A 115,343-nucleotide genomic window follows, 5' to 3' on the forward strand; every position below is an offset into this window, starting at 1 on the left:
ATGGTATTGGAAGCGCGTGGGCTGGATGTCACGCCGGGAATGATTACAAAACTCAAATCTGTAGGCGATCACGAGAGCGCTAAAGTCTTACAAATTATCTATGATGACGAGATTGGCCATGTAGCCGCAGGGCGAAAATGGTTCGAATATATCTGCATGCGGCAAGGGCTTGAGGTTGTGCCAACGTTTCACAAAAAAGTGCGTAAATATTTTGCAGGATTGTTGAAACCTCCCTTCAACGAACAGGCCAGAGACCTTGCCGGCATGAAAAAGGAATTGTACATGCCTTTAGCCGCTGATTAAGTTTATAATGTTTTTAATTAATTACGGCACGGTTACATGGATTTCATATTCTGCAACCCATTGAATTTTAAATGTTCTTTTTACTTGTATCTCAAGCCGAATTTTTGTGTATTATGTGCATTAGGGGATATACAATTTTCGGGGACGCATGATTAACGAAGCTCTTGGCGCGTTTGGAGATAACTTGAAAAAGTGGTTTCCTGAGCGTCAAATTATTCACCGTAGCGGTGGTCAAATACAGTCATTTGTCATTGGGCAAAAGGTGCAGATTTGTGCTGTGTCTGCAACACTGCTTACTCTGACATGGTGCATATTCACCTTTGCCAATTTGGCCATCGGTAACAATCCGCTGCGCTCCTCGGTAAAACAGGTCAAAATTCTCGAAGCCGATTTCGAACGCCGCTTGGCAAATAGCCACGCCAATGAAGCCAATGCGCTCGCTCTATTAGAAAGCCAGCGCCGTGAATTTCAGCAAGCCCGGGCGGATTTTGAACAACGGCACAGTGTCCTTCGGGAAATTATGTTCTCCCGCGGCGACCGCAAACCCGGCGACGGCGAATCTAAAGGCGCTTTCCAATATGCCCATAGCGCCGTTATGATGGCCCCTGTTGTTCGCGATAGATTGCCTCGCACATCCCGCAGTGACATCATCACAGCGGATGACGGCGACGCCTCGACACTCGCCGCTGCATCCCTGTCCGGACTTGCCAAAGACCAGAACGACATTTTGCTCACGACCGAATTAAAAGCGCAAAGCGCGATCGAATACAGTCGTGCCGTAATGCGCGAGACCGGTCTGAATGTCAGTGAATTACTAGAACTCGGACCCTATGGATCCGGCGGACCTGAAATCGCTTATCAAAGTAATAGCGCATTGGATACTGACGCCTTTCTTCCGCGAACAGAATCAATACGTGCCCGCGTGCAGCAGGCCAGTGTCATGAACCGCGCGCTCAGCTCTATTCCTTTGGGCCATCCGATTGATGATGAGTTTTATCGGACCAGCGCATTTGGCGCCCGTAAAGATCCATTCACGAAACGTACAGCCTTTCACGGCGGTGTTGATTTTGCCGGTCGCCGTAACGCATCTATTGTCGCGACAGCGGACGGCATAGTCAGCTTTGTCGGGATACGCGCCGGTTATGGCCGCGTCGTTGAGATCAATCATGACCATGGTATAGTCTCCCGCTATGCCCATCTGGCCAAAACTTCAGTTAAAAAGGGCGACAATATCACCAAGGGCGATAAAGTCGGCGGTATGGGATCTTCAGGCCGGTCAACCAGTACGCATCTGCATTACGAAGTAATTTTTCAGGGTCAGACGAAAGATCCGGAAAAATTTATCAGAGCGGGCCTATATGTTCAGCAAGACTAAGGCGTCCGGTTCGTCTTCCACATCCACAGAGATGAGCAAAAAACACAATGTGAGCCGCCCTCAGAATAGCGGTGTCCCCTCAATACTTGCTGCGGATCTTGTCGTGACCGGAGAAATTAAGACAGATGGCGATGTGCAGATTGAAGGACGGCTCGACGGCAACATCGCTGCTAAGACGCTAACAATCGGCGAAAATGGTGCAGTCAACGGCAACATCAAAGCCGAAAAAGTTATGGTTCACGGCAAAGTGACCGGCAATATTACGGCGTCGACAATCGAATTTCACGAGACGGCAAATGTACAGGCTGATCTTATTCAAGATCACCTGACCATTGCCAATGGTGCATTTTTCGACGGTAAATGTTCGCGCAAAACAAAACCCGGCGCGAATATACAATCCGTTGCGGCTGTAAAAGCCTCGTAAACGGCCTGTTCATCAGAGTGATTTCGTTAAATTTTGGTCATAAGCTGGCCTTTGCTGGTTTTGTTCATGGCGTGATCAGAAAGCCTGAATTATAACCTAAATACATATTTTTTATACAAGGCCTGAACCGTGAAACTTCTGCGCGTCCTCATCACTGCGAGTTTTGCCCTGCTTCTGGCGGGTCAAGCTTTGGCGCAGTCTCTGATCAGGGACACAGAAATAGAAGAAACACTGCGCGAATTTGGTGATCCGATCATCCGCGCAGCAGGCCTTAATCCCAAAAGCGTGGACATATATATCGTTAATGATCCGTCACTCAACGCCTTCGTAACGCGGGGTCAAAAGGTCTTCTTTCACACAGGTATCCTCGTTGAATTTGAGACGCCCAACCAGCTTAAAGGCGTTATGGCGCATGAGGTGGGCCATATAGCGTCCGGCCATTTGGCGCGCAGCAGTGAGACGCAGCGCAGCGCATACGGCACATTTTTAGTTGCCGCAGGCATAGGTCTGGCCGCAATTTTGGCGGGCGAAGGCCAAGCCGGCGCGGCAATACTCGGTTCTTCGCAGCAATTTGCAGTGCTTGACGTGCTGCGATATTCGCGCATTAACGAGTCCTCTGCCGACCAAGCGGGGGCTAATTATCTTGAAATTTCCGGTCAATCCGGACGCGGCCTTATCGAATTTTTCGAAAAATTCCGCTACCAAGAAGTGATGAGCGAACAGGGACGGTTTCCTTATTTCCGGTCTCACCCCCTCTCCTCTGCCCGTATTGATAATCTGCGCGAAGTTGTCGATGAGTCGCCTTACAGAGATGAAATAGACAGCCCCGAAGATATTCGCCGCATGCAGATCATGCAGGCCAAATTGCGCGGTTTCATCGATCCGCCTCAGACAACCTTCACAAAATTTCCAAGTTCCGACCAGAGCGAAGCCGCCCGCCTCGCCCGCGCCGTCGCCCATTTCCGCGCAGCCAATCTGAAAGAAGGCTTGGTGAGCGTTGACTCGCTTATTGAAGAATTTCCGGACAATCCTTACTATCACGAACTACGCGGCGAAATTCTCTATAAAAGCGGCAAGGCCCGCTTGGCGCAGCCCTCCCTTCGCAACGCAATCAAATTAAAATCCGACGCCCCGCTACTCAAGCAAGCCTTGGCCCAGTCTCTGATTGACGAAAATAGTACTGACGGCATTATCGAGGCCGTTGACCTGCTCAAAGACGTCCTGCAGGCCGAGCCGGAAAACGGCTATTCATGGTATCTGCTCAGTCAGGCTTACGGCTATCAGAACAAAAAGGGCCTTGCGCAATATGCTGTGGCCGAACAGGCCTATGCCCGGGGCGATTTGCGCCGCGCGACATCCTTTGCGGCGCGCGCTATGGAGCAAATCCCCCGCGATACGCCTCAATACCGCCGCGCCAATGACATTGTCGTGATTTCCGATGCACAGCTTGCCCAAGACAGCAAGCGCCGCTAATCATTCCCGAATAATCCGCGCTGACGCGCACTCAAAAGTAAACGGAGACCCTTATGGCCCGCCTTATGCCCCTTCTGCTTGTCTTGCCCTTTCTAGCGACGAGTGCCTGCGCGCAGGATAGCCGCCCGAAAATGAGCAAAGACGAAATTCGCAAGATCGTCCGCGAATATCTTCTGGAAGAGCCCGAACTCATCCGCGACGCTTTGCTTGAACTTGACCGCCGCGAAGAGGCCGAGGCCATGGCCGCGCTCGCGCCGCAGCTTTATAACGACTCACGCGACCCCTCTATCGGTCCCAAAAACGCCAAAGTTACAATTGTCGAATTTTTCGATTATAATTGCGGCTATTGCAAAAGCTCCACAGATTGGGTGCGCGGCACAATCGATAAATATCCCGACGATGTACGTATTATTTTCAAAGAACTCCCCTTGCTTGACCGCCGCACAAAAACGTCACGTAATGCGGCCCTTGCCGCGCTTGCCGCCGCGCGTCAGGGTAAATATTCGGAAATGCATTTTGCTATGATGAATGAAAGCAACCTGGCCCCGGAACGCGTAGAAGCTTTGGCAAAGAAGGCGGGGCTTGATGTCGAAATGCTGAAAAAGGATATGAAAGACGATAAATTAGCCGAACAAGTTGAAGACAGTTTCGATCTTGCCCGCCGCATTCCTGAGCTTAACGGCACGCCGTTTTTTATCATTAATGACACATTCGTTGCCGGCGCAGATGTGGATCGTCTCGAGACCCTGCTTGACGCGGCGCTGAAGGGCTAGGACTTGAATTTATAGGTAAAGTCCGCACTGGGAAATGTTCGGGCTTTCACCTCAGACGCATAGCTTTTGACGGCGTCATCAATGTCGGCCCGCATAGTGCCGTATTTTTTGACAAATTTCGGCACGCGCTCAAACAGGCCCAGCATATCCGGCGTCACAAGAATCTGCCCGTCGCAGCCTGATGATGCGCCGATGCCGATGGTTGGAACATCCACGGCGGCCGTGACTTTATCCGCCAACTCTTCAGAAACGCCCTCAACGACAACCGCAAAGGATCCGGCTTTGGCTGCGGCTTTGGCATTTTCGATGATTTCATCGGCCACAGACTGCGTGCGCCCGCGCGCGCGAAAGCCGCCCAGAACATTCATGCTTTGCGGACGAAGGCCGACATGGCTCATCACCGGAATGCCGCGTTCTACAAGATAGCTGATCGTCTGCGCCGCATAGGTTCCGCTCTCGATCTTGACCGCCTGACACCCTGTTTCCATCATCACGCGCGAGGCGCTGCGAAAGGCGGTTTCAACGCTATCCTCATAGCTCCCAAAGGGAAGATCTACGACCACCAGCGCTTTGGTGCTGCCGCGCATCACGGCCTTTCCATGCATAATCATCATATCCAGCGTGACGCCCACCGTGGTGGTGAGTCCGTGCACAACCATGCCGACACTGTCCCCGACAAGCAGCAGATCGCAATGCTCATCGAGTATCGCCGCCGTCGGTGCGTCATAAGCCGTCAGGCAGACGATCGGCTGTCCGCCCTTACGCGCGGTAATTTTGGGGGCCGTCATACGGGCAAAGAAATTTTGTGCGGACATATCAGTCTCTCAATGATGTTTATCTGTCTATAGCTCCCTGATGCCACGCCCGCCAGTGTCCATTACAAGCCTTTGATCTGCGCGGCGCGGGGGCGGATTTTGCGCGCAAAGCCGCCTCGATCATCTCCCAAGTGCGCCGCTCATCCTCACGCTCCTGCGCTGTTTCCCTCTGCGCGGGCGTCGGCGGCTGTCCGCCATTTCGCATATATCCGGTGATTTCGCGGTCAATACGGTCTATTTCGGCGTCGATCCGAAACTGCACCAGCCGCGCGCGCGCCGCATCCAGCGCCGGATCGTCATAATCCAGCGCCTCATCGGCCAGACGCATTTGCGCGCGACGGGTCTGTGCATAGGCCAGCTTATTATGTTTAAGCTTTAAGGCCATCAGCTCTGATCGCAGCCGCCGTCCGGCCTTGCGGGTGCTTAGGTTATCTTTAGGTCGGGCTATGATCTGTGCCATTGTCTTTCTATTTTATTTAAAAGGGCGTCTGTGCGGGATTTTGGTAAACAGGGGCTACCTGTGGGTACGCGTATATATATTTCGTTTATCAAACTCCCTGCCGGGCACGCGGATCGCTCCGCATATCCGACATGACGCCCCAACTCTGTTTGAGCGCCAGCACAGCAATGTCGTTCTGAAGCGGCCGGAGTAACCAGTCGAGGCGTTAAACGGCTCGCGCTTCAGGGGCCGGCCTCCTTTGCGTTACCATCGGAACCTACACCCAACACCGTCTTACCCTCCGACCAGCCAACGTACGCTTGCCTGCCCTGTGAGGTAAGAACAGTTTGAAGATAGGGGCAAAAGGAGAGGCGGGGATTGTTTTTTGTTTATCCGCTTTTTTGAAGCGCCCAACGCCCCGAACCGTCATCCTCGTGCTTGACACGAGGATCCATGACTTAACACAATGCCGTGTTTAAAAATCTTGGTGAAACAGAGGCTTACAAGCCCGCCTGCATGGCTCTCAATTGTAAGATGGATCCTCTGGTCAAGCCAGAGGATGACGGAGCTTGGGAGTATGGGTGGGAATAAAACCCGACCCTCAAAACGGGGATGACGGTCTCTCTAGTCCTACAAATCACCCAAAGCGATTTCGGGATAGTCGAATAGGACACGGCCCGCGCGGCGTAGATAATTGAGGTGCGCGCCCGCTTCGGGCATAACCACAAGGGCGTGATACCAGACCAGCTTTTGCATATTCTCAGCCTGCGGATCACCCGCCAGCAGGCCGTTGCACATGCCCTTAATCAGCAGGCAACCGGCGATAATATGGCCGCAGAGCATCAAATAATTACTCGCTCCGCCCAGACCGTCTGCCTCGTCGATATCCAGCATAATCTGCGTCGCTTCGCGCAATGTGGCCAGGCTCTGCTCCAGCGCATCGCGGCTACTGCCGAGGCGCACGCCTGTCTCGGCAGTCGTCATTACCAGTAAAGCCGGAATCTGCGACAACTCTTCGATCAAAGCCATCATACCCGCCCCGCCGTCGCGGCGGATTTTGCGCGCCAGCAGGTCAATCGCCTGAATACCATTTGTGCCTTCGTAAATCGAGGCGATACGGCTGTCGCGGTAATGCTGCGCCGCGCCGGTTTCCTCGACAAAGCCCATGCCGCCATGCACCTGCACGGCGGTTGATGTGGCAGAAATGCCGACATCAGAGCCATAGGATTTGGCAATCGGAGTCAGCAAAGCTTCGCGGATATGCGCCGCTTTGCGCGTCTCCTCATGCGGGTGGGAGGCGGCGATATCTCCCGCCACAGCGGTGGCCATGCAGATCACGCGCGCGCCCATCAAGCGGGCTTTCATATCCATCAGCATCCGCCTCACATCGGGGTGACCGATAATGGTCTCCTGCTTGCCCAGCGTGCGCCCTTGTACGCGCTCACGTGCAAAGCCCAATGCCGCCTGGTAAGCGCGGTCGCCAATCGCGACGCCCTGCACGCCTACAAAAAGACGCGCTTCATTCATCATCGTGAACATACACGCCAGGCCGCGGTTCGGCTCTCCGATTAACCAGCCTGTCGCCCCGTCAAATTCCATCGTGCAGGTCGGGCTGCCATGAATGCCTAATTTATGCTCCAGACCGATACATTTCAGGCTGTTACGCTCGCCCAGCGCGCCGTCATCGCCGACGAAATATTTGGGGCAGAGAAATAGCGAAATGCCCTTAGAGCCTTCGGGCGCATCAGGCAGGCGCGCTAGGACAAGATGGACAATATTGTCCGCGCAATCATGCTCGCCCCATGTGATGTAGATTTTTTGTCCGGAAATTGCGTAGGTGCCGTCGCCCTTATCCACCGCTTTGGTGCGCACGGGGCCGAGATCAGATCCGGCCTGCGGCTCTGTGAGATTCATCGCGCCCGACCATTCACCCGTGACCATTTTGGGCAAATATTTGGCTTTTAAGTCATCACTGGCATGGGCGGCGATCGCCTTCATCGCCGACGCCGTCAGCATGGGGCATAGGCCGAACGCCATATTGGCGGCGTAAGTCATCTCTCCGGTCGCAACCGAAACGGCTTGAGGTAGTCCCATGCCGCCATGGTCGACAGCCATGCCTAATCCTTGCCATCCAGCTTCCACATAGGCGCTATAGGCATCTTTGAACCCTGGAGAGGTGGTCACCGCATCACCTGAAAGCGCGGCTGGCGTTTGATCACCCGCCCAATTGGTTGGCGCCAGAACATCAGAGGCAAAGCGCCCTGCGCCATCCAGAATATCGCCGACCAAATCTGCCGTCGTGTCGCTATGGTCCGGACAGGCCAGCACCGCATCAAAATCAACGGCATGGTGGAGTAAGTACTTCATGGATTTGATCGGAGGCGTATATGGCATAACAATATCCTGATTTAATTTTCGTATTTTTCGCACGATCACGCCGTATGAGGCAAAGTACAAATCGCCGCGCCCGTATTTATACGCAGCCTGCACGACATTCGGCCTACGCACATCAAGTTCGGGGTTTCGCCCTGTCCTGTGATATGGTCTAAACTTAAGCAAACCACTGCCCTATATGACTATATTAGGAGATATATATCGTGAAAACAGTCCTCTTTCCGGTTCTGATCAGCAGCGCCCTTGTCCTGACCGCATGCGGGGGTGATGACAGTCCTTCCAAAGCGCCTGCGCCCGAAGTCATAAGCCAGCCTACGGTTGCCGTTAAGGTCGCTGCGGCAGAGCCGGTGAGCGCCCTAGAGCGCGGCGAACAGATTTATAAGCGCTGCAAAGCCTGTCACACGGTCAATGAGGGTGGACGCAACCGCGTTGGCCCGAACCTGTGGGATATTGTGGGCCGCGACGCCGCAGCGGTTGAAGACTTCGCCTATTCACAGGCCATGGAAGAGAGTGGTGTGGTCTGGACTGAAGAGAACTTGTCCACCTATCTGCTAAAGCCGTCTGCATTCGTGCCGGGCGGACGTATGGCCTTTGCCGGACTTCGCGACGAATATGACCGTGACGCGGTGATCGCCTATTTGAAAGCCCAGTCCCCGGCGGCGCAGTAGCTGTACGCGCGATGAGCAAGCCCTATCGTCACATCCGGTTTCTCGCCAGCAATAAGCCCGACGCGCAAGCTGCGCTTTCGCGGCTGATCGCGCGCTATGGTCAGGCGGATGCGGGCGATGCCGACGTCTTTGTCGCTGTCGGCGGAGACGGGTTTTTGCTGGGCACATTGCACCGCCATATTGATTATGTGCGCGCCGGAACGCCGATTTACGGCATGAATTACGGCACAATCGGGTTTTTGATGAACGCTTTTGAAGAAGATAATTTGCACGAACGCCTCGACAAGGCTGAAGCGGCCATTGTCAGGCCGCTCCTTATGCGCGCAAGCGGTGAGCACGGTGACGTTCAAGCGCTCGCCATAAATGAAGTCTCACTTATTCGCCAGACGCGTCAGACAGCGCATTTAAAAATTAAAGTCGACGGGCGCAGCCGTTTGGAACGGCTGATAGCCGATGGCGTATTGGTGGCTACTGCGGCCGGGTCAACGGCCTATAATTTATCCGCTCATGGCCCTGTTCTCCCTCTCGGCGCAGATATATTGGCCCTAACTCCCATTAGCGCCTTTCGCCCCCGGCGCTGGCGCGGGGCGCTGCTGGATATCGATGCCCATGTTGAATTTGAGATTTTAAATCCTGAAAAGCGCCCCGTTAGCGTTACAGCGGATGATCAGGAATTTCGCGATATTCATCATGTTAGCGTCAAAACCGCCCATGATATTGAGCTCAAATTGCTGTTTGACGAGGGTCATGAACTGGACGAGAAAATCCTGCGCGAGCAGTTTTCGACCTAAGCCTCCAAATCAAAAGCGTAATCCGTCAATCCATCCAGCTTTTCCAGCAAATAATCAGCATCATCTTCATCCATGCCGTAAGGCAGGGTCAAGACGCGCTGGATCATCAAATTTTGGAAATAGGCGCGGTCATATTGAACCGAAGCGGTCTCTAGATCGCGAAATATCGCCGCCGCGCCGCGCAGAGTCTGCACGCTGAGGTGAGAGAGCCGCGCGCGTACGCCGAGCGCCTGCATACCAAATGTACCGGATTCATGTAGCATCAACGCCGCTTTGGCATGACTGATCCCGGCCCGCGCCGCGAGACCGTATTCGGTGAAGCGCATTTGGCCGCAACAGGCTGCGCGCACCATCAGGCTATCGGTCAGACGGCCTTCATCCATCAGGCGGCGGGTCATCAATTTTAAATCTTTGGCGACCCAGCTCTGATCGATAAAATCGATTGTCGCGCGTTCGCGCGTGCGCTGCCCCAGCGTAATGGCCAGCTGCACAGGCAAGTCATGACGCTGTGAGATACGAATGGCAATTTCTTCGCTCGCCTGCGCAATAAGCTTTTCGACGACAAGCGGCGGCAGGTCACGCCGCGCAATCAGGCTTTCTTCGATAAGATCATCGCTTTTGGACAGGCGAATCATATCCTCATAGGCCGCCTCATCCAGCGGTGCGCCGTCATTGGCCGCCAGATTGGCCAGAGCGGGGCCGTCACCAAAGCGGATCACGGCGCGCACTATCGAGCCCGTTAATGTCGGTCGCCGGGCAATGGCCATGACCTTAGCCGCCGCTTTGGAGCGCAAAATATCAAGCAGGTCATCATCAGTCAAAACCGGTGAGAACTCCAGGATGGGTACAGCAATAGAATTAATGTCGCGGATCAATATTTTGGCGACGTTATGGGGCAGTTCCGGCGAATTTCGAAGCGTTATGGCCAGCGCGCGGCGTACTATGGCGGCCACATCGCCGGCAATATGCTGCAGGACTGCCGCGGCTTTTACCCGGTCAGCGGCGCTGAGATCACCTCTGCGCACGCTGTGGCACAAGCGCTGCGTCGCGGCGCTGCGCTGCTCGGCATCAGGGTGACTGACCGCCGCGCGGATATCGTCGATTGAGAGAGGTGATTTACCGGAGTCTGACGCAGCTATGTCCATGACACAGCATTAGGTGATTATGGTAAATGAGGGTTTAAGGAAAATGGTACCGCCTCTCAGGTTTGAACTGAGGACCTCTGGTTCCACAAACCAGCGCTCTAACCAGCTGAGCTAAGGCGGCATATTAATTTTCTATGGCGCGGGTCTTACACACCCAAGGAAAAGCGCGCAAGGCGGCATTGCCCCTCTTGCGCGCTTTTTAACAGATAAAGCGGTCAGATCGCGGCGTTACGCCCAGCCTTGCGCCTTGATATAATCATTGAGTTTTTGAGCCCGGCTAGCCGGATCCGGATGCGTTGACATGAATTCCGGTTGGCGGGACGGATTGGCTTCGGCCATTTTCTCCCAGAGGCGGACAGATTCCATAACGTCATATCCCGCCTTATGCATATATTGCGCGCCGAGCAGATCGGCTTGCAGCTCATGCTTGCGGCTATAGGGGAGAATGATGCCGTACATCAGGCCCATGCCCAGACCGGCTGTCACGAGCTGTGAGTTGCTCTGTGCGTCTTGCGCGCATTTTTGGACTTCATTTTGGCGGGCGCGGGTATAATTTCCTGATTGGCGATATTGGAGGTCCATCTCTTTACAGCGTTCCATCAATTTCGCGCCACCATAAGCGCCGCCCAGCTGCACGGCGAGACCGCCGGCCATTTGTTGGCTCACGCGCTCTGCTGCGTGACGGCCTGTGACGTGACCGACCTCATGGCCCATAATCGCAGCGACTTGGCTGTCATTATCGGTAAAATCCATCATGCCTTTGTAAAATCCGACGCGGTTACCCGGCAGAACGAAAGCATTTTTAGTATCGTCATCAAATACGGCGTAATCCCAAGGCTGGTCAGCACGACCGGCGCCTTGTGAGATGCGCGACCCGACACGGGCCAGACGCTGAGTATAACGCGGATCGGTCATAACGGGCTGTTTTTGCTTGGCTTCGGCCCAGCTTGCTGCGGCCATTTCGCTAAGCTGCGCGTCGGAAACCAGAATAAATTGTGATTCGCCTGTTTCCGGATTGGTTGCGCAACCCGAATTAACTGTGGTTATGCCAATAACAGATCCCGCTGCGATACCTTGTATAAGTCGCCGCTTGGTCAGCATATCGCTCAGTTTCGGGTCTTCGCTTACAATGTCATGAGTATCGCACATAATGTTCTCCAGCAGTTTAACCATATCGGTATTTGATATTATCATATCATATCTGAACGTTAGCCAAATGAAAGGCGACGCGCAAATGTACATTTAATACGTCTGAGAGGAGGCATGGTTGCAATTTCACGCCCATCACCCCTGCCCTATGCCGCAAGGACATGGTAGAGATAGCCAATGACTTTCACGATAGGTATATTCGGTGCAGGCGCAATTGGCAGTTATATCGGGGGCTATTTGGCCGCGTCAGGAGAGGATATTATCTTTCTTGGGCGCCCGCGCGGCGCGCAAAGCTTTGCCCAATATGGCCTTACCCTGACCCATTTTAGCAAGCCCGATATAAGGGTAACACCGGAGATGGCGCGCTATACTGACGAGGTGGGGGAGCTTCGCGCCTGCGACGTTATTTTTATCACCGTTAAAAGTCAGGATACAGCGCAGGCCGCCGCGCAGCTGGCTCCCGTCATCGCCCCTCAGACACTTATCATCAGCCTGCAAAACGGTGTCGGAAATACGGATATCCTGGCGGCTACCCTTGGCGGGGACCGTGTTTTCAAAGCTATGATCCCCAATAATGTACTGGCGCTGGATGCTGGCCGGTTTCACATGGGAACAGAAGGCGAGATCGCAATTGAGGATACCCCGTCCCTCGCCGCGCTTATTGATCGCATGAAGGCGGCTAATCTGGATGTTGAGGCGCGGCCGGATATGGCGGCGGCGCAATGGACTAAATTACTCATGAACCTGTCTAATGCAGGCAATACCCTGGCGGGACTGACTATTTATGAGCATTTGCGAAGCCGCGATCACCGCCGCGTTTTGGCGCTCAGCATTGACGAAACCCTTGCCGTACTCGGCGCAGCCAATATCGCGCCGCCGCGTTTGGGCAAAGTCAATCCGAAGATACTCGCTCCGCTGCTCCGCCTGCCCGATTTTATCTATCACCGGCTCATGCCCTTTATCATTAAAATCGATCCTCAGGCGCGCTCATCCATGGCGCAGGATCTGATCGCCGGTAAAGACAAAAGCGAGATTGACGCGCTCAACGGCGCGGTCATCGCTCTGGGACACGATGTCGGTCTCGCCACTCCGGTGAATGATTATATTACCGCCCGGATCAAAGCCGCCTTTGCGGCGGGGGAAAGCCCGAAGCTTTCAGGCGCGCATATGCTAGCGCAAATCAAGGCTTTGACGCGCGGATAGTCCAGGCAATGGGTTTGGCGTCACCGTCGGGCGCAAATACGTCAGGCTCGAGCGGGGCCATGCCGCCCTTGCGCAGAGCCGCCCCAATCTTTGCGACATCATCTGCGGACAGCGCCGCGTTCTGCATCGCCTCCATGCGCGATAAATAGGCTGTGACCTCAGCGGCATTACCGTCCAGCCATCCTATAACATCCGGCAGGGCGTAATTTTGTAGCCGCCCAAACATCTGCGCCGTTCCGGCTTGTATATGTTTGGCCAAAGCCATACCGCTGCGCGCGAGTTCGTCCAGCGTTTTTCTCGGCTCACTTAAAGCGGTAATCGCGGCGTTATAACTGACCTGATCCTGGGCATTGGCCGCCGCGAACACATCTTTGGCCACATCCAGATACCGGCTGTCTATTAAAACGTGCGCCTTGGCTGATTTGGCCGCGCATTCTTTATCAATTGCCCCGCCCTTGTAATGGGCGAGCGCCGCAAATTGGCCGCCCGGCGCGATGATACGGGCAATCTCAGTCGCCGCATCATATGCGCCTGCATATTCAAATCCAAATTGGCTGACCGCAATATCGAATTGCCCGTTTGTGAACGGCGTTTTCGGGAGCGCGCAAACCACGCCTTGAACATCCTGCATATTGGTTTGAAGCGCAGTAATCGCGCCGCTTGAAATATCTGCCCCGGTCAGATCGCTTATCCCCGCCGCCTGCGCGCGGCGCAACACCGTCCCGGCCCCGCAGGCCAAGTCCACGAGTTTGGATGTTGGCGTCAACGGCGTAAATATATCGTCCCAAAACCCGGCAATTCCGGTATGGGTTTCAACGCCAACACCGTCCAGCGCAGCGCCGGCCCGCACGCCGCTGCGCCCTTGCCAATAATTGTCCCACTCAGTGCTCATAGCCGTTCCTTGGCAGAGTTTTGCGTCTCTGGCCAGTCACGCGGCCTTTTGCGGGATACAATTTTAATGACGGCCTGAAACGCCTCTTTTAATTGAGCGCGGCGCCCTTACATTTGAATTGAACCCGGAGATGCCCATGCCGCTAAATGACGCCGTTATAAAAAGACAGACCCCGCGTGATGATTTTACCATTGATCAATGCTGGGACGAATATTCGCGGAGCGAACACGCTGTCTGGTCCATGCTGTATGAACGGCAAGCGCAAGCTCTAAAAGGCCGGGCCTGTGATGAGTTTTTTGAAGGTCTGGATCATCTAGACCTCAATGATGGCGGCATTCCCGATCTCGAAAAATTAAATAAAAAACTTCACGCCCTAACGGGATGGGAAGTTGTTATGGTGCCTCATCTTGTGCCTGATGATGTGTTCTTTACCCATTTGGCCAATCGCCGCTTTCCGGCGGGCCGGTTCATCCGGGGCGCAGACCAGATGGACTATCTTGAAGAGCCGGATATCTTCCATGATGTCTATGGTCATGTGCCGATGCTGACCCAGCCTGTCTTTGCCGATTATATGCAGGCCTATGGTAAGGGCGGATTGCGCGCACTGAAACATGACTGCCTTAAAAATCTGGCGCGGCTCTATTGGTACACGGTCGAATTCGGCCTGATTAAAACCGATGCCGGCATGCGCATTTACGGGGCGGGTATTGTCTCCTCGCGGACGGAGTCCGTATTCAGTCTTGAATCAGGCAGTCCTAACCGCCTCCATTTTGATCTCGAGCGGGTCATGCACACGGATTACCGTATTGACGATTTCCAGCAGGTTTATTTTGCGATTGATAGTTTTGACGAGCTATTCGCCGCCACGCAGCAGGACTTCGGCCCGCTCTATGAACGGATGAGCACGGATAAGCAGATGCACAGCGTGACAGATATATTGCCGGCCGACAAAGTCTATAATCGCGGCACTCAAGATTATGCGAAGAGCGGCGGGCGCAAGGCTAATCAGAAATAATGTGCTCTGAATTGTCTAATAGGTTATGTGTATAGACTGTTTTTACGGTCAATATCTCTAAATTTGGTATAAAAACTTTGTATGCGATACTCCCGAACAATCTAATTTGGAAAGTAGCGAACGGTGTATTTCCCTCAAATGCAATCCCATGGAATGGTAAAGAAACTAACCCGTCGAATTGCTTTATATTTGAAGAACAAAATTGATCTTTCCCTCCTAATAAAAAAGTTCGTATTAAGTTAAATTGAGGTGAAGCCTCAATAACTCGCTCCCCAAATCTGGCACAAGCGAATTCATAAACGATTTTTAAAATTAAGTTTTTGGGTAATGGTTTTCCCGTTAATTTAGGAGTAGAATGAATATTCTGTCGTTTTTTAATGCTGTATTGATTTGATATATCTACAATATGTTCAAAAGGGGCATTACTGACTAAGTCTAAAGCCTTTGCTATTTCTGCCTTCGATAGCCCATCTTTTTTCAAATGCTGAGTTAATATGTTTTTGGTTTCGGCTTCATCCACTAAAAGAGAACCATCATTAAGCCTTTTAGCCGAAAAAATACCAGAATTGCGGTAGATTTGAGAAAAATCTTGCCCATCAATTGTAGTTGAATATTCGCTATTTCGATTAATACTTTCGTAGAGATTCGGCAGTGCTTCAGCTAAGTTAGAAATTGCGATTCGAACAGGGTCAGAATTTTTTGCCTCATTTTCAAATTGATGCCCCATATGGTTATTGCAATTTTCACATACGCACCTGCAAGTTAAAACGCCCCCCAACGACTTAGGTATGATGTGTTCGCTAGAGAGTTCTTTGCTCTCCAAACAAATAATACAGTAGTTATGTTTCCAAGGGAAGGTTCCCAAAATCACCCCCGCTGGAACGGATAAAAATCATCACCTAAATCCATAATTTTGGTCAGCGCATCGAGCGCGGCGAAGCTCTCGGTCATGATGGCGGGGTCGCGAATATCATCAGGCGCGAGGCTCTCGCGGTAATGCGTGTTCACCCATGCCTTCAGATCGCGATGCAGCGCAGGCGTGAACCGGTTGCCGTCATGGACATCCGCCCACTCAGCCTCGGTCAGGGTCACGCGCAGGCGCAGGCACGCCGGGCCGCCGCCATTTTGCATAGACTGGCGTACATCGACAAATTTCACCGTCCCGATGGGGCCGTTCCCCGCTGTCAAAACATCGCAGAATTGACGTGTCGCTACATTCTCCTGTGTTTCCAGCGGCGCAATTAAAGTCAGGCGATCTTCGCCGGGCATTTGCACCAACATGGAATTAAACAGATAGGCTTTGATGGCGTCGGCCATCGGCACCTCAGCGCTCGCGACTTCAACAAATATCGGCTCGAAAACGCCCTTGGCCGCGGCGCGAATATCGGTTTTCATCACCTCCGTGTCGGCAAAGGCCAGTTCGTGATAAAACAATGTCTGCATCGCGCCGACGCAGACCACATCATTATGGAACGCGCCTGCGTCAATCGCAGCGTCGCTTTGCAGAGCAAAGACGGTGCGCGCCGGATCTAGGCCATGGCTGCGCGCAATGGCGCGGCTAGCCTGCACGGTCTGGCGGGCCGGATAGCCGGCCCGCGCGCTATCATATCCGTCGCGGCCATAGACCAGTAGCTCGACGCCTTGATCTCCCCGCGCGCCGCACAGGCGCACATGATTGGCCGCGCCTTCATCGGCAAAGACGCTCTGCTCCGGTAGGGCGCGGTGAACGGCCGCAAAAGGGAAAGCGCGCGACAAAGACCGGCCTGTTTGCTCGTGCTCGATAGAGCGGTGCAGCATGGTTGAGAGGTTTGCGGGCGTAAAATGCAGTTTTCCGTCTGCGCAATCCGCTGACGGGCTGATCGTCGCGGCATTAGCGGCCCACATCGAACTGGCTGACATGAGATTACGCATTAATCGAGGCGCTTTCTCCCATGCGGCGGCGAAAATCTGCGCGTCGCTACCGGTAAACCCCATCTGGTGCAGAGCGGGCAGATAGGGACGCTGCTGCGGCGGGAGAATGCCCTGCCACAAGCCAGCCGCGTGCATCGCCGCCATTTTTTCCAGGCCCTGAAGCGCTGCGCCGCGCGGGCTGGAGATCAGGCCGGCGTGACGCGATGAGGCCAGATTGCCTTGCGACAGACCGCCATAATTATGGGTCGGCCCGATCAGGCCATCGAAATTAGCCTCCCGCGCGCCCATTATGACGCCTTAAACGGCAGGCCCTGCGCCGTCACTGTTTCGACCTTGGCCGAGATTTGGCTGGACATAGGCCACGCGCAAAAATCAGCGGAATAATAAGCGCCGGGATTGTGATTGCCGGACAGTCCGGGTCCGCCAAAGGGCAGCGCGCCGGACGCGCCTGTTGTCGGGCGGTTAAAGTTGACCACGCCCGCATGGATGCGCGATTTGAAGATATCCCAGTTATTGTGATCGTCAGATATTAGTCCTGCAGACAGACCGAATTTTGTCGCGTTGGCGCGGGTGATCGCGGCGTCGAAATTATCGACACGGATGATTTGCATATTGGGCGCGAAAATTTCTTCATCTTTCACGCTCTGCCCGGTCACGTCTACGATTCCGGGAGACAAATACGCGCCGCCGCGATCCATACGCTGCATGGATTTTAGCGTTTTGCCCGGCAGATCTTTCGCCATGCCGGCCACTTTTCCGGCAATATCTGCGCTGATGAGAGGGCCCATAAAGATGCCGTCATCATCCCACGCGCCGATCTTGATCTGCTCTGTGGCGGCAATAATCGCGTCCACAATCGCATCACCGGACTTACCCGTCGGCAAAATAATACGTCGCGCACAGGTGCAGCGCTGCCCCGTTGTGATAAAGGCGGATTGCACGATATGGCTCGCTGCCGCCTGCGGGTCGCTGACATCCCAGGCGATGAGCGGATTATTGCCGCCCATTTCCAGCGCCAGTAAAATATCCGGACGGCCGCCAAATTGTTTATGAATGGCCGCGCCCGTCGGCGCAGATCCGACAAACAGCACGCCCGCCAAAGCCTCATGCGCTAAAAGCGCTTCGCCTGTCGCGCGGCTACCCTGCACCAGATTTATAACGCCGGGCGGAAATCCTGCCGCGTGATATAAATCCATTAAGAACGCGCCGGTCTTCGGGGTCAGTTCGCTGGGTTTAAACACGACCGTATTACCCGCCAGCAGCGCCGGTAATATCTGCCCATTGGGTAAATGCGCCGGAAAATTATACGGCCCTAAAACGGCCATGACCCCATGCGGGCGGTGAACCAGCTCTGCGCGGCCAAAACCTGTCTCAAGCGTGCGCGTGCCTGTGCGCTCTTCATAGGCGGTAAGGGTGACGCCCGCTTTGGCGCCGACAACGCCCGCCTCGCCTGTCGCGTCCCATAATGCCTTACCTGTTTCCAGCGCAATGAGACGGCCCAACTCATCGTTCTTAGAGGCCGCAATCTCGGCAAAGCGTTTCAAAATCGCGATGCGCTCAGATAATGGGGTTTGCGACCAGCCCTCAAAGGCTGCTTCGGCCGCGCGCATGGCTTTATCCACATCGGAGCGATCCGCGCTCCGGCCAGTCCAGATTGTTTGCCCATATGACGGGTCGATGCTGTCCATGGCCTCGCCGGATGCGGCGACCCACTGTCCTGAAATAAACATATCGCTCATGATCGTTTTATCCATAGTCTCGCGGGCTCGCCGCGGTTTAAGTTTAAAGCGGTGCAGTCACTATCCGACACACCTACGCCATTATCATTTATAGAAACTGATGTAAGAATAACGCGTAAGCCGTTGATTTTATTGTTTGATACGAGTGCAGTTATAGTGCGGCTCTCCGGCTTGATTATCGTCATCACCCGGCTATCGCGTACCGTACGAAGACTGTCGCGATGGCCTGTCAGACACGGCCCGCCATCGAAAATATCGACGACGCGGTCATAACGAAACCCTTCGGCCTCCAGATAATGGCGCGCGCCTGCGCCGTCTTTATGGGTCTGGCCTATGACGGCGCGGGCGGGCTCCGGCAATAAATCAACATAAATCGGGTAGCGCGGCATCAGATCGACGATAAATTCATTTTTCGACGCGGCGCTAATCGCGTCGGCTTCGTCAAAATTCATCCGGAAAAACGGCCGTCCGACAGCGTCCCAGAACAGGCTGGCCCCTGTCTCATCGACAACCCCGCGCAGTTCAGAAATAACCGTCCGGTCAAAGCGCTGCGGCGCAATAGCCATCATCATATATCGGGCCTGACTGATCAGGCGGCCCGCCCCCCGTTTTTTCGCGGTCTTGCCGCGATAATCCGGATGAACAAATAAGGTCCCGACTTCACTGGCCCCCGTATATTCATTGACCAACATCAAAATATCAATACCGAAGGTTTCTTTCAGCGCGGACGAAGCCTGTGTCAGGCGCAGGAGTTTATAATTAAAATACGGCGCATTATTACCCACCCGCGATTTCACCGCGCTCATCCCCGCGATCGTTCCATCATCGCTGTCTTCTAATATTAGCAGATATTTTTCATTTTCAGGCGCGTCCAGAACGGCGCTAAACGCTGCTTCGCTATCGGTAATCTTTGCCGCCAAGCGCTCCCGGCCAACCGATAGCGAGGTAAATCCCGGTCCGGCCAGCTCGGCCAAATGACATATAGCGTCAAGATCACCGGCGCGGGCGGGGCGGACAAATAAGCTCACTGTGCTGCCGCTGTCGATGACGCAAGATCGGCCATAGCCATCTCTTTGACGGTGGCGGCATTAAATTCGCCGCCCGCAATTTTCATCAGAATCAACGCCGCTAGCTGCGCGCGTTCAGTAAAACTGGCGACTTTGACATATTCACGGTCAGAATGGATATCGCCGCCGCGCACGCCGAGCGTATCGACATTCGGACATCCGCTCGCCCACAGGTTATTGCCTTCACAGACGCCGCCGCTCATTGACCATTTAATCGATTGCCCCAACAGGGCCCCGGCCTGTTTGACCCAATCAAATATCTGAGCATTTGCGGGCGCCATAGGCTTTGGCGGACGGGAAAATCCGCCCGTGAGTTCGGCGCTAATTCCGTCTTCGGTATTTACATCCGCCACCAGATTATCAATTTGCGCTGTGATCCACGCCAAATCCTCGGTTTCAATCATCCGAACATTAAAGCGCCCCACGGCTAGCTCGGGGACGATATTGGTTGCGCCGCCCCCGTCAATTTTGGCCATATTGAAGGTGACGCCCTCGCGCTGTCCGTTCAGCGCGTCCACTGCCGCAGCGAATCGCGCCATGGCAGTGATCGCATTACGGCCCAGATGGTGCTCCCGTCCTGCATGTGCGGCGCGGCCTTTGATGATCAGAGCAAAATTGCCACTGCCTTTTCGGGCACCGGCCAGTGAGCCATCGGCCAGCGCAGGCTCAAATGTTAGCCCGACATGGCTGCGGCGTCCTAGCTCGGCAAGGCGCGGCGCGCTGCCGGGCGAGCCGATTTCCTCATCCGGGCTAAGCAGAACGGTATATCCTACCTTATGGGCTGCACTATACTGTTCCAGAGCTTTGAGGGCTTCAATCATGACGATAATGCCGCCCTTCATATCCGCAACGCCGGGGCCGTTCAGGGTTTCATCATCCGTCCATGTTGCGGACTGAAAGTGAAAGTCTGCCGGGAAAACAGTATCATAATGTCCGGTCAGCACAATCTGAACCGGCGCGTCCGGGCGGACTGTAATTTCAAGCGCTGGAGCGTATTCGACATGGGTTTGTTCGCCCGCAGCGGTCACATATGTGCCTTGAGCTAAATCGGGCTCAGCGATCTGCCCGCCCAGCGACGCAAAGGCATCGCGAAGATTAGCCCGCATCGCGTCGAGACCGGCGCGGTTATGGCTTCCGCTATTAATGGCCGACCATGTCTGGACACGCTCAACCATATCATTTTGATGGGACGCGATAATATTTAACAGAGCGCGTTCTTCGTCGGAAATCGTAATTTTAATGGACATGGCCGCAGCCTAAAGCAGCCATGCGTCGGGATAAAGCCCCGCATTGCAGGGTTTAAGAACCAATTTTAGACAGAATCCCGCCGGACCGCTCATAAGCATAAAAAAAGCCCGGCCTAAGCCGGGCTTTCTAAGTCTATTTGAGACGCTCTACTGAATAATCATTCCAGTGTCTGATCCTGGGATCAGGCGGATGACAACTTCAGTACGGCGGTTCAGAGGTTCGCGTACGCCGTCACCGGTCGCTACGGCGACTTCTGATTCGCCTTTAGCTTGTGTCGTGATGTTTGTAGACTGGAAGCCGCGGCTAACCAGAGCACTTTTCACTGTATTCGCACGACGGCTGGACAGACCCATATTGTAGCTGGCAGAACCGGAGGTATCGGTATGACCCTCTAGAACAACGCCGCTAATGCCACAGGCTTGAGCGATTGATGACGCTTGGTCAACAACAGCAGCCGCTTCGTTAGTCAGGCGGGATTTGTCCCACTCGAAGTAAACAACGAATTGTGTATCACCTTGGTCACAGAAAGAATCTACAACAACAGGAGGAAGGGGCGGAGCCGGGCAAAGCGCCAGATCTTCAACAACCGTCAGGCCATCCCAACATGTATATGTTGTTACAGGGCAACGATCAGATGCAAGGATCTCGGATCCATCAGCACAGATTTTAGTTGCAGGGGGCTGAACAGAACACTGGCTGGCATTAAATACCATATTACCATCCCAACAGCGGTAATCAGCAACGGGAGTCATAACAACCGGAGCCGCACCAAAGCTATAACGGAAACCTGTCATAAGCATATGCGCCCCGACATCTTCCATTTGTGTTGAAATCTCAGCGCCTGCGCCGCCGCCTGGAGCCCGGCGTATGCCGTTAAAGTCCAGATCGGTCAGACCCATATATTTATAATGTGTGTCCCATGTCAGGTTTTCTGTGATGTCATAACCCAGACCCGCAATCAGCTGATAGCCAATTCCAGAATCATTATCAGAGAACTCACATATTGGTGAGCAAGCTGCATTGGTTACATTAACAGCGCCTGTACCCGGACCAAATGGGATTGCGGACGGGAAGTCAGAGGTTTGAGCGGAAAGATGACCGCGAACAAAACCAATACCGGCACCGACATAAGGTTCCCAACGACCAAAGTCGTTAAAATCATAAATCGCGTTCAGCATTGCGGAATATGTACGGAAATCAGCAGACGTGCTCGGAATAGAGCTGATCGCGCCGAGATCATTGTAAATATACGTGCCGTCCAGTTCCAGACGCCAGTTATTACCAAACTCATAGCCAAGACCAATAGACGGAGCCAAATTGGCTTCACCTTGAACTTCGCCGACCAAATCGCCAGTGAATGTGGCTTCGTCAAAGACGCCCGCACCAACATTACCGCGCAGATACCAACCGGTATCCTGTGCAGAAGCAACGCTAGGCGCTGCCATCAAAGCAGCCAAAGCAGCTGCAGCTAATAAACTTTTTTTCATGGTTTTCCTCCAGTATCGTGACCACAGAGGTCTCGAAGATTATAGCACTTATAAAGCGCAGATATCAAATTTGTTCCATTTAAAATAAAATTATAAATCAAAATGGCAAAATTTAGGCAATTTACCTAACTCTCAACCGTTTTAACCGTGAAACTTGAAGTAATGGTACCTTCAAACTCACAAAATCTCAATAGGCTTCTCCAATTTTCCGACCGCGGCGGCATTCACTCGAATCATAAATGCACACGCATTGGCTCAGAGTTCTCTAATCTTTCTCCTCGAAATTCCACAAATCGGTAAAATCCGAAGGAAAAGAATTAAAAACACACCCTAAGGTGACGAGTCACATTGCTTTGCACGTAACGCAATCAAGTTGATTTGGCTAGAGTTCAACACGCTCGACAGCCCTGTTTTTAATAATTAATCTTCGATTGTGTCTTTTTTGCATCAATACTGACCGGCACTCCCTTAGCGGAGGGAGACGGCCGCATGCAAAATCAGTGGAGAAATTTGGTGAGCTGTCAGGGATTCGAACCCTGGACCTACTGATTAAAAGTCAGTTGCTCTACCAACTGAGCTAACAGCTCCCAATTCGCGGCTAGATAGGCAGGCAGCGGCATTGGGTCAAGGCTATAAAACACCAGAGTGCTTGTTTTTTCGTCGCATGTGAGGCTAGTTAGCCCGCATGTCCTATTGGCCGGCTAAATTGATGAAGATTTTCGCGGTAATGACCGTGGTAGTTCTTCTCTGCGCCTGCGTCACACATCCGGCCCCAACCCGGACTCCTGACAGCCCTCCCACATATATGTCTCTTGCCAAGAAATCGGTCTCTGACACGCGGCGCGGTATTCCCGACGCTCTTAGGGCGCCTTTTCGTGATTTTAATTTAATGAAACGGTCTATTCCTGCTGTTCTTCAGCGCATCACCTATCCCTATGCGATTAATGGACCTGTCCATTGCACTGCGTTGATTATTGAGATCAACGCACTTAACTCTGTACTGGGCAATAGCGCAGATGTGTCCGCGCTAGAAAATTCCCGGCCAGAACAGATTGCAGAAGCGGCCAGTAATGCGGCGACCAATGCTATAGAGGATGCGGCGACAGGATGGATACCTTACCGCTCCATCATACGGCGAATCACAGGCGCGCATCAATATGAACGCGAGATTCGCAAAGCCTATGAACGGGGACGCATCAGGCGGGCCTTTCTTAAAGGCGTCGGCGGGGCCTATGGCTGCGCTTATCCCGCGCGGCCCAGTTCCGTGAAAGAACCGATGCGGATTATCGTGCCGCCTGAAAGCCCGATCAGACCTGTTGACCGGGAACCGCCTCCGACGCGAGTTCTGCCCGAAAAGTATCGACAAAAGCGTTAAATTCGCCCTCAGCTATCGCCGCGCGCATGCGGGCCATCAGCCCCTGAAAATAGGCAATATTATGCCAGCTGAGCAGCATGGCTCCTAGAAGTTCTCCCGAACGGATCAGGTGATGGATATAGGCTTTACTATAATCCCGACTGGCCGCGCAGGGCAGGCTTTCGTCAAGCGCCGTATCATCTTCGGCAAAGCGGGCATTTTTAATGTTGTAAGGACCTTTGTCAGTCCAGACCTGTCCGTGACGGCCGGAGCGCGTCGGGATAACGCAATCAAACATATCCACGCCGCGCGCGACAGCCTCAACCAGATCAATCGGCTTGCCCACGCCCATAAGATAACGCGGGCGGTCTTTAGGGAGATGCGGCACAGTATAGTCCAGCACATTACACATCGCCTCATGGCCTTCGCCAACCGCCAGCCCGCCAATGGCAAAGCCGCCATAGCGCGCCCCGCCGGCTTCGGCTTGCACGCTGGCCTGCGCGCTATGAATGCGTAAATCCTCAAAGGTGCTGCCCTGCACGATGGCGAACAGGTTTTGCGCCTCGCGCTGTCCAAATGCCGCGAGCGAACGCTGCCCCCAACGCAGGGATAGTTCCATAGAGCTGGCTGCCTCTTCGCGTGTGGCCGGGAAATTCGTGCATTCATCCAGCTGCATGGAAATATCGGCGCCCAGTAAATCGGCCTGTATTTCGATAGAGCGTTCGGGGCTCAGCATATGTTTACTGCCGTCCAGATGGCTTTGGAACTCGACGCCCTTTTCGCTCATCTTGCGCAGCTTGGACAATGACCAGACCTGAAACCCGCCGCTATCGGTCAGGATCGGCCCGCTCCAGCCGCCAAATTTATGAAGCCCGCCCAGTTTGGCGACGCGCTCTGCGCCGGGCCGCAGCATGAGGTGATAGGTATTGCCAAGAATAATGTCTGACCCGGCGCGGCGCACCTGATCCATATAGACGCCTTTAACCGTGCCCGCCGTGCCGACCGGCATAAAGGCCGGCGTTCGGATCTCACCGCGCGGCGTGACCAGCTTACCCGTGCGCGCAGTGCCGTCTGTGGCGTCGATCTTAAAGGGGAAATTACTCATAGGACGCCTAACTCTTATTCCAATTTAATGCCCAGTCACCAAAAACATGTATTCGAAGTTGGTTCAGTAGATCACCTGTTCCTGTTCGATCCCCATCAAAGATAATTGCTTTTTTGAAATCGAGTGAACAAATTTTCATCTCATCATCGCAGAGATATAAAATCTCATTCAAGTGAGCAGACACTTTGGCCATTATTGTAGAAAAGGCCCCAACAGATGACCAATTATACGGAAAAACAAATACCTCTTCAGATGTAAGGTCCCCAATATTCGCTGAAACAAAAGGCAGCACTTCAGCTATGCTCATGATATATTCTTCAGTGTGATCAGCTCTGTAAGGATTGAAATGTGTTGTGGAGTCTCTTAACGCAAGAGTCTCCTCTAAATTGAATGGTACTAGGGTTTCATTGACCAAGGCAGTCCAATCAAGCGATAGTTTTTCTACGGCAACCTTATTCTTCAAACGAGCTTTTAACGCGGTTCGACGAGCAATCTTATATGTTTTATTTTTGTGGCTCATTTCATTTGACGCGCCATAACAAAGATGAGTCGCCATAGGAATAAAAACGGTAATCATGAGTAATGGCGTGGCCGTAGGCGCGCTGCATGACCTCGCGTCCGGCCAGCGCGCTGACCAGCATAAATAATGTCGATTTGGGCAGGTGAAAATTCGTCATCACGCCATCAACTATCTGGAATTTATAACCCGGAGTGATGAAAATATCTGTCTCGCGCGCCTGCGCTCTCAGCAGGCCATCAACGCTAGCGCTTTCCAGCGCTCTCAGCGCAGTAGTGCCAACAGCAATCACGCGTCCGCCCGCGATGCGGGCCGCATTAATCGTCGCAGCGGCATTCGCGCTAATATCGAAATATTCACTATGCATGATATGATCGTCGGTATTGTCGGATTTAACCGGGAGAAATGTGCCTGCCCCGACATGGAGCGTCAGTTTGGCGAATTTAACGCCTTTGGACGTAAGTAAAGCTAAAAGCTCAGGCGTGAAATGCAGCCCGGCTGTCGGCGCCGCGACAGATCCCATGTCGCGCGCAAATACGGTCTGGTAATCCTCGAAATCGGCGGCATCGGCGGCGCGTTTGCGGGCAATATAAGGCGGCAGAGGCGCCGCGCCGCACGCTTGTATAGCACGCTCCAGCGCATCGCCGGATTTGGAGAATTCCAAAGTCACTTCGGCGTCAGCTTTAGCCGTGATCTTTGCTGTCAGATCACCGGAAAACCTGACCACATCGCCGACCTTCAGACGCTTAGCCGGACGCGCAAACGCAAGCCAAGTCGTAGCCGAGACATGTTTGTGAAGGTTAATATCGACGGTAACATCACCGCCGCCGCCATGGGCGCGTGCGGGCCGTATGGCCGTCAGCGCGGCGCGCAAAACCTTTGTCTCATTTAAGACAAGAATGTCCCCTGCCCGTAATAAATCAGGCAGATCGGACACATGGTGATCGGTTATGTGCCTGCCCTCAACATGAAGCATCTTTGCGCTGTCACGCGGGCTGACCGGCCGGAGCGCAATCGCGCGCTCCGGCAAATCGAAGTCAAATAAGGAGACGTCCATAACCGGACCTCTTATAAATACGAGGTGGTAGGCTTAGCTCACCGCCGCTTTGACGATCTTGCCGGGCATACGCGGCGGCTCACCTGTGGGCAGGCCGTCGACAAATTCCATACCGGACGTCACTTCACCCCAAACAGTATATTGACCGTCAAGGAATGTGGCGTCGTCAAAACAGATAAAGAACTGGCTGGACGCACTGTTCGGGTTTTGCGAGCGCGCCATAGAGCAAACGCCGCGCGTATGCGGCTTGCTGGAAAACTCGGCGTCAACTTTTTGCTTGGCGCCGCCCATGCCGGTGCCGTCAGGGCACCCGCCCTGCGCCATAAAGCCGGGAATAACGCGGTGAAAGGTCAGGCCGTCATAAAAGCCGTCGCCTACCAATTTAGAAATTTGCGCCACATGTTTTGGTGCCAAATCAGGCCGCATTTTGATAATAACATCACCAATATCGTCCTTATTATTATCCAGAGTCAGTGTAAGTGTATCAGACATATTAAATCCTATTGTGTCTTAAGGTTTGATGCGGGTCGGAATAACGATCTCGCAAATATCGGGGTAAGTGCCGTCAGCAAGTTTTTGATTTGCAATAAACCGGCGATAATCGGGGCCATCAGTTTTAAGCACCTGAATAGCAAGCTGCTCATTTTCAGGCAAATCAGATCCCAGACGCACAGTTTCCATTTGATCCGGCACGAAGCCGGCGTCTTCACCGGCTACTCCGACATTGAACTCAGTCAAATGCTGGCGGCCATAAACCGTATTGCCCCACACACTATATTGTTGATCAAGCCATGGTGCCGTGCCGCGCAAGAGGAAAAACTGACTGTTTGCGCTATTCGGCTCAGCGCTCCGCGCCATAGAGGTTACGCCGGAGCAGTGCAGCCCCCAGGCGTCCACCTTGCCGTCCGTATTGCCATCCAGTGACCATCCGGCATCGGATATCGGGCGGGTTGCAACCGGAAAGCTCTTGTAAAACCCAACATCGACAATGCCGGCATTCGGATCGCGCGGATTAACCTGGCGGCGGTTGAGAAGGGAAACCGGCATTGAAGAATCGCGGCGGAAGGTAAATTCGCCCGGAATATCCGGCAGATCACTATCGCCCATGCCTGTTCCTGTCGGATCGCCCGTTTGGTTCATGAAGCCGTCAATAACGCGGTGAAACACGATCATGTCGTAGAACTTTTTTTGCGCCAGCGCTTTGATCTGCGTGACATGATTTGGCGCAATTTCAGGGATCAGCTCGACAACAATCAGGCCTTTATTCGTTGTGACATAAAGTAGGTTGTCCTGCGCGGGCGTACGCCAAGCACTGTCCGGAGCGCAAAACCCGCCATCGGCGCAGGTGTCTGCGGCTGCGGCAGTAGTTTGCGACGCGGGCTCGGCCTCTTTTGCACAAGCAGAACCAAATAAAGTTGCGCCCAATATGGCGCTGATAACAAAACGTGAAATCATGAGAATTTATCTTTCAGTCTGAACTCCACCTCCGGCGGAACAAAGTGTGAGATATCGCCGCCGAGGCGGGCGATTTGCTTAACCAGCCGCGAGGCAATTGCCTGATGCTGCGGGTCGGCCATCAGGAACACAGTTTCGATAGTCGGGTCAAGCTTGTCATTCATACAGGCCATCTGGAATTCATATTCAAAATCAGACACAGCGCGCAGGCCGCGCACAATCATTTGCGCCTTATTCGCCTGCGCAAAATGCATGAGAAGGCCTTCAAACGGCACGACTTGAACCGGCGTATGGCCGTCCATCTGTTTTACGGCGGTCGTGACCATATCAACACGTTCGTCGAGACTAAATAAAGGTTCTTTTTCTCGGTTTATCGCAACCCCGATCACCAGCTTGTCGCACAGCTTTCGCGCGCGTTGGATGATATCGGCATGGCCGTTGGTCAGGGGGTCAAATGTTCCGGGATAAAGCGCAATACGTTGAGTCATAACGGGCTTATAGCCGAGCGCGCTATGATTTCCAGTAAAACCCTAAATCATTAAGCGGTTTAAATGATATGACTGTAAAGCCTGCTTCTATCGTTTTTAGGCCGCTTATTTATGTCGGATAGCTCCACATTTGCACCAGAACCGTTATAAAATAAGTCTTTCGAAAGCGGGGCTACTCATAATCCAGTATAACCCTTAATAGTTATAAATAACAACGGCTTAGTGAATAAACATAATCTAATTTATCTTCGAGCATGTGATTTTATAATTGTAGTTTTAATGTCTATTTATGACATCGACATTGAATTATTTCAGATCTATCGCGGTGCGTCGGAGTCCATCTGGGCCACGGAGATTGCATGAAGTCTCCATCCGCCGTCTATATTGCGGTAGATGAGATCAAACCGCAACGCTTGCGGACGGTACTCGAAAGCGCCGCGAAGACGCAGATCGCCGCTGGGAATGATGGCCGGTGAAATATAGTAAGTCGGCTTGATCATAATGGCGCGGCCCACATCCACGCGCTGCGTGCGCAGGTTTGAAAAGCTCTGGCTTAATTGACCAATAGGGTATTTTTGCTGGAAGCTGGGCGACCCGAGAGCGTATAAAACGGAGTAATTGCCTGTGCGGTTGGCATTATCCAGCGCGATCATCGTCGACCAAACCAGGCGTGCGAAGACATTTTCATCCGGCACAGCGCGTTGCGCCTGTAACGGTAATGCGGAAAAAAGAAATATCGTAACGAGAGTAAGGGCCGCCCGAAGGCGGCCCGTAAATGATATAAAATACATAGACTTACCAGCTGGCTTTAAAGCCGGCGCGACCGCCTGTGCTGCCATTGTCAGTACCGGTTGTGACGCCGAGATTAAGCTGCCAGTTTTGGTTTACCCGAACCGCAGCCGAGCCGGAGACAGCGCCTTCACTGTCATAAAAGCCGTATCCTCCGGAGATCGCAAATTTTTGTCCGACAGGGACGTAAGCGGTATCCAGAGCGATTGCAGCAGCAATGCCGGCACGGTTGTCAAGAATATCGCGGCTGTTCTGATCAATCAGAGAGCTGTTGGCGGAGAGGCCTGCGCCTAATGTGTAATCTGTTGCCAGATTACCGGCCTGGTCGGTTGTCACAACGCCTATAGCGCCGGACTGGGCCGCTAAACTGGCCGCACTGTTTAGACCCGACAAACGTGTGGTCGAGTTTGCACCGCCGATTGCGACTTGGTTAGCCCCTGTAGCGACAGCGCCGTTACCAATGGCTATTGAATTCATGCCTGATGCATTGGCCATGTTACCTATAGCCACAGAGCCGGAACCGGACGCGTTGGACGCTTCGCCAATGGCCAAAGAGCGAACCCCGGAGGCTTGGGCCAGGTGACCGAAAGCATGGGCGCGTTCGGCAGTGGCATTGGCCTGCCACCCGAATGCAGTTGCGCCCGGACCGGCTGCACTGGCTTCACCGCCGACAACAGTCGTCGAATTGCCGTTTGCGCTTGCCATAGTGCCTATAGAAATCGCGTCATTACCTGTGGCGCTGGACTGGTTACCCATAGCAATACTTTCCAGACCACCCGCCTGCGCGGCTTCACCGACAGCCAAAGACCGGATTCCCGATGCATTGGCCAAATGGCCCAGAGCCGTCGCGCGTTCTGCGCCGGCAGAAGACTGCCATCCGAAAGAGGATGCGCCCGGCCCCATCGCCATAGCTTCGCCGCCGACAACCGTCGTGGAATTGCCTTGTGCATTCGCCATGGTTCCGATTGCAACGGCGTCTATGCCATTTGCTGTCGACATATTGCCTTGCGCAATAGATTCAAGTCCCATGGCTGTTGCGGCTTCGCCGACCGCTAATGAGCGAACGCCGGAGGCATCGGCCAAGTGACCAAAGGCTTGCGCGCGCTCTGCACTGGCTGATGATTGCCAGCCAATAGCTGTTGCGCCTGCGCCATTAGCCGACGCTTCGCCGCCCAAGACTGTCGTCGAATTACCCGTAGCGGTTGCCATTGTGCCGATTGCGATGGCATCAATGCCTTCTGCGACAGCCATATTACCCGCTGCAATGGATTCCAGACCCATGGCCATAGCGGCTTCACCGACCGCGAGAGAGCGAACGCCTGTTGCTTGCGCCAAGTGACCAAAAGCTTGCGCGCGTTCAGCCGTCGCCGCAGAACGCCAGCCAATAGCCGTGGCCCCCGCGCCTGTTGCATTAGCTTCGCCGCCAACAGCTGTGGTCGAATTACCATTTGCCGTCGCATCTGTACCGACAGCCGTGGCATCAACGCCCGTCGCTGTTGCGCCTACGCCGCATTCCAGAGCGGTTGGCTCACCTGCATTCGCATTACAGTCCGGCGTTGCGTCGGCTTGTGCCGTGACTGCCAGCATAAAACCGCCGGCGCTGAGCGCCGTACCTGCAATAAGTGTTTTAAGTAAAGAGTAGTGAGACATGTGTTCGCCCTATTATTGACCAGCCCACCCGGCTGGCGACTTATGCATAATTGCTGAACGGGATACGGAGCACATAAGCGAAAAGGTGCACAAAATATTATTTTACATAATCATAATAGAGCATGAGGGGCGGAAATTTACAGGTGACACTATTCAACCCTTAGCGAATAAAGGCTCGCCAATTATTAACAAAAATACCGGATAAGCGGGCGGCGTGGATGTCTTATTCGTCGGTTGGGCCGGCTGTATCTTCCCCGCCTTCATTCGGAGCTTCCACGCCGTCTTCGACGATCTCTTCATCCTCATCACTGTCCTCAATGCGTTCAACAGAGACAACGCGTTCTCCGTCTTTCACATTAATCACGCGTACGCCGATTGAGCTGCGAGAGACAATTCGGATATTGCGGATCGGGCAGCGGATTAATTGTCCGCCATCCGTGACCATCATAATCTGATCGTCTTCCTCAATTGAGAAACTGCGTACAAGCCGCGCATCATTGCCGTCTTTGCGCGACAGGTTTTGCGCCGTCACGCCCTGCCCGCCGCGGTTCATGCAGCGGTAATCATAAGAGCTGCTGCGTTTGCCCATACCGTCTTCGGCCAAGGTCAGCAAATATTGCTCATTGGCCTGCAAGAAGCCCAGGCGCTCTTCGCCCAGAGATGTTTCGACTTCGATATCGTCTTCGGCGTCATCGTCGGTGTCTTCACCCAACGCGCGACGCATGGCATTGGCGTGCTTCATAAAGGCGCGCGCCTCGTCCGTTTCGATATCGACATGGCGCAATATGGCCATTGAAATGACTTCGTCATTCTCGGCCAGTCTAATGCCGCGAACGCCCGAACTGGTCCGCCCGACAAAACGGCGCACATCCGTGGCCTTGAACCGGATAGCCTTACCCAGCGCGGTTGTCAGCAGCACATCATCGTCTTCAGTGCAGATGCGCACATCGACAATGCCGTCGCCCTCATCGGGTTTCATCGCGATTTTGCCATTGCGGTTCACCCGCGTGAAATCGGCAAGGCTGTTACGGCGAACGCCGCCGCTGCGTGCGGCGAACATTATATCCAGATCCGCCCAGCTCTCTTCATCTTCAGGCAATGCCATAATCGAATTGACATGTTCGCCTGCCTCAAGCGGCAAAATATTAGCCAGAGCGCGTCCGCGTGTGGCGGGGCCGCCGACCGGAAGCTTCCAGACTTTCAGTTTATAGGCCATGCCTGTGGAGGAGAAAAACAGCACGGGCGTATGGGTCGAGGCCACGAAAACGGTGGTGACGTAATCTTCGTCCTTCATCGCCATGCCGGAGCGGCCGCGGCCGCCCCGGCGCTGGGCGCGGTAGGTATCCAGCGGCGTGCGTTTGACATAGCCTGACGATGTGACCGTCACGACCATATCTTCGACCGCAATCAAATCCTCATCGTCAAAATCAATACCGCCTTCGGTAAAGATACTGCGGCGCGGCGTCGCGAATTTTTCACGCATTTCAGTCAACTCTTCACCAATGATTGTGCGGACGCGGTCGCGGCTGCGCAGTATATCCAGGAGATCCGTAATCTGCGCCGCAAGTTTCTCGGCTTCGTCCGTAATTTCGTCCATGCCCAGCGCGGTCAGTTTCACCAGACGTAAATCAAGGATGGCTTTGGCTTGTTCTTCGGTCAGCTGGATCGTGCCGTCATCGAGGAGTTTGGAGCGCGGATCAGCAATCAATTGGATCAGCGCGCCCATATCGCGGGCATCCCATGTGCGTGACAACAGGTTTTCGCGCGCAGCCTTAGGATTGGCCGAGCTACGGATAATGCGGATAATCTCGTCAATATTGGCCACGGCCGTTGCCATGCCAACTAGAATATGAGCGCGGTCACGCGCTTTCGCCAGATCATACTTACTGCGACGGGCAATCACTTCTTCGCGGAAAGCGAGGAAAGCCTGCAACATGACTTTTACGCTCATCTGCTCCGGCCGCCCGCCATTGAGAGCTAACATATTGGAGCTGAAATTCTGCTGTAATTGTGAGAAACGGAACAGCTGGTTGAGGACAACTTCGGCGACGGCGTCACGCTTAAGCTCGATCACGACGCGCATTCCGACTCGATCAGATTCGTCCTGAATATGCGAAATGCCTTCAACGCGCTTTTCACGCACCAAATCGCTGATCTTTTTGATCATATTGGCTTTATTCACCTGATAGGGAATTTCAGTCACAATAATAGCGAAGCGGTCTTTGCGAATTTCCTCAATCTCGGTTTTGGCGCGCATAATGATCGAGCCGCGTCCCGTCAGAACACTGGATTTAGATCCGGCGCGGCCCATAATCAGTCCGCCGGTCGGGAAATCCGGCCCCGGGATCATCTCAAGGATTTCCTCATCGGAAAGCGTGCCGTTTTCGAGTAAGGCGATGGCCCCGTCGAGAATCTCGCCTAAATTATGCGGCGGAATATTGGTGGCCATGCCGACAGCAATACCGCCCGCTCCGTTGACCAGAAGATTAGGAAATTTTGCCGGGAGAACGACGGGTTCACTCTCCTTGCCGTCATAATTATCCTGAAAATCGACAGTGTTTTTGTCTATATCCTGAAGGAGTGCCCCTGCAGCCCGGTCCATGCGGACCTCGGTATAGCGCATTGCCGCCGGATTATCGCCGTCAACAGAACCGAAATTACCCTGCCCTTCGAGCAGCGGCAGGCGCATGGAGAAATCCTGCGCCAAACGCACAAGGGCGTCATAAATCGCGCTGTCGCCATGAGGGTGATATTTACCCATAACGTCACCAACGACGCGGGCCGATTTCATAAACGGCTTGTCACGGGTAAAGCCGTTCTCATGCATGGAATAGATAATGCGGCGGTGAACAGGTTTCAGCCCGTCACGCACATCAGGAATGGCGCGCGATACAATCACGCTCATCGCATAATCCAAATAAGAGCGGCTCATCTCGTCTTCAATGAACACCGGAGAGACGTCTTCATGGGGCGGCGTCACTGGCGGATCGCCGGGCGGTCCTTTAGGCGGTTTGATCGGCGGCTGTTCGCTCTCAGGACTATCTGTATCGTCGCTCAAAATATTATCCCGGAATTGCTGATGACGACCCGAATCGGGCCGTGCGTATTATCCAGACAGGCCTAGCATTAGGCTATGGCAGGCGCAAACTTTTGAACGTTTTTCATATTTGTGCGTTGCACTAGTAATGTTCAATTTTTTTAAATATTGAAAGGCCAAATATGACTAAGATAACAGCCCTTGCGCTTTCGCTTTTAACCGCCACCGCAATGACGGCGTGCGGCGATAAAACACCCGATAATCAGATTATCGCACCGAAAGCAGATACGCCCACGGCCACATCCACACAAACCCAGCCTGTAGCGCCGGATCCGGCAAAAATGATGTCGCGCAGCTTTCCTCTTATGAATGCCAGCGGCAATCAAATCGGTAATGTCATTATCAAAGATGTCGCAAATGGCGTAGACTTTACAGTCAAGTCATCATCCCTCATCGAAGGTACCTCCGCAATCCACTTCCATGAAACCGGATCATGTGAGGGCCCCGCCTTCACCTCTGCCGGCGGTCATTATAACCCGACCGGTGTTATGCACGGCAAAGACACGTCTACTGGCCCGCATGCCGGAGATATGGAAAATATTGACGTCCCCGTCTCAGGCATGGTTGACGTTACCCGTACAAACACCAAAGTCAGTCTTGTTGGACGCGACGGCCTCCCGGCTTTGCTAGACACCAATGGCTCGGCCTTCATTATACATGCAGGCGCAGATGATTATAAAAGCCAGCCTAGCGGCGCAGCAGGCAGCCGTATTGCCTGTGCGGTTATTGCCGACTAAACGAGAGTCCAGACACCAAAAAGCCGCGCGAGGAGCGCGGCTTTTTTTGCGACAATATTGCTGTTGAAAAAACGGCTATTTTTTATTGCCCCAGATATCGTCCCACCAGCGCTCACCCGAACCGCTGTCGATATCGAACTTCTTGCCCTTGCCGGACGCGTCGATCTTTCCGCGAATTTCGGTTTTGCTCCACCCCGTCAAATTCGCCAGTGTAGAAATTTCTGTCTCTTGGCGCCTATTGACTGTTTTTTTGTAACGGTCTGCGGCTTTGCAATCCATAGAGCCGTCATAAGGTTTCTGCATGACGTAGCGGCCTTGGAAATTCTCCTTATTTCCCGTTGTCTGAAATTTTAGATCTTCCGGGAAGCTCTGTGCGTCATAACGCACGTGCAGACGGGTCACGAAAACGTCGCGGGCCTGTCCTTTAACGCCGCCGCGCTGCATGTCGCCGTCATCGCCAACCCAAAACGCGCCGAGTTCACGAAGTTGCGCCACAGAAAGCGGATCAGCCGCGCAAGGGTCGCACCAATTCATATCCCATGCATATTCCATAACCACACCCGAGCCGCCTTCGCGGTCAATGGCTTTGGTAAACATGGCCGGATAGACGCTGTCAAAATCATCTTCGACAAAGACAGGAAGATTGACGTCCGTCGGGATTTTGGTTGTGCGGTAATTGGTGGTCTCGACGCGGCCATTACGGGTCAGCGCATAGACAAACATATCCTGTGAGCCTTTGGAATTCACTGTGCCGAGGCGGATAGGTAGCATGAATTTCGGAGACTCGAACGCCACGGCAATCGGGCGCAGCATTTCGCCGCCGGACTTGGCTTGTTCTTCGAGATTAATTTTCGCGACGAAAAATTTCATGTCCTGTTTGATATAACTATCAAGAATGCGGTTCGCAGCAGGCGGGATTTTATAGCCATTGCTAGTCAGCCAAGTTTGCAGACCGGAGGATTCGCGCGCGGAGAGGATCAAGATGTCATATTCGCCGACCGTAAAACTCTCTTCAATGGTGACGCCCAGATAAGCGGCTTCGGATTCTATGGAACTGCCCATAGCGACGACGGGTGGGGCCATGTCCAGCCTATCCCTTTTCATATATTCGTCGGACACACAGGGATTACCGTCGTGATATTCAACCAAGCGCGGCGCGGTATAGGCGTCCAGATGATCCAGAAGTGTCACATCAGAGACATGAACCTGATCTTTGGTGACAATGGTCGGCACCGGAATCACCATCGCAAATTCGGTCGGATCGCCTTCATAATCGCTGGCCATGGTGATGACCGTGCGGTCGCCGTCACGCGTCATCACAACGCGGGAGCTATCGTTAAACATATCTGTATCGGCCTTGGCGACATAAAAGCCGCAAAATGCCGCTGCGGGCGCACCGACCGCGAGCATGGACATGGCGACGCCTCCGGTCAGGGCGGTTTTAAGTTTGGACAGTATCATGAGACACTCCTTCAGGTTGGGCTACGGGGGATTGGGAGACAGGTTTGCGGATTTGGTTGGGCCAATAATAGCGGCTGGCCGGAAAGAGATTATCAAAGAACGGAACAAGTGGCGCGGTCAGGACAAGCGCGAATATAACGCCCGCCGATTTGAACAGCGCAAATTGTATGGTGAAGCCCACTATGGCTACTAATGCCGCGTAGATCACGCGGGCGAGACGGGCATTGGGCGTCGTTTTAGGATCAGAAATCATAAAGAATGCAAAGACGAGGAGCGCGCCGCTCTGAAGCTGATGCACCGGAATAGAGAGCGGATCACCCAACCACAGAGCGCGGGCGAGGACCAGTGCGGCGTAGCTGGCGAGGAAAGCGAGACTGACATCCCAGCGGCTGGCTTTCTTTGTCACCGCGCCGCCAACCCCGAACAGTGCAATGGCCAGCCACGGGGCTGCGCCCCATTGCCCTGGCGAGACCCAGGCGGAGTCGAACGCCAGAGCGAGAATAACGAGGGCGACATTAGCGGGATTGAAGATATGCTTGCCGCGCCAGCGCACGACATATTTACTGCCGATTGCGATGATGCCCGCCGCCAGAGACAGCCAGATTGAGCCCGTGCGCAGTAACAGCGTTATCGACAAGGCGCTAATTAGCGGGCTGCGCGCATCAAAGCGGCGACCCGTAATCTTGTCGCCGACAAATTGCGTCGCCACTGTGCTGCCGACGCAGCTCAGAACGTGCCAGAGCGGTAAGCCAAAGGCATAGTAAAATGCGCCGAGCAGAACGAGGGTGGACAGGGCGGTAATCTGGAAATGTCGGGGGTCGCGAAACAGCGCGGAAATAATTTTTGATACCGGCATTGACCGAAAGCGCGAAAGCCCCCGCGGCGAAACGGCCACTTGCGCGCCGCGCTCATATTCAATCAGATCGACCACACTACCATCCTATGATGTTAGTCTATAACACATAGGAATGGGGCAAGAAAAGGGCAGGACTGTTTTTAAGCCGCGCCCTCTTCCGAAAGAGATTTAAATGCATCCAAATCGGTAAAGTGCCGTTGGCGTAAGGTGCGCACGCCCTGCGTATAAATTTCAGCCAAGACGGGACGTACATCGACCACGTTTACGACCTCACGGTTTAGCATAGCGCCAGCACGATTAGCCGCAATTTGCGGACGTTCACGCGCCATATTGGCCATAGCGTCCCGCGCGGCGTCAACGTCATACGCCTTCACCTCAAGCGTCAACTCCTCATAGACAGGCGCGTCTTGCGGATTGCCCGATGTAATTTTGCTGAGCACTGTGCCGATAAAGATGGTCACATTATCAGCCTAGAACGGGATTTCGTCGTCCAGTTCAAAGTCCTGCTTCGGACCGTCCATCGTCGAGGCGCTGCGTGAGCCGCCTTGTGACGCGCCGCCGCCATAATCGCCGCGGCCTTGGTCACGGTCGCCGCCATAATTTCCACCACCGCCTGAACGGCTGCCCCCGCCGCCGCTGTCGCGACTGTCGAGCATGGTCAGATTGCCATCATAGCCTTGCAGCACGACCTCGGTCGTATATTTGTCATTGCCGTCGCGATCCGTCCATTTACGGGTCTGGAGCTTGCCTTCAATATAAAGCTTGGAGCCCTTTTTGACATAGCGCTCAACCACGCCGACCAGACCTTCATTGAAAATCGATATGCGGTGCCATTCCGTTTTCTCGCGGCGCTCCCCGCTATTTTTATCTTTCCAGCTCTCTGACGTGGCCAGAGAGAAATTGGCGACCTTACCGCCATTGTTAAATGACCGGATTTCCGGATCATTGCCGACATTGCCGACCAGAATTACTTTGTTTATTGAACCCGCCATTTGGACCTCGCATTAATGTTTTGCTCTATATGTTCGATTTTTGTTCTAATTTCAAGAGCCTGAATGATTTGAGGTGAAATTGACGCGTATCGGCTAATCTGTCCACCGTATCGGCAACCCCGCAAGCTTAAAGCTGTGGATGACCGTGAGATAACGCATTGGAGTCGAATTATCATTCAATCCTCACGGAACAAAAACCTTAACAGCTATGCTAAAAATTGCTGCGCGGTAATACAACGCAATTTGAGCGTTATTTTGTGTGAGAGAGAATAAAGAATGATGCCGCGGCAATTGCAGCTTATCTCACATACATCTATTGAACTCATGCTGTGGCCTTGCCATCTAGCGCTCAAACCACCAAACTTTCGGCTATCTATGTCCTCTCTAAAATCTATTCAGGTGCGCGGCGCACGCGAGCACAACCTCAAAGGCGTCAATGTTGATCTGCCGCGCGATAAGCTTATCGTGATTACGGGTTTATCGGGCTCCGGCAAATCCTCGCTGGCCTTTGACACAATCTATGCCGAGGGGCAGCGGCGTTATGTCGAGAGCTTGTCCGCCTATGCGCGCCAGTTCCTCGAGCTGCAAAGCAAGCCCGATGTAGACAGCATTGAAGGCCTGTCACCGGCTATCTCAATTGAGCAGAAAACCACATCGCGCAATCCGCGCTCGACCGTCGGCACTGTCACTGAGATTTACGATTATATGCGCCTACTTTGGGCGCGTATCGGTGTCCCCTATTCCCCCGCCACCGGTCTGCCCATTGAAAGCCAGAGCGTCGCGCAAATGGTTGACCGCACCATGACGCTGCCCAAAGGGACGAAGCTTTACATTCTGGCGCCCATTGTGCGGGGCCGTAAAGGTGAGTACCGCAAAGAGCTCGCGCAATTGATGAAAGACGGTTTTCAACGCGCCAAAATTGACGGCGAGTTTTACCGTATCGAAGACGCGCCCGAACTGGATAAGAAATTCAAACATGATATCGACGTCGTCGTCGACCGCGTCGTTATCAAGGCGGATTTGGAAACGCGCCTTGCCGACAGTTTTGAAACTGCCCTTCGCCTCGCCGACGGTCTGGCCATTGCAGAATATGCCGATGACGAATCGCAGCGCATTTTGTTTTCACAAAAATTTGCCTGTCCCGTTTCAGGGTTTACGATTAGCGAGATTGAGCCTCGCCTATTTTCTTTTAACAATCCGCATGGCGCCTGCCCTGTCTGTGACGGCCTCGGCGTCGAAATGCGTTTTGATCCGGAACTCATCGTTCCCTCCGGTGATATTACCTTGTCCCAAGGCGCAATTGCAGCATGGGGCAATAAACGCACGGGTCTGTATATGCAGACTTTGTCTGCGCTGGGTAGCACATATGATTTTTCGATAGATACGAAATGGAACAACCTTCCAGCCAAAGCGCAGAAAGCGGTGCTATACGGCACAGGCGGCAAACGTATTAAATTCGTCTATCAAGATGGCGGGCGGCGTTACGAAACCACCAAAGCCTTTGAGGGCGTTATCCCGAACTTAGAGCGTCGGTTTCGCGACACGGATAGTAGCTGGATGCGTGACGAGCTTGGCAAATACCAGTCCAATGTTCCCTGCGATAGCTGTAATGCAAAGCGTCTACGCGCCGAAGCTTTGGCTGTTAAAATTGACGGCATGGATATTAGTGAAACAGGCGAAATGTCTATTCGCGATGCCCTGGCACGTTTTGAAAAACTGGGTGAGGATTTGTCCCTGCGGGATTTAGAAATCGCGGAACGGATTTTAAAAGAAATCCGTGACCGTCTTGTCTTTCTGAATGCAGTCGGCCTGGATTATTTAACGCTGGGACGCGGATCCGGCTCGCTATCCGGCGGCGAGTCACAGCGCATCCGTCTGGCCAGCCAGATCGGCTCCGGTCTGACCGGTGTCCTGTATGTTTTGGACGAACCCAGCATCGGGCTGCATCAGCGCGATAATGCCCGCCTGCTCGAGACACTACAAAATCTGCGGGATCTGGGCAATACAGTCATCGTTGTCGAGCATGACGAGGACGCTATTTTAACCGCGGATTATGTTGTCGATATGGGGCCTCTGGCGGGCGTCCATGGCGGCGAAGTTGTTGCGTCCGGAACGCCGGATAAGATCAAGAAAAGCCGTAAATCCCTGACCGCCAAATATCTGACCGGTAAAAAAGAAATCGGCAGCGGCGTTCCGAAACGCGACCGCGACCCTAAGAAATCTCTGATTATTCGAGGTGCGCGCGGCAATAATCTTAAAAATGTCACGGCGGAGTTCCCGGTCGGGCTTTTGACCTGCGTCACAGGCGTCTCCGGCGGCGGTAAATCCACCCTGACCATTGAGACACTCTACAAAGCGGCCGCGCGCAAGCTCAACAGAAATTCCTCCGCCCGGCCCATGCCCCATGACAGCGCCGAAGGCTTTGAGCGCTTGGACAAAGTCATCGACATTGACCAGAGTCCGATCGGACGCACGCCTCGATCCAACCCTGCGACCTATACCGGCGCCTTCACGCCGATACGCGACTGGTTTTCCGGCCTGCCCGAAGCCAAGACGCGCGGCTATAAACCCGGACGCTTTTCGTTTAATGTCAAAGGCGGACGGTGCGAGACGTGCCAGGGCGGCGGCGTAATAAAAATCGAAATGCACTTCCTGCCCGATATTTATGTCACCTGCGACACCTGCAAGGGCGCGCGCTATAACCGCGAAACGCTGGAGATTAAATTTAAGGGTAAATCCATCGCTGATGTGCTGGATATGACCGTCGAAGAAGCCTCACAATTCTTCAAGGCTGTGCCGACCATACGCGATAAAATGGTGACGCTAGAACGCGTCGGTCTGGGCTATCTGAAGGTCGGGCAACAGGCGACGACCCTGTCAGGCGGCGAAGCGCAGCGCGTTAAGCTGGCCAAAGAACTGGCCAAACGCGCCACGGGGCGAACGCTTTATATTCTCGATGAACCGACGACAGGTCTGCATTTCGAGGACGTCAATAAACTCCTTGAAGTGCTGCAGGAACTGGTCAGTAGCGGCAATACCATGATCGTGATTGAGCACAATCTGGATGTGGTGAAATGCGCCGACTGGATCATTGATATCGGGCCCGAAGGCGGCGATGGCGGCGGAGAAATTGTCGCGGTCGGCACGCCGCAAGATGTCGCCAAAGTCAAAGACAGCTGGACAGGACGTTATCTTAAACCGCTTTTGAAACGCGACGCTGACCGCGCTAAAGCGCGGCTGAGATAAACGTGGGGCAATCTATTCGGGAATAATTCTCCCTCCGCTTGTTGCCAAACGGTATGTGATTTTCACCGGGATGTCCTTCCGACTTTCAGGGTCGGTATTTTCATCGGCTGCCGTGTACACCCACTGCTCGACTGCACGTTCTGACGGCCTTGAAAAGATAGCCGAAGTGGATCGAATGACTCTGATATTCGTTGGTTGACCGTCTGTATTTAAATCGAATAGGAGATTACTATGCCCGCTCCGATTGGCATTGCGCGGCATAACGGGTGGCACACGTTTTAGCGGCTGTATTTCCCCTTTTAGTTCGTTGAAAGGCCAACACTCGCACACGCCCGCCTGCTCGGCCTCTTCCAATGTGCCGTCTTCTTCAAATTCGAACCTTAAACTCATCCAATCACCAAAAGCGCGTTTGACATAAGGATGATCAGCTGGAACAGCTCCTTCTACATTCTGCATAACCTTTTGATATTGTAATGCCGCGTCGATTTTTTTGTTTTGCGCCAGCAGGATATCGCCGCGGTCTAATTTTGCTAAATACGGAAATACGGAGAATATGCCGTCATCAGCCGCGTCAAACATCGCGATAGCTTTATCAATCAATTTCAGAGCCGATGAATTATTTCTGCGTGCATACTCAGCCCGACCACGCAGAAAAATCACTTCGGCGTGAAACGTGCTGTTTTCCAGTCCATACTCTTCAATCATTTTATCAGCTTCAGATAAATCACGCATGTGACGAACTTTAGTTTTAGTTCCCCCATATAAGCTGGTTTGCGTCTTTTTTATTTGCCGCTCCATAGCAATTAATTTGGCATCCTCCTCGTAGTAGTGAGCGAGTTCGATTGCGCGTTCATAAGCTTTACGTTGATCTTCTGAATAATCCATCACAAGTGAATCGGCATAATTTTGGGCCAAATCTCCAGTTGTTTTATGATCCCCCAAATGTTTCTCTGCGGCTTGCCATGCTTGCTTTGCATATCGTATTGTCGCTTTTGCATCACCATTTTCAAGAGCCACAGTATAAGCTTTGTAAGGCTTAAGAACGTCAGCAGGAATTTTCGCGTGCGCCGATAAGGACAAAACAAATGCAAAAATTGCGGTGTATAACACTCTTAAGAACATAATATCTCCAAAATTATATAGGCTTCACTATACGCATTTAACTAAAAACATAAAGCCCCGCACGGGGCGGGGCTATGGAGTTTTACTAATCTTATATATTGGCCATAGTTTCAGGGCGCAATATTTCATCATCCCGAACAATATAAGCTGTTACACCCTGTCCGAAGAAATTCGTAACATAGCTTATAAATTGAAAGAACACCGCGAAAATAAACGCTACAATCCAAAACAAAGGTGATTTCATCAAATCCATAAATGCTGAAAAATCACCGGCCTCCATGGCGGTCTGATCCATGCCGCTTGCGAACATGCCAAGCAAACTGAGGTGTAGACTAATTTGAACAACTTGATTGATGATGAATCCAATAACCCCCAAGACTAAAAATGATAGGAACATCCACCAAAAGTAACCTCTTGACGCCTTCCACCCTTCTAAGAGTGCAAAACGGTCATATTTTACCGTGGCGGCAACAGTCGCTGATAACCTGATACACAGATAGATTAAAATACAGATCAATGCGATTGCGGCAAGAAAGAACAAAAGGATGAGTGCGCCGGAGGGCTGCGCATTTGCCTGTACGCCGGGGATGCCCAAGCCCGTAATGATAGCTAAAACGATTAAGACGATATAAAATACAATAACCACACCAAAAATAATCAACGCTGTGACAAATTGCATGAGCATAACAGAGAACTCGCTTCGGCCAAATCTAAGCGGAAATCCAGACCGTATCTCACCAAATATAGCGCGGCGGTGAAAGGCGACAAGAAGCGACGCCGACACAGCCCATATAAGCAGCAAAACGGGGATCATTTTTAAAAACATCTTTCCCATCAGACCAAAAGCTTGAAATATGATTTGGGGATCATTAGATGCATCCGCTGCCGAAACCCATCCCAGAAAAGCTTTGAAATCGCCTGCAAGAAACGGGATCATCAAAACTGATAGTAATATTGTGACCAAAGCGCCCCATGCCATAAGCCGCCAGAAATACACGCCCATTTCAAACGGCAAAAACGTTGCTTTTGCAAAATCGTAAGGCTTCCGAATGACAGCCATAAATTCCTCCCAGAACTGTAGTCACCTGACAGTAGCGGATATGCCGCCGCCGTCAAAGAAAATCCGGAACGTCCGTTCCTGCGCTTGACAAATCACCCCCATACAATCAGCAAGCTGTCATGGATATTGCAACATTTAATGTGAACTCGATCAAAGCCCGGCTGCATGCTGTCACGCAATGGCTGGATGACAAATCTCCGGATATTGCCTGCCTGCAAGAGCTCAAGACTGTTGATGGGAGCTTTCCGCGCGAAGAGATTGAAGCGCGCGGCTATAATATTATTACTCATGGCCAGAAGAGCTATAACGGCGTTGCGATACTTTCAAAATTTCCAATTGAAGAGCACATTAGCGGACTGCCCGGCGACGAGAGCGATGAACAGGCCCGCTATATTGAGGCCGTGATCTCCGCGCCGCAGGGCGCCGTCAGGGTGGCGTCGATATATCTGCCGAATGGCAATCCTGCGCCCGGCCCCAAATATGACTACAAATTGGCATGGATGGCCCGGCTTAAATCACATATTCAGCGGCTTCTGGGCTATGAAGAACCGCTCATTCTGGCCGGAGACTATAACGTTATTCCACGTCCGGAAGACTGTTTTGATCCGGCAGCATGGATAGATGACGCGCTGTTTCGTCCTGACACGCGGGCGGCCTTTCGCGAAATTATCTTTACCGGATTAACGTCGGCTTTCATGCAAAAAGACGGACGCGGCGGCGAGTATACATTTTGGGATTATCAGGCGGGGGCATGGCCGCGCGGTAATGGCATACGCATTGACCATCTCCTACTATCACCTCAAGCGGCCGATAAACTCCAGTCTGTCCGCATCGATAAATATGTCCGGGACAAGGACAGGCCGTCAGATCACGTACCCTTTGTCGGGAGCTTTGATTTATAATCAATTCTATTAGCGGCGGGTTTGAGAACCGTATCAACAATATCAAAAATAAGGCCGATTTCTTCGATGAGTTTGTCCGTGCGTTTGCGCTGCATGAGCGTTTTAAACATCGAGCCGACTTCAAACTGATTACCTGCTTCAATGATAATCATAAGTTGCCCGCCATCAAATGCCGCGCGTAAATTCTTGCCTGAAAATATGGTTTCGAGATCAATGAGCCGCTCCATAAATGTAGGCGTTAGCAAATAACGCGCTTCGACCTGATCGCTGCCATAGGCTTCGAATGCCTTTTCAAACACAGGATCCGCCAAACCCACCCGTTTGAGCTTGCCCTTGCGTTTCGTCTGTAAAAACCGTTCGCGCAATATGAGTGTTGTGCCGGAAAAATCACTCGGAAAGTCCAGAGTCATCAAAATGCCGCGAAAAACGGTTACATAATTGTTATTTTTGTTGTTCCGGCTTTTACGCTCAAGATGCGCCTCATGGAGTATAAAGTCCGCGCCATGCGCCTTGCCCGATATTTGGTCTTCAAACTTTTGTCGGGTGGCGCCGGGTAAAAGCTTAAGCTCGCGCATCCGGCTTAGATCAAGCGGCGTGAACACTTCGGCCTCAAATGCCAGACCAACATAATTACAAATCCCGCCAACCAGATGCGTTTTGGTTTTAACCCGAACTTTGGCCATGCCTTTATCGGCCATGAATAAGCCGAAGACGACACCTATAAAGCCCACAAAAAATCCAGCTTCCCCATAGCCCATATATCGGGTGATCAAAAACCCGCCTAAGCCGATAGCAAATCCGATGACCACCCATTTGAAAAATGTTTTGACGGCCGCGCGGCGCTCCATATCCAGTCCCAAAAGCCCGGCATGTAGGCTGTCATGATAATATTGGCTAAATCCAAGAAAGGCTTCCCGGCTCTCATCAAATTGATCCATCATGCCCCACTATTTTAAGACGAAGTAACGATAATCTTCTATAGCGTTGCCTTCTTCGTAGCGCATAAACAATGCCAGGGCCTGGTCGGGATAGTGTTCGGACAAATATTTTACATAGTCAAAGTCTTGATTGTTAAATCCTAATTTACGACCGGCATTATCTATAAATATAATTTGCGGGGGATCTGCAAGAAGTCTGTCCATCACCGCGTCAAGCTGGGCCCCTGCTACGCGGTCATGCTCCGCCGTTGGATACCGAACGGATGACGGTAGGAAATGCAAGACAGCCGCCTCGTCTACCCAAACCCCGCGGCCTGCGATCACAGCCGGATGGACATTACGCGGCGAGGTGACGAAGGCATAAACCCGGCGCGGCTCCCGCGAGGCCTTAATAGTTTGCGTCATAGCGGCCACAGTACGAATATCTTTTTCAGACCGGTGAATTTGATCTAAATGCACTTGTGTCGGGGAGATCGATACGATCATAAAGATAATTCCCAATATTACAGGATGCCATGATCTTTCCCGGCGCGCGGTAATATCGACGATAAGAATACCGCTCGCGATCAGAAGAAGCATATTTCCGGATAATATGTGATACATCCATCCTTTGGACTGCCATAGCGCGGCCAGATATGCGCCGATTGCGGCGATGACAAATGCCTTTACAAAGTCGTGAATGACGACGTTTCTTGTTCGTGCGAGAAGCACAGTAATGAGGGTAAGGATTACGGGCCCCGACATCCGGACCAAGCCCTTAATCGACACCTCGAATATCGGTACATTATATGCGGCGTAATTTGAAAGTACGCCGGGTAAAACGTGCGTCAAATAAGGGCGCGCAAACACCCATACTCCGGCTACATATGTCAGCCCGCAGATAAGCAGGATTATCATTTCTAAACGGAAGAGTTTTAACATTCCAATCCGCCGGGATTGTAGCCACAACTCCATACACAGCGGGATCGTAATAAAAAATGGTTTTTGAAACAGCCCAAAAGCCGCGAAAATAGCGGCGCTCACAATCAATTCGGTGGGTAGAGAGCGCCGTCCGGCCCGCGCAGCGCAAAGCAAAATATACGGCACTATAAGTATCACCATTATATGTTCGCGCTGTCCGAAATGATACCCCGCACCAAGAAGACCCACATAGGCCATCACCACAATCAGCCAATGAAGCAAATCTGCGCGATAGCCCTCAATACGCATAACGCGGCAACTAAGGTATAGGCTGATCGCCGTAAGAGTTAACACGAGCACGTTAAAAGCGCTGGCCAGCGATAGTCCCGCTTTGTGAAGCCAGATGGCGGGCTGATTGATAAGCCACGGCAGAGGCGGATTGACGTCGACAACGTCGCGTCCGAAAACGCCGCCGTCAAAAAGGCGCTCTGCACCGGTCAAAATCCATGCGACATCGTGATTGAGCGGCACATTAAAGCGGTACGCAGCACAAGCTGCAAAGATCAGACTTAAAAGCAATAGAGGCGTCAGCTTGTAGTCCAAAAATTTTGTCACGCGCGGCGAAAAACCCAGAATTTGGACAGAGTATAAGTGACCAAAGGGACTGAAAACACAACGACGAAGACCGCGATATAGAAAGGCAGCTCTAACCGCTCGGCAATAAGCCAGACAATGACTTGATTGAGAATGAGGCTCAGGATCGAGACCAATAAAAATTTAGGCGCAGCTTTCTTATGGGCGGCTCCGCTATCTTTAAATGTCCACATAAATTGACCCGCATAGGACGCGCACCACGCCACGCTAAACGCAAACAAATTGGCATTAAAGGGCGATACTAAAAACCCATAATGAAGCGAAAATGCCACGCCCATATGCACAATTGTGGCTATCACACCAACAATAATAAATTGAATAAGCTCAACGGTATGAGAATTGGAAGAGCCGCGCATTACATTACCCCGCATATGGTGAGGCTTTGGCAACCGCGACAAGAGAGACACCAAAAGGCATAGACACTTTGCCGACCCAATGGCGTTCACTGGCAAAAACCTTCTGCAAAATGGAATTTACGGCTTTTGTCGGCATCGTATCATCGGCACTGCCCGTCATACCAAATATTTTTTTAAGTGTGCGTATGCCGGCAATGACCGGAAACAACATGGTGTTGAAATAAGACATATAGGCCACATTATATCCGGCCTCTTCTAACACAGTCCTTAGGTTTTTACGCGTGTATCGCCGGAAATGATGGTGTGTTTCGTCATGCTTGCTCCACAAAAAGGGAAAGGCAGGAACTGTGATCACAATCGAGCCGTCCGGCCGCAAAGATTGGCGTAATGTTTTGAGGCTTTCAATATCTTCTTCAATATGCTCGACAACATCAAAGGCGACAATCAAATCAAACGGCTCGGCATAGTGGGGTGATTTTTGCGGCAATGTGCCCTGAGCAAGCGTATAGCTGCCTTTTTGGCGAGCCATAATGAGGGCGTCATCATCATGCTCAAAAGCTGTCACCTCACCGAATTGCGACAACATATGCAAGTTTCCGCCTGTCCCGCATCCCGCTTCTAATATCCGGGCATTGTCACCTAGTTTTAGCGTTGAAATCAGCGTCGTTAAAATATTACGCCGTGCGGCAAACCACCAATGTTTATCCTGCAATTCATCCATGCGGATATATACATCTTTATTCATGATGATCGCCTGCAATTCCGTGTGTTTCGCGCACGACATAAAGTGGCCGGTTGCGCACTTCGACATGAACCCGCCCCAGATATTCACCCAAAATTCCGGTCGCCATGATATTAACACCGCCTAAAAACAGAACAGCAACCATAAGCGACGGATAACCCGGCACATCCGGCCCTCCTATCAAGGTCTTCGCTACCATAAAGGCGGCATAGGCAAAGGAGCCCAGCGCAACTATAACGCCTAAATATGTCCAGATGCGCAGCGGCAATGTTGAACTGGCGGTAATGCCGTCCAAAGCGAAATTCCAGAGCTTCCAGTATTTCCATTTAGTCTGTCCGGCCGCGCGGGGCTGGCGCTCATATTCGATCTCGCTATGGGTAAAACCGACCCATGCAAACAAGCCTTTCATAAAACGCGTCCGTTCAGGGAGGCGGTTTATGACGTCGATCACCTTGTGGTCCAGCATACGAAAATCCCCGGTATTGTCGGGGATCGAAATGTCAGCCACCTTGTTATGAAGTCGGTAAAACATACCGGCTGTCTGGCGCTTAAACCAACTATCCGATTGGCGTGAGCTGCGCTTGGCTAGAACGACGTCATAGCCCTCCTGCTTTCGCGCCCACATAGCAGGAATAAGCTCCGGCGGATCCTGAAGATCAACATCCATCGGAACTACCGACTTACCAAGAGTGTGTTTCAGCCCTGCAGAGAGGGCGACATCCTTACCGAAATTTCGTGACAAACTCAAAACTTTGATACGCGGATTTTCGATCCGCCTTTTCATTATACTCGCCATCGTCATATCGGTTGACCCGTCATCGACGAAGATGATTTCGTAGTCTTGTGAAATGGTTTGCAGGACAGGCTCGACGCGATCGAGAAATAGCGTGATAGAGTCTTCTTCGTTCAGAACCGGAACAACGAGCGACAGATCGACCATCGGCACATCATCTTTGCGCCGTCCGGCAGTAATAACCGGCCCATTTTCGACCGGATGCAAATATTTCGTCTGTGTCATCTCACCCTCACCTGATTTCGGGCCTCTGTAAACGAACAGGGTTAAAACGGCGTTTATCGGAAAAATTAATTGAACATCCCCATCAGCATTATTTTTACCCTTTTCGTTTACCACTCCATGCAAACGCTGAGACGTTCAAACAAATGGATAGATAATGGTGAATATTGTACAGGCCGAATCACGGGGCGATATAAACAAATTTATACGCACCTTGCTCACCCGGCAGGACGCGCGCGGCATGGCGCTCGTGCTCAGCCTTCTCGGCATATGGTTAATACTTGCGCAAGGCATGGTTATTGCGTTTCCAGATGCCTACCGCGAAGGGCATTCTGCTTTCCCGTCTTATGCCAGTCACGCGGCGCGTAATGGCGGGCTGTTTATGGCGATATGCGGCCTGATCTGGCTCTGGCGGCAAGCCCAGCAAAGCGGCGAGATATCGCTAGTCAATCATATGAAACTTAAGTGGCATAGCCGCCAAGCCAGTCCCTATGCCTTCCCCATCAAGCTGGTCATTGCGCTTTTCAGTTTTGCGACGTTCATATTTGTCTACTCTACCGTTAAGACGCGTATCCCTGCGGTTCAGCCTTATGTGTGGGACGAGTTTTTTATGCGCCTCGACCGCGCATTCTTTCTAGGCAATGACCCGTGGACACTGTTTCGCTGGGTTTATGACGTTCCAATTGTCCTGCGTGTTATGGACTTTATTTACGATATTTGGGCAGTTATTCTGGTGGGGATCTGGGCGCTGTCATTCGTCACACGCCGCGCAGATGCCAGAGACCGTTACCGCGTACCGCTCGCGCTCATGCTGACATGGTTCATCGGCGGCAATGTGCTGGCCGTGATCTTTTCCTCGGCGGGACCATGTTATTATGGCGCCATTACGGGCCTGCCCGACCCTTATTCCGCCCAAATGGGCGCGTTGACCCTAATTGATGAGGTTTCGCCGCTTCGCGCGGTCAATTACCAGGATATTCTGTGGTCAGTCTATGAGAGCCCGTCTCTGGGTCTGGGCGGCATATCAGCCTTCCCCAGTATGCATTGCGCCACGTCGTTCCTCTTAGTGTTAATGGCGTGGAATAAACCGGTCTGGCGCGCCGCCGCACTTACCTTTTTCGGATTTATTTTTATCTCCAGTTTTGTTCTGGCCTGGCATTACGCCGTTGACGGTATTTTCGCCATCCCGATTGCGCTTCTGGGCTGGTGGCTTGCCGGCAAATTATCAGGCCTTATCGGCGCTACAGAGCCCGTCCGGCATAAGCTTATGGCATCATGACCAATCTCATCTATAGTCATGACCGCTCTATACGGGGCAAATGGCTATCGCCAATAACAGCCCCGTGGAAACTTATCTTATTTATGGTTTGCCTATTGGCATTATGGCATATTGGCGTGCAAATTCTTTACGGAACTGTGACGACGCCGACGGTCGAGGGCAGCGTAAGGGCCAAAAGCCTGGCCCTCAAAATGGCTATGCGCGCCGGTCTGTTTATGATGTTTTTCCTGTGCCTGCGGCTGATGCAATTTGCGCTGGGTTCCGGCGAAGGCAGCGTATTTATCAAGTTGCATGGTAAAGTCAAAGCCGATCCGGCGCGCCTGCTGCGGGCGCTCATAATGCTGGCCATCGGCGCGGCCACATTTGTCTGGTTACAAACAAATTTTATGGCGTCCAAAGTAATGATCCCGGAAATTCAGCCCTTCTATCTGGACACGCCGCTTCGCAATATCGACAAAGCACTGTTTTTCGGACACGATCCATACCGCGCTTTTCAATGGCTTTTTGACGTTCCGAATATCCTTAAACGCATTGACCAAGTCTATACATATTGGGCCGCTTTGATCGCAGGGACATGGGTTTATTGTTTTGTCAGCGAGCGTATGGAGCCGTCACGTCGCTATCAATATCTGCTTGCCATGATTTTGTTATGGCTTTTCGCCGGAACGATCGGGGCAATTCTGCTCTCTTCTGCTGGGCCGGTTTACTATGGTGAATTTACCGGCGATTACGCCGCTTATGCCCCGCTCATTGATCAGCTTTATGATTTCCATGGACAATATTATCTAGACGCGGTCAACACGCAGCAAATATTGCTGGAGATGTATTACACACCTCAAATGCGGTTTGGCGGGATTAGCGCCGCGCCGAGTTTGCATATCGCCTCCAGCCTGATGCTTCTGATTTTGTTTTGGAAGACCGCTATCGCCAGAGACCTTCTTATTCTCTTTAATATCGTGATTTATATCGGGTCAATTATTCTGGGCTGGCATTATGCTGTAGACGGATTAATCAGCATTCCAATCGTATTGGCCTGCTGGTACGTCTCCGCGTTCATCGTCAAAAAATTTATTAAGCCTGCTTATCTTTAAGCTAGGCGCTTTAACCGGACTGCCAAGGGGGCAATAATGGGCGCTGTCCGAAAACATTCATCCCAACCGATTATATTCGGATTGTTTACGCTCATCGCAGCGATATGGATAGCCATTCCGTTCTGGGGTATCACTAACCTGCCCCTAGCCGATTACGTCAACCATCTCGCCCGCTTTCATATCGTCTAAAATCTGGAGAGCAGCGCTTATCTCCAGCAATTCTACGAACGCCGTAGCGACGGGTATCAATATTGGGGTATTGCCACATTCGTTAAGATATTCGGCCCGTTAATAGGTCTGGAGGCCGCCGGTCGCGTCTTTGCTCTGGTTGCACTGATCACCTTCGCTATCGGCGGACTGTCCGTTGCCCGCGCCGCGCATGGCCGCCTTATTGCAGTCCATCTCGGCATTTTACTGTTCGTTTATTCAGCGATGGCCGGCTGGGGATTTGTAAATTTTATATTTTCAATGGGCCTGACTTTAATAGTTTTGGCGCTTTGGATACGTAGCGCGCACATGGACTGGAAAAAGCGCGTGCCGCTTTTTTGTCTTTAGCCTTAGCGCTAACCCCTTTGCATTTAATCGCCGTAACAATTTTGGGACTCCTGCTGGGGTTTTGGGAATTATTTCCGCTGATTAAAGCCCGTAAAATTGAACTCAAAGATGTCCGTACATTTCTGAGTATCGCGCTCATATTTATTTTGCCGGGCATTTATGTTTTCATGCAAGTCAGCGATACGCCCGGACTTACACTGACAGAATATGGGCTGCCGGGTCGAAAGATCAGTACGATTTGGGGCGCGATGTCTCTCTATCCGGACTTTACCATGCTGCGCCTGACGCTCGTTCCGCTCATTATATTGCTGATCATGTCGATATTGCGCTTGGTAGAATCTGACCCCAGGCTTATTTTTCTAGGACTTGTCATGATCGCCATTGGCGTTTTCATTCCAAAAACAATTCGCGGTATCGCCTTAGTAGATATCCGTTTTGCACCGATCGGGTTCATGTTGTTATTTGCCGCGATAAAATCCATTAAACGTCCGGTTTACATACCGTTTTTGATAATATTATTTATATCTCTCGGCGTTAAGGTGGGGATGACAAGGCAAATATTTACCCAAAACGACGCCCATATAGCCGAATTGCGCGCAGCCACAGACGTCGTGCCAATGGGCTCAAAAATATTTCCTGTCATGAATTATAATACAAATCCTAAAGTCCGCCTGCTTCCCTATCGCGGATATTACCATACCGCAGGATATTTTGTGACGGATCGCGACGGTCTTTTTCCGTCTTTATTTCCGATCATGGAAATCAAAGTCAAACCGGAGCATTCAGCCTATACCGTCGAGCACGGCAAGCCGGAACGCTTGGCCAATCTCGATACAGATCGACGCGCATCCTTTGCAAAAAATTGGCGTGAAGATTTTGATTATGTGCTGTTCATTCATTTTGGCAATGCTGACAAACCCATTACCGGAACGACAACGGTTCATTCCGGGAGTTGGTTCGACATTCGCAAAATTGACAAAGCCAATTAGCGCGGTAGCGCATCGCGCGCTGAGATCAGGCTCTCCATTTCTGCGGCGTATGCCGCCTTTCGGGACTTTTGCTCGGCCACCACAGCATCCGGCGCTTTGGCGAGAAAGCCTTCATTGGACAATTTGCGGTCAATTTTAGACAGCTCGCCTTCGATCTTGGCAATTTCCTTATCCATACGCGCGCGCTCGGCGTCAAAATCAACCAAACCTTCCAGCGGTATGGCAAAGGTTACGCCGTCGACAACGGTCTGCAATGCGGCCTGAGGCGCGCTTGCCGCAAGCTCGACGCGCTCAACGCGCGCCATGGGCGAGAGCTGCGGCGCATAGACGGATAAACGCGGATCAAGTTTACCCGACAGCATCAGAAGCGGCGCTTTCTTGGACGGCGGGATGTTCATATCCGCGCGCACAGAGCGGATATTGGTGATCAGAGTTTGCAGCCAGTCGAGTTCTTTGACAGCTTTTTTGTCGATTAAATCATTACTCAGTTTTGGCCACGACGCCATGATAAGCATGGTGTCACGATCTTTCGTGATTTCGCTCCATAGCTCCTCAGTAATAAAGGGCATGAAGGGATGCAGCAGTTTCAGAATTTGGTCTAGCACCCAGGCAAATGTCGCTTGCGTTTCAGTCTTCGCCGCGCCCGCATCCCTGGATAGGATCGGCTTGGACAATTCCAGATACCAGCTACAGAATGTGTCCCACGCAAATTTATAAATCGCATCGGAGGCATCGTTAAATCGGTAGGCTTCGATACAGCGCGAGACTTCTTTGGTGGTTTTTACCGTCTCAGAAATAATCCAATTATTGAGCGTAAGTGTCACCTCGGCCGGATCGAAACCAACTTGCGGAACGCAGCCATTCATCTGGCCGAAGGTGGCGGCAGACCATAATTTGGTACCAAAATTGCGGTAGCCAGCTATGCGCTCAACCGAGAGACGGATATTGCGCCCCTGCCCTGCCATGGCCGCGAGCGTGAAACGCAGCGCGTCCGCGCCGTAAGGCTCAAACCCGTCCGGATATTGTTTACGGGTGGACTTTTCTATTTGCGGCGCTTTGCGGGGATCTTTGAGGCCGCGCGTGCGCTTGGCAACCAGCTCGTCAATCGTCACGCCGTCAATAAGGTCGAGCGGGTCGAGCGTGTTACCGACGGATTTGGACATTTTCTTGCCCTGCTCGTCCAGTACCAGCGCGTGAATATAGACATCCTTGAACGGTACATCTTTCATGAAATACAGGCCCTGCATCATCATGCGCGCGACCCAAAAGAAGATAATATCAAAGGCGGTAATGAGCACGCTACCCGGATAAAAGCGCGCGAGTTCATCCGTTTTGTCCGGCCACCCCATTGTTGAGAATGGCCACAGGCCGGATGAAAACCATGTGTCGAGAACGTCGGGGTCTCGAGCAAGCTCAACATATTTTTTCAAGCCTTCATTATCGCCTGAAATACCGCACCGTACATATGAAGGTTGATCATTACTTAGGCGAACTTCTACGTCTTTACCGTAAAATTCCTTGGCCATTTCGAGAATAGTAAACTCATCTTTACCAACAAAGATTGGCAGATCAGAATGGATTACATCCGATCCACTTCCCCCTAAAAAAATATCAGCGGAACTACGCTTCAAATTCTCGACAGATTTAACTTCAGGCCCGTACCATGCCGGAATCTGGTGCCCCCACAAGAGTTGGCGTGAGATGCACCAGGGCTGAATATTATTCATCCAGTGATCGTAGGTCTTTTTCCAATTCTCCGGCACGAATTTGGTGCGGCCGTCATCAACCGCTTTTTGCGCGTCGACGGCGAGTTTTTCGGCGTCAACAAACCATTGATCCGTCAGCATCGGCTCGATGACCACGCCCGAGCGGTCGCCAAAAGGCTGCATAACTTTCTTGTCTTCAACCCTAATCAGCAAACCTTCAGCGTCAATATCAGCGACGACGGCTTTGCGCGCGACGAACCGATCCATGCCGACATATTTGGCGGGCATAATCTCGGATTCAATCATCTCGCCGCGCGTCCCCATGAGCGAATACATCGGAATATTATTACGCTTAGCCACGTCATAATCGTTAAAGTCATGCGCGCCGGTGATTTTCACGGCGCCGGAGCCGAAATCCATATCCGGATATTCGTCGGTAATAATCGGGATCAAGCGATGTGATAAGGGCAGACGCACCATCTTGCCAATAATCGGGGCGTAGCGTTCATCATCGGGATGCACCGCGACCGCGCCATCGCCCAGCATGGTCTCCGGGCGCGTTGTCGCAATAGAAATATAATCACGCTCTTCGGACAGAGTAATGTTCCCGTCCTCATCTTTTTCAACATAAGTGTAGGTTTGATCACCATCCAAAGGATATTTGAAATGCCAGAAAAAGCCGTCTTTTTCGATATTTTCGACTTCCAGATCGGAGATCGCGGTTTGGAAATGCGGGTCCCAATTGACGAGGCGCTTATCGCGGTAGATCAGTCCATCATTATACATGTCGACAAAAGCTTTAGTCACGGCCTCCGCCATTTTATCGCTTTTGTCTTCAGGATTGCCCAGCGTAAAGCGCTCTCGTGACCAGTCGCAACTCGCGCCAAGACGGCGAAGCTGCTGCGTGATATTCCCGCCGGACTCAGCCTTCCACGCCCAGACATGCTCTAAAAACTCATCGCGGCTCATATCTTTGCGGGCTTTGCCCTGCGCGGCGAGTTTACGCTCGACCACCATTTGAGTTGCAATACCGGCATGATCCGTGCCGGGCTGCCACAAAACATCTTTGCCCAACATACGGTTATAACGGATTAAAATATCCTGCAGCGTATTATTGACTGCGTGGCCCATATGCAGATTGCCCGTCACATTGGGCGGCGGGATAACAATCGAGAACGCCTCGCGCGATGTGTCCATACGCGGTTTGAACGCGCCGCTATCTTCCCAGATTTGATACAGCCGAGGCTCGGCAGTTTTCGGGGCAAAGGCTTTATCAAGCATAGTCACGTCCAGACATTAAATACGAAAAACCCCGCTGCGGTGAGCGGGGCCAAATTTGAGCTATATGTAATCCCGTAATTCGGGATTGAAAAGTCTTATTTCCCGCCTGAAATCCGTTTGATTTCTTTCGCCACAGCGCGGTCCACTATGGTTTTTAAATTCGCGTCGAGCCATTCCTGAAGCATGGGGCGCAGCGCCTCTTGCACCAAATCGCCAATGCGCGGACCGCGTTCGGCAAACACAGCTTTTTCTTCGACCACTTTGCCTAGAGAGGCAAAGGCGCTGGAGGTGTCTTCATATGTATCGCGGGAAGAAATGGCCTCACGGCCTTTGGCTGCGGACATATCGTCCTCCTGTTCATCATGAGTAGTCTGGTTATCCGATTCGCCATGCTTTGACGAGGTCGTCTCCGACGCAGAGTGAGAATCACGCTGGGTATCATTATCAATATCCTCAGCGTCATCCATGACAATTTCGTCAATCAAGGTGTCGAATACCTCATCGGCGGCGGAGTCGTCCGTATCGTAAAAATCGTCAGCAATATCTCCGGCTGCGGGTGCGACGGCGATGGCTGTGGCCAGAGGCGCGGTTCCGGTAACGTCACTGGCTGTCTGCGTCTCATCAGCCGCCTCCACATCGTCAGAGATGTCCAATACAGGCGCGCTTTGAACGCTTTGGGCGCGGGCCTGCGCCTCGCGTGTATCGGCCTGCAAGTCCGCAATCAGATCAGACAGTTCGTCAAAACCGACTTCGGTCCGTATCGGCTCCGGGCGAGAGTCTAGGGCGGCATCCGCATCAGATATTGCGGAAATGCCCGCCAAATCATCGTCTTCACCGTCCAGAATCGTATCCAGCAAGACCGTATCAATGTCATCATCACTTTTGGCGTGAACACTGTCATCATCGCGTTGGTCATGGTCATTGTCTTCGGTCAGATCCGCCATGAGCGATTTAACCAAATCGATATCGTCATCCTGAGACACGGCGGAGCCTGCCATATCCCGCTTACCCGATACTGTATCGGACGTTTCCATATCATCAGCATCAAAAATATCTAAAATATCGTGACCGTCATCAGACGCCGTATCTTCAAAGGTTACCGGCGGTGCTGACGGTTCAGAGACTGTGGACATTCCTGTGTCTTCTGCGGCCACGGAGTCTTCCATAATCAAGTCATTCAGCAAAGCGTCTAGATCATCATCTTCAGATTCTGAGAGTGCGTCCTTAGGCGCTTCGACAGGGTCGTCATCTTGTGCAGGCTCCGGCGCAGGCGTGATCGGCGCGTAGGCGTCCAAGGCGTCACTGATATCGGCATCGGCATCTTCGCCATCCATATCCAATATGTCGGTTAGATCCAATATATCCGTGGAGCCGGGTAGATCGGCCGTCGGTGTATCGCCCGCGCGCTGTATATCCGGTATTTCAAGCGCGGAGCGGAACTCAACATTGCCATCAGTCCCGGACTCGGCCAGATCATCAGTCAAATCAAACTCGACCATATCAAGAAGATCCTGGGTTGAATCATCATCGATTTCGATATCCATGATTCCCGTAAGGTCAAAAGGCTCAGGCTCAGAGAGAGCAGAGGGCGTTTCACTCACCACCAATTTGGGGGTGGCAGATGTCTGATCGCCTGCGGGACTTGATTCCCCCGGACTGTCATCGGCAATAATCTTGCGAATAGACGCAAGAATATCTTCCATAGACGGTTCACGCTCGCTTAGGTTTTCAGGCGTTTGCTCTGACATTTTGCTTTTAAGTCCCCGCTTGGCCACCCATCCCCGAGTCGGCCATTCGTAATTCATTAAGAATTAGAAGAACCCTTGCAGATTGTCCAGCGATTGCACGAATCAATTCACAGGAGAATCAGATGCTTACTCGTCTGTGGACGATTTGAAGACTGTTGGCAGCTTTATAGGGAAGGTGTCAAAGGCATCCTGAAGAGGTTTTAAAGGCTTATATGTCGAAACGTCTTCGAAATTTGCGGCCGGGTCATAGATAATGACCGGAAGAGATAAGGACAGCGCGTCAAAGCCGCCCATTAAATTTAAAAGCTGAAATTTTATAACCGACAAATTGCGCTCGGCTTGGGCGACAGACAGACGCGCATTAAGAACTTCTTGCTCCGCATTGAGAACATCCAGCGCGTCGCGCGTGCCAACCTCAAGTTCAATTTCCACGCCCTCAAATGCCACCTCTGCGGCTTCGACCTGCCGCCGCGCCGCGTTGAGAGACTGCTCGGCCGCAATTTTCTGTGCCCACAACGCCGTGACTTGCTCCCGCAGAGCGTCTTCGACATTGCGAAGCTCAAACTTGGCGCGGGTTTCGGAGGCGCTCGCCTGCCGGATACGCGAGCTAGTCAGACCGCCTGTGAATATCGGCACGGTAAGATTAAGCGTAAATCCTATTGCGTCCTGTCCGAGTATTGAAGAGTTTTGATCCACAGAGGTTTGGATAAAGGTTTGCGCAGATATGGTCGGCTTACCCGTCGCAGCAGCGACATCAATCCCGAAGCGCGCCGCGTCCTGCGTGTAGCGCGCCGCTTCTATCTGAGGATTATAGATCAGGGCTGTCTGTTCTGCCTGCTCCACCGTATCCGGCATAACGAAATCCGGTACAGGCTGGAGCTGCTCGGGCGGATGTCCGGTGGCGCGGATATAAGCTGCGCGGCTGGCTTGCAACTGGGCTTCAGCCTGAGCCAGTCCGATCTCGGCATTGGCCAGACGGGCGTCGGCCTGAGCAATATCAGTGCGGGTGCCGACTCCAACATCAAAGCGATCGCGCGCGGCGTCACTTTGGCGGGCGATAACCCGCACATTGTTCCGGCGAATAGCCGCAACTTTCTCGTCGCGGATTACATCTGCATAGGCGGTTGCGGCCTGTAACAATACGCTTTGCTCTGCATTGCGAAGTCCCTCGCGCGCAGCAAGAATCCCGTATTTAGCCTGCCCCTTCAGGCTACGAACGCGTCCACCCTGATAGAGCGGCTGCTGTCCGGTAATGGCAAAACTGCGCGGGACAAAAGCGTCTTTCGTCTCGCTGGAGCCGCCAAAAAAATTAGTTGAGCGGATAATAGATGATGTTGCGCCGACACTGGCTTGTGCGCTGGCCTGAAAACGCCCCTGGGCTTGCGCTTGAACAAAATTTTCGTCTGTTTCGCGGACGCGCGCGCGCTCGGCTTTAAGCTGTGGATGCTGTTGATAGGCCGAAGCCAGCGCCTCTTGAAGCGTCTCTGCGCCTGCCGGCAGAGCCGCAGCAACACTCAGTAGCGTTAGGGCCGAAAGACATGTCGCGTAGAACCGCACAATCTAAAGAACGAATTCCATGGCCGGTTCAAACCCGGGCAGAAGTGGAACGCTGGCATCAAAGGCGATGCGGTCGCCGATAGCATTTCCGGTCTTGGTATATAGCCGCGCCTGACCGACCGGGCCATAGGGCTGCACGACAACGAGACGGCCCCCGCTGGCCAGTTGGTCCAGCCAGGTTTTGGGAACCTCGTCTACGGCGCCGCCGACAAATATAACATTGAACGGCCCGTGTTCCGGCGCTCCGGATTTCAGATCACTTTGCACTACAGCAGCGTTAACGACATTTTGAGCCATAAGAAGATCGCTGGCGCGGTCAGCCATCTCTTCGGTTTCTTCAACTCCGACAACTGTATCAGCCAGATGGGATAGAACCGCCGCAGCGTAACCTCTGCCTGCCGCAATATTAAGCACAACATCCGTAGGTTTTATGTCGGCGAGGTGAACAAGCTTGGCAAAATCACGTGGACGCATCATAACCCGGCCCTCATCGGTGACGACATTCGTATCGCTATAGGCTAAAGCCTGTTTGGACGCCGGTAAAAAGGCCTCGCGCGGCACACGCCGCAACGCATTATGGATATCGGGGTCCGTTACATCATTAGTACGAACCTGCGAGTCGATCATATGTTCACGGGCCGCCGCATAATCGAACATTGTAAAGCTCCGGTCTGGCGCAGAATGCGCGGGGTCAATGGCGCGAGTCACGCCGATCTTGGCGGTCTATACCCCCGCAGGCGCGCAGCTTCAAACGATTTAGCCTGTGAATGGACAATATGCAGCGCCGTAATAACCGTGCGCCGCCGCTGTAATCACGTCGGAATTGGCCTAAAAAACCATTGTCGCGCCACGCAGCCTGCACTATACCGCGCCTCTTATGTGACGGCACCATGGCGGAGTGGTTACGCAGCGGATTGCAAATCCGTCCACCCCGGTTCGATTCCGGGTGGTGCCTCCATAAGTTTCTATAAAACTTAATTCAGTAACTAAGGTGCAAACTGCGGCATTAACAGCCTCTTAGGAGCGGGGGATTGCAAATCCGTCCACCCCGGTTCAATTCCGGGTGGTGCCTCCTTAAAATCCCCAGATATTCCATTGCGCTCAACTGTTACAAAATATTAATTACGACATTTGTCTTTTTTATGTTGACGTTACGACATCTGTCGTTTAAGCGAATGATATGAAAAAGAATAGAAAACCTTCCGCAGCCGAATCCGCCATATTAAATGTCTTATGGGCCAAGCAGCCCTGTAGCGTGAAAGAGATACATGATATCCTCAGCGCCACCAAAGATGTGGGTTACACGACGACCTTAAAACAGGTACAGCGGCTTCATAGCAAAGGTATGGTTGCGCGCAAGCCGGGCGAAGGCAAATCCTTCCTCTACAGCGCCGCCGTCAAAGAGGACGTAACCAAATCAGATTTGTTTGATCAATTCGTGGAAACCGCATTTAGCAATTCCGTATCCGAACTTGTGATGCATGCCTTAGGGAATGAAAAAACATCAGAAGCCGAGATCAATAAAATCAGAGCTTTTATCGCAAAATTGGATGAGCCCCAGACCTAAGCCGGGAGAGCCTTATGTCACTATATACACATGAAATTTTAAATAGCCTGGGATGGGCTTTACTGCATAGCTTATGGCAAGGCGGCATAGCCTGCGCGGCGGTTATAGTAATGCGCGCTGTGTGGCGCGGTGACAATCCATCGGCCCGGTATTTAGCGCAATGCGCAATATTGCTAAGCTGTTTCGCCGCTTTTATTGTGACGTTTTGGATTTACCTTCAAAATCCCGTCACGCAGATGGCTCAAGATATCGTCGTCGCGTCTTCAGGCTATACACTCACAATCTCCTCAGCGCCTGATGAGGCGGCAGGTTTAATTAACGGCGCACAAAGTCTGGCCGCGGCTACTTTAAATTTGAATGCTGTATTGCCAATTTTAGGTCTTCTCTGGTGTTTAGGGTTTGTATTTATGGCTCTGCGCTATGCCGGGGGGGTATATCTTGTCCGCACTTTGCGCCGCAAAGGACTGACTCGGCCAAACGCGCAATGGTGCGCCGCCTTTGCACGTCTTGCCATTCAGTCGCGCATATCGCGAGACGTGAAATTATTTATCTCTGACCGCGTCACAGGACCGATTACGCTGGGCGTATTAAAACCGATCGTTCTTGTTCCGGTCGGATTTCTGACGGCCCTGCCCCAAGATCAAGTCGAAGCCATTCTGCTTCATGAACTGGCCCATATCCGCCGCTATGATTATGCCTTCAATCTTGTTCAAAATGCCATAAAAGCCGTCTTTTTCTACCATCCTGCCATTCACTATATCTCGCGCTGTATTGATACGGATCGCGAACAGGCCTGTGATGATTTGGCGGTCAAAAAATCCGCAGGCCCGAACGCTTTGATACGCGCATTAGCGGCATTGCCGGACGCCCTGCACAGCCAGAAACTGAGCCTGGCTGCGACAGGACCGCGTCATACCCCCATCCTTGACCGCATGACCCGATTGGTTGACCCAAAACTCAAAAACAGTAATCCCAGCGCGAGTGGTATATTTGCAATGGCATTAGTGCTTACCGGCGCAGCTTATTTTAGCGCAACCTCGCAGGCCAATGCTGCGTCTACGCCCAAAGATGCAGATGTATCAGAAAGCCAGCTCGCCGGTGACGTCCCGCAAGCAGATTCTAACTCCCTGAAAATCGAAGTGTCGCCAATGGTCCCGCTGCAAGTCGACGTGCCATCCATGGCTCCTATAAAAGTCCAAGTCGCGCCGATTGCGGTGCCCACCCTGCCTGCAGCTCCGGTTTTTCCGGTCTTCTCAGAGGGCGGCCCGATTGAGAATGGTGAATTTGCCCGCCGTATTGACAAAATCAGCAGCACTTGGGGTGATTTCCGTGCGGAGATGGCCCAATTTTACATCGACTTTAGCCGCTTTGAAACCGAAAATTCATCTTGGGACGGACGGGTTGAAAAGCTTCGAAGTCAAGCCGAACGTTTGGACGAGCAAGTCAGCGAAGATTTTGAAACACACATCGAAGCCGCCAATGATCACTATCACGATTATATAGACGCCGAAAATGAGGCCAGAGAAGCCGCGTATGAGGCGAGAGAAGACGCACGTGAGATGTACAATGATACTGTTCGCGATGAGATCGAAGCCGCAGCGGAGCGCCGCGCAGACGCCAAGCGCGTGTCTATAGAAGCTCGTCATAGGGTCGAAGCCGCGCAAGAGCGCCGCACAGAAGCGCGCGCCGAAGCCAGAGCACAAGCCATAAGTGCCAGAGCTGAAGCTTCCGCCAGTAGAGCAGAGGCGAAAGCCGAAGCGTATAAAGCGAATAAGACACATACAAAATTTGATGATCTTCGCGGTGAACTAACCCAACAGCTCAAAGCCGACGGTTATTATAATGGAGGGTTGAAAAAGAATTCCATAGTGAAAAATAATACTATCTGGTCAATCAACGGCACAGCTCTAACTCCAGACCAAGCCAAACCCTATAAAAAGATTATTGGAAAGATCGTTTCAGATTTGGACAAATTCATCTTTGCCGATATTAGTAAAGACGGCCTTCATATCTCGTCTCACTCGCGAAATGGTGATGAGCGTCAAACGCGCGATATTACAATTGGTAAATTTGAACATACAGACTTTACATCGACCAAAGCGTCTGTTGCTACGCCGGTTCCGCCAATCTCGCCTGCGTCAATATCGCTTAAAACTCACCACGCTCACTCCAGTGAAGACCTTCCATATTACACAAAATCCGGCATCAAAATAACGCCTCAATTTCTTGCGCCCCTAACAAGCACCAGCGTCATGGCCAGTCATGGCGAATATATCAAAGACAAAGACGAGTATCATTCCGGTACCGATTATAATGCCGCGATTGGGACGCCCGTCAGAGCGAGCCTGGGCGGCACTGTAATATTTGCCAATAAATACGGCAATTGGGGCGGGTTGATTAAAATCAAACATATTGGCGGACTTGAAACCCGATACGCCAGCCTTGGCGCGTTCAAAGTCAAAGTCGGTGACAAAGTTAAAGCCGGACAAATTATAGGAACAGTCGGTACAATCAATAAAGTTTGGGCGCCCCACCTTCATTTTGAAATCCGACATGACGGACACAATTATGACCCCGTTTATGTTCTGTCCAAGACCCGGTAAATAACCACCCCCTCAAACCCAGAGACTTATTATGTTAAAAATCAGAAAACCGCTTCTCGCGGTCGCGTCATCGCTCACCCTCATGACAGCTGCGCTACCGGCTTTTGCGCAGACAGCAAACCAGCAGAGCTTTGATCAGGAGTATTTCAAGCAATATGCACCGCGCACTGCGCTGGATATGATCGCTCAGGTTCCGGGGTTCTCCCTCGAGGGGGCATCAGATCGGCGCGGCTTGGGACAAGGCGGGGCCAATGTTCTGATTAACGGTGAGCGTTTGACCGGCAAAACAGATGTCGGCAGCCAGCTAAACCGTATTCCGGCTACAAATGTTGTGCGGGTTGAGATCAAAGACGGCGCATCTTTGAGCATTCCTGGTCTGTCAGGACAGGTGGCCAATATCGTCACATCCAAAGGCAAGGGCCTATCCGGAACATGGAGCTGGGAGAGCACTCTACGTGACCGTAATGAACCGAATTTCAGTCATATTCATTTCACAGTATCCGGAGAGAAAGGCCCCTTATCATACACAGCAGAGCTACGCAGCGAGGCGTTCCGCCAAGCCGGATATGGCCGTGAAGACTTAATCGACGCCAGTGGAACAGTGTTCGAGACTCGCGATGAAATTGGATATGATATCGGGCAAACTCCCGGCGTGACGCTTGATCTAGCGTGGAAGCCCAAGGAGGAACATGTCGGTAATCTCAATCTTGAATACAACCATTCTAATTATGGCGGCAGCGAAACCTCACAACGTACTGCCGGGACGAGCAGAGGTAATGATGTCTTTACGCTCGCGCGGTTTTCCGAAGATGAGTGGAACGCTAAAATCGGTGCAGATTACGAATTTCCGTTTTTAAACGGTAAACTCAAAACCATCGCTTATAACCGCTTTGAGCATTCCCCAACGCAGTCTCAATTTGAGGTCTTTACCAGCCCGGATAACCGCGCGGACGGGTCAATCTTTAACCGCGTAGCTGATGAGAGCGAAAGTATTTTACGCACGGAATATTCATGGATACCCAGTGAGGGACGCGATTGGCAAATAAGTTTGGAAGGGGCGCTCAATACACTCGACATCGATGCGGATTTGCAGGTTCTGGACGGCGGCGCATACCGCCCGGAACCGCTGAAAGGCGCGTCATCCAAAGTCGAAGAAATTCGAACTGAGGCGAGCATTACCCATAGCCGTAAAATGTCGGAGAAGTGGAACTTGCAGGCCTCCCTTGGCGCCGAATATTCAGAAATATCGCAGTCTAATGGCGGCCTCACCCGTGATTTCTTCCGGCCTAAAGGGTTTATTGCCTCGACATATAAACCCTCAGACTCTTTCTCAATCAGGACGAAAGTCGAGCGCGAAGTCGGACAGCTTAACTTCTTTGATTTTATATCTTCGGTGGACATCAGCGATGATTTCAACACAACGGGCAACATCAACCTTGTTCCGGCGCAAAGCTGGAATCTGGAAACAGAATTTGATAAAGACTTTGGTGACGGCAATTCCCTTAAAATCCGGGTTTACGGCGAGCTTATAACCGATCTTGTTGACCGTATTCCAATCGGTAAAAATGGTGATGCCGTCGGCAATATTGACGAGGCTATGCTTTACGGTCTCGACAGCACATTAACGCTTAAAGGCGAAAAATGGGGCTATAAAGGCACAGAGCTGACCTTGAAGGCAAATGTCCAGGACTCCGATGTTGACGATCCCCTGACAGGAGGCTCCCGGCGATTGAATAATGCCAGTATCTACAATACCCAATTGAGCTTTCGCCACGATATCGAAAACACGGACTATGCTTATGGTTTTGGTCTGTACCGCTCCGAAGGCAGTCCGGACTTTCGTCTCAGGACAATCAGTGAGGCTAAATTTAACGCGCCGGATAGCTCAATTTTTGTCGAGCATAAAGATATTATGGGCCTGAAATTACGCCTGACCGCCTTCAATCTTTTCGATTTCACTCAAGAGGCGCAGCGCCAGATTTTCACGGATCGCCGCGATATCGGCACACTTGATTTTACTGAATTCCGACGCCGCAAATATGGCCGCACATTAAGTCTGGAGCTGAGCGGCACCTATTAAGTCCCGACTGCCCGTTTGGGACTTAGACTTCGGAAGGCTTAACGCCAGCCTTCCGAAGTTCTTTTCCCATTTGTCCGGTGACAAAGCAAAATAGCATTTTGAAATCGCTGAACAACGACCAGAGCGGATAGGTAAATGTGGCGGGCTTGTTACGTTCGATAAAACCGTGGGACATCCAAGCGAAGAAATAACCGATCACAAACATCAGCGGAAACGCATACCAATACCCCGATGCAATGGCCCAGACCAGAACGGCAATACCCAAAGCCGTTCCAAAATAGTGAAAAGCGCGCGTCGCAGGCTTGCTGTGTTCGCGCAAATAATAAGGCCAGAACTCTTGATATGTGGTAATTTCGCGCATTTTAGTCCCCTTTCTTATGGCTATCATAGCCATATGGTAAATAAATTGACAAGACTTAACCTCTTCTTAACCATGCCCGTTCATACAGGTTAAGTCTTCATTGAAGACATCCCACCATTCACCTAATACCTTCGGGAGCTTCGGCTCCCTTTTTTTTGCCTGTAGATCCCTGCTTGGACGCTACTGCATTTTTGTGTCCGTTTAGACGAAAAAATGGGTTGTCGAACGGGCCGCAACGCTGTTATGAGGCGCGCCTACTGAAATGGTCTATTCCGCAATAGCTCAGTTGGTAGAGCAGCTGACTGTTAATCAGCTTGTCGCAGGTTCGAGTCCTGCTTGCGGAGCCATCCTTTCCCCTCAAATTATTGACTAAACCCTTAAAATATGACCTTGGGAACGCTACAAATCTTTTTGTATGACGAAAAGTGCAGTCCAATTAAATTTTCATGCCTGCAATTTTAAACACAGCGGTGTGACAGGGCATACCCTATAAGGGTATTTACTTCTTTAATCTTTTTAAGCTATTTGTGCCCCATGAGAGTCATTGCGATAGTGTTTTGCTTTATCGCCGCCATCATTTTGGCGGCGATGCCTGTTATGGCGTGTTGCGTGACAGGTCATGGCGAAGCCGGTATTAAGTCAGCACAAGCCAGTAAAGTTATGACGCCGCCATGTCATGATGCAAGCGTTAGCCAACCAAATGAGAGTGAAGCGCAAGCACCCGGTCAACATTGCGCGGACTGTGATGATTGTGCCGTATCTTCATCTCATGCAAAGTTAGGTTCGCACATATCTCTGCCGTCCGATTTAGACTTCGTTGTTTCTGCCTATAAATCATCTGCTCTGCCGCAGCCTGAAATTAGGCTGCTCGAAAGCACCGGTCCGCCTTTAGGGTTGGCTTTGCGACCTATCGACAGTCTGCTCTTTCGCATCGATAGACTCCTCATTTAGATTCCAATCAGATTGACTGTTCAGAGCTGACGCTCTGAGCTTACCAGCCTGTCTTATTGGAGATTTTCGGATGCTTATCCGCTACATACCATTTCATCACTACCGGCTACGCGCCGCTATATTTTCGCTAACCTTGAGCAGCATAAGCGCGGTATGCCTGACGCCCTCAGCTTTGGCCCAAGACGACATTTATGCGCCGGAGCTTTTAGTTTCGCAAGGGCGCTATAACGCGCCCTTACCGCAAGCTGAGGCGCGACCTATGCGGTTTTCTGAAGTCGAAGCGAATCTTCGCCAACATCCCTCATTAGATGCATTAAACCTGAGCGCAGACGCCTATCGACATCGGGCTGAGGCCGCCCTCGGGCTACCCGACCCCGTTATTTCACTGCAAATCAATAATGTACCGTTCATTAATCCCTCATTTTCAGAGTATTTGCCTTCCAATAAAGCCATAGGCGTTCGTCAAGCTTTCCCGAGCCGCTCCGGGCGTAAAGCAAATTCGTTATTATCACTGAGAAACGCTGCTCAACACGAGCTGAAACGCGAGCAGCAATTTGCACGGCTTCGCGGCGATCTGTTAATGTTACTGATTGAAGAGCGCAGCATTGACGGTCAGAGAGATTACGCTCTTGCGCGTCAGACAAAATATGACGAACTGGCTGATATTATAGATATCGAGATTAACGCCGGACGGCCCATTGTCTTCCGTTTGGCGCAAGTCGATGTTGAGCGCACAGAAGTGTCGCGAACCCTAGCCCGGCTTGACGGGCAAGAGTCAGAAATCGAGGCCGCGTTCGTTAATCTCCTTGGCTTCATTCCCCAGACAGATTTACCCGACCTGTCCAAGACGGTTTGGACAGGACAGGCTCTGCGGTTTTACGGCGTGCGGGTCGCCGACGCGCAAGTGGCCATAGCAGATGCAGAAGTGCAAAGAGCCAAAGCGGATTATAAACCGGATTGGGGCGCCAATCTGACCTATCAGCAACGTGAGTCCAGTCAGGGGCTACCGCGGTCTAATTTTGATGGAGATGATTGGGTTTCAGGCGGGATCAGCTTTACAATTCCATTATGGGCCCGAGACCGTCAGGATCCAAATTTACGCGCGGCGAAGATTGACAAAAATGCAAGTCTCGCGCGCCGCATGGCCATCGCCCGGCGATTTCAGTCTGAATGGTCCCGCTATGACGCCAAGCGGGAAACTGCGGTTCAGAACATATCGATTCTCAAGCAAAAAATAAGTGCTATTGAGGCTCAAACCGCCTCGGAATTGATTTCTTATGAAGCCGGAATGGGCGACTACTCCCCGATCCTCGACGGCGAAATCGCGGTTCTCATGCTGAGAGCAGAGATTGTTAAGGAAGAAGCGACGCGCGACCAAATGGTTGTGGCGATGAATAGCCTTTTGGTGACACCATGATAAATTTCAAACATATTTTCATATCAGCGTCGGCTTTGACCTTAATCGCTTGCCAAGGATCGCATGACGAAACCGGATCTGATCACGGCGAGGCGCCATCAGGGCAGCGTTCGGATCCTTCGGCCAACATAGCGTCAAATGAGACTGTGAAATATACGTGCCCGATGCATCCGCATTATATTTCCGATGACCCAAATGGCAGCTGTCCTATCTGCGGCATGGACTTGGTTCCCGTTGCGGATAGCGGGCCGTCAACATCTTCAGGCAAAGGCAAAATTCTATATTACAAAAACCCTATGGGTCTTCCTGATAAATCCTCTGTGCCGAAAAAAGACAGCATGGGCATGGATTATATACCGGTTTATGAAAATGAAGGCCAAGGCAGCGGCGTGGCAGTCTCGCCGGAAATGATACAGACTATGGGCATTCGCACCGTGACCGTTAATACAGAAGATGTAAGCCGCGACATACGGGCTTACGGTACGGTTGAGCCCAATACACGGCTTGAATCCATGTCAGCCTCACGGCTTGAAGGCTGGATCGACGGGCTAACCGTAAGAGCCGAAGGCGATATTGTACGCCGGGGGCAGCGTTTATACCGCATCTATACGCCTGAGCTTATCGCGGCGCAAAAGGATTACCTCGCCTCTTTGCAGATTGGCAATGCACGCCGGATTGCCTCTGTGCGCCAGCGGCTCAAATCCAAAGGTATGCAAGAGGGTCTCATTGACCGCCTAACAACCTCTCGTGAGGTTATAGAGCGCATGCCGGTTTATGCAGAAAGCGCAGGGGTCGTGACCGAGCTGATGGTTCGCGACGGTGATTATCTCAAACCCGGCGATCCCGTTATGAAGCTGCAATCCTACACTAAAGTGTGGGTCATTGCATCAGTGCCTGAATCTGAATTACCGCAAATACAAATAGGTGAAGCGGCATCTTTAAAATTTGAGAGTGCGCCTGACGCGCCAAAAACAGGTACTGTAGACTATATCTATCCCACTATTGATTCAAATACGCGCACAGCCAAGGTCCGGATCAGTGTCGAAAATGCCTCGGGCTCCCTGCGTCCCGGAGCTTATGTGGATATTGTTTTCGAAACTCAACAAACCGACGCTCCTTCATCCCAATTGGTCGTCCCAAGTCAGGCCATATTGAGAGATTCACGCGGAGCCCATGTCATCATGGCTCTTGGTGACGGTCGTTTTGAAAGCCGACATATCACGATTGGATCCAGCATACGTGGTCGCACGGAAATTTTGTCCGGCCTGACGGCGGGCGAACGCATTGTCTCCAGCGGTCAATTCATGCTGGACTCCGAGTCCAGTCTTCGCGAAGGACTATCTAAATTAAGCGCGCCTGCTGCAAATTTTGACGCCGCCACCCCCCTTTCGCAATTGCCTATAGACGGGCAAACATTGAGCGAGATTGACCATATCGTCGATACAGCGCTTTATTTTCATGAAGCGATTATAGATGGTTATGCCATTGACCCTTACTTCCTCGACCCGACCCTTGCCTTAATCGATACGCTCAAAGACAGGTTTTCAGGTTCAAGGCTGTCTCCAATTCTAGACGCGTCCGCGACCGTTATATCCAACGCAAAGAATACGGCCTCAACCGAGCCTCTTGCGTCACACCTCTCCAGGTTAATGACGGCGCTGGATCCATGGCTACTCTCAGGCGCGCCGGCGCATTATAAATCTAAAGGCCTGATCCTTTATAAAGATAGGAATACCGGGCGCCTGTGGCTGCAAGAGGCAGGCCTACCCGCCAATCCTTACTCTTCTTCCGATGCAGCTGTTGTGGCTTGGCCGGATCCCATGGCAGGCACAACCCGATGACGACCGAAAAGCTGGATAATCTGGCCGGTAAGGACCCGTCAAAATCGGCTATCGCGAAACTGATCGCGTGGTCAGTGGCTAACCAGCTTATAATCATTGTCCTTGCGCTCGCCTTGGCAATGGGAGGCTGGCTATCGCTTAAAAATATGCCGTTAGATGCCGTGCCGGATTTGACGGATACCCAAGTTATCATCCGTACTGAATTTCCGGGTCAATCGCCCCAAATTGTTGAAGATCTGGTGACATATCCACTGTCGACAAATTTGTTAGGTTTGCCCAAAACAAAAGACGTTCGCGGCTCCTCTATGTTTGGCACGAGCTTCGTTTACGTTATATTTGAAGACGATGTTGATCCCTATTGGGCGCGCTCCCGTGTGGTCGAGGCGCTCTCCCGTTTAGGGTCTGAACTCCCTGAGACCGCTATCCCGCAAATTGGCCCCGACGCCACAGGCGTGGGCTGGGTCTATCAATATGCTTTGGTGGACAAAACCGGACAAACAGATCTGGCTGAGCTTCGCAGCTTACAAGATTGGTTCTTAAAGCTTGAGCTCTCCGGTGTGGAGGGCGTGTCCGAAGTGGCCTCTGTAGGCGGTTTTGAACGTGAATATCAGGTTCTCATCGATCCTAATAAACTCAAATCCTACGGCGTCTCGATATCTGAGCTTGCGCGGACAATCCGCTCCGCCAGTAGTGAAGTCGGGGGACGCGTTTTAGAGCAAGGAGAGACCGAATATGTGATCCGCTCTTCGGGATATGTCAAAAACGCTTTGGATTTGGAACAGGTCGTTGTTCTGGCGAAGAACGGCACGCCGGTTATTTTATCAGATATTGCCCGCATTATTGAAGGCCCCGCCCTTCGCCGCGGCATTGTTGAACTTAACGGCGAAGGCGAAACCGTTGCGGGTATTATTGTAATGCGGGACGGCGAAAATGCGCTGGACGTCATTGACCGGGTCAAAGAAAAACTGAGCGATCTGCAGCGCGGCCTACCTGAAGGCGTCGAGATCGTTACCGTATATGACCGCGCCCCGCTCATTGAAGGGGCTGTCTCATATTTGGAAGATAAGCTGATTGAAGAAGGGCTTGTTGTCGCGCTCGTCATTTTGCTTTTTTTGCTTCACTTTCGGGCCGCCTTTGTCGCTGTTATCACCCTGCCTCTCGGCGTTTTAGGGGCATTTATCATCATGTCTGCCCAAGGCGTTACCGCCAATATTATGTCTCTGGGCGGCATAGCTATTGCCATTGGCGCAATGGTTGACGCCTCGATTGTCATGGTCGAAAACGGCGTCAGAAAGCTCTCCGACATTAAAGGAAAGCCGGACGAGACAACCCGAAAACGCGTTCTTATCCAAGCCGCTCAAGAGGTTGGGCCGGGCTTGTTTTTCTCGCTTTTGATAATTGTCGTGTCTTTCTTGCCGGTCTTTGCCCTGACAGGCGAAAGCTACCGTCTGTTCTCTCCCCTCGCTTTCACCAAAACCTATGCCATGGCGTTTGGCGCCTTATTATCAGTAACGCTTATACCGGTTCTTATGATTTGGCTCTTACGCGGCAAGATGCGGCCGGAGACGTCCAATCCGCTCAACCGGTTTTTCATCTGGATATACAAGCCTGTTATATGGGCAGCTTTAAAGTTCAAATGGATAACGGTTATTGTCGCGCTCTTGATTACTGCCAGCGTTATAATTCCGGCACAAAAATTAGGCACAGAGTTTATGCCGGCTTTATATGAAGGCGAGCTGCTGTATATGCCCACAACATTGCCTGGCGTGTCTTCCACAAAAATGCGGGAAATTCTGGGGCAAACCAATCGCGTGATTAAAACCGTGCCCGAAGTTGAATCCGTCTTTGGCAAAGCGGGGCGGGCAGATACGGCCACAGACCCTGCACCGCTAACGATGATTGAAAGCTGGATAAGACTAAAACCCAAATCGGAATGGCGCGAGGGCATGACGGCTGATGGTATCGTCGATGATCTCAATAGCCGCCTTAAAATGCCGGGCCTTGTGAACTCATGGGGCTACCCTATCAAAATTCGAATGGACATGGTCTCAACAGGCATTCGCACGCCGATCGGCATTAAAGTCACCGGAGATGATCTTACGGTAATCGAATCTATCGGGCGGGATATTGAGCGGGTTGTGACAGATATTCCCGGGACGCGCTCCGCCTTTGCCGACCGCGTGTTGGGAGGAAAATATCTGGAAATTACACCGAACCGTTCAGAACTTGCCCGCCGCAATATTGATATGGGCACATTTCAATCCGTCATCCAAACCGCGCTGGGCGGTATGACCTTGGCTGAATCCGTTCAGGGCCGGGAGCGCTATAATATAATGCTGCGATATGAGCGGGCGTTTCGCGAAACCGATGCCGATATTGGAAATATTCTGATTCCGACGCCAAAAGGCGCGCATATTCCGCTTCGCGAGGTCGCGAGCATTGCCTATACTGAAGGGCCGCCCATGATCCGCTCAGAAAATGCGCGCCTGACAGGCTGGGTTTTTGTCGATATTTCGGGTCGGGATCTTGGCGGTTATGTCAATGATGCCAGAGAGATTGTCGCTGGCGTAATTACCCTGCCACCGGGATATGCGATAGAATGGTCGGGCCAATATGAACAAATGCAGCGGGCCAATGCGCGCTTGAAAATTGCCATACCCGCCGCAGTCGGCCTGATATTTTTGCTGCTCATGCTGCATTTCAGCCGCTTGGACCGGACGCTGATTATTATGCTGTCCCTGCCTTTTGGACTCGTCGGCGGGCTATGGGCCGTCTATCTGGCGGGCTATAATCTATCCGTAGCTGTGGCCGTTGGCTTTATCGCATTAGGCGGCATTGCTGTTGAGACCGCAGTCGTCATGCTGCTTTATATTGACCAACAAGTTAGGACAGACGTGCCTCAGACAAAAGCTGCTCTTTTCGACGCTGTCAGTCACGGCGCTGCCTTGCGCGTGCGACCAAAGCTTATGACCGTTACAACGGTGATGGCCGGCCTGGCCCCCATATTTATCACTGAAGGCTTAGGATCCGATGTCATGCGCCGCATTGCTCTGCCGATGCTGGGAGGTATGGTGTCAACGACCCTTCTCACACTCATCGTGATTCCGGCTATTTATTTTATCTGGATCGGACGACAGCTTCCAAACACACCCACCCAACATATAAAACCCTCGAAGGAAAAAACTCATGAAACAGCTTACTAAAATTACGATCACGGCTTTGGCCGCATTCAGCCTCACGGCCTGCGGGGAAGACACCACTAATACCGGAAATCATGCCGAAATAGACGAGACCCCTATGCACTCCACTACAATGGGTGATGATAAAATGATGGGCGATACAGGTCATACTACGGGCGTAATTGTTTCCATCAGTCCCGACGGCAAAGAAGCTACAATTGATCATCAAGACATTGACGGGGTCGGCATGTCGGCCATGACAATGGGCTTTGGCATTACCTCAACTGTTGATCTGTCCAGCTATGCCAAAGGGGACAGTGTTAGCTTTATGGTCAAAAGGGGTCGTGATAACAGCTATCGCATTACCGCGATTTGTAACACGGCTAACGATGGCCAGGATTGCCTTGATACCCATATGGATCATAACGGTCATTAATAACTCACGCCTGTAATATTTATTACAGGCGTGTTCGCTCTGGGGAGGGTTAAATGAATCAAGCGATATTAAACCGCAATTTACGAAAGCTGCATCTGTGGTTTGGCATTGGCATCGGTCTCCAACTGGGTCTGTGGTTAATCTCAGGCTTGTTCATGACGCTTTTCCCTATCGACCAAGTCCGCGGCACGCATTTGCGCGCTACCCAATTGCCACAGACTGTCTCAGCGAAGTTAGATATCCTCCACCCCTCTGAACTCATCTCAAAACATGCCTTAAATTCTGATGCATTAACTCTAAAATTAATCGCCGGAGAGCCGGTTTATATTGTTACCACATCAGAAAAAACGCAGGCCTTCAATGCCAAAACGGGCGAAGTCCAAAACGTGATGGATGAGGTCTTAGCCACCCAAATTGCAATAGACAGTTATGCCGGCCGAAGTGCGCAAACCACGGCCACTCTCTTCGAAGAAAAAGCCCCGCGTGAATATGGCCGGGCTGGGCCGGTCTGGCGGATAGATTTTAAAAAACCTGATGCAGCCAGCTTTTATGTTGATGCCATGACAGGCGAGCTCAAAGCCGTCAGAACCGGATTATGGCGAACCTTTGATTTCATGTGGGGCCTCCATATTATGGATTGGAAGAGCCGCGAAAATTTTAACTCCTGGTGGATCAAAACAGTCGCATCCCTCGCTGTCTTTTTCTTTTTCACAGGGTTTGGCCTGGCCATCCTCAGAATTCGAAGCTCAATTAAAAGGCGCAAAAGGCTTGAATAGTCACCAGTTTGTGAGGTTAATAAGCGACCCCGCTCACCACTGCATTTTCCGAGGGCAGCCCTTTTATGTTAGGTAGACCCTACAGCCTTCTGTCTTGTCACATCGACAAAAATAAAGTTCGCAAAACTTTCAATGCTTGAAGTAATAAATAATTCGGACTGAACACTATACACAGAATACACAGAGCTGCCGTATTGACGCCTGCGCTATAGGGCATAAACAGAAAGCACTCATTGTTACGGATACCATTATGGCAGATGCAGATCAGGCAGGCGGTTCAATTCTTGCCAGTATGACAGCTCTGGCGAATCCAATCGCAAAACTGCGCGGCATACGCAGCGTCATTCGTGTTGGTAATAATCTGGCTAAAAAAAATGTCTCGCTGGTTGCAGGCGGCGTCTCATTTTATGCATTTCTGTCAATTTTTCCCGCAATAGCAGGATCGCTTATGCTCTGGGGGTTTTTTTCTTCGCAGTCAGATGTCTCGGTCGTCACCACAACCTTTTACGGCGCGGTACCTGATCCGGTCCTCGATTTGATCGTCGCGCAACTTACCCGTATCACGACCAGTCCGGCGACGCTGACGCCCTTTGCGGCTATTTTCTCACTTCTATTTGCACTGTGGAGCGCGTCCAAAGCAATTAATGCTCTGTTGATGGCAATGACCTCCATGTATGGCGAGAGCGTCAAAGGCGGCTATATACGCCAACGGCTCGTCTCCTTTCTGTTTACATTGGGCGGAATCGCCTTTGCTATTTTATCGATCATCTTAATCGGAGCTGTTCCACCTATTTTAGAGGCATTGCGGCTCGGCGTTGTGGCCGAAGCCCTAATCCTGATCCTCCGCTGGCTGGTAATACTCAGCGTGTTTTTCGCAGGCGCGGTGGCCTTTTATTTCGTGTCCCGCCGCGATCCTTTGCGGGTAAGGCTTAAAAACCGCAATCAAGTCTACCCCGGCGCATTCGCGGCGACCCTCATATGGGTCATTTCGTCGGTGGCGTTTTCTTTCTATCTGTCGGCATTTGACCAATATAATGAAACTTTCGGCTCGCTGGGCGCTGTGGCCGCTTTATTGATGTGGTTCTGGGTATCCGCACTCGCGCTGCTTGTCGGCGCGGAGATTAACACTGATTATGCTGGGAAAGAGGACCGTCGCGCTGATGCGGTCGTGCCGCAAGCGGACATTGAAAGTCAGACTTAACGGAGCTTTGAGTAATTTTTGTGTTTCACTGCATTTGACAGGAACCAATATTGAGTTTGCCCGTTAATTGTATGTGGAAACAAACAAAAGGAAAAATATCATGGAAAGCGAACACATCCAAGGCGCCGGCAACAAAACAGCGGGCAAGATTAAAGAAAAAGTCGGCCAAGCCACCGACAATAAGTCTCTTGAAGCCAAGGGCAAAGCGCAAAACGCCAAAGGCCACGCGCAAGATGCGATCGGTGACGCAAAAGACGCCGTCGAATAGGCAGCGAAACCAAACTCAGAAGCCCCGCCTTTAAGACGGGGCTTTTTTTTATAGAAAACTATATTTAGGGTATGGCATGGTGACCGAGCAACGCGCACAGCAAAAGCAGCCCCGTACCCCTAAAACCGTGCAAAATGGTCAAGCCCCCCAACGATATTCTAATTGGGCCGTGGTTGGTATATTCTGGATCATGTCATTAGGCGTGCTAACGGTCGCACAGTCTTTTTTCATTCCCGTAGTGACTGCGATTATTCTGGCTTTGATTTTCAGCCCCTTGCGCCGGACTATGGGCAAGGTCGGCATAAAACCGGGTCTCGCCGCGCTTCTGATCTTATTATCCGTTCTCGCTGTCATCTCCGTCACCCTGTATTTTCTGGCCGGCCCGATCGAAACCCGTATCAAAACACTTCCAAGCCTGATCCCCAATGCAGTCAAAAAAATTGAGATTTTATCAGGCGCGATGGAACCGGTTATCGAAGCCTCGGACCAAATTGATAAAATGTCTAAAGGCGCAGATGGACCGGCAGAGGTCGTCATACGCGAAGGCGGAACGCTCTCATCGATTGCGAAGACAACCCCGCGTATTTTAGGGCAGATAGGGTTTACTTTGGCTGTCATGATGTTTCTGATTTCATCCGGAGATTTGTTTTATGAAAAACTGGTGCGGGTCATGCCTACGTTCAAAGATAAAAAACGCGCTGTTGTTTTGGTGAAATCGATCGAGCAGAGCGTCTCAAAATACTTTTTAACCATCACCGTCATTAATGCCGGATTGGGCCTCGCCGTCGGCCTCGTCATGTGGGGCTTAGGCATGCCGGATCCAATCCTGTTTGGTATCGGGGCTTTCCTGCTGAATTTCATTCCTTTTGTCGGCGCAATTATTGGTGTGTCTCTTACATTTCTCGTCGCATTTATTAGCGCGCCAACCATTGTTTTGGCCTTATTGCCTGCGGTGTGCTATTTCTTGTTAACCGCCTTTGAGGGCCAATTCATTACGCCTATGCTCGTCGGTCGCCGCCTGCGGCTGAATGCTGTGGTGGTCTTCCTCGCCGTCGCAGTAGGGGCATGGATGTGGTCCTTTATGGGTATGTTTCTCGCCATTCCCGTGCTCATTTTAATTAAAGCGCTCTCGGATGATATCGAGTCCTTGCGCGGCATAGGTGAGTTTCTAGGGGAGCGAACCGGTACGACTCGCAAAGATCAGCGTATATTAGATAAGGCTTTGGAGCCCTAATCAATTACATCGCATCGGGCTGCATTTCAGGTGCAGCGATAGCGAATTCAGGACGCGCGCGGCACGCGGCATCAATAGCCGACAGATGTGGAAAAGCATCCATATTCACGCCAAACCGCCGCGCATTATAAACTTGGGGCACAAGGCAGACCTCGAAAAAGCCCGGCTCATCCATATAGAGGAATTTGCTCGTCCTCGTCTCGGCAATCTCTTCGAGCGCGTTAAATCCCTTGGCAATCCAGTGGCGTACCCATTTCGTTACGCCCTCATCATCCGCGCCATAGTCTGATCGAATATATTTCAGCACAGATAAATTTTGAATGGGCGAAATATCGGACGCAATGACCAGAGACGCGGCGAGGACTTTGGACCGCAGTACCGCGTCGCTAGGCATAAGAGCAGGATCAGGCACAATTGCGTCCAGATAATCAAGTATGGCCAGTGACTGCGTTAGCTTCGTGCCGTCCTCCAGTTCTAAGACCGGCAGATAGCCTTGCGGATTACGGGCAAAATGCGCCGCCTCATTTTGAGCGCCATCGCGTAGATTAACGGCGACATGTTTGACCTCAATCCCTTTCATCGCGAGCGCAATGCGCACGCGGTAAGAGGCTGAGCTGCGCCAATATCCATACAGCGTCATCATAGGGTTAGCCCTTTGGCGGGTCGTATTTTACGACTGTGTTTTCAATCCGTCCGAAAATAGACTTGCCATTGGCGTCATCCATTTCAATACCGACAGCATCGCCAAACTGCATGAACGGCGTTTTAAATTCACCGGTCTGGATTTTTTCGATCATGCGGATTTCGGCGATGCAGCTATAGCCGACGCCGCCATCTTCGATCTTTTTGCCTTCACCGCCTTCGAATTTATTGGACACAGTGCCGGAGCCGATAATTGTGCCGGCTGCCAGATGGCGCGTTTTCGCAGCGTGAGAGACAAGGCGGTACATATCAAATGTCATATCATTTTTGACATTGGCTTTGCCGAAGGGCTTACCGTTATAGTCGACTTTCAAATCCAGATCAATTGTGCCCTCGCCCCAGGCTTTACCCAGCTCGTCCGGCGTAATCGCGACAGGTGAAAAAGCGCTGCTGGCCTTGCCATTCACAAAACCAAAGCCCTTGCGAAGCTCATTCGGAATAAGGCCGCGCAGGGACACATCATTGACCAACATGATCAATTTGATGTGCTTGGCCGCTTGTTTCGGCGTGACGCCCATCGGCACGTCATCGGTAATGATGGTCAGCTCGGCTTCCATATCAATGCCGTGGTCTTCTGTGATCGCTTCAATGTCATCGCGCGGGCCGATAAAGGTGTCCGACGCGCCCTGATACATAAGCGGGTCTTCGTAAAAGCTCTCCGGCACTTCGGCGCCGCGCGCTTTGCGCACGAGTTCGACATGGTTCAGATATGCGGAGCCGTCCAGCCACTGATAGGCGCGTGGCAATGGGCTCTCGCAATGCTCTTGATCAAACGCCATATCGCCATCGACTTTTCCGGCGTTGAGCAGCTCAAAACGCGCGGCCAGTTGCGGCGCGACGGTTTCCCAGTCATCCAGAGCAGCCTGCAATGTCGGCGCAATATCTGTGACATCCGCGGCGCGTTTTAAATCGCGCGAGACAACAACGAGCTGTCCGTCGCGTGTTTCATTTTTTAATGTGGCAAGTTTCATATCGAGTCTTTCGGGTAAATAATTTAACGATTAGGATTCGCTGGCAATCTTCTCATGCAGCCAAGCGGCGTGGCGCGGCGCTTTTTTCGTCTCGCTCCATTCCTTGAGCATGTCGGGCGCGACAGCGTGTAATTGTGCCATTTGTTCCGGTGTGTGGATATTGGCAGCGAGTTCAAGACGGTGGCCATTCGGGTCAAAGAAATAGATGGATTTAAATATGCCGTGATGGGTCGGGCCAAGAACCTCTATTCCGGCCTCTTCCAAATTCGCTTTGGCTTCCAGCAAATCCTCAAGACTGTCGACGCGTAGCGCGATGTGCTGCACCCAGTCAGGGGTGTTGCGGTCGCGGTCCATATCCGGCTGCTCGGGCAGTTCAAAAAACGCGAGTACATTATTGTTTCCGGCATCCAAAAAGATATGCATATAGGGGTCATAAGCGCCCGTTGACGGCACGTGATCTTCGGCAATGGCGAGCTGAAAGTCCATATTCAGGACGCCGTTATAAAATTCCACCGTCTCTTTGGCATCGCGGCAGCGATAGGCTACATGGTGGAAACCATCAGTTTTGATCGTCATTATCACTCTCCTCTTGTGCAGTCTCGTTAATTTGGGGCGCTGGAAACAATGCAATTGAAAATGTTTTTTCAATCGCAACACATAATGCCGCGCAGATCATTCCGGCCACAACTGTGCCAAACAGCAGAGCATAAAAACCTGTTAGGCCAAAGCCCTGCTCGGCCACGATTTTAGCCAAATAGATGCTGACGGCGACGGCTAAAGCCAGCGCCCACGGAAAACGCGTTATGAGACGCCTAATATTCACTCAGCGACTTCTAGCACGCCGCGTTCAACCTGGTCACGCTCAATAGACTCAAACAGGGCTTTGAAATTACCCTCACCAAAGCCGTCTTTATAATCGCCCTTACGCTGAATAAATTCAAAGAAGACCGGGCCGACCTGGGGCTGCGCAAAAATCTGCAGCAGCAGTCTCGGCTCTCCGCCTTCAGTCGTGCCGTCCAGTAATAAACCGCGGGCTTCGAGGCCTTCATTGTCTTCGCCATGTCCGGGCAGGCGCTCATCAAGCATCGCGTAATATGTTTTCGGCGGGGCGGTCATAAATGGAACGCCTTGCGCTTTTAAGCGGTCCCAAGCGGCATAAAGATCATCGCAGATCAAAGCGATATGCTGAATACCTTCTCCGTTAAATTCACGCAGGAATTCTTCGATTTGGCCACCGCCGGACTTGCCTTCTTCGTTTAAAGGAATACGGATTTTACCATCCGGCGCGGTGAGCGCCTTGGAGGTCAGGCCAGTATATTCGCCTTTAATGTCAAAATAACGGATCTCCTGGAAGTTAAACAGCTTTTCGTAAAAATCAGCCCAATAGGCCATGCGTCCGCCATAAACATTATGGGTCAGATGATCGATCAGTTTAAAGCCGCAGCCTTCGGGATGTTTCTCAACACCGTCGAAATATTCAAAATCAATATCATAGATAGACAGGCCGTCTTGGCCAGCATCGGCGTAACGGTCGATCAAATAGATGATAGAATTACCGATGCCGCGAATGCCGGGAATACACAGCTCCATCGGGCCGGTTTTCATCTCAACAGGCTCAGCGCCCTGCGCGATTAAATGGTCGTAAGCCTTGCGCGCATCGCGAACCCGAAACCCCATGCCGCAGGCCGACGGCCCGTGCTCACGGGCAAAGTAATAAGCCGGACTGGTCGGTTCGTAATTCGTAATCAGATTGATGCCGCCCTGACGCCACAGCTCGACATTTTTAGAGCGGTGACGCGCGACTTTGGTAAATCCCATCAGCTCAAAGACGGGCTCAAGTACATTTTTTTCGGGCGCAGAGAACTCGATGAATTCGAACCCGTCCAGTCCCGCTGGATTATCAAAAAGATCGGCCATCATTCACTCCATATTGTTGTTATTGCAACTATTAAATCTTCAATAGCGTAAAATGGTTGCAATTGCAACTAAAAACTCTATAAAGCCAATATGGATAATGCGATTAAACTTGAAAATTTCTGGCCTTATCAGGCCGTCGTTCTGGGCGACCTCATTTCGCGCCACACATTAAGCATATTAAAGACGCAAGGCGAGTTGAATTTGTCGCAATGGCGGGTCTTAGCCGCCATTGCCGATACGCCGGGGCGCAGCTCCGCGCAGGTTGTGGCTGTCACGCCCATGGATAAAGGCCTTGTCAGCCGCGCCGTCAAATCCTTACTCGAATCATCGCATATCCGCAAAGAAAATGACCCGTCTGACAAACGCAAATCCGCACTCTATCTGACTCGCAAAGGTGAAACCCTTTATGCTGAAATCAGCGCGCTGCAGATCAAAGCGATAGCAGACTATAGCGTCAAGAATACACCGGACAGCGCCATGATCGACATCCTGAATGACCGCATCAAAGCTGTGCGGGCGGGGCTTAAGACTTAACCCCTGCCCGTCCCGGTATGCGGATATCTTCGACGAGCTGTTGAATCTCCTCGGGCGGCGGCGGCGTAAGAAGCGCAACGACTATTCCGACGATGAGCGCCAGCCACATAAAGGCAAAACCGATGCCTTCAGGCGAAATTCCAAACCACCACGCGCCTGCATCGTCATTGATAAATTTGAAATAATAAATATAGCCGAATGTCGGGATCAGGCCCGTCAGCATGGCGCAGATTGCGCCTTCGCGGTTCATGCGCTTCCAGAAAATGCCAAGGAATATGACGGGGAAAAGTGATGCGGCCGCTAGGCCAAAAGCAAAAGCCACAACCTGCGCCACAAAAGGCAGCTGTGACGCAAAAGCGCCGATCAATCCCGCTAAAATCACAGCCACGGCTGCCGATAAACGTGCGGCCAGCATTTCCTGTTTCTCGGTCATATCCGGCGTGAATGTGCGCTTTAATAGATCATGGCTAACCGCCGAGCTAATCACCATAAGAAGTCCTGCCGCCGTCGAAAGCGCCGCCGCAAGGCCGCCCGCCACAACAAGGCCAATGACCCATGCGGGGAGTTTGGCGATCTGCGGATTGGCGAGCACAAAAATATCGCGGTTGGGCTCGACCTCATTGGCCAGACCGTCCGGCGCATTTGGCCCGCGATATTGCATGATGCCGTCACCATTTTTGTCGTCAAATTTGACCAGATCGGTTTTTTCCCAATCCTTATACCACGCCGGAACGGGCTTACCGCCTGTGGCTTCGATGGCGGCGGCGCGGGTGGCGTAATCTTCGCCGTCTTCAATATAGGTCGCTTCATTGACCGTATCGATGAAATTAAGCCGCGCAAATGCGCCTACGGCAGGCGCGACGGTGTAGAGCAGCGCGATAAACACCAGCGCCCAGCCCGCGGATTTGCGCGCCGCTTGGGCTGATTTTACCGTAAAAAAGCGAATGATAACATGCGGCAAGCCTGCTGTGCCGAACATCAAGGCGGCGGTAATACAGAATACATCAATTTTTGTCTTAGTTGTCTCCGTATAAGCGGTGAAGCCGAGATCGGTGACCACAGTGTTAAGCGTCTCCAGCATGGACATATCTGTCCCGGCCGCATTCCCGATAAAGCCGAGCTGCGGAATGGCATGTCCGGTGATAATCAAGCTGATGAAAATGGCGGGCACGGTGTAGGCGAAGATCAGCACGACATATTGCGCGACTTGCGTATAGGTAATGCCCTTCATCCCGCCCAGCACGGCATAGACGAAAACGATTGCGCTACCGATGGCGATGCCGACATTGAAATCCACCTTGAGAAAGCCGCTAAAGGCCACGCCCACACCCTTCATCTGTCCGGCGATATAGGTGAAGCTGACAAATAGCGCGCAGATAACAGCAATCACCCGCGCCGTTTTAGAATAATAACGGTCACCGACAAAATCCGGCACAGTAAACTTACCAAATTCGCGCAAATAGGGCGCAAGCAGCAAGGCCAGCAGAACGTAGCCGCCTGTCCAGCCCATCAGGTAAACACTGCCGCCATAGCCCAGAAACGCGATCAGCCCGGCCATAGACAGGAAACTGGCTGCGCTCATCCAATCGGCGGCGGTCGCCATGCCATTTATTGTCGGATGAACATCATGTCCGGCGACGTAAAAATCATCCGTACTCTTGGCCATAGATCGAATGGCAATGGCGATGTAGAGGGTAAATGTCGTGACGACGAAGAAATAGGTCCAAAAGGTCTGATCCACGGCTCTAACCTTTTATGCCGAATTTGCGCTCCAGCGCGTTCATCCGGTAGCAATAGACGATGATCAGAATGACAAAGACATAGATCGCGCCGTTTTGCGCCATCCAGAACCCGAGCGGCGCGCCGCCAACGCTAAATTGGTCAAAAAACTCGCGAAACAAAATGCCCATGCCGAAAGACACGATGAACCATATGACGAGCAGCCCTGCGGTTAGGCGCAGCACTGCTTTCCAATAGAGCTTATGCTGTTCACGTTTCGGCATATAGTCCCCCATTTACTCTGCGTTTTGGCTAGCTTTAGCACAGCTCTCGCTATCGGCCAGATTTAATGCCAAAATCGCATAAGGCCTAAACATTGGCATATGAAAAAAAGTGCATATCTAGACTAGACAGCCTAATGCTAATCGGGTTCTTTCCGCCCAAATCAAATCGCCGGAAAACGGCGTGTGAAACTATTGGTGCAGCGGGGACGTTATCTGACTGCATATATACATCTAGAGAGGACGATCATGACCGAAGCCTATATTTACGATGCCGTGCGCAGCCCGCGTGGCAAAGGCAAAAAAGACGGCAGCCTGCACGAAATTACCGCTCTTGACCTCTCCGCGCAGGTGATGACGGCCATTAAAGACCGCAGCGACCTTCCCGCCGACAGCGTTGAAGACATTGCCTTTGGCGTTGTTTCCCCTGTTGGAGAGCAAGGCGCGGTCATTACCCGCACCGCAGCGCTGCAATCGGGTTTCGCTGAAACGACATCCGGAATACAAGTGAACCGGTTTTGTGGCTCAGGCCTTGAAGGCGTGAATATCGCTGCAGCGAAAGTCAAAGCCGGCGAATGTATGTTGACCATGGGCGGCGGCGTCGAATGCATGTCGCGCGTCCCGATGGGCAGTGATGGCGGTGCATGGCCGACCGATCCCCAATCCGCGATGGACAATTACTTTGTCCCGCAAGGCATCTCCGCAGATCTGATCGCGACAAAATACGGTTTTAGCCGTGATGATGTCGATGCTTACGCCGTCGAGAGCCATAAGCGCGCGACAAAATCCTGGGATGAAGGCCGTTTTGCCAAATCTATCCTGCCCATCAAAGACGTGATCGGCCTTCCGGTGATTACCCGCGATGAGACCATCCGTCCTGACACCAATATGCAAAGCCTTGGCTCGCTAAATCCGTCCTTTGCGATGATGGGCCAGAGCTTTGGTTTTGATAATGTCGCGCAGCAGCGTTATCCGGAAATTGAAGAGATTAACCACGTCCATCATGCGGGCAACAGCTCCGGCATTGTTGACGGCGCAGCCGCTGTTCTGGTCGGCAATGAGGCGGCCGGTAAGAAATTTAATATCAAACCCCGCGCCCGCATCGTCTCTATGGCCTCTATCGGGTCAGAGCCGACAATCATGCTGACGGGCCCTGAATTTGCGGCGCAAAAAGCGCTGAGAAATGCAGGCATGACCGCCGCTGATATCGACCTTTGGGAGCTGAACGAGGCCTTCGCCGCAGTCGTTCTGCGTTTCATGCAAGCCATGGACGTCGATCACTCGGTCATGAACGTTAATGGCGGCGCGATTGCCATGGGTCACCCTCTGGGCGCAACAGGCGCTATGATTTTGGGCACGATGGTCGATGAGTTGGAGCGGGCAGACAAGCAGACGGCATTGATCACATTGTGTATCGGCGCCGGAATGGGCATCGCGACTATCATTGAGCGCGTTTAACGCCGGCCAAATAACGTAAAGAGACATATTATGAGCTACGAAACATTTACAATCGACGTGGACGCCGATGGCATCGCGCTGATGACCATTAATATCAAAGACCAGACCATGAATGTCTGGAATGAAGCCCTGATGGCTGAATTTCCAAAATTCGTTGAAGACTTCATCTCCAATGATGACATGAAGGGCTTGGTTATTGCCTCGGGCAAAGATAATGGCTTTATGGCCGGCGCGGATCTGCGCATGCTGGAAAAAACCGGCGGCCCCGTCACCAAAGAAAGCTTTGAGCAGGGCTTTCATCTCAATAAAACTCTGCGCGCGCTGGAAACAGGCGGTCACACGGTCCGCCAAATGCAGCGCGAAGGCAAGAAAGCCAAACCTGTTGCAGCAGCGATTGAAGGTCTGGCGCTAGGCGGCGGACTGGAGCTGGCGCTCTGCTGTCATCACCGCGTCGTTGCCGATAATCCGAAGCTGCAGCTCGGCCTGCCCGAAGTGCTGGTTGGCCTTCTGCCCGGCGGCGGCGGAACGCAGCGCGTACCCCGCCTGATCGGCCTGCAGCCTGCAGCCATGATGATAACATCCGGCAAATCAACCAACCCGAAGACGGCGAAAGCGCAAGGCCTGATCCACGAGGTTGTCGAGGCCGGCACCACGATTAATGTGGCCAAAGCCTGGGTAAAAGACAATGTCTCCGGAGTCCTCGCGCCATGGGATCAAAAAGGCTTTAAAGTGCCCGGTGGTGCAGGCTCAATGAACCCTAATGCTGTCCAGTTTTTCGTGGCCGCTAACGCTATGGCCACCAAGCAAAGTAAGAACAACTTCCCCGCCGTCAAAGCGATTATGAGCTGCCTCTATGAAGGCACAATGCTGCCGATGGATACGGCCCTGCGCGTTGAGACCAAATATTTCATGTCGCTGTTCCAGGACCCGGTTGCGAAAAACATGATCCGCACTTTGTTTGTGAACAAACAGGCCGCCGAGAAAGGCGCGCAACGTCCGCAGGACGCGCCAACAGTCGAACTTAAAACCGTTGGCGTTTTGGGTGCTGGCCTGATGGGCTCCGGTATTACCTATGTCACCGCGCAAGGCGGCATGAATGTTATTGTCCTCGACCGCTCTATGGAAGACGCGCAAAAGGCCGTCGCCTACGCGCAAGAGCGTCAAGACAAGCGTCTGAAACGCGGCAAGTCTACACAGGAAAAAGTCGATGCCTTTATGGCGCGCATTACGCCAACGGATAATTATGACGATCTGAAAGACGTTGATTTGATTATTGAAGCTGTCTTTGAGCGTCCTGATGTTAAAGCTGACGTGATCAAAAAAGCCGAAGCCGTTATCGGCAGAAACGTTGTCTTTGCGTCTAACACCTCGACCTTGCCCATTGGCGGTCTGGCCAAGCATAGCTCCCGCCCGGATCAGTTTATCGGCATGCATTTCTTCTCCCCCGTAGAGCGTATGCCGCTGCTCGAGATCATTCCGCATGATGGCACGGGCGATCTCGCTCTGGCCGCGGCGTTTGATTATAATAAGAAAATCCGCAAAACGCCGATTGTTGTCAAAGACGTTCGCGGCTTCTTTACCAACCGCGTCTTCCCGCCTTACGCTAATGAAGCGAGCCTGATGGTGACTGAAGGCGTATCTATGGCGCTGATTGAGAACTGCGCGCTTAATCTCGGCCTGCCCATCGGCCCGCTGGCCGTGTCCGATGATACAACGCAAAAGCTTGGCTATGATATCATGACCTCAACCCGCGAGGAAATGGGTGACAAATACGTGCCGAGCGGAACCGAAGAGTTCATGGAAAACATGGTCGTCAAATGGAAACGCGCTGGACGGCGCTTTGGCGCAGGCTTTTACGATTACGCCGAGGACGGCAAACGTCTGGGCCTGTGGAAAGGCATGACGGATCACTATCCGCTGGCGGAGCAGCAGCCCAGCCCGGAGGAAGTCACGCAGCGCCTTATGTATGCGCAGCTTATCCCGACAGCGCATTGTTACGCCGAAGGCGTTGTTCCCGATCCGCAAAGCGCGGACCTTGGCGCGATCTTTGGCTGGGGCTTCCCGCCCTGGACCGGCGGCCCACTCTCATATATCGACACAATCGGCCTTCAGGCCTTTGTCGACACGGCTGACCGTCTGGCGCAGCAATATGGCGCGCGGTTCACGCCTCCGAAAAGCTTCCGCGATATGGCCGAGTCCGGCAAAACGCTCTACGGCGGCGCTGCGCCAAAATCGCATGCTTGAAGTCGACGTCGTCAAAATCGCCAACGCCATGGGCATCTCCGCCAGCGTTGATGATCTGAAAAACGATACGATTGATAAGATTTTGAAAAAGCAGAGCGCTTAGCGATCTACGATGTAAAACCACGCCTCGCGCGGGGTTTTTTATTGCGTAAAACCTTCCGCAAATGCCCTAGCCCTGCCCGCCTAAATCTGTAAAACAATCTCAAAAACAAGGCTGCATTATATGAGTTCGTTTAAATCGAAAGTTGCCGTCGGATCAGATCGGTTCGAGAGCCAGCGCAGCGCCATGATGGATAAAATCGCGCAAATGCGCGAGTTGGAGCAGCGCACCGTCGATAAAAGCGAGCTGCGTCGTCCGGTATTCGAGAAACGCGGGCAACTGACCCCCAATGACCGCCTGAAACGTCTACTTGATCCCGGCATGCCGTTTTTGCGTCTGTTTAATATGGCCAATTATCTGTGGGATGATAGCAATCCCGACACCTCCCTGCCCGGCGGCTCGTCCATACTCGGCATTGGCTATGTCTCGGGCGTGCGCTGCTTGGTGTGGGTCGATGATAGCGGCATTCGCGCAGGCGCCGCCACGACAGGCGGCTGGCAGGCCGCGCGGCAGGCTCAAGAAATCGCTATGCGTCAAAAGCTGCCCTTCATTCACCTAGTGGAGAGCGCGGGCGCAAATTTGATGGAATATGAAGTCGAGCTCTGGGCCAATGCGGGCGTGATTTTCCGCAATCTGGCAACCATGAGCGCCATGGGTATACCGACCCTTGTTGTGCTGCACGGCCCGTCTACGGCGGGCGGCGCTTATATGCCGGGCATGAGCGATTATGTCGTCGGCGTGAAAAATAACGGCCTTGCCGCGCTTGCAGGCGCAGCACTTGTTCGGGCTGCCACAGGCGAAGTCGTCGATGAACGCGAACTGGGCGGCACGGAAATGCATGCCAGCGTCTCCGGCGTGATTGAATATCTGGCCGAAGATGACGCCCACGGCATTGCCATTGCCCGCGATATAATTGATGGTCTGGGCTGGAATGAACGCGCGCCTATGTCTGAGCCGCGCGGCTTTACCCCGCCAAAATATGACCCCGCCACAATAGCCGGCGCCGTACCGCCGGAATATACCTCGCCTTATGACGTTCGCGAGGTGATGGCGCGCCTCTATGATGGCAGCGAGTTCGAAGAATTTAAATCGCGCTACGGTCCCGCCACCATCTGCGCGCAAGGACGCGTCATGGGCATGCCCTGCGCGATGATCGGCAATAACGGCCCGATTGACCCCTCCGGCGCAACTAAAGCGGGGCAGTTCTTTCAGCTTTGCGACAGTGCGGATATGCCCATCGTCTTCCTCCACAACACCACAGGCTATATGGTCGGCACAGAATATGAGCAGGCGGGCATGATCAAGCACGGATCAAAAATGATCCAAGCCGTGTCCAATGTACGTGTGCCGAAGATTAGCTTCTATATCGGAGCGAGTTTTGGCGCCGGAAATTACGGCATGAACGGCTTTAGCTACGCGCCCGACTTTATCTTTAGCTGGCCCAATTCACGCACGGGCGTGATGGGCGGCGAGCAAGCGGCCAAAACCATGCGCCAAGTGGCCGAAGTGCGCGCCGAACGCAAAGGCGTCCCTCTTGATGTGGAGGCCGCCGATAAACAGCAGGCGCATATTGAAGCCGTTTTTGAGCGCCAAGAAAGCGCGTTTTACTCCTCCGGACGGACTCTGGATCATGGTATGATTGACCCGCGCGATACCCGCAAAGTTCTCGGCTTCTGCTTGATGACTTGCCGCGAGGCCAAAGCGCGCGAGCTTAAATCCAACACATTCGGCGTAGCGAGGTTATAATGAGCAAATTAATCAAAACTCTTCTCGTGGCTAATCGCGGCGAGATTGCCTGCCGCGTCATACGCACGGCCCGCGAGATGGGCATAAAATCTGTTGCAGTCTATTCAGACGCTGACGTGAACGCCCCGCATGTTAAAATGGCGGATATGGCCGCCCATATTGGCGGCTCCCCTGTAGGCGAGAGCTATCTGCGCATTGATAAAATTATTGCTGCTGCAAAAGAATTTGGCGCGGACGCCATCCATCCGGGCTATGGTTTTTTATCCGAAAACGCCGCCTTCTCTGCCGCCTGTGATGAGGCCGGAATCATCTTTGTCGGCCCGCCCGTCAAAGCCATCGATATTATGGGCGACAAGGCCAAGTCTAAACGCGCCATGATCGCGGCGGGCGTGCCCTGCGTGCCCGGCTATCAAGGCGAAGATCAAAGTGACGCTGTATTGATCAAAGAGGCCAAAAAAATCGGAATGCCCGTCATGGTCAAAGCCGCGGCAGGCGGCGGGGGGCGCGGTATGCGTCTTGTCCATAAAGAAAGCGAGATTGAAAACGCGATTAAACTGGCGCGATCCGAGGCGAAAAACGCCTTTGGCAATGACCAGTTGATTGTTGAAAAAGCGATCATGGAGCCGCGCCATGTGGAGATACAGGTCTTTGCAGACCAGAGCGGTCACACTATTCATCTGGGCGAGCGCGATTGCAGTGTTCAACGCCGCCACCAAAAGGTTCTCGAAGAAGCGCCCTGTCCCGTCATGACGCCAAAGCTGCGCGCCGCCATGGGCAGAGCCGCCATCGAGGCCGCCAAAGCCGTGGATTATGTCGGCGCCGGCACAGTCGAATTCCTGCTTGCGAAAAATGGCGAGTTCTATTTTCTCGAGATGAATACGCGCCTGCAAGTCGAGCATCCGGTGACCGAATTGGTGACAGGATATGACCTGGTTAAATTGCAGATCATGGCGGCACAAGGTGAGCCGCTTGGCATTTCCCAAGACGATGTAAAACTGACAGGACACGCCATAGAGGCGCGGCTTTACGCCGAAGATCCCGCCGATGACTTTCTGCCCAGCACGGGACCTGTGCATTTATTCACTACGCCGTCAGGCGACGGCATTCGGGTTGATAGCGGGATAGAAACCGGCGGCGCGGTGTCGCCGTTCTACGATTCCATGGTCGCCAAGATCATTGGTTATGGCGCGACCCGCGAAGAAGCCCGCGCGCGTCTGATAACCGCGTTATCACAAACGGCCTTAGTCGGCGTAAAACACAACCGCGATTTCCTGCTCGACGCGCTGGATCAACCCGTTTTTGCCAAGGGTGAGGCGACCACTGCCTTTGTCGGGCAAACCTATGGCGAGAGCGGCTTTGAAGCCCCGGCCCCCCGCGCCCAGGAGTTAGCCCTTGCCGCCGCCCTGCAATTCACGCTGGGGCAACAACGCTCTATGTCGCGCGCCGTCTCGCCCATGGCCGAACTTTTGGGCTGGCACAGCGCGCAGCCTGTTCCAACGCCGTTCGTTTATGGCGAAACACTGGTCGAGGTCATAGCCCGCGGCAAAGTGCTGACAGCGTCTGTCGGCGAAGAGATATTTACACTTAACCCGCTTTATGTGGCGGATAACCAAGCCGTGTTCGAGCATAACGGCACGAAAATCGGCCTGACTTATTTCGCGGCAAGCGAGACTCACATTCACATAACCAGCCAGACTCAAAGCTTCGCGCTTATCAATCTGGCGGGCGGCAGCGCAGGCGATGAGGCCAAAGCCGGTGACGGCTCTATTGAAGCGCCGATGCATGGACTTCTTTTAGAGATTAAAGTGTCTAGCGGAGATGAGGTCAAAATCGGCGATACGCTTGCCGTACTTGAGGCCATGAAAATGCAGCACGAAATTCTGGCCGATATTGACGGCGTCGTTGACGAAATCTATGGCAGCGCAGGATCGCAAATTGCGGCAGACGATCTAATTTTGGTGATTAAGCCCGTAGAGGATTAGTATCTACCATAAGTCTAGGGATTTATTGAGACATGAGCGCACAAAAAATCGACGGTAAAGCCTTCGCCGCGGATTTGCGTGGGCGAGTCAGTGAAGCGGTTAAGGCGCTGCCCGCACAGCCATCATTGGCTGTCGTCTTAGTCGGCGATGATCCGGCAAGCCATGTCTATGTCCGTAATAAAATAAAGTTTACCGGGGAGACCGGCATGCGTAGTATTGAGCGCCGCCTGCCCGCAACTGTCTCAGAAGATGAACTTGTAGATGTGGTCCGCGCGCTGAATGACGATGACGCGGTCAACGGTATTTTGGTGCAGCTTCCCCTCCCCAAAGGGCTAAACTCTGATCGCGTGATTGCGCAGATACATCCCGATAAGGACGTGGACGGTCTGACCGAAGCTTCGGCCGGACGGCTTTTGCTGGGTAAGTCGGGATTGCGCCCCTGTACGCCCACGGGCTGTGTGATGCTGGCCAAAGATGCGCTTGGTGATTTAACAGGAAAAAACTGCGTTATTCTGGGGCGCTCTATTTTAGTCGGCAAACCCGCAGCGCTTTTGTTTTTAGAGCAAAACTGCACCGTTACGATTGCCCATTCACGCACCCAAAATCTTGAAGACGTGTGCCGCAGCGCGGATATTCTCGTGCCCGCTGTAGGCCGGCCCGAAATGGTCAAAAGCGGGTGGATCAAGCCCGGCGCCTGCGTCATCGATGTCGGCATTAACCGCGTGCCGTCAATCAAACGTCCCGGCAAATTTCGGCTTGTCGGCGATGTAGCTTACCGCGAAGCTGTCAGTATTGCAGGCTCAATTACCCCTGTACCGGGCGGAGTCGGCCCCATGACCATTGCCTGTCTGCTGCGTAATACTGTGCTGGCGGCCTGCCTTCAAAACGGCTGGGCCGTGCCGGACATCATCGCCGGACTATGAGCATTAGCCAGCGCCATTTCGGGCATATGCCGGATGGCAGAGCGGTCAGCCTGTACTCACTCGTCAGTACTGCCGGATTGACGGCCAGCATCACGCCTTATGGCGCGCGGACAAGCTCGATCCAAACTCCGGATAACACCGGAGCGCTTGGAGAAAACGTACTGGGCTATGACAGCCTTGAACCTTATCTGTCCGACCCCTATTTTCTCGGCGCCACCCTAGGCCGCTATGCCAACCGTATAGGCGCGGCAGTATTTGAGCTTAGCGGCGTCCCTCACCGTCTCACGCGTAATGACGGCGCAAACCATTTGCATGGCGGGTCGGGCTTCCATACGAAATTATGGACTGCCGAAGTGGACCGTGACGCGCTTGTCCTGCGCTATGTTTCGCCGGAGGGTGAGGATGGCTATCCCGGAAATTTATCCGCGCAACTGCGTATCTATTGGGACAATGAGCGCGATTTGCGGCTGGATTATAGCGCGCAAACAGATGCGCCCTGCCCCGTCAATTTAAGCAATCACACCTATTTCAATTTAGGCTATAGCCCGGACATAAAAGATCACAGCGCACAAATCCTAGCCGGTTATTATCTGCCGACTGACACGCAGGGCATTCCGACGGGCGCAATTGATCCGGTCGAAAAAACGCCGCTGGACTTACGCTCAAGCGCCATCATTGGTCATAGGTTCAACGCCTGCGCGCTGCCGACAGGGTTTGATCATAGCTATGTCATAAACGGTGAAGGCCTGCGCACAGCCGCTATCGTTAGAGCGCCGGAGACTGGCCGCCGCGTGGCCCTGCTGACGACGCAGCCCGGACTGCAATTTTATACCGGCGCGCATTTAAAAGGGAGCATAGGGCGAGATGGCAAAGCCCGGCCCGCCTTTGCCGGACTGTGTCTGGAAGGGCAGCATCACCCCGACAGCCCTCATCATAGCCTGTTCCCCAATACAGTTTTGCAGCCCGCAGAGACCTATCAACAGACACAAATATATCAGTTCGACACGCTGTGACGACGGCGCCCTATATCTTTCTCGAAGATCAAATCCTAGGTCGATCACGTTACTATTGCGACCCCGTCGAGGTTATTGAAGCCTATGTCAAAACCGACATAGAAAGCGCTCTCGCGCGCGTCGACAGCGCATTGACTGGCGGCTATTACGTAGCGGGATTTGTCGCCTATGAAGCGGGCCTTATGTCTGAAGCGATAAATCAGCCTCACCCCAGCGATGCCGCCACACCATTATTGCAATTTGGCGTATTCAAGGCATTTAATACGCAAATGCGTCCCAATGGGGACACTTATACGCCGCGTCCAGACTTAGTGCCTGTTTGGGATGAAGCGGCATATCTGGCAAAATTTGTAAAGGCAAAGGCCTATATTGAAACCGGAGATATTTATCAGATTAATCTAACATTCCCTTTCGAAGGCAAAAGTGCTGATCGTCCCGATTTTCCCGCTCTTTATGGACAGCTTAGGCAAAGACAACCTGTACAGTATGGCGCGGTTTGCGCGCTGGGCGAGACTCATATTTTGTCCTTATCGCCGGAGTTATTCTTTGAAATTGACGGCAAAACCGTGCGCGCGCGCCCGATGAAGGGCACGGCTCCGCGCAGCTCGGACCCGGAGCGCGATGTTCAAATTGCCAAAGACATGCAAGCCGATGCCAAGAGCCAGGCCGAAAATTTGATGATTGTGGATCTGCTGCGCAATGATCTATCTACCGTCGGACAGAGCGGAACAACCAAAGTCACACAGCTTTTCACATTGGAGACCTATCCCACCCTACACCAAATGACCTCATCGATCGAAACGACGCTTCAAGACGGCGTATCCGCCACACAGGTTTTTGCCCGCCTCTTTCCCTGCGGCTCTGTTACGGGCGCGCCAAAACGGCGGGCCATGGATATTATTGCAGAGCTTGAAGACAGCGCGCGCGGACTCTATTGCGGGGGCATCGGTTATTTCGATCCTAGTGGAAATGCAAAGTTCAATGTTGCCATTCGAACGCTTGTCTCACAGCCGGCCAAATCCGGTTACGTGACGCGCTACGGCGTCGGCAGCGGCGTGGTCTATGACAGTGTCGGCGCACTGGAATATAAAGAATGCCTTTTAAAGTCTGATATTATTACGGGCAAACCGCATCTCATTGAGACATTGAAATGGTCGCCACAGAATGGATTTATGCGGCTGGATAGACATATAGACAGATTGTTGAAAAGCTCAAAGGAACTGGGATATACTATTGATATAAAACAATTGTATATTGAATTAGAATCCAACTTAGACAAAATAACGACTGTTCAACGGATCAGGATATCACTCGCGAAAGACGGATATGTTGCGATCACCACACAAGATTTGGACGAATTGCCCCTGCCAATAAAGCTCGTTTTATCGAAGACGTCTCTTACCGCCACACGGCAGAATTTTGAACACAAAACCGACGCCCGCGCTTTCTATAATGGTGAACGCGAACGGCTCATTGAATCTACGGCCTGTGACGAAGTTTTGTTTCTGAACTCTGATGGTCAATTATGCGAAGGCAGTTTCACCAGCCTGTTTATCGCGGTTGACGGAAAAGATACCTTACTCACTCCGACCCTGTCATGCGGCCTTCTTCCTGGCGTCTTGCGGGAAAGTTTGATTGCAAGCGGCGAGGCCGTCGAGACCCTTATATCAATTGATGATCTGTCACATGCCCGACAAATATTTGTCGGAAACTCATTGCGCGGGCTGATGCCTGCGGTATTAATCGATAACACACCTCAATAGGAGCCTGCCATGAAACGTATTTTTCTCGTTGCAACATTTTTAACGCTTGCGGGTTGCGCCAGCATTGCAACCGGCGCAGACGTCACTTCGCAGGCCGAGAGCAAAAAACCCAAAAATGTTATCTTGTTTATCGGCGATGGCATGGGCGTTTCCACCATAACAGCTGCACGCATTTATGAAGGGCAGAGCCTAGGTAAGAGTGGTGAAGAACACAGCCTGTTCTTCGAAACATTTCCTAATGTTGCCTTGGTCAAAACCTATAATATTGACGCGCAAGTTCCCGATAGCGCGGGTACGGCCAGCGCCATAAATACCGGCCTCGTCACCGGACGGGGCGCGATTAATGTACAGCCGGGTAACCTAAGCGCAGGATGCACGAGTGAAACACAACCCGGCCCAGTTAAAATAATGGATTTGGCTGAAGCGTCCGGCATGTCGACCGGCGTTGTCAGCTCAGCGAGCATCACCCATGCCACACCCGCCGCGGTATACGCCCATGCAGGCTCACGGGGCTTTGAAGGCTACGATAATTTGTCCGAAGAAGCTTTAAAAAATGGATGCGCCGATATTGCGCGGCAGCTTGTCATGTCCAAAGTCGATGTCGCTTATGGCGGCGGCCGCCGCTTCTTCACCGCAGATAAACGTAAAGACAATGCTGATTTAACACGCGAGTGGAGCGCCCGCGGTGACAATTTTGTTTACGTGGATACAGCGGAAGACTTCACATTGCTTGATCCATCCGAAAGCCAGCAGGTTCTTGGCCTGTTTGCAAATTCGCATCTTCCTTATCATGTTGATCGTAAAGACGGCGTCGACCCCTCCCTGACCGAGTTGACAGTCTCCGCAATTGATAATCTGGACGGACGTGGCGCAGGCTATTTTCTGATGGTCGAAGGCGGGCGTATTGACCACGCTCATCACGGCACAAATGCTTTCCGCGCCCTGACTGACACAGTCGAATTAGCCTCTGCCGTACGGGCCGCCTACGAGCGCACAGATCCGAATGAGACCATGATACTGGTCACCGCTGACCACAGCCATGTTTTCACCATTGCGGGCTACCCTGAGCGCGGCAATCCTATATTAGGGCTGGCTATGACCACAGATGATGATGGCACAACTGTGCCACTCGAAGATGCGGACGGCCTTCCCTATACGACTTTGGGATATCAGAACGGACCGAATATGCGCGGCGCAGCTGTGCTGACCGAAGAGATGGTTCAAGATCGGGATTACAAACAACAAACAGGCGTGAATATGCGCAGCGAAACCCATGGAGGCGAAGATGTTATTTTATTCGGGACAGGTCCGGGGTCGGAACGCGTTCGCGGCGCATTTCATCAGTCAAAAATCTTTGACATTATTGTCGACGGGCTTAGCCTTCGTGAAGAGTAATTACTCTTCACGAAAAGCGCGGTTAAACTGGTCTGTGGCCGGTTTAAGGAGATAATTCCAAACCGTGCGCTCATCTGTTTGGATGAAGGCCTCAGCCGGCATGCCAGGGATGAGCGTAAGCCCGTTAAGCCGCGCCAATTGCGCCTGCGGAATTTCAACGCGCACCACATAATACGGTATTCCGGTATATTGGTCGACCATTGTGCTGGCGGATATATTCTGAACTTTTCCGTCCAGCTCCGGTGTGGTGCGTTGATTAAAGGCGGACAGGCGCACAGTTGTCGCCTGTCCGATATAGACCTGATCAATAGAGACGGGATCGACCTGCGTTTCGATGACCAGACGGTCATTAATGGGGATAATTTCCATTATCGGATTAGCCGGCGTAATCACGCCGCCCACTGTTGTCACACTCATATTGTGGACTATACCGTCAACGGGTGAAATAATATCAATACGCTGCGTTTGGTCATCTGCCGTAATCAATTGCTCCCGCAAATCTGATTCTAGACTTTCAGTCGTGCGTAACTCGGTCAGCACTTGCTCCTGACGTGTCCGGTTGACCTGCAATATCTCAATACGCGTTTCTCCAATCAGGTTTTTAATGCGCGCGATTTCTGATTTTGAAGAATTGATCTCGCCTTGAAGGCGCGCAAATTCCCGTTCGAGTTGGTTGATACGTATTTTATAGCCTTGCCCGCGGCGGTTCAGTTCGCGAAAAGCATTAGCCTCTTCATTGACTAATTTAGCCTGTTCCTTTTGCGTAACAATGCGCGCCTCATACCCATTAATCTGGTCGCGGGCCTGCGCGATGCGTTGCTGTAACTGATCGGTCTGTCCGGAATAGGCCCGTAAGCGCGTCTGGAACAGCTGTTCTTGATCAGCAATCGCCTTGGCAATGATCTCGTTACGGTCTTCGACCGGAAAAACAACATTCCAATCGATATCTTTTTTCTCGTCTCGTTCTGCAACAAGCCGCACGCGCAAAGCCTGCGCTTCATAATAGCGGTTCTGTACCAATGATTGATTGGCTGTGAGCGCCGTAGGATCAAGGCGCATTAAAACATTTCCGGCTTTAACCTGATCACCGTTCTCCACAAGAATTTCACCCACAAGACCGCCGTCCAGATGTTGTATAATTTTCGGCCTTCCTTCAACGACCACGCTACCCGGCGCTATGATCGCGCCCTGTATCTTTGCCGTAAACGCCCAAAGACCGCCGCAAAAAAACAGAAGAAAAACAATGATAAATCCAAGCTTTATGTAACGGTCAAATGGCATGGTGGAATTTCCACCTGACAAAGCCGGGCCGCGGCCGCTATGTGCCCCGGGCGCTTGCCCCTCCCCTTGGCCGGTCGCGTTCATCTAATTATCCTTTTTGGTCGGGGGGTTGCCGGAGCGCCCCGTCGGGCCGGCAAAGCCGCGCGATGCAGCGGTTCCTCCGCCGACGATAGATCGTGGACGCTGTGAGGGCCTGACTGTCGAACTATCATTTCCGGTAATGCGCGCGGCGGGCACGGGGCGCGGACCCGAAGGTTTGCCCGTTATCGTTTCCAGCACTTTAGCCTTCGGGCCAAAATCTACTTGGCGGCCTTCTTTAAGCGCGAGCAGCATATCAACGGCGACAATTGCGCTCTGTCGATGCGTCATAACAATGACGGTTTTGCCGCGCTTGCGACACCCCAAAATGGCGCTGGTCAGAGCGGCGTCGCCTTCCGCATCAAGATTGGCATTTGGCTCATCCAGAACAACAAGCGCCGGATCCCCATATAGCGCCCGCGCCAGAGCGATGCGCTGTACCTGCCCTCCCGACAAAACGACGCCGTCCGTTCCCACTGGCGTGTCATAGCCATTGGGCAATTGCAGGATCATATCGTGCACGCATGCGCGTTCGGCGGCCTCTACGACAGCTTGATCATCAAGTTGCGGGCTAAACCGTCCAATATTTTCTGCAATTGTACCATCTAGCAACGCAACATCTTGTGGTAAATATCCGATATGCCGGCCCAACGCATCGCGGTTCCACTGGTCAAAGCTGGCTCCGTCCAGACGCACACTGCCGCGGCTTGGCATCCAAACCCCAACGAGAAGCCGCGCAAGCGTTGACTTGCCCGACGCGCTCGGCCCGATAACACCCAGGCCTTGCCCGGGTTTAAGCTCAAAATTCAAGTCTTGAAGCACAGCGGTTTTTCCACCCGGGACAGCCGCAAAAATATGGTCAACAGAAATTTTGCCGGTTGGATCAGGAAGTTGCAAGGCCTCAGGCGTTTCGGGAACCGCACGGAAAAATGTTTCCAAGCGCTCATAAGCCGCTCGCGCAGCGACGACGGATTTCCACTGACCCAGTGCCATTTGTATAGGCGCTAGAGCGCGGCCCATAATGATCGATGCCGCAATCATAGCACCCGGCGTAATGATCTGCAGAACAGCGAGAGCGCCTCCTGCGCCCAGAACACCCGACTGCAACGCCATACGAAAGGCTTTGGTTGACGCAGTGAAACTTCCGGCGCGATCGGAGCCTTGGGTTAACAGACGTCCCGCTTCGTCATTGGATGTCGACCAGCGGGCAAGTACATTTTGCTCCATGCCCATAGCGGTGATGCTATCAGACTGACGATGGCTGTTATCGGCAATCTGGCGGCTCTGCATCATATGGCCGCGCGATTCTGTCAGTGCCTTACGGGTTGTAAGTTCGTTCATCAGAGCAACGATAAAAATGATGACTGCGCCTATCAGCGCCATCACGCCAAGCGTCCAGTGCAAATACCAAATAACTGCGATAAAAACCGGAGTCCAGGGTATGTCAAATATCGCGCCCGGTGCAGGCCCGGACAGGAAAGACTTTAATGTGCCGAGATCATCCAAAGGACGCACACGCATGCCTTGCTTACCGTAGGCACCTTGCCGCAACCACACGCCGAAGGTCCGGCCATTCAAGTCATTTTGGAGTTGATTTCCTATACGCACCAAAATACGTGACCTGACCATCTCCAGCAAGCCCATCACAAAGTATAATCCCAACATCAGAACAGACAGCACGACCAGCGTGCTCATCGATTTTGAGGTCAGAACACGGTCATAAATCTGCAACATATAGATCGGGCCTGTCAGCATCAATATGTTGATGAATGCCGAAAAAATACCCACGCCAACAAAGGCGCGGCGATAGCGACGCAGCGCCAGCGCGATCTCTGTCGGCTTCTGGTTTTTTAATCGTTTTCCCACTGACACCCTTACGCATATAGCGTAACAAGTTTAGGCATAGACGGGTGAATATTCCATTGATTTATCCAGTGAATTTGGGAAATAAGCCAGATACTCTCCTAACACTGCAAGGCAAGCCATCCATAAAGAGGTGGAAATCCCTGACGAAAGCGCATTATGGCCGATACATTTACACATAAGCCGGAAAGCTTTTTGCGCGGCAGTCCGCAAAATGCGTTCCAGCGCATCGTTTTTTATAAAGATCTGCTGGCCTATTTATTTTTCTTTTCCTGCATCTTGGTCCTAACCCATGCGGGAGGGCATATTGTGGCCGGCGCGGTCGGGCTTGCCGGACTTGTCGGGCTCATCGGTCACCGCATTCCTGCGCCAAAATACTGGTCACCCGCCATATGGGGATGTCTGGCATTTGTTATATATTATGCAGCGTCGAATGCATGGTCGGGCGATAGCGATCCGGGCCCGTACTCCAATCTCGTAAAATTTGCCGTCGGCGCCCCATTATCGGCCATGCTAATCTTGCATATGAGCCGCCAATTTGATAGGCTGCGCGCGCTTTGGCGGGTCTGGCTGGGCTATGGCCTGCTGCTGGCTATAATTGTCATCAGCGTGGATATTCTTAGCGGTTTTAAAGTCACTCTCGCCGGAGATCCTGATGCTAATCCGGGCAATATAGAGGGCAATATCTCTCACGCGCTCAGCGTATTTTTAGTCGTTATATGGCCGGCCATTTTTATGGTGTGGGCTGACAAAGCGAGGTGGAAACGCGCAGGCCAATTTGCCATTGCGGCTCTCCTTCTTGTTCTCACTATTGCTGTTATTGTTAAGTTTCAAAATGAGGCCAGCCGAATTGCCATGCTTTCAGGCGGCGGCGCTGTCATATTGGCGCTATGGCGACCCCGGTTTACGCTAAACCTTATTTTCGTTGTATTCAGCTTGCTGCTCATCAGCGCGCCGTGGCTGGGCTTCGCAGCCTCAAATTTTAGCGATACTCAGAAAGCAGCCTTGCCGTTCTCGTGGGAATGGCGCGTCGAAACGTGGAGTTATTTGTGGGATAAAATTTTGGAAAACCCGTTTATCGGGCACGGCTTTGGTTCACTTCGCGGCTTTACCGAGACATTTAGCGCACGCGGTTTTGATGATTTGGCGATCGTCCCGGTGCACGCGCATAATGCCGGATTGCATTTATGGACCGAAGGCGGCGGGGTCGGAATTCTCATCACAGTTATCGCTCTGATGCTCATCCGTAAAGCTGTCGTCAACTCGCGATGGATGACCCCGGCGCGGGCGGCAGCTCTGGCCGGCAGCCTTGCGGCTATCATCGTTTACGCCAATCTGTCCTATAGCGTGTGGCAAGATTGGTGGATCGGAACCATTGCCCTTTCAGCAGCAATGATTCCGCTAATTCCGACCGGAGTGCTTACCAGAGCCGCTAAACACTAACCTAATTTTTAATTGCGGCTAAAAATTCCTCGACAAGATCTGTTTTTTCCCACGAAAATGCGCCGTCTGACATCGCTTTGCGTCCGAAATGTCCATAGGCTGACGTCCGGGCATAGATGGGTTTATTAAGATCCAGATGCTTACGAATACCGCGCGGGGTCATATCCATGACCTGCCGTATCGCCGCTTCCAAATGCTCACCGGAAATCGGGTTTTTATCATCAACATTGACATAAATCGACTGTGGCTGCGCCACGCCTATGGCGTAGGAAACCTGTATGTCGACCCATGGCGCAAGGCCGGCCGCAACAATATTTTTAGCGAGATAGCGCGTGGCATAAGCTGCACTGCGGTCGACCTTTGTCGGATCTTTACCGGAAAATGCGCCGCCCCCATGCGGGGCCATGCCGCCATATGTGTCGACAATAATTTTTCGCCCCGTCAGGCCTGTATCTCCGTCCGGCCCGCCGATTACGAATTTACCCGTTGGATTGATGTGCCACTCAGTATTATCAGTAATCCACGCTTCCGGCAGGGTCTCTAGGATAAAAGGCTTGATCAAATGCGCGACATCTTGAGAGGTCATCGCCGCGTCCAGATGTTGGGTCGACAGGACAAGCGACATCACTTCGACAGGCTTGCGGTCTTCATAGCGTATGGTAACTTGCGCCTTGCTGTCAGGGCCAAGCTGGGCGGCCTTGCCGGATTTACGCTCTCGTGCCAGCCGCTCCAAAATCTTATGGCTGTAATAGACTGGCGCGGGCATCAGATCTTCGGTATCGGAGCAGGCATAACCAAACATGATCCCCTGATCGCCTGCGCCCTCTTCCGCGTGAAGACCCGTGCCGTGATCTACGCCCTGCGCAATGTCTTCAGATTGCGCGTGAAGCAAAATTTCGACGTCGGCGGTTTCGTGGTGAAAACCATCCTGCTCATAGCCGATATCTTTGATTGCAGCACGGGCTACAGCTTCAATCTGCTCGTGACTGACATCTTGTCCGCGCGTCTCGCCGGCGATGATTACTTTATTGGTCGTCGTCAGGGTTTCTGCTGCGACGCGGACGTCCCAAGGCGACATGCCCGCAGCGACCGAATTGCGGTAGTATAGATCAACGATTTCATCGGAAATACGGTCGGAAACCTTATCCGGATGGCCTTCGGATACGGATTCGGAGGTAAACACATAGTTTTTGCGGCTCATGGCGCGCTCCTTTAGTTTTAAGGCTCTTTTAGCGCTATTGCGAATGTCGCTGCGCATTTGGGCTTTTTATTTTTATAGGGAGAACCGGAGCGCAGAGCGCTCCGGTAGGGTCGTGATTTAGTAGCGGTAATGCTCGGGTTTATACGGGCCGTCCTGTGACACGCCGATATATTCGGCCTGTTCTTGGCTCATCTTGGTCAGCTTAACGCCGATTTTTTCCAGATGCAGACGCGCAACTTTTTCGTCCAAATGCTTTGGCAGCATATAAACCTTATTCTCGTAGCGCCGTGTTTTAGCTTTCGAGTCTTCCCACAGTTCGATCTGCGCCAAAACCTGATTGGTAAATGAGGCCGACATAACAAATGATGGATGCCCCGTGGCATTACCGAGGTTCAAAAGGCGTCCTTGGGATAGAAGGATCATACGATTGCCCTTCGGGAAGGTAATCATGTCAACCTGATCTTTGATATTGGTCCATTCAAAATTGCGTAAGGCCACAACCTGTATTTCATTGTCGAAGTGACCGATATTGCCGACAATCGCCATGTCTTTCATCTCGCGCATATGCTCGAGACGGATAACGTCTTTATTGCCGGTCGTAGTGACGAAAATATCGGCGTCTTTTACCGTATCTTCGAGTGTAGTGACCTCAAAGCCGTCCATCGCGGCTTGCAGCGCGCAAATCGGATCAACTTCAGTGACTTTAACACGCGCGCCCGCACCTTTAAGAGACGCGGCAGATCCTTTACCGACATCGCCATAGCCCAATACAACGGCGGTTTTACCGGCCATCATTGTGTCTGTCGCGCGGCGAATGCCGTCGACGAGGCTCTCTTTACAGCCATATTTGTTGTCAAATTTGGATTTAGTTACAGAGTCGTTCACGTTGATCGCAGGGAAAGGTAATTGGCCCTGCTCAACCAATTCATACAGGCGGTGAACACCTGTTGTGGTTTCTTCAGACACACCGACAATTTGGTCACGCATTTTGGTAAACCAGCCCGGGCTAGAGGCCATACGTTTTTTGATCTGCGCAAAGATAGCTTCTTCTTCTTCGCTACCCGGCTCACCTTCGATAAGGCCTGCTTCGCCCGCTTCAACGCGAGCGCCCAGCAGGATATAGAGTGTAGCATCGCCGCCATCATCCAGAATAATATTCGGGCCGTCTTCGAACAGGAATGATTTGTCGAGATAATCCCAATGCTCTTCAAGAGTTTGACCTTTAATCGCGAAGACCGGAACACCGATAGCGGCAATTGCCGCCGCCGCATGATCCTGAGTCGAGAAAATATTGCAAGACGCCCAGCGGACATCCGCGCCGAGAGCCGTAAGCGTCTCAATCAGAACCGCCGTTTGAATAGTCATATGCAGCGAGCCGACAATGCGCGCGCCTTTTAGCGGCTGGCTTTGCCCAAATTCCTCGCGCAGCGACATCAAGCCCGGCATTTCCGTTTCGGCTATCGTGATTTCCTTGCGGCCGTAATCGGCTAGTGTAATGTCTTTGACGGTATAGTCTGTAGTGCTCATAGCCCTGTATCCTGCTGCGTAACTGAATGAATTTTCCGAGGCCTGCGGGATTTAAAGTGCAGGCCGTTAGGCTGTGTCATAGAGGGGAGCACCATGATGGTCAACATGATATAAAGAATTTCTTATATTTTTATCTGTTAATTTTTAGACATAAAAAAACCGCCCGAAGGCGGCTGTTTCTAAGTAACTTTAGTCCCACATTCCGGGAATTGTTATGACGCTCGCGACTTTTCTGTCTGAACGGTTTACGACATAGATATGTCCGCCGACTTTGACGTAGTCCTGAGACCCGGACAGCTCAGTCAAATTATAGGCATTGTGATATTTGATCTTGCGGTAATGTGACGGGAAAGTGTCGCCTTGCGTGAATGTCACAGCATCAGGATTGCTGCTGCACTGCTCTGTCGTTAGTTGAGCAGGGCATAGACGGGCTTGAAAATCTGATCCCGTGAATGATGTCCCGCTAATGGCTGTAGCGCCTGCCAATGCAGGAATAGCGATTGCGGTGACAACGAAGCCGAGCGTTAATCGTTTTAATTTTTTCGTCATGTGCAAGTCTCCTGCAAGTCTGTATTTCTAACTTAACGGTAATATGGCCATGTGGTTCCCGGCTGTGATGTAAAAACCCACACTTGATTTAAAAATAGGTAATGCTAAGGCGCGCCAATTTATGAAGGACAGCTTATGACCGCGACACATGATATTGTAGGGATTGGTAATGCGATTATGGATATTATCGCACCGGTCGATGACAGTTTTCTGATCCGTAATGACATTGTCAAAGGCAGTATGACTCTCATCGATGAGGCCACGGCCTTGCGGATGAGCAAAGTTCTACCCACCATTGGCCGCGTCGAAGTCGCAGGTGGATCAGGCGCCAATACCATTGCCGGCGCAGCGATGATGGGCGCAAGCACAGCCTATATTGGCGTTGTCGCCGATGATGCCGTAGGCGCGCGGTTTACCGATAATATGCGTAGCTCAGGCGTTACATATGACACGCCCGCGCAGAGCGGCGGCCTGGCCACAGCCCGCTGCCTCATTGCGGTAACCCCGGATGGCGAGCGTTCCATGAGCACTTTCTTAGGCGCGTCGACGCAATTTAATGACGACAATCTTGACGAAGCGACAGTAGCCAGCGGCAAAATCGTCTATCTGGAGGGCTATCTCTTTGACAGTGACGAAGCCAAGGCGGCTTATGTCAAAGCCTCCGAAATCACTAAAGCGGCCGGTAATAAAGTCGCGCTGACCTTGTCGGATAGTTTTTGCGTTGAGCGTCACCGCGAAGCCTTCCGCCATTTGGTGAAAAACCACATTGATATCTTATTTGCCAATGAAGATGAGATTACAACGCTTTATGAGACGGATAATTTCGAAGATGCTGTGAAAGAAGTCAGCAAGCTTAATATTTTGGCCGCTCTGACGCGGTCCAAAAAAGGCTCATCACTTATACAAGGGCGCTCACGTATTGATATCAGCATTGAACCGGCCGAACAGCTTGTCGACACAACCGGCGCAGGCGACCAATATGCTGCCGGGTTTTTAGCGGCCTATTCCAAAGGCGAAGGTCTGGCCGAATGCGGGCGGTGGGCCAGCCTCGCCGCAGCCGAAGTGATTTCCCATTACGGCGCACGTCCCGAGCGTAAGATTAAAGTTTAGGCACAAAAAAGCCGCGCTTTAACGAGCGCGGCTTTTTTATTGACTGTATGACTTGGATTACGCTGCGAGCAGGAACTCGCCAAAATTTTGGTTGGCTGCACTGTTTAGGCCAAGCTCGCGCACCATCTCTTGAAGGGCTTCGCGGTCAGGACTTGTCAGCGCAATTGTAATTTTCTTCTCGCCGTCAATTTTAACGCGCGAGATCACAGCCTCGACATCGCCTTTAACATAATGCTTACGTGTCGCATTAACAGTGTAAGACTTGGATTTTTTGGACAGACTTTCGCAGAGATCATGGCCATTTTCGGCAGACACGCAGGGCGCGTTAAAGACCGGCAAATGACGGCCAATCCGCGCTGCGGTGGAGCGCTTCATCGGAATGGTCGTTTCCACAGCCGTTTCCCATTGCTCGAAATCCCCGTCTTCGACCATGCGGCGGCGGACCGTTATCGTCTCATCTTCGCCAAGGCGGGTAATCATGTCGCGCCGTCCGGGCAGAATGAAATATGTGTCTTTGCGGGTTTCCGTTTGGATCAGTTCGAAATCTTTACGTATCGTCTTGATCGCTTTGCCGGCTTCATCCCTAAAACCACGCCATTGAAAACGGCGCTTGGGTGTAAAATGGGACGGTTTTGAAGAGACGGGCTTGCTATTCAGATAATACATAAAATCCTTTCGGGGGCAGCGCAAAATAGCGCGCATAAATAACCGCAATCGGAACGGGTCCGTTGCGGTGTAACGTCCACTATACAGACTTATTCACAAGAAATCTACGCCTGACGGTTAATAAAAGTTCCCAAATGGTTAATTTTATTTGACCGGCGCTTTTTCAGGCACGACAAATTCCATGATGATGTCTTCTACGGCCAAATTATCGCCGGCGGCACAATTCACTTTGGCAATGACGCATTTACCCTCTGCGCGCAGCGTATTTTCCATCTTTCCATCTTCATGGCTTCAACCACGGCCAAGGCCTGTCCGTCCTGAACCTCATCGCCCTCAGCTACCATGACTTTGACGATAACGCCGGGCATGGGGCAGAGCAGCAGGTTAGAGGTATCGGGTGCGAGTTTGATTGGCATCAGCTTCGCCAGTTGCGCGGCGCGCGGATTGCGCACGGCGACTTTTAGATCCGAGCCGCGGTAATGCACATCGAAGCCCTCAGGCCTCGGCTTGATCTTCAGCACCATCGGCTTGTTATCAATATAGACCCGCGCCAAGCGCTCGCCGGGATGCCAGCGCGTCATGACTTCGATCTCAACGGTCGCCTTATCGCTATCCTCGTCAATCGCAGCTAAAATAGTGCCGCCCTGAGCGTCGCGTAATTTAACGGTGAAATGATCGTCCTTGACTTGCACGGCCCACACATCAGGAATGTGGCGGCGGTGATTGGCCAGACTTCCGCTGATCTGCGCTTCGCGGTGGGCGGAGATATCATGCAGTATCGCGCAGACGGCCGCGATGTGGCGGTGATGGCCTTTGCCCAGATCGACGCCGAGAAAGCCGTCAGGATATTCTTCGGCGATAAAGGCGGTGGAGATATCGCCGCGCTCAAAGCGGTCATGCGCCATAACTGCGGCGCAGAACGGGATATTATGGCCGATCCCTTCCAGCTCAAAACTGTCCAGCGCATATTTCATCGCCTTGATGGCCTCGCCGCGATCCTCGCCCCATGTGCATAATTTAGCGATCATCGGATCGTAATACATTGAGATTTCACCGCCCTCAAAAACGCCGGTATCATTGCGCACGATAGTGCCGTCACTGCGCGCGCCTTCGGCGGGCGGGCGGTAGCGGCGCAAACGCCCAATAGACGGCAGAAAATTGCGGTACGGGTCTTCGGCATAGATGCGCGATTCAATCGCCCAGCCATCCATCTGAACATCTTCTTGTTTCAGCTTCAGCTCTTCGCCCTGCGCGCTGCGGATCATCTGCTCGACCAGATCGATATGGGTAATCATCTCGGTCACGGGATGCTCGACCTGCAGGCGGGTATTCATCTCAAGGAAGTAGAAATTCTGGTCCTGGTCGACGATGAATTCCACCGTCCCTGCGCTGTCATAATTCACCTCTTTAGCCAGCGCGACAGATTGCTCGCCCATCGCTTTGCGCGTCTGCGGCGTCAGGAACGGAGACGGCGCTTCTTCGATGACCTTCTGGTTACGGCGCTGGATTGAGCATTCACGTTCATTCAGGTAGATCACATTGCCATGTTTATCGCCCAGAACTTGAATTTCGATATGGCGCGGCTGCTCAACAAATTTTTCAATAAAAATACGGTCATCGCCAAAGCTGTTTGCCGCTTCGTTCTTGGAGGACTGAAAACCTTCGCGGGCCTCTGTGTCATTATAGGCAATGCGCATGCCCTTGCCGCCGCCGCCCGCCGAGGCTTTAATCATCACGGGATAGCCGACTTGGTTGGAAATTTTCACCGCATGCTCGGCGTCATCAATTAAGCCCATATGTCCAGGGACGCAGGACACGCCCGCCTCTTGGGCCAGCTTCTTGGACGTAATCTTATCGCCCATCGACACAATAGCGTGCGGGTTGGGGCCAATAAAGGTTACGCCCGCTTTTTTAAGCTTTTCCGCAAAGACAGGGTTTTCAGACAGAAAGCCATAGCCCGGATGCACCGCGTCCGCGCCGCTTTGCTTAATGGCGTCCATAATCTTGTCCATGACAAGATAGGACTCCGATGCCGGCGAAGCCCCGATATGGATCGCCTCATCCGCCATAGACACATGCAGCGCATTCTTATCGGCGTCGGAGTACACTGCCACAGTCTTAATACCCATTTTACGGGCCGTCTTAATCACGCGGCAAGCAATTTCACCGCGGTTCGCGATGAGTATTTTTTTGATAGGTTTTGTCATGACATTTCTTCAATTGAACATGTAGAGAGTAAAAGTGGAACCATCATTAAAGTGGTTAAATTTTGTCTAGCTAAGCCCCAGAGTTGTGACGGATAAATTTTATCCGGAATATCAACTTTAAAACTTGATAGTATTGGTAGTATATTTTTTTTAAATCCGTCTGCCAAAAAAACAAGTATCTGACCAGAGGCCATAGTCGTAAACCGCTGGGAAGCACCTAGACTGATACCTCGAATCCGCGAGGTCTGAGTGTTAAATAATTGTTCCATATCTAGCATTATGTTTTCAACTGTTGATAAATGAGAAGGGTGTACACCAGATCCCAAATCAGCAACGAATTCATCATACATACTTTGAAGATTTTTGTAGCCTTCAGGTTTCTCAATATTAGAGAGTATTTTCTTTGATGCTTTAGATTTGGACAAATGCTTGAAGTAAACGTGCTTTACTTCCGCAGTCGTTTCGGCCTTAGTGTAATCCGTGGCGAACTGAAAATCAAAACAACTAAGCATTAAAGCCTCAAAGCACTCATTATAAGACCTAACTCTTCCAACTGCTTGCACAGTAAGATCATTGAAAAGCAACAACTTAAAAGCGGCAATTTCCCGATTAATTCGGGCCGAAAGCGAAAAAGTTGCATAAACTTTTTCAGCGTGCTTTTGCGCTTTGTTATGCCCCTTATTAAGACTCGCCGCTGTCCATATGAGAGTTTCAGCCTGTATCGCGAAATAGTACAGTTGAATTACATCCAAAGCCAGAAGAGCATTCTCAAATAAGGTTTGTTCAGTATCATTTATCAAAGTCGGTATCGCTGCATAACCAAATTCATGATGAATATACTCAGCTAGTAACTCAGCAACGTCGCATCCATCTCTTGAGTAAGCTTCAATTACACCTCTTTTCATTTTATAAGAGGCGTAGGGATACCATTTATCAAGCACAGTTGGTTCAACTCCGCTCACAATGGCAGATTCCCGTGCTTCTTCCAAGGCTTCGCAATTTCCTTCTCCGCCAGCATGGCGAAGGCGCGGGCGACGCGTTTGCGGGTGCTTTGCGGCTTGATCACTTCGTCAATGAAGCCGCGTTCGGCGGCGCGGAAGGGGGAGAGGAATTTCTCTTCATAATCGGCGACATGGGCTGCCGTCTTATCGGCGTCGCTTAGGTCTTTGCGGTGCAGGATTTCGACCGCGCCTTTTGCGCCCATGACAGCGATTTGCGCGCTGGGCCAGGCATAATTGATGTCGCCGCCCAAATGTTTCGGCGCCATCACGCAATAGGCGCCGCCATAGGCTTTGCGGGTAATGACGGTGACCAGCGGCACGGAGGCTTCGCCATAAGCATAAAGCAGTTTCGCGCCGTGCTTAATCACGCCGCCAAATTCTTGGGACGTTCCGGGCAAGAATCCCGGCACGTCAACAAGGGTGAGAATCGGAATACTAAAACAGTCACAGAAGCGCACAAATCGCGCGGCTTTGCGTGAGGCGTCACTGTCCAAACAGCCCGCCAGCACAAGCGGCTGATTAGCGACAACGCCGACGGTTTTGCCTTCCATGCGCATAAAGCCGGTAATTATATTTTTCGCAAATTCAGGCTGTATCTCAAAAAAATCACTCTCATCGGCGAGTTTCAACACCAGCTCTTTGATATCATAAGGCAGGTTCGGATTATCCGGCACAATTGTGTCGAGACTTGTGTCCATCCGGTCATGCGCGTCAAAGAAGGGCCGCTCCGGCGAGCCGGATGTGTTAGACAGCGGCAGGAAGTCGAACAGGCGGCGGATTTGGTTGATCGCCTCCATGTCATTATCAAAGGCGCCGTCCGCGACGCTGGATTTGGTCGTATGGGTCTTGGCCCCGCCCAGTTCTTCGGCGGTCACAATTTCATTGGTCACCGTCTTGAGCACATCCGGCCCGGTCAGGAACATATAAGAGCTGTCGCGCACCATAAAGATGAAGTCGGTCAGCGCGGGCGAGTAAACCGCCCCGCCCGCACTTGGCCCCATAATGACAGAAATTTGCGGCACAACGCCCGAGGCGCGGATATTGTTTTTAAACACGTCCGTATAGCCTGCCAGAGAGGCCACGCCTTCTTGAATGCGCGCGCCGCCACTGTCAGCCAAACCGATAATGGGCGCGCCATTGCGCATCGCCATGTCCTGAATTTTGCAGATTTTCTTAGCCTGCGTCTCGGACAGTGACCCGCCATAGACAGTAAAGTCCTGGGCAAAGACAAAGACCTTGCGCCCGTTAATCGTGCCCCACCCCGTGACGACGCCGTCACCGGCGATATGGCTTTTCTCCATGCCGAAATCGGTCGCGCGGTGCTGCACAAACATATCGAACTCTTCGAAGGATCCCGGATCCAGCAACAACTCAAGACGCTCGCGCGCGGTTAATTTCCCTTTGGCGTGCTGCTTATCAATACGGTCTTGTCCACCGCCAATTCGGGCCTGCGCGCGGCGCGCGTCAAGCTTGTCCTGAATATTACTCAAACCAACCCCCGGTTTTACGTTTTCGAGATTTCTGCAGCTGTCATAACACGACTTTTCCCCGCCTCAATCAAGCTTATTATTTTTCGTAGGACTAGGATACATATTTGCGTGTTGTTTGGCGCGCCCATGCGCCATATGTATGCAGTTCACAGGCAAAGGTGCCTTTCAGGCAAATTATGAAGATCAACAGCTCATATCTGGTAGCCGGCATTGCATTGCTGCTCATTATTGTCTGGTTTGTCGTCAATTGGTTTTTCGGCGCGGACGCGGCCATAACCAACGCGCCGCCCGCCGCGCAAAACGAAGCTTTGACGCAGGTCAGCGTGCAAAGCGTCACCGCAACGCCGCATGAAATTCGCTATACACTTTATGGCCGCACTGAGGCGTCGCGCGAAGTTATGGTCAAGGCCGAAACACCCGGCCTTGTCGTGGCCCTCGGCCCCCAGGAAGGCGACCGCGTCGGCGCCGGGCAGCTTTTATGCCGTCAGGACGTCGATGCGCGCCGCGCCGTGTTGGATCAGGCCCGCGCCAATCAGAAATCTGTCGAAGCTGATCTGAACGCAGCGCGCATATTATCCGAGAAAGGCTATCAGTCTAAAACCCGCGTCAACGCCTTTGAAGCCCAGCTGGACGGCGCAAAAGCTGCCGTCAAACAGGCGGAAGTCGAGCTGGATAATGTCAATATCCGCGCGCCGTTTTCCGGTATATGGGAGCGCAAATCCGCTGAAGTGGGCGATTATCTCGCCCCCGGACAGCCCTGCGGCCTGCTGGTCGATTTGTCACCTTTAACTGTATCCGCGCAGCTGACCGAAGGCCAGATCGGCGCTATTGGCCGCGGCGACAGCACGCAAATCAAATTGGCGACGGGCCAGACCGTGACCGGAACAGTAAAGTTTATCGAAGCCAAAGCTGATCCTGCCACGCGGACCTTTCGCGTGGAAATGAACGTCCCCAATGATGATTTGAAACTCAAAGCCGGCGTGACCGCTACAGTCACGTTAAGCGCAGGCGAAACGCTGGCGCAGCAAATTCCGGGCTCTATTCTGACACTGGATGAGGCGGGCGAAATCGGCGTGCGCTTTATCGACGATGCTAATATCGTGCGCTTTGCCCGCGTGGTCACAATCGACGAAACACCGGATGGTCTGTGGGTCACCGGCCTGCCGGAGCAGACCCGCATCATTGTGCAGGGGCAAGATTTTGTCTCTGTCGGTAAAGAAATCGATCCGCAAATCGCGGCCACCCGCTAGGCCCGCCCGGATATGCCTTCACAGATGAGCCCTAACGCCAAAGGCCTACAAGCCATTGTCGGCTTTTCCATCCGCAATTGGCGCATGACGCTGGGCCTGATGCTGTTCATGGTGCTGGGCGGCATTTTCGCCATGTTCCAATTGTCTCTGGACGCCGAGCCGGACATTCCCGTGCCTTTCGTAAATGTGCAGGTCGTCCTGCCCGGCGTGTCGCCCGAAGATAGCGAACGGCTGCTGGTGCGGCCGCTGGAAACTGAGATTAAATCGGTTGAAGGCCTCAAACAGATTGACGGCATTGGCGCGACCAATGTCGGCTATGTTATTTTGGAATTCGACTTTCCCTTTGACAAAGACGCCGTCATTGCCGACGTGCAGGAAAAAGTGAACCGGGCGCGCGCCGAATTTCCCCAAGATGCCCGTGAACCGATTGTTCAGGAAGTCTCTACCTCCGCCCTGCCCATCGTGACTATCAATTTATGGGGCGACGTCCCCGAGCGCGAATTGCAACGCCGCGCCAAGGATATGAAAAAGCGTATTGAGGCCATGCCCGAAGTGCTCTCAGCCGATATTTCAGGCGAACGTACGGATGTTCTCGAAGCCGTTCTGGATCCGGCCAAGGTCGAGAGCCTTGGCATTACCTATGGCGAGATTGCGGCCGCAGTCTCGCAGAATAACAGCCTGATCCCCGCGGGCGCGCTGGAGTCAGAATCAGGCAAGTTTAATGTCAAACTGCCGGGCCTGATCAAAGAGCCCGCCGATATGTCCAATGTGGTTGTACGCCGCACCGAAGACGGCGCGATCGTGCGCCTTGGCGATATTGCCGATGTGCGCCGCGGCTATCGCGATGTCACCACCTTTGCGCGCTTTAACGGCCGACCCTCTGTCTCTATTGAAGTCAGCAAGCGTCAGGGCCAGAACATAATCGTGACTGAAGATAATGTCATGGCACTCGTCAGAAAGATGCAAGAGGCCGCAGATTGGCCGTCAACGATGAATGTGTCTTATAGCCTTTCGCGTACCACCCGGATCAAAGATATGGTGAGCGAGCTTTTTGCCTCGCTGGTCAACGCCATCGTTCTGGTCTTTCTGGTGTGCGTTGCAGCGCTGGGCTGGCGCTCGGCTATATTTGTCGGCTGGGCCGTGCCGGGCAGCTTTCTGATCGCGCTGTTTTTATTCCTCGTTCAGGGACAGACGATCAACATGATGATCCTGTTCGGGCTGATCCTCTCTGTCGGCGTTTTGGTGGACAGCGCGATTGTCATTATTGAATATGCCGACCGCAAAATGGATGAAGGCGTGCAGCGCGTCGAAGCGTTCAAACTGGCAGGCGAGCGTATGTTCTGGCCGATTATCAGCTCGACCGCGACGACGCTTGCCGCCTTTATCCCGCTTCTGTTCTGGCAGGATATTACGGGCAAATTCATGTCCTATTTCCCGATCACGATGATCTATGTTTTGTCGGCGTCGACCCTGATGGCGTTGATTTTCCTGCCTGTTATGGGCGCGAAAATCGGTTTTAAGAAAAAGACCAAAGAAAATAATAATGCGGCGCTTTTGTCCGGCGCGGAAGGCGATCCGTCAAAGCTGACCGGATTTACAGGCGGCTATGTCCGCGTCGTCTCAACGCTTATCAAATTTCCGCTTATTGCCATGGCAGCAATGGTGGCATTGGCCATTGCTATTGTATTCTTCTTCCAGGCCAGCGTTGCCGGACCGCCGCCCAAGCCGGTCTCATTTTTTACCCAGACTCCGTCTGATCAGGTCTATATTTTGGCCCGCGCGCGCGGCAATACCACGCCCGAGCAAAGCCTTGCTATTGGCAAAGAGATTGAGCGGCGCATTGACGGTATTGCAGGCATAGAGAGCGTCTACACCGTCGCGGGCGCAGCAGCGGCCGGGTCAGGACAGGGCGGCGAAGGGCTCAGCGGCCCGTCCAATGTTCCGGCTGATACGGCCGTTCGGGTTTATACCGAGCTACTCCCTTTCAAACAGCGGCGTAACGTCTTGCTGATTATGGATGACCTGCGGGAAGCCACGATTGATATTCCCGGCGTGTTCATTGAAGTGATTGCGGTCGATCAAGGGCCGCCCATCGGTAAGGATATCGGCATTCAGCTTTCGGGTGAGAACCGCACCGAACTTATTGCGGCAACGAAGGCTGTCCGCCGTAAACTTTTAAATTTCGAAGGCCTTGAGGATATTGAAGACAGTCTGCCGCTTCCCGGCGTTGAATGGGAGCTGGAGATTGACCGCGCCGAAGCCGGACGTCTGGGTCTGGATGTCAGCCGTATTGGCGCAGCCGTGCAATTTATCACGGAAGGCGCGCTGGTCGGGAAATACCGCCCGCTGGACGCCGAGGAAGAAGTTGATATCCGTATCCGTTATCCCGAGGGGCAGCGGGATCTGGCCGGACTGGACTCCCTTCGGATACAGACGCCGCAAGGCGCCCTGCCCTTATCCTCGGTAGTTAAAACCATCCCGCGTCCGCGTCTTGATAAAATCGAACGCCGTGATCTGGAGCCCTATTTCGTTGTGCAGGCTAATACGGTCAAAGACTATGCCACAAATGTGCAGACGGAAGAAATCAACACATGGCTCAGTGAAGACGGCGTTTTGCCAAGCTCGGTCAGTTTTAAATTCCTGGGACAGGCCGAAGAAAACGCCGCCGCCGCAGCCTTCTTTCAAGCCGCCGGTGTTGCCATTATTCTAATGATGAGCATCATTTTGCTGCTCCAATTTAACAGTTTCTATCACGTCTTTTTGACACTGATGGCGGTTATTTTGTCTATTTTCGGCGTATTGCTCGGACTGGCTTTTTATCCCTATATTTCCATGATCCTAGCATTAACAGGGGTTATCGCGCTGGCCGGTATCGTGGTGAACAATAATATCGTATTGATCGATACGTATCAGCGCCTGCGCGAGAATGGGTTTAATGCCGTCGATGCTGCGATACGGACCTCAGCGCAGCGATTGCGTCCTGTTATCCTGACGACCCTTACGACTGTGGTCGGCCTAATGCCTCTCATATTAGGGTGGCAAGCTAATATTTTCACAGGGGAACTCTCTTTTGCCGGATCAAATACATCCGAAATCTGGGCGCCGATATCATATGTCATTGCCTGCGGTCTGGGCTTTGCCACCATATTGACGCTGGTGATTACGCCTGTTCTGCTGGCAGCGCCCTGGGTCTTGCGTGACCGTTTGCGCAAATATGGACTGTGGTTTCAAGCCAAAGCGGCGGATGATTTCGACGCCGCGGATAGCCTGCGCGTCTAGGGTTGGGCCGGGCTTTTGACCGAAGATAGAGGCGGCAAAATCTTGGCGCTTTGCGAATAAATAACCGTATGCTGTACTCCGCCGCCGGGAAGTTCGTAGCGGTATTGCCACATAGCCGGGCTACTCCAGAAATTTGAGTCCAGCGTCTGTCCGGCTTCAACCGGCGCGCGGCGCATGAACGGCACAGCGATACGGTCCATAATCTCACCCGGAGCGCCTATTAAATGCACTTCAATCGGGTAAGTCCCCACTGGAACTATCCCTCCCAAAATAATTGCCCAATTCCCGCCTTCATCCAGACCCGTATCGCCAATCGCCCTGCCATCGACATAAATGCGGATACGCCCGTTCTGCGCGGACATGCCCGAGAATATGACACCCCCGTCATCATCATAGTCTATACTCGACAAACGAAGCCCGTCTTGCGTCGTTGGCGGCTCGAACGGACTTTGCATAACCAAAGTTGCCGCGCCGGGCCGTAGGACTAAGACCGCAGCCGCACCGGTGCGCATGTCCGGTGACCGACGAATAAGAGTAAGAAGCTCCGGCGAAATCGCTGTAACAGCATCACCGAGACTGGTTTGGATTTGATATTCAAGTATAGAATTAAGAGCATTCTGATCCGGAATCTCCCAGGATATATCCCAGTTCATCTGACGGAGTTGCTCCGGTGATGTGAGGTTTTGCGCTACAAGATCACCCGTTGCGCGCTCAATAACAGAGACT

The 115,343-nt window shown here is 52.4% G+C and carries 95 protein-coding genes, 4 tRNA genes and 1 pseudogene (2 of these 100 running past the window's edge); 44 read left to right on the top strand and 56 right to left on the bottom strand.

The genetic code is table 11. The features are described 5' to 3' along the window. The 5 genes from H142_RS0103945 to H142_RS0103965 all read left to right on the top strand — a co-directional run. Nucleotides 1–303: the final stretch of a ferritin-like domain-containing protein gene (locus H142_RS0103945; protein ID WP_026147776.1), read on the top strand. It extends 507 nt beyond the left edge of the window; only the last 303 of its 810 coding nucleotides appear in the window; the start codon falls outside the window, past its left edge; the stop codon is at nt 301–303. 184 nt (nt 304–487) lie between these two features. Then, nucleotides 488–1,678: a M23 family metallopeptidase gene (locus H142_RS0103950; RefSeq protein WP_169331800.1), complete on the top strand. Its 1,191-nt coding sequence runs from the start codon at nt 488–490 to the stop codon at nt 1,676–1,678. Then, complete coding sequence (locus H142_RS0103955) at nt 1,662–2,102, top strand: bactofilin family protein (protein ID WP_026147777.1); 441 nt, start codon at nt 1,662–1,664, stop codon at nt 2,100–2,102. Before H142_RS0103950 ends, H142_RS0103955 begins: the two co-directional genes overlap by 17 nt. A 129-nt stretch (nt 2,103–2,231) precedes the next feature. After that, a complete protein-coding gene (locus H142_RS0103960) occupies nt 2,232–3,575 on the top strand; it encodes a M48 family metalloprotease (RefSeq protein WP_017930806.1) in 1,344 nt (447 codons plus the stop codon). 53 nt (nt 3,576–3,628) lie between these two features. Next, nucleotides 3,629–4,348, top strand: coding sequence for a DsbA family protein (locus H142_RS0103965; RefSeq protein ID WP_017930807.1), 720 nt, complete (start codon nt 3,629–3,631; stop codon nt 4,346–4,348). Here the strand turns inward: H142_RS0103965 and panB are convergent. The 3 genes from panB to H142_RS14235 form a co-directional block, all read right to left on the bottom strand. Further along, on the bottom strand, nt 4,345–5,163 hold the full coding sequence (gene panB / locus H142_RS0103970; protein WP_017930808.1) for a 3-methyl-2-oxobutanoate hydroxymethyltransferase: 819 nt from the start codon (nt 5,161–5,163) through the stop codon (nt 4,345–4,347). The two genes, H142_RS0103965 and panB, sit on opposite strands and share 4 nt — an antisense overlap. A 19-nt stretch (nt 5,164–5,182) precedes the next feature. Next, complete coding sequence (locus H142_RS0103975; protein ID WP_017930809.1) at nt 5,183–5,623, bottom strand: hypothetical protein; 441 nt, start codon at nt 5,621–5,623, stop codon at nt 5,183–5,185. Between the two features lie 609 nt (nt 5,624–6,232). Continuing rightward, on the bottom strand, nt 6,233–7,996 hold the full coding sequence (locus tag H142_RS14235; RefSeq protein WP_156811878.1) for an acyl-CoA dehydrogenase family protein: 1,764 nt from the start codon (nt 7,994–7,996) through the stop codon (nt 6,233–6,235). 203 nt (nt 7,997–8,199) lie between these two features. Here H142_RS14235 and H142_RS0103985 point away from each other — a divergent pair, with 203 nt between their 5' ends. Continuing rightward, entirely contained in the window at nt 8,200–8,664 is a 465-nt protein-coding gene (locus H142_RS0103985; protein ID WP_017930811.1) for a c-type cytochrome, read from the top strand. An 11-nt stretch (nt 8,665–8,675) separates the two neighbouring features. Beyond that, on the top strand, nt 8,676–9,455 hold the full coding sequence (locus H142_RS0103990) for an NAD kinase (RefSeq protein ID WP_017930812.1): 780 nt from the start codon (nt 8,676–8,678) through the stop codon (nt 9,453–9,455). On the opposite strand, the gene H142_RS0103995 is transcribed toward H142_RS0103990, so the two are convergent. The 3 genes from H142_RS0103995 to H142_RS0104005 form a co-directional block, all read right to left on the bottom strand. After that, nucleotides 9,452–10,600, bottom strand: a complete 1,149-nt coding sequence (locus H142_RS0103995; RefSeq protein WP_017930813.1) for a DUF2336 domain-containing protein — start codon at nt 10,598–10,600, stop codon at nt 9,452–9,454. The two genes, H142_RS0103990 and H142_RS0103995, sit on opposite strands and share 4 nt — an antisense overlap. Nucleotides 10,601–10,644: 44 nt before the next feature. Then, nucleotides 10,645–10,721 (bottom strand) — tRNA-His (locus tag H142_RS0104000). 107 nt (nt 10,722–10,828) lie between these two features. Further along, on the bottom strand, nt 10,829–11,794 hold the full coding sequence (locus H142_RS0104005; RefSeq protein ID WP_017930814.1) for a M48 family metallopeptidase: 966 nt from the start codon (nt 11,792–11,794) through the stop codon (nt 10,829–10,831). Nucleotides 11,795–11,926: 132 nt separating this feature from the next. Between H142_RS0104005 and H142_RS0104010 the strand changes: the two genes are divergently transcribed. Continuing rightward, nucleotides 11,927–12,952, top strand: coding sequence for a 2-dehydropantoate 2-reductase (locus tag H142_RS0104010; protein WP_017930815.1), 1,026 nt, complete (start codon nt 11,927–11,929; stop codon nt 12,950–12,952). On the opposite strand, the gene H142_RS0104015 is transcribed toward H142_RS0104010, so the two are convergent. Continuing rightward, on the bottom strand, nt 12,930–13,844 hold the full coding sequence (locus tag H142_RS0104015; protein WP_017930816.1) for a class I SAM-dependent methyltransferase: 915 nt from the start codon (nt 13,842–13,844) through the stop codon (nt 12,930–12,932). The genes H142_RS0104010 and H142_RS0104015 overlap by 23 nt on opposite strands. A 136-nt stretch (nt 13,845–13,980) precedes the next feature. Here H142_RS0104015 and phhA point away from each other — a divergent pair, with 136 nt between their 5' ends. Continuing rightward, nucleotides 13,981–14,859 carry a phenylalanine 4-monooxygenase gene (gene phhA, locus H142_RS0104020; protein WP_051048567.1) on the top strand — a complete coding sequence of 293 codons (879 nt, stop codon included), beginning with the start codon at nt 13,981–13,983 and terminating at the stop codon, nt 14,857–14,859. Here phhA and H142_RS0104025 read toward each other — a convergent pair. The 7 genes from H142_RS0104025 to H142_RS0104055 all read right to left on the bottom strand — a co-directional run bounded on the left by H142_RS0104025 (nt 14,846) and on the right by H142_RS0104055 (nt 22,898). Beyond that, nucleotides 14,846–15,724 (bottom strand): HNH endonuclease, encoded by an 879-nt coding sequence (locus tag H142_RS0104025; protein ID WP_169331802.1) that lies wholly within the window; start codon nt 15,722–15,724, stop codon nt 14,846–14,848. The two genes, phhA and H142_RS0104025, sit on opposite strands and share 14 nt — an antisense overlap. Before the next feature lie 2 nt (nt 15,725–15,726). Next, nucleotides 15,727–17,058: an N-succinylarginine dihydrolase gene (locus tag H142_RS0104030; RefSeq protein ID WP_017930819.1), complete on the bottom strand. Its 1,332-nt coding sequence runs from the start codon at nt 17,056–17,058 to the stop codon at nt 15,727–15,729. Then, nucleotides 17,058–18,512 (bottom strand): succinylglutamate-semialdehyde dehydrogenase, encoded by a 1,455-nt coding sequence (gene astD, locus H142_RS0104035; protein WP_156811928.1) that lies wholly within the window; start codon nt 18,510–18,512, stop codon nt 17,058–17,060. The genes H142_RS0104030 and astD overlap by 1 nt, the downstream gene beginning before the upstream one ends. Next, on the bottom strand, nt 18,506–19,537 hold the full coding sequence (locus H142_RS0104040; protein WP_017930821.1) for an arginine N-succinyltransferase: 1,032 nt from the start codon (nt 19,535–19,537) through the stop codon (nt 18,506–18,508). The genes astD and H142_RS0104040 overlap by 7 nt, the downstream gene beginning before the upstream one ends. Further along, the gene (locus H142_RS0104045) at nt 19,534–20,823 is read right to left on the bottom strand and encodes a hydrolase (RefSeq protein WP_017930822.1); all 1,290 of its coding nucleotides are present in this window, start codon (nt 20,821–20,823) and stop codon (nt 19,534–19,536) included. The genes H142_RS0104040 and H142_RS0104045 overlap by 4 nt, the downstream gene beginning before the upstream one ends. 147 nt (nt 20,824–20,970) lie before the next feature. Beyond that, the gene (locus H142_RS0104050) at nt 20,971–22,311 is read right to left on the bottom strand and encodes an OmpA family protein (RefSeq protein ID WP_017930823.1); all 1,341 of its coding nucleotides are present in this window, start codon (nt 22,309–22,311) and stop codon (nt 20,971–20,973) included. Between the two features lie 511 nt (nt 22,312–22,822). Beyond that, a tRNA-Lys gene (locus H142_RS0104055) sits at nt 22,823–22,898 on the bottom strand. 218 nt (nt 22,899–23,116) lie between these two features. On the opposite strand from H142_RS0104055, the gene H142_RS0104060 reads away from it, so the two are divergent. Next, nucleotides 23,117–23,686 (top strand): hypothetical protein, encoded by a 570-nt coding sequence (locus tag H142_RS0104060; protein ID WP_156811879.1) that lies wholly within the window; start codon nt 23,117–23,119, stop codon nt 23,684–23,686. Here H142_RS0104060 and tgt read toward each other — a convergent pair. The 9 genes from tgt to gyrA all read right to left on the bottom strand — a co-directional run bounded on the left by tgt (nt 23,619) and on the right by gyrA (nt 33,784). After that, entirely contained in the window at nt 23,619–24,770 is a 1,152-nt protein-coding gene (gene tgt, locus H142_RS0104065) for a tRNA guanosine(34) transglycosylase Tgt (RefSeq protein WP_017930824.1), read from the bottom strand. The genes H142_RS0104060 and tgt overlap by 68 nt on opposite strands. A 7-nt stretch (nt 24,771–24,777) precedes the next feature. Beyond that, entirely contained in the window at nt 24,778–25,290 is a 513-nt protein-coding gene (locus tag H142_RS0104070) for a hypothetical protein (protein ID WP_017930825.1), read from the bottom strand. A gap of 1 nt (nt 25,291) precedes the next feature. After that, entirely contained in the window at nt 25,292–26,344 is a 1,053-nt protein-coding gene (gene queA, locus H142_RS0104075) for a tRNA preQ1(34) S-adenosylmethionine ribosyltransferase-isomerase QueA (RefSeq protein WP_017930826.1), read from the bottom strand. Between the two features lie 33 nt (nt 26,345–26,377). Then, nucleotides 26,378–26,836 carry a peptidylprolyl isomerase gene (locus H142_RS0104080; RefSeq protein WP_017930827.1) on the bottom strand — a complete coding sequence of 153 codons (459 nt, stop codon included), beginning with the start codon at nt 26,834–26,836 and terminating at the stop codon, nt 26,378–26,380. Between the two features lie 18 nt (nt 26,837–26,854). Next, nucleotides 26,855–27,799, bottom strand: coding sequence for a peptidylprolyl isomerase (locus tag H142_RS14240; RefSeq protein ID WP_017930828.1), 945 nt, complete (start codon nt 27,797–27,799; stop codon nt 26,855–26,857). Then, entirely contained in the window at nt 27,796–28,287 is a 492-nt protein-coding gene (gene coaD, locus H142_RS0104090; protein ID WP_017930829.1) for a pantetheine-phosphate adenylyltransferase, read from the bottom strand. Before coaD ends, H142_RS14240 begins: the two co-directional genes overlap by 4 nt. A gap of 317 nt (nt 28,288–28,604) precedes the next feature. Beyond that, nucleotides 28,605–29,078, bottom strand: coding sequence for a hypothetical protein (locus H142_RS14245; RefSeq protein WP_017930830.1), 474 nt, complete (start codon nt 29,076–29,078; stop codon nt 28,605–28,607). A gap of 4 nt (nt 29,079–29,082) precedes the next feature. Continuing rightward, nucleotides 29,083–30,726: a YadA-like family protein gene (locus tag H142_RS0104100; RefSeq protein WP_017930831.1), complete on the bottom strand. Its 1,644-nt coding sequence runs from the start codon at nt 30,724–30,726 to the stop codon at nt 29,083–29,085. Nucleotides 30,727–30,949: 223 nt separating this feature from the next. Beyond that, entirely contained in the window at nt 30,950–33,784 is a 2,835-nt protein-coding gene (gene gyrA, locus H142_RS0104105; protein ID WP_017930832.1) for a DNA gyrase subunit A, read from the bottom strand. Nucleotides 33,785–33,945: 161 nt separating this feature from the next. Between gyrA and H142_RS0104110 the strand changes: the two genes are divergently transcribed. Further along, the gene (locus H142_RS0104110; RefSeq protein WP_017930833.1) at nt 33,946–34,560 is read left to right on the top strand and encodes a superoxide dismutase family protein; all 615 of its coding nucleotides are present in this window, start codon (nt 33,946–33,948) and stop codon (nt 34,558–34,560) included. Between the two features lie 75 nt (nt 34,561–34,635). Here H142_RS0104110 and H142_RS0104115 read toward each other — a convergent pair whose 3' ends face one another. The 4 genes from H142_RS0104115 to ssb all read right to left on the bottom strand — a co-directional run bounded on the left by H142_RS0104115 (nt 34,636) and on the right by ssb (nt 37,869). Beyond that, nucleotides 34,636–36,021 (bottom strand): DUF2330 domain-containing protein, encoded by a 1,386-nt coding sequence (locus tag H142_RS0104115; RefSeq protein ID WP_017930834.1) that lies wholly within the window; start codon nt 36,019–36,021, stop codon nt 34,636–34,638. Continuing rightward, nucleotides 36,002–36,952 carry an RnfABCDGE type electron transport complex subunit D gene (locus tag H142_RS0104120; RefSeq protein WP_017930835.1) on the bottom strand — a complete coding sequence of 317 codons (951 nt, stop codon included), beginning with the start codon at nt 36,950–36,952 and terminating at the stop codon, nt 36,002–36,004. The genes H142_RS0104115 and H142_RS0104120 overlap by 20 nt, the downstream gene beginning before the upstream one ends. A gap of 65 nt (nt 36,953–37,017) precedes the next feature. Continuing rightward, complete coding sequence (locus H142_RS0104125; RefSeq protein WP_017930836.1) at nt 37,018–37,338, bottom strand: DUF4288 domain-containing protein; 321 nt, start codon at nt 37,336–37,338, stop codon at nt 37,018–37,020. A gap of 9 nt (nt 37,339–37,347) precedes the next feature. Beyond that, the gene (ssb, locus tag H142_RS0104130) at nt 37,348–37,869 is read right to left on the bottom strand and encodes a single-stranded DNA-binding protein (protein WP_017930837.1); all 522 of its coding nucleotides are present in this window, start codon (nt 37,867–37,869) and stop codon (nt 37,348–37,350) included. Between the two features lie 375 nt (nt 37,870–38,244). Here ssb and uvrA point away from each other — a divergent pair, with 375 nt between their 5' ends. Continuing rightward, nucleotides 38,245–41,115 carry an excinuclease ABC subunit UvrA gene (uvrA, locus tag H142_RS0104135; RefSeq protein WP_017930838.1) on the top strand — a complete coding sequence of 957 codons (2,871 nt, stop codon included), beginning with the start codon at nt 38,245–38,247 and terminating at the stop codon, nt 41,113–41,115. A gap of 12 nt (nt 41,116–41,127) precedes the next feature. Here the strand turns inward: uvrA and H142_RS16110 are convergent, their stop codons facing one another. After that, nucleotides 41,128–42,237, bottom strand: a complete 1,110-nt coding sequence (locus H142_RS16110; RefSeq protein ID WP_083898928.1) for an energy transducer TonB — start codon at nt 42,235–42,237, stop codon at nt 41,128–41,130. 91 nt (nt 42,238–42,328) lie between these two features. Further along, a complete protein-coding gene (locus tag H142_RS0104145) occupies nt 42,329–43,297 on the bottom strand; it encodes a hypothetical protein (RefSeq protein WP_017930840.1) in 969 nt (322 codons plus the stop codon). 119 nt (nt 43,298–43,416) lie between these two features. Here H142_RS0104145 and xth point away from each other — a divergent pair, with 119 nt between their 5' ends. Then, complete coding sequence (gene xth / locus H142_RS0104150) at nt 43,417–44,199, top strand: exodeoxyribonuclease III (protein WP_017930841.1); 783 nt, start codon at nt 43,417–43,419, stop codon at nt 44,197–44,199. On the opposite strand, the gene H142_RS16115 is transcribed toward xth, so the two are convergent. The 5 genes from H142_RS16115 to H142_RS0104175 are packed head-to-tail and all read right to left on the bottom strand — an operon-like array spanning nt 44,166 to nt 48,921. Beyond that, nucleotides 44,166–45,140 (bottom strand): DUF3137 domain-containing protein, encoded by a 975-nt coding sequence (locus H142_RS16115; protein WP_083898929.1) that lies wholly within the window; start codon nt 45,138–45,140, stop codon nt 44,166–44,168. The genes xth and H142_RS16115 overlap by 34 nt on opposite strands. 6 nt (nt 45,141–45,146) lie before the next feature. Beyond that, a complete protein-coding gene (locus H142_RS0104160; RefSeq protein WP_017930843.1) occupies nt 45,147–46,652 on the bottom strand; it encodes a hypothetical protein in 1,506 nt (501 codons plus the stop codon). Then, nucleotides 46,649–47,047, bottom strand: coding sequence for a GtrA family protein (locus tag H142_RS0104165; RefSeq protein ID WP_026147785.1), 399 nt, complete (start codon nt 47,045–47,047; stop codon nt 46,649–46,651). Before H142_RS0104165 ends, H142_RS0104160 begins: the two co-directional genes overlap by 4 nt. 4 nt (nt 47,048–47,051) lie before the next feature. Beyond that, entirely contained in the window at nt 47,052–47,792 is a 741-nt protein-coding gene (locus H142_RS0104170; RefSeq protein ID WP_017930845.1) for a class I SAM-dependent methyltransferase, read from the bottom strand. Further along, a complete protein-coding gene (locus H142_RS0104175; protein ID WP_017930846.1) occupies nt 47,785–48,921 on the bottom strand; it encodes a glycosyltransferase family 2 protein in 1,137 nt (378 codons plus the stop codon). The genes H142_RS0104170 and H142_RS0104175 overlap by 8 nt, the downstream gene beginning before the upstream one ends. Nucleotides 48,922–48,961: 40 nt before the next feature. On the opposite strand from H142_RS0104175, the gene H142_RS0104180 reads away from it, so the two are divergent. The 4 genes from H142_RS0104180 (at nt 48,962) to H142_RS0104205 (ending at nt 52,718) form a co-directional block, all read left to right on the top strand. Continuing rightward, complete coding sequence (locus H142_RS0104180) at nt 48,962–50,083, top strand: phosphatase PAP2 family protein (RefSeq protein WP_017930847.1); 1,122 nt, start codon at nt 48,962–48,964, stop codon at nt 50,081–50,083. Beyond that, the gene (locus tag H142_RS0104185; protein ID WP_017930848.1) at nt 50,080–51,174 is read left to right on the top strand and encodes a phosphatase PAP2 family protein; all 1,095 of its coding nucleotides are present in this window, start codon (nt 50,080–50,082) and stop codon (nt 51,172–51,174) included. The genes H142_RS0104180 and H142_RS0104185 overlap by 4 nt, the downstream gene beginning before the upstream one ends. 36 nt (nt 51,175–51,210) lie before the next feature. Further along, a complete protein-coding gene (locus tag H142_RS16770) occupies nt 51,211–51,363 on the top strand; it encodes a hypothetical protein (RefSeq protein WP_156811882.1) in 153 nt (50 codons plus the stop codon). 356 nt (nt 51,364–51,719) lie between these two features. After that, nucleotides 51,720–52,718, top strand: coding sequence for a hypothetical protein (locus H142_RS0104205; protein ID WP_033314797.1), 999 nt, complete (start codon nt 51,720–51,722; stop codon nt 52,716–52,718). Here H142_RS0104205 and H142_RS16120 read toward each other — a convergent pair. The 4 genes from H142_RS16120 to H142_RS0104225 form a co-directional block, all read right to left on the bottom strand. Further along, complete coding sequence (locus H142_RS16120) at nt 52,715–55,705, bottom strand: valine--tRNA ligase (RefSeq protein WP_017930853.1); 2,991 nt, start codon at nt 55,703–55,705, stop codon at nt 52,715–52,717. The genes H142_RS0104205 and H142_RS16120 overlap by 4 nt on opposite strands. Nucleotides 55,706–55,800: 95 nt before the next feature. Continuing rightward, complete coding sequence (locus H142_RS0104215) at nt 55,801–57,510, bottom strand: DUF2497 domain-containing protein (protein ID WP_017930854.1); 1,710 nt, start codon at nt 57,508–57,510, stop codon at nt 55,801–55,803. 69 nt (nt 57,511–57,579) lie between these two features. After that, nucleotides 57,580–59,010, bottom strand: coding sequence for a TolC family outer membrane protein (locus H142_RS14265; RefSeq protein WP_017930855.1), 1,431 nt, complete (start codon nt 59,008–59,010; stop codon nt 57,580–57,582). Between the two features lie 3 nt (nt 59,011–59,013). Then, nucleotides 59,014–59,718, bottom strand: a complete 705-nt coding sequence (locus tag H142_RS0104225) for a protein-L-isoaspartate O-methyltransferase family protein (RefSeq protein WP_233341569.1) — start codon at nt 59,716–59,718, stop codon at nt 59,014–59,016. Nucleotides 59,719–59,894: 176 nt separating this feature from the next. On the opposite strand from H142_RS0104225, the gene H142_RS0104230 reads away from it, so the two are divergent. The 4 genes from H142_RS0104230 (at nt 59,895) to H142_RS0104245 (ending at nt 65,260) form a co-directional block, all read left to right on the top strand. Continuing rightward, nucleotides 59,895–59,968 (top strand) — tRNA-Cys (locus tag H142_RS0104230). Between the two features lie 222 nt (nt 59,969–60,190). Further along, a complete protein-coding gene (locus tag H142_RS0104235) occupies nt 60,191–60,577 on the top strand; it encodes a BlaI/MecI/CopY family transcriptional regulator (protein WP_017930857.1) in 387 nt (128 codons plus the stop codon). 14 nt (nt 60,578–60,591) lie between these two features. Beyond that, nucleotides 60,592–63,180 carry a M56 family metallopeptidase gene (locus H142_RS17195; RefSeq protein ID WP_017930858.1) on the top strand — a complete coding sequence of 863 codons (2,589 nt, stop codon included), beginning with the start codon at nt 60,592–60,594 and terminating at the stop codon, nt 63,178–63,180. Nucleotides 63,181–63,211: 31 nt separating this feature from the next. Beyond that, the gene (locus tag H142_RS0104245) at nt 63,212–65,260 is read left to right on the top strand and encodes a TonB-dependent receptor plug domain-containing protein (protein ID WP_026147787.1); all 2,049 of its coding nucleotides are present in this window, start codon (nt 63,212–63,214) and stop codon (nt 65,258–65,260) included. A gap of 22 nt (nt 65,261–65,282) precedes the next feature. On the opposite strand, the gene H142_RS0104250 is transcribed toward H142_RS0104245, so the two are convergent. Next, a complete protein-coding gene (locus H142_RS0104250) occupies nt 65,283–65,621 on the bottom strand; it encodes a DUF962 domain-containing protein (RefSeq protein ID WP_017930860.1) in 339 nt (112 codons plus the stop codon). Between the two features lie 271 nt (nt 65,622–65,892). Here H142_RS0104250 and H142_RS0104255 point away from each other — a divergent pair. The 10 genes from H142_RS0104255 (at nt 65,893) to H142_RS14275 (ending at nt 76,924) form a co-directional block, all read left to right on the top strand. Then, nucleotides 65,893–65,968 (top strand) — tRNA-Asn (locus tag H142_RS0104255). A gap of 187 nt (nt 65,969–66,155) precedes the next feature. After that, nucleotides 66,156–66,572: a hypothetical protein gene (locus H142_RS16775; protein WP_156811883.1), complete on the top strand. Its 417-nt coding sequence runs from the start codon at nt 66,156–66,158 to the stop codon at nt 66,570–66,572. 70 nt (nt 66,573–66,642) lie between these two features. Next, nucleotides 66,643–67,989: a TolC family protein gene (locus H142_RS0104260; RefSeq protein WP_156811884.1), complete on the top strand. Its 1,347-nt coding sequence runs from the start codon at nt 66,643–66,645 to the stop codon at nt 67,987–67,989. After that, nucleotides 67,986–69,830 (top strand): efflux RND transporter periplasmic adaptor subunit, encoded by a 1,845-nt coding sequence (locus H142_RS0104265; RefSeq protein WP_017930862.1) that lies wholly within the window; start codon nt 67,986–67,988, stop codon nt 69,828–69,830. The genes H142_RS0104260 and H142_RS0104265 overlap by 4 nt, the downstream gene beginning before the upstream one ends. Beyond that, on the top strand, nt 69,827–73,033 hold the full coding sequence (locus H142_RS0104270) for an efflux RND transporter permease subunit (RefSeq protein ID WP_017930863.1): 3,207 nt from the start codon (nt 69,827–69,829) through the stop codon (nt 73,031–73,033). The genes H142_RS0104265 and H142_RS0104270 overlap by 4 nt, the downstream gene beginning before the upstream one ends. After that, nucleotides 73,017–73,445: a copper-binding protein gene (locus H142_RS0104275; protein WP_017930864.1), complete on the top strand. Its 429-nt coding sequence runs from the start codon at nt 73,017–73,019 to the stop codon at nt 73,443–73,445. Before H142_RS0104270 ends, H142_RS0104275 begins: the two co-directional genes overlap by 17 nt. A gap of 53 nt (nt 73,446–73,498) precedes the next feature. Continuing rightward, nucleotides 73,499–74,221 (top strand): PepSY domain-containing protein, encoded by a 723-nt coding sequence (locus H142_RS0104280; RefSeq protein ID WP_017930865.1) that lies wholly within the window; start codon nt 73,499–73,501, stop codon nt 74,219–74,221. A 250-nt stretch (nt 74,222–74,471) separates the two neighbouring features. After that, nucleotides 74,472–75,422: a YihY/virulence factor BrkB family protein gene (locus tag H142_RS0104285; RefSeq protein WP_017930866.1), complete on the top strand. Its 951-nt coding sequence runs from the start codon at nt 74,472–74,474 to the stop codon at nt 75,420–75,422. 100 nt (nt 75,423–75,522) lie between these two features. Further along, entirely contained in the window at nt 75,523–75,690 is a 168-nt protein-coding gene (locus tag H142_RS16635) for a CsbD family protein (RefSeq protein ID WP_017930867.1), read from the top strand. Between the two features lie 76 nt (nt 75,691–75,766). Continuing rightward, nucleotides 75,767–76,924, top strand: a complete 1,158-nt coding sequence (locus tag H142_RS14275) for an AI-2E family transporter (RefSeq protein WP_017930868.1) — start codon at nt 75,767–75,769, stop codon at nt 76,922–76,924. A gap of 4 nt (nt 76,925–76,928) precedes the next feature. Here H142_RS14275 and maiA read toward each other — a convergent pair whose 3' ends face one another. Genes maiA through hppD form a run of 5 tightly spaced genes read right to left on the bottom strand, consistent with a single transcriptional unit; the run spans nt 76,929 to nt 80,514 of the window. After that, nucleotides 76,929–77,564: a maleylacetoacetate isomerase gene (gene maiA, locus H142_RS0104300; protein WP_026147790.1), complete on the bottom strand. Its 636-nt coding sequence runs from the start codon at nt 77,562–77,564 to the stop codon at nt 76,929–76,931. 7 nt (nt 77,565–77,571) lie between these two features. Then, on the bottom strand, nt 77,572–78,597 hold the full coding sequence (locus H142_RS0104305) for a fumarylacetoacetate hydrolase family protein (protein WP_017930870.1): 1,026 nt from the start codon (nt 78,595–78,597) through the stop codon (nt 77,572–77,574). A gap of 30 nt (nt 78,598–78,627) precedes the next feature. Further along, a complete protein-coding gene (locus H142_RS0104310) occupies nt 78,628–79,173 on the bottom strand; it encodes a VOC family protein (RefSeq protein WP_017930871.1) in 546 nt (181 codons plus the stop codon). Then, complete coding sequence (locus tag H142_RS0104315) at nt 79,157–79,420, bottom strand: hypothetical protein (RefSeq protein WP_017930872.1); 264 nt, start codon at nt 79,418–79,420, stop codon at nt 79,157–79,159. Before H142_RS0104315 ends, H142_RS0104310 begins: the two co-directional genes overlap by 17 nt. Continuing rightward, a complete protein-coding gene (hppD, locus tag H142_RS0104320) occupies nt 79,417–80,514 on the bottom strand; it encodes a 4-hydroxyphenylpyruvate dioxygenase (protein WP_026147791.1) in 1,098 nt (365 codons plus the stop codon). Before hppD ends, H142_RS0104315 begins: the two co-directional genes overlap by 4 nt. Nucleotides 80,515–80,604: 90 nt before the next feature. Here hppD and H142_RS14280 point away from each other — a divergent pair, with 90 nt between their 5' ends. Further along, the gene (locus tag H142_RS14280) at nt 80,605–81,048 is read left to right on the top strand and encodes a MarR family winged helix-turn-helix transcriptional regulator (protein WP_017930874.1); all 444 of its coding nucleotides are present in this window, start codon (nt 80,605–80,607) and stop codon (nt 81,046–81,048) included. On the opposite strand, the gene H142_RS0104330 is transcribed toward H142_RS14280, so the two are convergent. Together H142_RS0104330 and H142_RS0104335 are read right to left on the bottom strand one after the other, a co-directional pair. Beyond that, nucleotides 81,038–82,789 carry a sodium:solute symporter family protein gene (locus tag H142_RS0104330; RefSeq protein ID WP_017930875.1) on the bottom strand — a complete coding sequence of 584 codons (1,752 nt, stop codon included), beginning with the start codon at nt 82,787–82,789 and terminating at the stop codon, nt 81,038–81,040. The genes H142_RS14280 and H142_RS0104330 overlap by 11 nt on opposite strands. 4 nt (nt 82,790–82,793) lie before the next feature. Next, complete coding sequence (locus tag H142_RS0104335; protein ID WP_033314976.1) at nt 82,794–83,051, bottom strand: DUF4212 domain-containing protein; 258 nt, start codon at nt 83,049–83,051, stop codon at nt 82,794–82,796. Nucleotides 83,052–83,297: 246 nt separating this feature from the next. Between H142_RS0104335 and H142_RS0104340 the strand changes: the two genes are divergently transcribed. The 8 genes from H142_RS0104340 to H142_RS0104380 all read left to right on the top strand — a co-directional run bounded on the left by H142_RS0104340 (nt 83,298) and on the right by H142_RS0104380 (nt 95,672). Beyond that, nucleotides 83,298–84,506: an acetyl-CoA C-acetyltransferase gene (locus tag H142_RS0104340; protein WP_017930877.1), complete on the top strand. Its 1,209-nt coding sequence runs from the start codon at nt 83,298–83,300 to the stop codon at nt 84,504–84,506. A gap of 30 nt (nt 84,507–84,536) precedes the next feature. After that, entirely contained in the window at nt 84,537–86,750 is a 2,214-nt protein-coding gene (locus H142_RS0104345; protein ID WP_017930878.1) for a 3-hydroxyacyl-CoA dehydrogenase NAD-binding domain-containing protein, read from the top strand. A 223-nt stretch (nt 86,751–86,973) separates the two neighbouring features. Then, nucleotides 86,974–88,596 (top strand): acyl-CoA carboxylase subunit beta, encoded by a 1,623-nt coding sequence (locus H142_RS0104355; RefSeq protein WP_017930880.1) that lies wholly within the window; start codon nt 86,974–86,976, stop codon nt 88,594–88,596. After that, nucleotides 88,596–90,578 carry an acetyl/propionyl/methylcrotonyl-CoA carboxylase subunit alpha gene (locus tag H142_RS0104360; protein WP_017930881.1) on the top strand — a complete coding sequence of 661 codons (1,983 nt, stop codon included), beginning with the start codon at nt 88,596–88,598 and terminating at the stop codon, nt 90,576–90,578. Before H142_RS0104355 ends, H142_RS0104360 begins: the two co-directional genes overlap by 1 nt. Nucleotides 90,579–90,610: 32 nt before the next feature. Further along, nucleotides 90,611–91,501: a bifunctional methylenetetrahydrofolate dehydrogenase/methenyltetrahydrofolate cyclohydrolase FolD gene (gene folD, locus H142_RS0104365; protein WP_017930882.1), complete on the top strand. Its 891-nt coding sequence runs from the start codon at nt 90,611–90,613 to the stop codon at nt 91,499–91,501. Then, entirely contained in the window at nt 91,498–92,514 is a 1,017-nt protein-coding gene (locus H142_RS14285; protein WP_017930883.1) for an aldose epimerase family protein, read from the top strand. The genes folD and H142_RS14285 overlap by 4 nt, the downstream gene beginning before the upstream one ends. Continuing rightward, nucleotides 92,511–94,277 (top strand): chorismate-binding protein, encoded by a 1,767-nt coding sequence (locus H142_RS0104375; protein ID WP_017930884.1) that lies wholly within the window; start codon nt 92,511–92,513, stop codon nt 94,275–94,277. The genes H142_RS14285 and H142_RS0104375 overlap by 4 nt, the downstream gene beginning before the upstream one ends. Before the next feature lie 9 nt (nt 94,278–94,286). Next, nucleotides 94,287–95,672 carry an alkaline phosphatase gene (locus tag H142_RS0104380; protein WP_017930885.1) on the top strand — a complete coding sequence of 462 codons (1,386 nt, stop codon included), beginning with the start codon at nt 94,287–94,289 and terminating at the stop codon, nt 95,670–95,672. Here H142_RS0104380 and H142_RS0104385 read toward each other — a convergent pair whose 3' ends face one another. Both H142_RS0104385 and H142_RS0104390 read right to left on the bottom strand, forming a co-directional pair. Beyond that, a complete protein-coding gene (locus H142_RS0104385; protein WP_017930886.1) occupies nt 95,673–97,037 on the bottom strand; it encodes an HlyD family type I secretion periplasmic adaptor subunit in 1,365 nt (454 codons plus the stop codon). After that, nucleotides 97,038–98,897 (bottom strand): type I secretion system permease/ATPase, encoded by a 1,860-nt coding sequence (locus H142_RS0104390; protein ID WP_017930887.1) that lies wholly within the window; start codon nt 98,895–98,897, stop codon nt 97,038–97,040. A 156-nt stretch (nt 98,898–99,053) separates the two neighbouring features. On the opposite strand from H142_RS0104390, the gene H142_RS0104395 reads away from it, so the two are divergent. Then, complete coding sequence (locus H142_RS0104395; RefSeq protein ID WP_017930888.1) at nt 99,054–100,337, top strand: O-antigen ligase family protein; 1,284 nt, start codon at nt 99,054–99,056, stop codon at nt 100,335–100,337. Between the two features lies 1 nt (nt 100,338). On the opposite strand, the gene metK is transcribed toward H142_RS0104395, so the two are convergent. From metK to H142_RS0104410, 3 genes are all read right to left on the bottom strand, one after another. Then, on the bottom strand, nt 100,339–101,538 hold the full coding sequence (gene metK / locus H142_RS0104400; protein WP_026147794.1) for a methionine adenosyltransferase: 1,200 nt from the start codon (nt 101,536–101,538) through the stop codon (nt 100,339–100,341). 117 nt (nt 101,539–101,655) lie between these two features. Continuing rightward, nucleotides 101,656–103,065, bottom strand: coding sequence for an adenosylhomocysteinase (gene ahcY, locus H142_RS0104405; RefSeq protein WP_017930890.1), 1,410 nt, complete (start codon nt 103,063–103,065; stop codon nt 101,656–101,658). A 189-nt stretch (nt 103,066–103,254) separates the two neighbouring features. Next, nucleotides 103,255–103,614, bottom strand: a complete 360-nt coding sequence (locus H142_RS0104410) for a hypothetical protein (protein ID WP_017930891.1) — start codon at nt 103,612–103,614, stop codon at nt 103,255–103,257. Nucleotides 103,615–103,749: 135 nt separating this feature from the next. On the opposite strand from H142_RS0104410, the gene H142_RS0104415 reads away from it, so the two are divergent. After that, on the top strand, nt 103,750–104,724 hold the full coding sequence (locus tag H142_RS0104415) for an adenosine kinase (RefSeq protein WP_017930892.1): 975 nt from the start codon (nt 103,750–103,752) through the stop codon (nt 104,722–104,724). A gap of 57 nt (nt 104,725–104,781) precedes the next feature. On the opposite strand, the gene H142_RS0104420 is transcribed toward H142_RS0104415, so the two are convergent. From H142_RS0104420 to H142_RS0104435, 4 genes and pseudogenes are all read right to left on the bottom strand, one after another. Beyond that, complete coding sequence (locus H142_RS0104420; RefSeq protein WP_156811887.1) at nt 104,782–105,390, bottom strand: hypothetical protein; 609 nt, start codon at nt 105,388–105,390, stop codon at nt 104,782–104,784. Nucleotides 105,391–105,534: 144 nt separating this feature from the next. Further along, nucleotides 105,535–107,597, bottom strand: a pseudogene (locus H142_RS15925) (acetyl-CoA carboxylase biotin carboxylase subunit). Next, entirely contained in the window at nt 107,594–108,586 is a 993-nt protein-coding gene (locus H142_RS0104430; RefSeq protein ID WP_156811888.1) for a hypothetical protein, read from the bottom strand. Before H142_RS0104430 ends, H142_RS15925 begins: the two are co-directional and overlap by 4 nt. Beyond that, nucleotides 108,556–110,088 (bottom strand): acyl-CoA carboxylase subunit beta, encoded by a 1,533-nt coding sequence (locus H142_RS0104435; RefSeq protein ID WP_017930895.1) that lies wholly within the window; start codon nt 110,086–110,088, stop codon nt 108,556–108,558. The genes H142_RS0104430 and H142_RS0104435 overlap by 31 nt, the downstream gene beginning before the upstream one ends. A 176-nt stretch (nt 110,089–110,264) precedes the next feature. On the opposite strand from H142_RS0104435, the gene H142_RS14295 reads away from it, so the two are divergent. Together H142_RS14295 and H142_RS14300 are read left to right on the top strand one after the other, a co-directional pair. Continuing rightward, nucleotides 110,265–111,338, top strand: a complete 1,074-nt coding sequence (locus H142_RS14295) for an efflux RND transporter periplasmic adaptor subunit (RefSeq protein WP_017930896.1) — start codon at nt 110,265–110,267, stop codon at nt 111,336–111,338. A gap of 12 nt (nt 111,339–111,350) precedes the next feature. Continuing rightward, nucleotides 111,351–114,617, top strand: coding sequence for an efflux RND transporter permease subunit (locus tag H142_RS14300; RefSeq protein WP_083898932.1), 3,267 nt, complete (start codon nt 111,351–111,353; stop codon nt 114,615–114,617). On the opposite strand, the gene H142_RS0104450 is transcribed toward H142_RS14300, so the two are convergent. Then, nucleotides 114,614–115,343, bottom strand: partial view of a hypothetical protein gene (locus H142_RS0104450; protein ID WP_017930898.1) — the 3' portion only. 209 nt of this gene lie beyond the right edge of the window; the window shows 730 of its 939 coding nt (coding positions 210–939); the start codon falls outside the window, past its right edge; it ends in the stop codon at nt 114,614–114,616. The two genes, H142_RS14300 and H142_RS0104450, sit on opposite strands and share 4 nt — an antisense overlap.

It is taken from the genome of Robiginitomaculum antarcticum DSM 21748, from assembly GCF_000365025.1.
GTDB classification, from domain to species: domain Bacteria; phylum Pseudomonadota; class Alphaproteobacteria; order Caulobacterales; family Maricaulaceae; genus Robiginitomaculum; species Robiginitomaculum antarcticum.

Coding starts and splice junctions, on each gene's coding strand:
- H142_RS0103955 (WP_026147777.1), top strand. CDS start 1,662: ATGTTCAGCAAGACTAAGGCGTCCGGTTCGTCTTCCACATCCACAGAG.
- H142_RS0103965 (WP_017930807.1), top strand. CDS start 3,629: ATGGCCCGCCTTATGCCCCTTCTGCTTGTCTTGCCCTTTCTAGCGACG.
- panB (WP_017930808.1), bottom strand. CDS start 5,163: ATGTCCGCACAAAATTTCTTTGCCCGTATGACGGCCCCCAAAATTACC.
- H142_RS0103975 (WP_017930809.1), bottom strand. CDS start 5,623: ATGGCACAGATCATAGCCCGACCTAAAGATAACCTAAGCACCCGCAAG.
- H142_RS14235 (WP_156811878.1), bottom strand. CDS start 7,996: ATGCCATATACGCCTCCGATCAAATCCATGAAGTACTTACTCCACCAT.
- H142_RS0103990 (WP_017930812.1), top strand. CDS start 8,676: ATGAGCAAGCCCTATCGTCACATCCGGTTTCTCGCCAGCAATAAGCCC.
- H142_RS0103995 (WP_017930813.1), bottom strand. CDS start 10,600: ATGGACATAGCTGCGTCAGACTCCGGTAAATCACCTCTCTCAATCGAC.
- H142_RS0104005 (WP_017930814.1), bottom strand. CDS start 11,794: ATGATAATATCAAATACCGATATGGTTAAACTGCTGGAGAACATTATG.
- H142_RS0104010 (WP_017930815.1), top strand. CDS start 11,927: ATGACTTTCACGATAGGTATATTCGGTGCAGGCGCAATTGGCAGTTAT.
- H142_RS0104015 (WP_017930816.1), bottom strand. CDS start 13,844: ATGAGCACTGAGTGGGACAATTATTGGCAAGGGCGCAGCGGCGTGCGG.
- phhA (WP_051048567.1), top strand. CDS start 13,981: ATGCCGCTAAATGACGCCGTTATAAAAAGACAGACCCCGCGTGATGAT.
- H142_RS0104030 (WP_017930819.1), bottom strand. CDS start 17,058: ATGGGCGCGCGGGAGGCTAATTTCGATGGCCTGATCGGGCCGACCCAT.
- H142_RS0104045 (WP_017930822.1), bottom strand. CDS start 20,823: ATGTCCATTAAAATTACGATTTCCGACGAAGAACGCGCTCTGTTAAAT.
- H142_RS0104050 (WP_017930823.1), bottom strand. CDS start 22,311: ATGAAAAAAAGTTTATTAGCTGCAGCTGCTTTGGCTGCTTTGATGGCA.
- H142_RS0104060 (WP_156811879.1), top strand. CDS start 23,117: ATGTCTCTTGCCAAGAAATCGGTCTCTGACACGCGGCGCGGTATTCCC.
- tgt (WP_017930824.1), bottom strand. CDS start 24,770: ATGAGTAATTTCCCCTTTAAGATCGACGCCACAGACGGCACTGCGCGC.
- H142_RS0104070 (WP_017930825.1), bottom strand. CDS start 25,290: ATGAGCCACAAAAATAAAACATATAAGATTGCTCGTCGAACCGCGTTA.
- queA (WP_017930826.1), bottom strand. CDS start 26,344: ATGGACGTCTCCTTATTTGACTTCGATTTGCCGGAGCGCGCGATTGCG.
- H142_RS0104080 (WP_017930827.1), bottom strand. CDS start 26,836: ATGTCTGATACACTTACACTGACTCTGGATAATAATAAGGACGATATT.
- H142_RS14240 (WP_017930828.1), bottom strand. CDS start 27,799: ATGATTTCACGTTTTGTTATCAGCGCCATATTGGGCGCAACTTTATTT.
- coaD (WP_017930829.1), bottom strand. CDS start 28,287: ATGACTCAACGTATTGCGCTTTATCCCGGAACATTTGACCCCCTGACC.
- H142_RS14245 (WP_017930830.1), bottom strand. CDS start 29,078: ATGTATTTTATATCATTTACGGGCCGCCTTCGGGCGGCCCTTACTCTC.
- H142_RS0104100 (WP_017930831.1), bottom strand. CDS start 30,726: ATGTCTCACTACTCTTTACTTAAAACACTTATTGCAGGTACGGCGCTC.
- H142_RS0104110 (WP_017930833.1), top strand. CDS start 33,946: ATGACTAAGATAACAGCCCTTGCGCTTTCGCTTTTAACCGCCACCGCA.
- H142_RS0104115 (WP_017930834.1), bottom strand. CDS start 36,021: ATGATACTGTCCAAACTTAAAACCGCCCTGACCGGAGGCGTCGCCATG.
- ssb (WP_017930837.1), bottom strand. CDS start 37,869: ATGGCGGGTTCAATAAACAAAGTAATTCTGGTCGGCAATGTCGGCAAT.
- uvrA (WP_017930838.1), top strand. CDS start 38,245: ATGTCCTCTCTAAAATCTATTCAGGTGCGCGGCGCACGCGAGCACAAC.
- H142_RS16110 (WP_083898928.1), bottom strand. CDS start 42,237: ATGTTCTTAAGAGTGTTATACACCGCAATTTTTGCATTTGTTTTGTCC.
- H142_RS0104145 (WP_017930840.1), bottom strand. CDS start 43,297: ATGGCTGTCATTCGGAAGCCTTACGATTTTGCAAAAGCAACGTTTTTG.
- xth (WP_017930841.1), top strand. CDS start 43,417: ATGGATATTGCAACATTTAATGTGAACTCGATCAAAGCCCGGCTGCAT.
- H142_RS16115 (WP_083898929.1), bottom strand. CDS start 45,140: ATGATGGATCAATTTGATGAGAGCCGGGAAGCCTTTCTTGGATTTAGC.
- H142_RS0104165 (WP_026147785.1), bottom strand. CDS start 47,047: ATGCGCGGCTCTTCCAATTCTCATACCGTTGAGCTTATTCAATTTATT.
- H142_RS0104170 (WP_017930845.1), bottom strand. CDS start 47,792: ATGAATAAAGATGTATATATCCGCATGGATGAATTGCAGGATAAACAT.
- H142_RS0104180 (WP_017930847.1), top strand. CDS start 48,962: ATGGTGAATATTGTACAGGCCGAATCACGGGGCGATATAAACAAATTT.
- H142_RS0104185 (WP_017930848.1), top strand. CDS start 50,080: ATGACCAATCTCATCTATAGTCATGACCGCTCTATACGGGGCAAATGG.
- H142_RS16770 (WP_156811882.1), top strand. CDS start 51,211: ATGGGCGCTGTCCGAAAACATTCATCCCAACCGATTATATTCGGATTG.
- H142_RS16120 (WP_017930853.1), bottom strand. CDS start 55,705: ATGCTTGATAAAGCCTTTGCCCCGAAAACTGCCGAGCCTCGGCTGTAT.
- H142_RS0104215 (WP_017930854.1), bottom strand. CDS start 57,510: ATGAATTACGAATGGCCGACTCGGGGATGGGTGGCCAAGCGGGGACTT.
- H142_RS0104235 (WP_017930857.1), top strand. CDS start 60,191: ATGAAAAAGAATAGAAAACCTTCCGCAGCCGAATCCGCCATATTAAAT.
- H142_RS17195 (WP_017930858.1), top strand. CDS start 60,592: ATGTCACTATATACACATGAAATTTTAAATAGCCTGGGATGGGCTTTA.
- H142_RS0104245 (WP_026147787.1), top strand. CDS start 63,212: ATGTTAAAAATCAGAAAACCGCTTCTCGCGGTCGCGTCATCGCTCACC.
- H142_RS0104250 (WP_017930860.1), bottom strand. CDS start 65,621: ATGCGCGAAATTACCACATATCAAGAGTTCTGGCCTTATTATTTGCGC.
- H142_RS16775 (WP_156811883.1), top strand. CDS start 66,156: ATGAGAGTCATTGCGATAGTGTTTTGCTTTATCGCCGCCATCATTTTG.
- H142_RS0104260 (WP_156811884.1), top strand. CDS start 66,643: ATGCTTATCCGCTACATACCATTTCATCACTACCGGCTACGCGCCGCT.
- H142_RS0104265 (WP_017930862.1), top strand. CDS start 67,986: ATGATAAATTTCAAACATATTTTCATATCAGCGTCGGCTTTGACCTTA.
- H142_RS0104270 (WP_017930863.1), top strand. CDS start 69,827: ATGACGACCGAAAAGCTGGATAATCTGGCCGGTAAGGACCCGTCAAAA.
- H142_RS0104275 (WP_017930864.1), top strand. CDS start 73,017: ATGAAACAGCTTACTAAAATTACGATCACGGCTTTGGCCGCATTCAGC.
- H142_RS0104280 (WP_017930865.1), top strand. CDS start 73,499: ATGAATCAAGCGATATTAAACCGCAATTTACGAAAGCTGCATCTGTGG.
- H142_RS0104285 (WP_017930866.1), top strand. CDS start 74,472: ATGGCAGATGCAGATCAGGCAGGCGGTTCAATTCTTGCCAGTATGACA.
- H142_RS16635 (WP_017930867.1), top strand. CDS start 75,523: ATGGAAAGCGAACACATCCAAGGCGCCGGCAACAAAACAGCGGGCAAG.
- H142_RS14275 (WP_017930868.1), top strand. CDS start 75,767: ATGGTGACCGAGCAACGCGCACAGCAAAAGCAGCCCCGTACCCCTAAA.
- maiA (WP_026147790.1), bottom strand. CDS start 77,564: ATGACGCTGTATGGATATTGGCGCAGCTCAGCCTCTTACCGCGTGCGC.
- H142_RS0104305 (WP_017930870.1), bottom strand. CDS start 78,597: ATGAAACTTGCCACATTAAAAAATGAAACACGCGACGGACAGCTCGTT.
- H142_RS0104310 (WP_017930871.1), bottom strand. CDS start 79,173: ATGACGATCAAAACTGATGGTTTCCACCATGTAGCCTATCGCTGCCGC.
- hppD (WP_026147791.1), bottom strand. CDS start 80,514: ATGGCCGATCTTTTTGATAATCCAGCGGGACTGGACGGGTTCGAATTC.
- H142_RS14280 (WP_017930874.1), top strand. CDS start 80,605: ATGGATAATGCGATTAAACTTGAAAATTTCTGGCCTTATCAGGCCGTC.
- H142_RS0104335 (WP_033314976.1), bottom strand. CDS start 83,051: ATGCCGAAACGTGAACAGCATAAGCTCTATTGGAAAGCAGTGCTGCGC.
- H142_RS0104340 (WP_017930877.1), top strand. CDS start 83,298: ATGACCGAAGCCTATATTTACGATGCCGTGCGCAGCCCGCGTGGCAAA.
- H142_RS0104345 (WP_017930878.1), top strand. CDS start 84,537: ATGAGCTACGAAACATTTACAATCGACGTGGACGCCGATGGCATCGCG.
- H142_RS0104355 (WP_017930880.1), top strand. CDS start 86,974: ATGAGTTCGTTTAAATCGAAAGTTGCCGTCGGATCAGATCGGTTCGAG.
- H142_RS0104360 (WP_017930881.1), top strand. CDS start 88,596: ATGAGCAAATTAATCAAAACTCTTCTCGTGGCTAATCGCGGCGAGATT.
- folD (WP_017930882.1), top strand. CDS start 90,611: ATGAGCGCACAAAAAATCGACGGTAAAGCCTTCGCCGCGGATTTGCGT.
- H142_RS14285 (WP_017930883.1), top strand. CDS start 91,498: ATGAGCATTAGCCAGCGCCATTTCGGGCATATGCCGGATGGCAGAGCG.
- H142_RS0104380 (WP_017930885.1), top strand. CDS start 94,287: ATGAAACGTATTTTTCTCGTTGCAACATTTTTAACGCTTGCGGGTTGC.
- H142_RS0104385 (WP_017930886.1), bottom strand. CDS start 97,037: ATGAACGCGACCGGCCAAGGGGAGGGGCAAGCGCCCGGGGCACATAGC.
- H142_RS0104395 (WP_017930888.1), top strand. CDS start 99,054: ATGGCCGATACATTTACACATAAGCCGGAAAGCTTTTTGCGCGGCAGT.
- metK (WP_026147794.1), bottom strand. CDS start 101,538: ATGAGCCGCAAAAACTATGTGTTTACCTCCGAATCCGTATCCGAAGGC.
- ahcY (WP_017930890.1), bottom strand. CDS start 103,065: ATGAGCACTACAGACTATACCGTCAAAGACATTACACTAGCCGATTAC.
- H142_RS0104410 (WP_017930891.1), bottom strand. CDS start 103,614: ATGACGAAAAAATTAAAACGATTAACGCTCGGCTTCGTTGTCACCGCA.
- H142_RS0104415 (WP_017930892.1), top strand. CDS start 103,750: ATGACCGCGACACATGATATTGTAGGGATTGGTAATGCGATTATGGAT.
- H142_RS0104420 (WP_156811887.1), bottom strand. CDS start 105,390: ATGTATTATCTGAATAGCAAGCCCGTCTCTTCAAAACCGTCCCATTTT.
- H142_RS14295 (WP_017930896.1), top strand. CDS start 110,265: ATGAAGATCAACAGCTCATATCTGGTAGCCGGCATTGCATTGCTGCTC.
- H142_RS14300 (WP_083898932.1), top strand. CDS start 111,351: ATGCCTTCACAGATGAGCCCTAACGCCAAAGGCCTACAAGCCATTGTC.